General features: G+C 41.0%; 75 protein-coding genes and 4 pseudogenes. 54 read left to right on the forward strand and 25 right to left on the reverse strand.

What is annotated here, in order from left to right; all coding sequences use genetic code 11:
• Window positions 1-100: 100 nt before the first annotated feature.
• The 3 genes from Xbud_RS13505 (at window position 101) to Xbud_RS13515 (ending at window position 2755) form a co-directional block, all read left to right on the forward strand.
• The gene (locus tag Xbud_RS13505; protein WP_169923073.1) at window positions 101-1231 is read left to right on the forward strand and encodes a Tn3 family transposase; all 1131 of its coding nucleotides are present in this window, start codon (window positions 101-103) and stop codon (window positions 1229-1231) included.
• Window positions 1232-1566: 335 nt separating this feature from the next.
• Entirely contained in the window at window positions 1567-1881 is a 315-nt protein-coding gene (locus Xbud_RS13510) for a hypothetical protein (RefSeq protein ID WP_099136554.1), read from the forward strand.
• Between the two features lie 64 nt (window positions 1882-1945).
• Window positions 1946-2755 carry a S1 family peptidase gene (locus tag Xbud_RS13515; protein ID WP_099136555.1) on the forward strand — a complete coding sequence of 270 codons (810 nt, stop codon included), beginning with the start codon at window positions 1946-1948 and terminating at the stop codon, window positions 2753-2755.
• Window positions 2756-2853: 98 nt separating this feature from the next.
• Here Xbud_RS13515 and tnpA read toward each other — a convergent pair whose 3' ends face one another.
• Window positions 2854-3297, reverse strand: a complete 444-nt coding sequence (gene tnpA / locus Xbud_RS13520) for an IS200/IS605 family transposase (protein WP_099136556.1) — start codon at window positions 3295-3297, stop codon at window positions 2854-2856.
• Window positions 3298-4040: 743 nt separating this feature from the next.
• Here tnpA and Xbud_RS13525 point away from each other — a divergent pair.
• The 3 genes and pseudogenes from Xbud_RS13525 to Xbud_RS20575 all read left to right on the forward strand — a co-directional run.
• On the forward strand, window positions 4041-4625 hold the full coding sequence (locus Xbud_RS13525) for a papain-like cysteine protease family protein (protein ID WP_099136557.1): 585 nt from the start codon (window positions 4041-4043) through the stop codon (window positions 4623-4625).
• Between the two features lie 11 nt (window positions 4626-4636).
• Window positions 4637-5236, forward strand: a complete 600-nt coding sequence (locus tag Xbud_RS13530) for a hypothetical protein (protein ID WP_099136558.1) — start codon at window positions 4637-4639, stop codon at window positions 5234-5236.
• Window positions 5237-5456: 220 nt separating this feature from the next.
• Window positions 5457-5683: pseudogene (locus tag Xbud_RS20575) on the forward strand (IS6 family transposase); the annotation flags it as partial.
• A gap of 80 nt (window positions 5684-5763) precedes the next feature.
• Here the strand turns inward: Xbud_RS20575 and Xbud_RS20580 are convergent.
• Together Xbud_RS20580 and Xbud_RS20585 are read right to left on the reverse strand one after the other, a co-directional pair.
• Window positions 5764-7020: a transposase gene (locus tag Xbud_RS20580; protein ID WP_244589956.1), complete on the reverse strand. Its 1257-nt coding sequence runs from the start codon at window positions 7018-7020 to the stop codon at window positions 5764-5766.
• 158 nt (window positions 7021-7178) lie between these two features.
• Window positions 7179-8717, reverse strand: coding sequence for a DUF4158 domain-containing protein (locus Xbud_RS20585; protein ID WP_244589957.1), 1539 nt, complete (start codon window positions 8715-8717; stop codon window positions 7179-7181).
• Window positions 8718-8854: 137 nt separating this feature from the next.
• On the opposite strand from Xbud_RS20585, the gene Xbud_RS13540 reads away from it, so the two are divergent.
• Window positions 8855-9403 carry a recombinase family protein gene (locus tag Xbud_RS13540; RefSeq protein WP_099136559.1) on the forward strand — a complete coding sequence of 183 codons (549 nt, stop codon included), beginning with the start codon at window positions 8855-8857 and terminating at the stop codon, window positions 9401-9403.
• Window positions 9404-9983: 580 nt separating this feature from the next.
• Here Xbud_RS13540 and Xbud_RS13545 read toward each other — a convergent pair.
• Window positions 9984-11375: a basic amino acid/polyamine antiporter gene (locus Xbud_RS13545; protein ID WP_099136560.1), complete on the reverse strand. Its 1392-nt coding sequence runs from the start codon at window positions 11373-11375 to the stop codon at window positions 9984-9986.
• A 480-nt stretch (window positions 11376-11855) separates the two neighbouring features.
• Window positions 11856-12809 (reverse strand): DUF1471 family protein YdgH, encoded by a 954-nt coding sequence (gene ydgH, locus Xbud_RS13550; protein ID WP_099136561.1) that lies wholly within the window; start codon window positions 12807-12809, stop codon window positions 11856-11858.
• A gap of 448 nt (window positions 12810-13257) precedes the next feature.
• On the opposite strand from ydgH, the gene pntA reads away from it, so the two are divergent.
• The 9 genes from pntA (at window position 13258) to Xbud_RS13595 (ending at window position 36201) form a co-directional block, all read left to right on the forward strand.
• Window positions 13258-14787, forward strand: coding sequence for a Re/Si-specific NAD(P)(+) transhydrogenase subunit alpha (gene pntA, locus Xbud_RS13555; protein WP_099136562.1), 1530 nt, complete (start codon window positions 13258-13260; stop codon window positions 14785-14787).
• 10 nt (window positions 14788-14797) lie between these two features.
• A complete protein-coding gene (gene pntB, locus Xbud_RS13560) occupies window positions 14798-16186 on the forward strand; it encodes a Re/Si-specific NAD(P)(+) transhydrogenase subunit beta (RefSeq protein WP_099136563.1) in 1389 nt (462 codons plus the stop codon).
• A gap of 577 nt (window positions 16187-16763) precedes the next feature.
• Complete coding sequence (locus Xbud_RS13565) at window positions 16764-20273, forward strand: non-ribosomal peptide synthetase (protein WP_099136564.1); 3510 nt, start codon at window positions 16764-16766, stop codon at window positions 20271-20273.
• Window positions 20270-24973 carry a non-ribosomal peptide synthetase gene (locus Xbud_RS13570; protein WP_244589958.1) on the forward strand — a complete coding sequence of 1568 codons (4704 nt, stop codon included), beginning with the start codon at window positions 20270-20272 and terminating at the stop codon, window positions 24971-24973. The genes Xbud_RS13565 and Xbud_RS13570 overlap by 4 nt, the downstream gene beginning before the upstream one ends.
• The gene (locus Xbud_RS13575) at window positions 24970-30981 is read left to right on the forward strand and encodes a non-ribosomal peptide synthetase (protein WP_099136565.1); all 6012 of its coding nucleotides are present in this window, start codon (window positions 24970-24972) and stop codon (window positions 30979-30981) included. Before Xbud_RS13570 ends, Xbud_RS13575 begins: the two co-directional genes overlap by 4 nt.
• Before the next feature lie 342 nt (window positions 30982-31323).
• Complete coding sequence (locus Xbud_RS13580) at window positions 31324-31863, forward strand: fimbrial protein (RefSeq protein ID WP_099136566.1); 540 nt, start codon at window positions 31324-31326, stop codon at window positions 31861-31863.
• A 131-nt stretch (window positions 31864-31994) separates the two neighbouring features.
• Window positions 31995-32666: a fimbrial biogenesis chaperone gene (locus tag Xbud_RS13585; RefSeq protein ID WP_099136567.1), complete on the forward strand. Its 672-nt coding sequence runs from the start codon at window positions 31995-31997 to the stop codon at window positions 32664-32666.
• Between the two features lie 82 nt (window positions 32667-32748).
• Complete coding sequence (locus Xbud_RS13590; protein ID WP_099136614.1) at window positions 32749-35232, forward strand: fimbria/pilus outer membrane usher protein; 2484 nt, start codon at window positions 32749-32751, stop codon at window positions 35230-35232.
• A gap of 12 nt (window positions 35233-35244) precedes the next feature.
• Window positions 35245-36201 carry a fimbrial protein gene (locus tag Xbud_RS13595; RefSeq protein WP_099136568.1) on the forward strand — a complete coding sequence of 319 codons (957 nt, stop codon included), beginning with the start codon at window positions 35245-35247 and terminating at the stop codon, window positions 36199-36201.
• Window positions 36202-36395: 194 nt separating this feature from the next.
• Here the strand turns inward: Xbud_RS13595 and Xbud_RS13600 are convergent, their stop codons facing one another.
• Window positions 36396-37217 carry an intradiol ring-cleavage dioxygenase gene (locus Xbud_RS13600; protein ID WP_099136569.1) on the reverse strand — a complete coding sequence of 274 codons (822 nt, stop codon included), beginning with the start codon at window positions 37215-37217 and terminating at the stop codon, window positions 36396-36398.
• A gap of 36 nt (window positions 37218-37253) precedes the next feature.
• Window positions 37254-37523 (reverse strand): hypothetical protein, encoded by a 270-nt coding sequence (locus Xbud_RS13605; RefSeq protein WP_145956639.1) that lies wholly within the window; start codon window positions 37521-37523, stop codon window positions 37254-37256.
• A 384-nt stretch (window positions 37524-37907) separates the two neighbouring features.
• Here Xbud_RS13605 and Xbud_RS13610 point away from each other — a divergent pair, with 384 nt between their 5' ends.
• Both Xbud_RS13610 and Xbud_RS13615 read left to right on the forward strand, forming a co-directional pair.
• The gene (locus Xbud_RS13610) at window positions 37908-38855 is read left to right on the forward strand and encodes a LysR family transcriptional regulator (RefSeq protein WP_099136571.1); all 948 of its coding nucleotides are present in this window, start codon (window positions 37908-37910) and stop codon (window positions 38853-38855) included.
• Between the two features lie 237 nt (window positions 38856-39092).
• Window positions 39093-39989, forward strand: a complete 897-nt coding sequence (locus Xbud_RS13615) for a YadA-like family protein (protein WP_099136572.1) — start codon at window positions 39093-39095, stop codon at window positions 39987-39989.
• Window positions 39990-40077: 88 nt separating this feature from the next.
• On the opposite strand, the gene Xbud_RS13620 is transcribed toward Xbud_RS13615, so the two are convergent.
• Genes Xbud_RS13620 through cobA form a run of 3 tightly spaced genes read right to left on the reverse strand, consistent with a single transcriptional unit; the run spans window position 40078 to window position 42804 of the window.
• The gene (locus Xbud_RS13620; protein WP_099136573.1) at window positions 40078-40938 is read right to left on the reverse strand and encodes a GHMP family kinase ATP-binding protein; all 861 of its coding nucleotides are present in this window, start codon (window positions 40936-40938) and stop codon (window positions 40078-40080) included.
• Entirely contained in the window at window positions 40931-42004 is a 1074-nt protein-coding gene (gene cobD / locus Xbud_RS13625; protein WP_099136574.1) for a threonine-phosphate decarboxylase CobD, read from the reverse strand. The genes Xbud_RS13620 and cobD overlap by 8 nt, the downstream gene beginning before the upstream one ends.
• Window positions 42001-42804, reverse strand: a complete 804-nt coding sequence (cobA, locus tag Xbud_RS13630) for a uroporphyrinogen-III C-methyltransferase (RefSeq protein ID WP_099136575.1) — start codon at window positions 42802-42804, stop codon at window positions 42001-42003. Before cobA ends, cobD begins: the two co-directional genes overlap by 4 nt.
• An 832-nt stretch (window positions 42805-43636) precedes the next feature.
• On the opposite strand from cobA, the gene Xbud_RS13635 reads away from it, so the two are divergent.
• The 19 genes and pseudogenes from Xbud_RS13635 (at window position 43637) to Xbud_RS20610 (ending at window position 58491) form a co-directional block, all read left to right on the forward strand.
• Window positions 43637-45034, forward strand: a complete 1398-nt coding sequence (locus Xbud_RS13635) for a cobyrinic acid a,c-diamide synthase CobB (RefSeq protein WP_099136576.1) — start codon at window positions 43637-43639, stop codon at window positions 45032-45034.
• On the forward strand, window positions 45031-46005 hold the full coding sequence (cbiB, locus tag Xbud_RS13640) for an adenosylcobinamide-phosphate synthase CbiB (protein WP_099136577.1): 975 nt from the start codon (window positions 45031-45033) through the stop codon (window positions 46003-46005). Before Xbud_RS13635 ends, cbiB begins: the two co-directional genes overlap by 4 nt.
• A gap of 12 nt (window positions 46006-46017) precedes the next feature.
• On the forward strand, window positions 46018-46659 hold the full coding sequence (locus tag Xbud_RS13645; protein ID WP_099136578.1) for a cobalt-precorrin-8 methylmutase: 642 nt from the start codon (window positions 46018-46020) through the stop codon (window positions 46657-46659).
• Window positions 46652-47830 (forward strand): cobalt-precorrin-5B (C(1))-methyltransferase CbiD, encoded by a 1179-nt coding sequence (gene cbiD, locus Xbud_RS13650; RefSeq protein WP_099136579.1) that lies wholly within the window; start codon window positions 46652-46654, stop codon window positions 47828-47830. The genes Xbud_RS13645 and cbiD overlap by 8 nt, the downstream gene beginning before the upstream one ends.
• Window positions 47827-48513: a cobalt-precorrin-7 (C(5))-methyltransferase gene (locus tag Xbud_RS13655; protein WP_099136580.1), complete on the forward strand. Its 687-nt coding sequence runs from the start codon at window positions 47827-47829 to the stop codon at window positions 48511-48513. The genes cbiD and Xbud_RS13655 overlap by 4 nt, the downstream gene beginning before the upstream one ends.
• Window positions 48503-49102, forward strand: coding sequence for a decarboxylating cobalt-precorrin-6B (C(15))-methyltransferase (locus tag Xbud_RS13660; protein WP_099136581.1), 600 nt, complete (start codon window positions 48503-48505; stop codon window positions 49100-49102). The genes Xbud_RS13655 and Xbud_RS13660 overlap by 11 nt, the downstream gene beginning before the upstream one ends.
• On the forward strand, window positions 49095-49883 hold the full coding sequence (locus Xbud_RS13665) for a cobalt-precorrin-4 methyltransferase (protein WP_099136582.1): 789 nt from the start codon (window positions 49095-49097) through the stop codon (window positions 49881-49883). Before Xbud_RS13660 ends, Xbud_RS13665 begins: the two co-directional genes overlap by 8 nt.
• The gene (gene cbiG / locus Xbud_RS13670) at window positions 49864-50970 is read left to right on the forward strand and encodes a cobalt-precorrin 5A hydrolase (RefSeq protein WP_211283528.1); all 1107 of its coding nucleotides are present in this window, start codon (window positions 49864-49866) and stop codon (window positions 50968-50970) included. Before Xbud_RS13665 ends, cbiG begins: the two co-directional genes overlap by 20 nt.
• Window positions 50964-51689 (forward strand): precorrin-3B C(17)-methyltransferase, encoded by a 726-nt coding sequence (locus Xbud_RS13675; protein ID WP_047683756.1) that lies wholly within the window; start codon window positions 50964-50966, stop codon window positions 51687-51689. The genes cbiG and Xbud_RS13675 overlap by 7 nt, the downstream gene beginning before the upstream one ends.
• Window positions 51686-52471, forward strand: coding sequence for a cobalt-precorrin-6A reductase (locus tag Xbud_RS13680; RefSeq protein WP_099136583.1), 786 nt, complete (start codon window positions 51686-51688; stop codon window positions 52469-52471). Before Xbud_RS13675 ends, Xbud_RS13680 begins: the two co-directional genes overlap by 4 nt.
• Before the next feature lie 23 nt (window positions 52472-52494).
• Window positions 52495-53286, forward strand: coding sequence for a sirohydrochlorin cobaltochelatase (gene cbiK / locus Xbud_RS13685; protein ID WP_099136584.1), 792 nt, complete (start codon window positions 52495-52497; stop codon window positions 53284-53286).
• Window positions 53283-54080, forward strand: coding sequence for a cobalt-factor II C(20)-methyltransferase (locus Xbud_RS13690; RefSeq protein WP_099136585.1), 798 nt, complete (start codon window positions 53283-53285; stop codon window positions 54078-54080). Before cbiK ends, Xbud_RS13690 begins: the two co-directional genes overlap by 4 nt.
• Window positions 54080-54253 (forward strand): annotated as a pseudogene (locus Xbud_RS20590) (energy-coupling factor ABC transporter permease); the annotation flags it as partial. The gene Xbud_RS13690 and the pseudogene Xbud_RS20590, both read left to right, overlap by 1 nt.
• Window positions 54247-54450 (forward strand): annotated as a pseudogene (locus Xbud_RS20595) (CbiQ family ECF transporter T component); the annotation flags it as partial. The pseudogenes Xbud_RS20590 and Xbud_RS20595, both read left to right, overlap by 7 nt.
• Window positions 54451-54660: 210 nt before the next feature.
• Complete coding sequence (locus Xbud_RS13705; RefSeq protein WP_099136586.1) at window positions 54661-56211, forward strand: cobyric acid synthase; 1551 nt, start codon at window positions 54661-54663, stop codon at window positions 56209-56211.
• 59 nt (window positions 56212-56270) lie between these two features.
• Window positions 56271-56993, forward strand: a complete 723-nt coding sequence (locus tag Xbud_RS13710) for an adenosylcobalamin/alpha-ribazole phosphatase (protein WP_099136616.1) — start codon at window positions 56271-56273, stop codon at window positions 56991-56993.
• 179 nt (window positions 56994-57172) lie between these two features.
• On the forward strand, window positions 57173-57934 hold the full coding sequence (locus Xbud_RS20600; RefSeq protein ID WP_244589959.1) for a porin family protein: 762 nt from the start codon (window positions 57173-57175) through the stop codon (window positions 57932-57934).
• Complete coding sequence (locus Xbud_RS20605; RefSeq protein ID WP_244589960.1) at window positions 57900-58253, forward strand: hypothetical protein; 354 nt, start codon at window positions 57900-57902, stop codon at window positions 58251-58253. Before Xbud_RS20600 ends, Xbud_RS20605 begins: the two co-directional genes overlap by 35 nt.
• Entirely contained in the window at window positions 58144-58491 is a 348-nt protein-coding gene (locus Xbud_RS20610; RefSeq protein ID WP_244589965.1) for a surface lipoprotein assembly modifier, read from the forward strand. Before Xbud_RS20605 ends, Xbud_RS20610 begins: the two co-directional genes overlap by 110 nt.
• Window positions 58492-58505: 14 nt before the next feature.
• Here the strand turns inward: Xbud_RS20610 and Xbud_RS13725 are convergent, their stop codons facing one another.
• The 4 genes and pseudogenes from Xbud_RS13725 to Xbud_RS20205 form a co-directional block, all read right to left on the reverse strand.
• Window positions 58506-60158: an FGGY-family carbohydrate kinase gene (locus Xbud_RS13725; protein ID WP_099136617.1), complete on the reverse strand. Its 1653-nt coding sequence runs from the start codon at window positions 60156-60158 to the stop codon at window positions 58506-58508.
• A 261-nt stretch (window positions 60159-60419) separates the two neighbouring features.
• Window positions 60420-61823, reverse strand: a complete 1404-nt coding sequence (locus tag Xbud_RS13730) for a coniferyl aldehyde dehydrogenase (RefSeq protein WP_099136587.1) — start codon at window positions 61821-61823, stop codon at window positions 60420-60422.
• Entirely contained in the window at window positions 61820-62599 is a 780-nt protein-coding gene (locus tag Xbud_RS13735; protein WP_099136588.1) for a lysoplasmalogenase, read from the reverse strand. The genes Xbud_RS13730 and Xbud_RS13735 overlap by 4 nt, the downstream gene beginning before the upstream one ends.
• A 90-nt stretch (window positions 62600-62689) precedes the next feature.
• Window positions 62690-62824: pseudogene (locus Xbud_RS20205) on the reverse strand (IS5/IS1182 family transposase); the annotation flags it as partial.
• Window positions 62825-63103: 279 nt separating this feature from the next.
• On the opposite strand from Xbud_RS20205, the gene Xbud_RS13745 reads away from it, so the two are divergent.
• Complete coding sequence (locus Xbud_RS13745) at window positions 63104-64021, forward strand: tyrosine-type recombinase/integrase (RefSeq protein ID WP_416778706.1); 918 nt, start codon at window positions 63104-63106, stop codon at window positions 64019-64021.
• A gap of 72 nt (window positions 64022-64093) precedes the next feature.
• On the opposite strand, the gene uspE is transcribed toward Xbud_RS13745, so the two are convergent.
• Window positions 64094-65035 carry a universal stress protein UspE gene (gene uspE, locus Xbud_RS13750; protein ID WP_099136590.1) on the reverse strand — a complete coding sequence of 314 codons (942 nt, stop codon included), beginning with the start codon at window positions 65033-65035 and terminating at the stop codon, window positions 64094-64096.
• A gap of 128 nt (window positions 65036-65163) precedes the next feature.
• The gene (locus tag Xbud_RS13755) at window positions 65164-65919 is read right to left on the reverse strand and encodes a fumarate/nitrate reduction transcriptional regulator Fnr (RefSeq protein ID WP_099136591.1); all 756 of its coding nucleotides are present in this window, start codon (window positions 65917-65919) and stop codon (window positions 65164-65166) included.
• A 259-nt stretch (window positions 65920-66178) separates the two neighbouring features.
• Here Xbud_RS13755 and Xbud_RS13760 point away from each other — a divergent pair, with 259 nt between their 5' ends.
• From Xbud_RS13760 to tyrP, 3 genes are all read left to right on the forward strand, one after another.
• Window positions 66179-67081, forward strand: coding sequence for a dimethyl sulfoxide reductase anchor subunit family protein (locus tag Xbud_RS13760; protein WP_099136592.1), 903 nt, complete (start codon window positions 66179-66181; stop codon window positions 67079-67081).
• A gap of 303 nt (window positions 67082-67384) precedes the next feature.
• Complete coding sequence (locus tag Xbud_RS13765) at window positions 67385-69334, forward strand: pyridoxal phosphate-dependent decarboxylase family protein (RefSeq protein ID WP_099136593.1); 1950 nt, start codon at window positions 67385-67387, stop codon at window positions 69332-69334.
• An 18-nt stretch (window positions 69335-69352) separates the two neighbouring features.
• A complete protein-coding gene (gene tyrP, locus Xbud_RS13770; protein WP_099136594.1) occupies window positions 69353-70561 on the forward strand; it encodes a tyrosine transporter TyrP in 1209 nt (402 codons plus the stop codon).
• Window positions 70562-70622: 61 nt separating this feature from the next.
• On the opposite strand, the gene Xbud_RS13775 is transcribed toward tyrP, so the two are convergent.
• The 3 genes from Xbud_RS13775 to Xbud_RS13785 all read right to left on the reverse strand — a co-directional run bounded on the left by Xbud_RS13775 (window position 70623) and on the right by Xbud_RS13785 (window position 76743).
• Window positions 70623-71843 carry an MFS transporter gene (locus Xbud_RS13775; protein WP_099136595.1) on the reverse strand — a complete coding sequence of 407 codons (1221 nt, stop codon included), beginning with the start codon at window positions 71841-71843 and terminating at the stop codon, window positions 70623-70625.
• A 133-nt stretch (window positions 71844-71976) separates the two neighbouring features.
• Window positions 71977-73497 (reverse strand): trypsin-like serine peptidase, encoded by a 1521-nt coding sequence (locus Xbud_RS13780; protein ID WP_099136596.1) that lies wholly within the window; start codon window positions 73495-73497, stop codon window positions 71977-71979.
• A 180-nt stretch (window positions 73498-73677) separates the two neighbouring features.
• Window positions 73678-76743, reverse strand: coding sequence for an autotransporter domain-containing protein (locus Xbud_RS13785; protein ID WP_099136597.1), 3066 nt, complete (start codon window positions 76741-76743; stop codon window positions 73678-73680).
• A 672-nt stretch (window positions 76744-77415) separates the two neighbouring features.
• Here Xbud_RS13785 and Xbud_RS13790 point away from each other — a divergent pair.
• The 3 genes from Xbud_RS13790 (at window position 77416) to Xbud_RS13800 (ending at window position 79270) form a co-directional block, all read left to right on the forward strand.
• Window positions 77416-78108, forward strand: coding sequence for a class I SAM-dependent methyltransferase (locus Xbud_RS13790; protein WP_099136598.1), 693 nt, complete (start codon window positions 77416-77418; stop codon window positions 78106-78108).
• A gap of 11 nt (window positions 78109-78119) precedes the next feature.
• The gene (locus Xbud_RS13795; RefSeq protein ID WP_099136599.1) at window positions 78120-78545 is read left to right on the forward strand and encodes an N-acetyltransferase; all 426 of its coding nucleotides are present in this window, start codon (window positions 78120-78122) and stop codon (window positions 78543-78545) included.
• A 107-nt stretch (window positions 78546-78652) separates the two neighbouring features.
• The gene (locus tag Xbud_RS13800) at window positions 78653-79270 is read left to right on the forward strand and encodes a pyridoxamine 5'-phosphate oxidase family protein (protein WP_099136600.1); all 618 of its coding nucleotides are present in this window, start codon (window positions 78653-78655) and stop codon (window positions 79268-79270) included.
• 110 nt (window positions 79271-79380) lie between these two features.
• On the opposite strand, the gene Xbud_RS13805 is transcribed toward Xbud_RS13800, so the two are convergent.
• Complete coding sequence (locus Xbud_RS13805; RefSeq protein ID WP_099136601.1) at window positions 79381-79977, reverse strand: NADPH-dependent FMN reductase; 597 nt, start codon at window positions 79975-79977, stop codon at window positions 79381-79383.
• Window positions 79978-80289: 312 nt separating this feature from the next.
• Between Xbud_RS13805 and Xbud_RS13810 the strand changes: the two genes are divergently transcribed.
• Window positions 80290-80781 carry a MarR family winged helix-turn-helix transcriptional regulator gene (locus Xbud_RS13810; protein WP_099136602.1) on the forward strand — a complete coding sequence of 164 codons (492 nt, stop codon included), beginning with the start codon at window positions 80290-80292 and terminating at the stop codon, window positions 80779-80781.
• A gap of 151 nt (window positions 80782-80932) precedes the next feature.
• Here the strand turns inward: Xbud_RS13810 and Xbud_RS13815 are convergent, their stop codons facing one another.
• Together Xbud_RS13815 and Xbud_RS13820 are read right to left on the reverse strand one after the other, a co-directional pair.
• Window positions 80933-83011, reverse strand: a complete 2079-nt coding sequence (locus tag Xbud_RS13815; RefSeq protein ID WP_099136603.1) for a TonB-dependent receptor domain-containing protein — start codon at window positions 83009-83011, stop codon at window positions 80933-80935.
• Window positions 83012-83136: 125 nt separating this feature from the next.
• On the reverse strand, window positions 83137-83562 hold the full coding sequence (locus Xbud_RS13820) for a DUF2946 domain-containing protein (RefSeq protein ID WP_244589962.1): 426 nt from the start codon (window positions 83560-83562) through the stop codon (window positions 83137-83139).
• A 325-nt stretch (window positions 83563-83887) separates the two neighbouring features.
• Between Xbud_RS13820 and aptA the strand changes: the two genes are divergently transcribed.
• The 7 genes from aptA (at window position 83888) to Xbud_RS13850 (ending at window position 90800) form a co-directional block, all read left to right on the forward strand.
• Complete coding sequence (gene aptA / locus Xbud_RS13825) at window positions 83888-85249, forward strand: omega-aminotransferase AptA (protein WP_099136604.1); 1362 nt, start codon at window positions 83888-83890, stop codon at window positions 85247-85249.
• A 14-nt stretch (window positions 85250-85263) separates the two neighbouring features.
• Window positions 85264-86760, forward strand: coding sequence for a CoA-acylating methylmalonate-semialdehyde dehydrogenase (locus Xbud_RS13830; protein WP_099136605.1), 1497 nt, complete (start codon window positions 85264-85266; stop codon window positions 86758-86760).
• 200 nt (window positions 86761-86960) lie between these two features.
• Entirely contained in the window at window positions 86961-87164 is a 204-nt protein-coding gene (locus tag Xbud_RS13835; RefSeq protein WP_099136606.1) for a hypothetical protein, read from the forward strand.
• 259 nt (window positions 87165-87423) lie between these two features.
• Complete coding sequence (locus tag Xbud_RS20615) at window positions 87424-88362, forward strand: excinuclease ABC subunit UvrA (protein ID WP_244589963.1); 939 nt, start codon at window positions 87424-87426, stop codon at window positions 88360-88362.
• Window positions 88363-88379: 17 nt separating this feature from the next.
• The gene (locus Xbud_RS20620; RefSeq protein ID WP_244589964.1) at window positions 88380-89690 is read left to right on the forward strand and encodes an ATP-binding cassette domain-containing protein; all 1311 of its coding nucleotides are present in this window, start codon (window positions 88380-88382) and stop codon (window positions 89688-89690) included.
• Window positions 89691-89748: 58 nt separating this feature from the next.
• The gene (locus tag Xbud_RS13845) at window positions 89749-90234 is read left to right on the forward strand and encodes an SDR family oxidoreductase (protein WP_099136607.1); all 486 of its coding nucleotides are present in this window, start codon (window positions 89749-89751) and stop codon (window positions 90232-90234) included.
• 107 nt (window positions 90235-90341) lie between these two features.
• Window positions 90342-90800: a MarR family winged helix-turn-helix transcriptional regulator gene (locus tag Xbud_RS13850; RefSeq protein ID WP_099136608.1), complete on the forward strand. Its 459-nt coding sequence runs from the start codon at window positions 90342-90344 to the stop codon at window positions 90798-90800.
• A gap of 2 nt (window positions 90801-90802) precedes the next feature.
• On the opposite strand, the gene Xbud_RS13855 is transcribed toward Xbud_RS13850, so the two are convergent.
• Complete coding sequence (locus tag Xbud_RS13855; RefSeq protein ID WP_099136609.1) at window positions 90803-92305, reverse strand: amidohydrolase family protein; 1503 nt, start codon at window positions 92303-92305, stop codon at window positions 90803-90805.
• A gap of 230 nt (window positions 92306-92535) precedes the next feature.
• Window positions 92536-93033, reverse strand: coding sequence for a GNAT family N-acetyltransferase (locus Xbud_RS13860; protein WP_099136610.1), 498 nt, complete (start codon window positions 93031-93033; stop codon window positions 92536-92538).
• A 175-nt stretch (window positions 93034-93208) separates the two neighbouring features.
• On the opposite strand from Xbud_RS13860, the gene Xbud_RS13865 reads away from it, so the two are divergent.
• Window positions 93209-94312 carry an alkene reductase gene (locus tag Xbud_RS13865; RefSeq protein WP_099136611.1) on the forward strand — a complete coding sequence of 368 codons (1104 nt, stop codon included), beginning with the start codon at window positions 93209-93211 and terminating at the stop codon, window positions 94310-94312.
• 261 nt (window positions 94313-94573) lie between these two features.
• The gene (locus Xbud_RS13870) at window positions 94574-95779 is read left to right on the forward strand and encodes a DmpA family aminopeptidase (protein WP_099136612.1); all 1206 of its coding nucleotides are present in this window, start codon (window positions 94574-94576) and stop codon (window positions 95777-95779) included.
• 214 nt (window positions 95780-95993) lie between these two features.
• On the opposite strand, the gene Xbud_RS13875 is transcribed toward Xbud_RS13870, so the two are convergent.
• Window positions 95994-96935: an acyl-CoA thioester hydrolase/BAAT C-terminal domain-containing protein gene (locus Xbud_RS13875; protein WP_099136613.1), complete on the reverse strand. Its 942-nt coding sequence runs from the start codon at window positions 96933-96935 to the stop codon at window positions 95994-95996.
• Between the last annotated feature and the right edge of the window lie 311 nt (window positions 96936-97246).

The raw sequence follows: 97246 nt of genomic DNA on the forward strand, positions 1-97246 counted from the left end.
TGACCGCAATATCGGCAAACAACTTCTATCTTGACAGTCACATGTGGGTTCCACTAAAAAAACACAAGAATATCAAATTAACGCTTTAGAGTCACGACCAATGCAAGAAATCAGCGATGTTGAAGCTAACAATTTCGAAAATATGCAGAACAATTTTATCCGAAAGCAAACACTCAGCCACGCAAGTGATCTGATTATTAATGAAATGAAAAAACTCCCTATTTTCAGTGAATATAATCTTGCAGACTATGGAGTTCATGCCAGTGTTGATGGACAAAAATTCGGTACAAAATACAGTACAATAAAATCTCGGTATTCAAAAAAGTATTTCGGATTATTGAAAGGAGTCGTTTTATATTCGCTTAATGCAAATCATCTGCCTCTCTGTCTTAAAGTGATTGGAGCTAATGAACATGAATCACATTATCTTTTAGATATCATTGAAAGTAATCAGTCCGACGTTGAAATAGCTTCCATTTCCGGTGATATGCACAGCATTAATCGGGTGAGCTTTGCATTACTCCATTTATTTGGATACCGTTTTATGCCGAGATTTAAACAGCTAAACAATAAAGCTAATAATAACTTAGTGGGATTTCAGGAACCCAAAAAATATGCTAGATATGTGATAAAACCGAGTGATAAAGCAGATATTGGGTTGATTATTAATGAATGGGATAATGTTTTAAGGATCTTAGCCTCCTTAGCATTAAAAAAAACAACACAAAGCCAAGTTGTTCGTAAGTTATCGGTTTATAAAAAGAATCCTACATTGAAAGCACTGATAGAATTTGATCGGATCATCATGAGTGATTATATATTAGACTACATAGATTCGAAAGAAATACGTGAAATTGTGCAGTCCAGCCTTTGTCGTGGTGAATCTTACCATCAATTAACATCAGCAATAGCAAAGATTAGTGGCGGTAAAGTGTTAAATGGAAAAGATGAAATAGACTTGGGTATCAATGCAGAATCCATTCGCCTTATTGCAACAATAGTTATTTTTTACAATGCACAGTTGCTATGTCGACTCTATGAGTATTTTTTAAAGAAAGATCAACAAAAAGCGAAAGCGATAGCTCAAATGTCCCCTGTTGCCTGGCGGCATTTAAGCTTCTTAGGAAAATATGAATTTTGCAACAAAGACAAAAGCATTAATATTCAAAAAGTTATTGAATTACTATTGATGAGTACAGAAAACGATATTTACCTTGAAAACCTGTCGTAGCAAGGGGAGCGAGGGAACAAATGGGGGCTATGGTCGGAAAACCCCAAATTCTTTTCTTCCCGGGGATTTGTGCCCCAAACTTTTTTATGCTCTCATTAAATTTTAATAAAGTTAAAAGTTGTTTAAAATCACAATACTCTTTATATCTGTATATACCCAATGGATTTCAAGATGCATCGCGGCGGCAAGAGAACGAATCCCCGGGAGCATAGATAACTATGTGACCGGGGTAAGTGAGTGCAGCCAACAAAGAGGCAACTTGAAAGACGAAGGGTATATACAGATATTTCTGTTAACTTCTTAAACATGACAAATAATGAAAAATAGGAAAAAATATGTTAAAAAAAATTATATCAATAATTATATTATCATTTTTATTTATTAACTTTTCATATGCAGCTGGATGCAAATGGGGTAGATCTTACAGTGATGTTTATATAAAAAAAGTTCAATATAATGGTGAATATTATCCATATGTCACTTTAAGTGATGGGAAAGAATATACTCTTTTGTATAATTATGGTGTAGATAAAGATTATGGGAAGGCAATGTTAACACTTGCATTAACAGCGGTCACTAGCTTGTCTAAAGTTGATGTATGTATTAATGGTGGTGATTTAACTTCTATAACAATAAAAAATGATAAGTAAGTGTTTTTTATTATCATAAGAATTTTGGAGTTATTTAATAAAATGAATAAATAATGGGATTAAAATGAAATGTAAAGTTGTATTACTTATACTAATAGCTCTATCTGGCTGTAGCAATGAGATAAGACAATTTGCAAGCCAGCCAGCTATCATTGAGCCATTAGAACTAATAGGACGTGGCAAAATTGTTACAGAACAGAAAGATTGGGCTGTCAAGGTATTTGCTGGCAACTATACGTGTACTGGAGAAGCTATTAGCCCACAGTTTATATTGACAGCACAACATTGTGTCACCGATGACGATATGAAAGTTTATCCTTCTGATAAGGTTTACGTTAAATATAGTAACGGGATAAATAATTATCCTGGGAACACTAAGCATTACTCGGTTAATATACATACTTCAGAGAAGGGGGATGTGGCGCTAATAGAGCTTAAAGACCCGCATGATATAAATGATTGGCCTAGACTTAATTTTAGTTATTCTATCCCAGCAGGGAACGACATCGGAGTTATTTATGGGTATGGTAGGCATGACCCGAGTGACGTGAACGTAGATTTTGACGCCCTCTACCAAGCCAATATAATGACAAAGGGGTATTGTACAGACTCATACGGCGGGCGCGGAATTTCGCTGCGGGGGGGGACTGGCTGGTCGTTGAAAGGCGATTCGGGTGGTCCATTAATAATTAATGGGAGACAGGTGGGTATTGATTCGAGGGGAGATAAAGGTGTGAATGAGGATAAGGGGAAGAACCAGTCATGTTATTCGGATTTGTCTGTTCATGCTGATTGGATAATAGAGAAGGCCCATCCCGTAGGCAATTGGATACTCTCTATGGAGGATATAATAAGGTTCCAACTTAATAAGTAAGGGGCGTCTCATATAAATGTAATGAACGGTTTTGGGTTTTAATGACTTCTCTTTAATTTAAAAGTAATGAAGAACCCCGCCGCAAGCAGCGGGGTATCTTAAAACAGTGCAAACTGATAGTCTGAATGTAATTTGTTATATTCTTTACCTTGATTTTTAACATATTTGCCAATCATCTGTTCGTCTCCATGTTTACCAACTGTGCTGGCAAAATATCCATCTGTCCAAAATTCTCCGCCCCATAGTTCCTTTTTCACTTGAGGGCAACGTTTGAATATTTCTCTTGCAGTCAGACTTTTTATCAGCGTTACAATCTTTGTCACACTGTATGTTGGCACCGATTGGATCAAGAAATGCACATGGTCTTTGTCTGTACCTATTTCCAAAAATTTCAGCTGATACCTTTGCTCAATTTCAAGGCAAATATCTTTTAGGACTTCATCTACCTGTAAGTCAAAAACTGCCTTGCGGTACTTAGCGGGTAACACTAAGTAATACAACAAGATGGTGACATTATGACTTTTATGGATGTATTCGCTCATTATGTTAGTTTACGCCGCAAGCGGCGGGGAATTCGACCCTAAGAGATTAAACGCGTTAATGATAATGTTATTAATTTGTTTTTTCATGTCATTTAACTTACCCTGATTTGTGACAATAACGATTGTAAATAATAAATTTACCCATATTTCACTATAAAAAGGCCAGAAAGATATTACAACAATTAACTATTGAATATATGACAAAATTACGATGGGTGTATATCAGAGTTAAATATCGATTTAACACAAAAATTGAATTTTTAAACAAAATTAAATCAGGTTTAATAAAAAAACTGGCATTTCCATGCGAATTAACTCTATTGTTTAAATGATAATTGATATAAAAATTCCAATTAGATAGCATCAAGTGGATGGTTAACTATAAAGTTAAATTATTTGAATGTTATAAACTGGGTTTTTACGCCTTAAGTTAATATGCCAGAGAAAATACACCTGTATTATTTCATTTTTAATAATGTTCAATATTTTATTTATAATTACAATGTATTTATATCAGTTTATTATTTATTTTGTGAATTAAGCTGGTTGTATTTAATGAATTTAATTTTCCGTAATTAGATTTTGGGATTTATGTTGCTAACAGCTTAATTTGCTATTTACCTAACCCAAAAGGCTAATCATATATGAATGGTAAGTTTGCGTCATGATCCTAAATCAATCTTATTTAAAATTTATCGTGTGTAATAAAGAACACGTAATTATGGTAATGAATGGAGGAAAAAATGTTAAAAATGTCACCCACAGCTCCAAACACTAATCTGCCTAAATGTATAGCCAATCATTTGCTCAATCCGAAATTGACTGAAGTCAAGCTTCAAACACTACATGACGATGCGGTTGAGGAAGTCCTGCAATTTAACATGGAGAATCAATCCCAATCAAAATGGTGTTGGGCCGCAGTTGCTACATCTGTTGGCAATTATTACTTTGGCGAAGGCTCGTGGACTCAATGTTCAGTTGCCTCTGGCGAACTGGATCAGGATTGCTGTAATAATCCAGGGCCGTGTAATATTCCCTACTATCTGGAGAAGGCATTAGCTTTTACCCGTAGTCTCAACGAGGGGATATCGGGTAGGCTCTCAATGTCTGATATCGAAATACAAATAGATATAGAGTGTCCAATAAGTTTGCGTTGTGCTTGGTATGGCGGCGGAGCACACTTTTTGGTTATCAATGGTTACGGCCCAGACTACATCAACGTAGCAGATCCCATCTACGGGTATAGTACACAAACACTGAGCTCATTCCCCGCTAGTTACAATGGTGGCGGTGATTGGACTCACACCTACTTCACTCAGAAAAATTAGGAGGGTATCTCATGCAATTGATTTTCCCAAAGGCACCAGCTAATGGTGTTCATATTCTTCGTCCAGCGCTACAAGCCGCTTTGGATACACAAGGGTTCGGTATTAATCCACAGTTTGCCAAGGCCGATCCCAGCAAGATTAGCCTATCCGAACCATACAGAGGTTACAGTCTAACTTTGGACGATCTAGCCAAAGGCCAAGGTTTGGGCAAAGCGGCATTGGGTACCTGGCATTATCTGATCTTTGCTGATGGAGTTGCAGTTGCCGATGCACGGCTAGCTGATGTAGGAGATAAAGTCGAATTCGTCTCGCTGAACTATGGAAAAATAGCGTCTGCCAGTGTCAACGCGTTGGCACTGGCAGAAAGCTCCTCACAGCTACAAGGTAAGACCTTTGAATTACGTTTATTATTTGTTTCAGCACTGCATTTTGTTGCAATTTGGCTGCATACGGCAGATGAGGATGTGCTGATTCCTATTGAACCAACGCCTAAGGACGTGGCGGTAACGCGGCTATTTGACGAAGCAGGCTTGCTAGCCCTATTGACACCAGCCGCTTTACTGGCAAAAAAAGTTATTGATGCCGACAACTCTGGTCGATTGGGAGGTTAACAAAACTCGTTAAAATTAACGAGGTTTCAGATCACTGACAAACCGCATTATTTTCAATGCGATTTGTTGTCTTCATGATAAATTCTCCTCTTTAGATTTTTTCTTCTTCATCCTCAGTCAAGGCACTGTTGCAAATAATCGCTGGTAGTAAGCTAAGGTTTCCATTTTTCAAAAGGAGCAGTGTATGATTCCTTTTCATTATCATCATTTTTAGGGTGAGATTATTCTATGGGCTGTTCGCGGGTATTGTAATTATGGTATCAGTTATCGTGAATTGCAGAAAATGCTCGCCTAACGTGGAGTGAAGTTGACTACATCACGATTTACCACTGGGTTCAACACTACGCTCCAGAAATGGAGAAATGTTCACGCTAGTACTAGCTCCATTCGACCAATCTGTGTTTGAGGTGTCTTGACGAAACTAATGTCAAAGTTTCGGGGCTGTGGTTTAGTTAGTGCATTGTGTAAGTACTAAATACGGGTTTTGCGCCCATTCCCTCGATAAGTTCACTCACCGCAATTTATTACTATGTGGCAGGTTCTTCAGTTTCTGAATCTGCTAGAGGATCAACACTTTCCAGCATACTGTATAGGTTCAGTAAACCATTCCTGTTCCCAAAAACATAGTTCCCTGCCAATTGTATATGACGCCAGGCCACAGGTGAAAAACCGGCGATCAGATTGACTGCTTTCTGATTTCCTTCCTTCTGTAACTTTTCAATTAACGCAGACAGCAACGCTGAATTGTAATAAATAATACAATTAGCAATAAGTCTGGCGCAGTCATTCCACTGATCGAGCTGATAATCGTTTCCGCCCCGGAACTGATTACCATTGCCCGATGCAATTGCTCTGCGTAACTGGTGATAGGCTTCCCCACGATTCAACGCTTGCTGTACAAACTGCCTCAGCGTTTTGTTATCAACATACTCCAAAAGATAAAGGCATTTAATCAGTCGATCATATTCATGAAGCGCTAACAGTGTTCGGTGACTTCGTTTGTCATTGGACAGCTTTTTAATCACCGTGCTTTGCTGGGTGGCTTTACGGCTGAGTGAACAGATAATGTGCTGGATATTTTCCCATTCCCGTTCGATTAATTTACGCCGGATAGGTTTTTTTAGTTTAAGATTCACATCCGTGTCTGTATTAACCTCAAATTGTTTCGCGAAGGCATGTTTAAATCGGGCATAACGTGGCGAGAACTGATAACCAAATATATCCAGAATCGCAAAATTGACATTATTGATACCGTGTGTGTCTGTTGCCAGTGATTTCGGCTGAATATCACTGCTGTTATTGTAGAGTAAGTCAAAAGCATAGTGCCCTTCATACTCATTAGGTGAAATGACTACTGTGTTGATAGGAACATGATTAGAGACCAGCGTCATTGCGGAGACGCCTTTCCCCTTTCTGAAATATTTAGCCGAGAATCTGGCTTTGAATGTATTGGTACGGCAAGCATATTTCTGACCGTCGATACTGCCGAAAGGCGATGACTCGTTGATCGTGTAATACCTGAATACGGGTAATTTGGCTATTCCATTCGAGATCAGGTCATTGGCTGCGCTAATCGTTTCAGGCCGGACGAACGAATCATTGATGCTACGTAAAACGCCAATGCTACGATCTGAAATCGCCGCTATCCGGTGAAGACCATAATTTGTGCCATTGCCAAAAATACAGGCGATTAAATCATCTTCCTCTGCCTGCGTGCATTTTTTTCTGGTGGCGATACCTTGAAAAACATTAAGAAATCCCGTTTTCTGATTGACATAATTCATGATCTCAATAATTCCCATATGCCTTATCTGGCTATATACCGGATTATCAATATCATCCCGCCACCGTCGATTCGCTAATGTTCACGCAAGCTGGTTTGAGTGAGGCTGTAATTTGACAAACTCATTGGTATCGCCAGAAATACTGGTGGCAACTTGATTCATTCGCTGCTCAAGTCGTTTTCCCAGTCTTTGACCGGAATAAGGTCATCTTCCAACCGTTTATTTTTTTCGCTTTCAGTGATGTAAGCCTTGCCGCGATCTAGCTGTACGCTGATCTTCTGATACAGATAGAATTCAAAGCGCTTTGTCTGAATTTCGCCCTCAATCAATAGGTAACGACTGTCGCTTTTTTTAATCATGTCCTGATGGCAGGTGATAATTTTTCTTTTTTCGGCAATCTCCTGTTTCGATAACATAATCTGAGCTGACAGATTTTCCTGATCAGCCCCGCATTCAATATCGATGGCAATAAACAGCTTACGCAGTGAGTTGGCAATTTTTCTGGATTGTTTGTCAATGTATGCCCACTCGTAACCAACAAGGTCGAAATCACTTTTACCTAAATGCTTACTGATGGCATTAATTTCCTCTTTAGCAATCAGCTTAAATGCCTGCTGGTGAATTTCACCGAATTTAGCGGAATTACTGATTTTCTCATCAACGAAATAATGGAGAATATCACCAGCATATTTCAGCTTTTCCCTGACCAGCTCCAGTTCCTCTGCTATTTTTTGTTTCGCAAAGACTTTCGCTGCTTCATTATATTTACGGATCAGGTAACAAAAGGCTGTCACCAATTTGTCATTGGTTTCCCAGTAACGGAAGTAAAGATAACAAGTCAGATACAGCAGGCCCTGCCAGTGTGAATAACGACGCACCTTGTAAACAGAAGTGTGCTTTATAATCAATGCATAATAAGCGATATTGCCTTGTGATAGTTCTAATGATCCAATCAACGATTTCAGTTCGGGATAGATACTCTTGATGGTCTGATGGGTTTCCAGCTCCCGATCCAGCTCAGAAGGGGAAAAATCACGGGCTGAGCCTTTATATGCGGATAAGCTGTTAAGCAAGCCTTGAGTGGAAATGATTTGTTTCAACCTGTCGGTTGTTGCTTCAGACATTTGTTGTGAAAGAATGGCTTCAATACGTTGTTGTTCTGCCACAAGAGCCTCCGTCACCAGTTCTTGCAAGCTGGTATAGCCGGGAAGTGCGATTCGCTTCTGACCCAAAAAAGCCAGAATTTCATCAAAAATATACCGGGGATCGGTACAGATTGTCGCGACATCTTTTAGATGGGTTATCAAAGCAGTATGGTGAGCTTCAGTGAGCAGCTCAAAATTCAGGGTATCCAGTGCTTTGTTGACGAGTTTGAAACGGGTACTTTTAGACATATTGACCCATATCGGTTTTTCATCCGGGAAGTAAGTCTTACGAACGTACTCAGCATCTTCAGCTACTTCATTGAGGTTAAATTTTTGAATGACAGGCTTAGCCCGAAAATAGCCCAATAGCAGAATAAAATAGATCCGGGTTTCCGGCTTATTCAGCTCTGCAACAATCGTCGCGGTATGAGGATCTAAAGAGAAGTAGTCTTCTCTGTTGGCATGGCTGAATACAGGGCGTTCATATAATTCTCTGACTTCATTCTGGCTTAAGATGTGGAGTCGTCTTTCGTTCTTCCTGGTATCACTCATTATCCGCTTTAGGTATCATAATTTGTAAATTTTGATACTCTACAGTCGGGTATTTAAACCGGTATCAAATATCTTTCTTTTCTAATTATGATACCTGATGGTATCAATATCGATTTTTGATACCGGGAACGATAAAAATGACATTGCTGGGTTATGCTAGGGTTTCGACCACACAACAAAAACTGGATATTCAGATTGCTGTTCTGAAACAGGCGGGGGTTCGTGAAGATCGAATTTTCACGGATAAGATGACAGGAAAAATTGACAACAGAGAAGGGTTGAAAAAGTTACTTGCCAGAGCTGAAAGAGACGACACCATTATATGTACCAAAATGGATCGTTTAGGCCGCAATACCTCGGACATGATCAAAATTGTCGATAGCTGTTACAAAAAAGGCATAGCTATTCGGTTTTTGGACAACAGCCTCAGTACTGAAGGCACGATGGGTAAAATGATGGTTCAGATTCTGGCGGCGGTGGCTGAAGCAGAGCGCGAACGTATTCTTGAGCGTACTAATGAAGGTCGCCAATTTGCGAAGGAATCCGGCGTTAGATTTGGCAGAAAACCGCATAAAGGTGCAGCTCAGGCCAAAAATATGATAATTCAGGAAGCATCGATGAAAGACGTCATGGAAAGGACGGGAATATCCAGAGCAACCTACTTTAGACTGAAAAAGATGGTTTGATTTTGTGCAGTGAACTTATCGAGGGAATGGGCGCAAAACCCGTTTATAAGATTAACTATTAATTGGAGAAAGTTTGGTGGGATAAATATAAGGATAAAAGAGTTTATTTTTGTACTTTTATATTTTTACTATGTATTTAACCAATTATTATTTATTTGGGATGGATATCCTATGACTGGCATTAATGCCTGATATTTAACATTGGGTAGATGATAAAATTAGTATTTTCAGTATAATTAGTCTATATAACTAATAGAAATTAGCTCACTATTAATAATAACTGCCATAATATAATTTGTGTAATGGGTACTTAAAAAAACCTTGAAGCAATAAAACAGAATAAATATTTATGTGTAGGGTGTTTTTTGATCTCATGATTACATATTAGTTACAACATACAGTTATCTAAATACATAAAAAATACTCATCAACTACACAAATAAAAACAAAAAAGCTCAGCAGGAGACCATATCAAAAAAGAGAAGGGGGGAGCTTGAAAGAGGAGAGAAGTAAGCTTCTCTCCATGATCTTATTAGATGATTTAGACTGATAAATAGTCAATGGATGCAAAGAATAGGTTCTAGTGAGTCAACAACCAGGTAGAGGGAATCGTTGTCAGTAATAAAATAGTAATCGCAGATTTTTCTAAAATATTTAGATCATTACACCCTTGATTTTGTTTCCGTGCATATAGGAAAATCAGTAATCCGGGAGCATACAATATAACAGAAAGCAGCAGATGCATTAAACCTGAAGCATAAAGTAACCACAAACCATAGGTACAAGCCCCGGTAGCGATGAACAATAAAACTCGATTACTACGCTCAAATGCCACTTTTACTAAAAATGCACCAACCAAAAAGTAAGGAACAAGTATCATTTCTGATGCAATGGAAAGCAATGTGTTGTAATTACTGCCACTTAACCAAATCAAGACCAACGCTAACTGAACGGCTCCATTTGTGATCCACAGTGAAGATGCAGGCGCTTTTTTATCATTCTGTTTACTAAATTCCTTAGGAAATGAGCCATGCAGAGAAGCAATAAAAGGTACTTCTGCCGCCATAATTGTCCAGCTCAGATAAGCACCACAGACGGAAACGATTAAACCAGCAACAATAATAACTTCACCTGCTGAGCCAATTAACCCTACCATCACATTTGCCATAGAAGGATTACGCATTGCGGCTAATTCAGGTCTGATAGCTAATCCCAATGAGAGTAGGGTAACAAGCACGTAAACACTCAATGCTGAAATAACAGCCAGTATAGTTGCAATACCAATATCTTTACGTTTTTTGGCTCTGCCAGAAACCACGACTGCACCTTCAACACCAATAAATACCCATAAGGTTATCAGCATGGTATCTTTGACTTGCTGCCAAACGGGGACACCCATCTCAACGCCGGTGAAATCGAATGTAAATATGTCCATTTTGAAAGCGATGGCAGCTAGAACGATAAACATTCCTAGTGGTAACAGTTTTGCCATTGTGGCTAATTGATTGACACCTGCCGCTGTTTGTACTCCTCTGAGTACAAGCCAGTGAACGAACCAAAGTAAAAGCGATTCACCAATCAACGCTTGCCAAGTATTTCCATCACCGAAAATCACGGAATTCTCAGTATCAGTAAAAAAACTTAATGCCGCAAAGACGATCACCAGATAAGAAACATTGGCAATAATAGCGCAGAACCAATATCCCCATGCAGAACAAAAGCCGACTAATTCACCAAACCCTTCTTTAGCATAAGTAAAGATACCACCGTCCAAATCAGGGCGGAGGCGAGAGAGCAAAAGTAAAGACGTAGCTAAAAAGAGAATACCTATGCCTGTGATCCCCCAACCAAGTATTAATGCCGCTGGGCTACCTGCGTATGCCATATTTTGTGGCAAGCTGAATACACCCGCTCCAACCATAGAACTGAACACAAGTGCAGTTAGAGACGTAAGGCCTAATTTCTTTTCCAAAGATACGTTCCTAAAAGTAAGATAAAATCAACACGATTAGCCAGAATACTTATTCTGAATATCGAACACATATTGGACATTTATTGCATCCATGCTACAGAATGCAGAAATATTCAGTAGTTAAATCTAAAAAAACAGGGCGATTCTACGGAGTGAAAAGGTTGTATGCAATGGGTGACTATGCAAAAAAATATAAAAATTATGCATAAAAATATATTTTTCTCTAATAAAATAAATTGTAAATGACTTTTTCGTTCCTCTCTATGTTCTTAAGAAACAATCAGATATTCATATTGTAAACATTTTTAATGATAAAAAATTGAATTTACCTTTGTGAAACAAATAATAAACAGTTATGAAAAACGTGTAAATGAAGGTCAAATAATGAATTTTGTGGATATGACAAAAGCGATCCATAGAAAAAAAGGCACACATTAGTAGATGTGCCTCTTTTATAAATTGACTTGAGAAATAAATTGATTATTTAAATAAATCTGCGCTAATGGTAACGTTGCCACCATTAGACTGCCATTCTCTTGTAATATGGTAGTATTTTGCCCCTTTTTCTGCTGCACGTTTAGCGACCTGATAAGATACTTCAGGTTCAGTTGTGTAATAGCCAGAGAAAGTGATGGAATCAAAAGGCACCATCTGAGCCGCAGATGCTTTATTCAATTCTTCAATTTTTGTTCCGTTAGGCAAGGTTACAGTGTAACGGCTACTTTTTGATGACTGGGTTTCAAAAAAGCGACCAATAACATTGCTGGTTGATGTTGACGAGGCAACACCCGGAATTTCAACTTTCTCAGCAGCTTCTCCACCTTGTGCTAAAGCCTGACGTCCCGCATCGGAATCGGCTGGGATTACTGCTTTATCAGATTGTACTTGGCGTTTTGGTGCATCTTCTTTATAGATGTAGGCTGTAACTACCTGATTACCACCATTGTTCGGGGCAATATCCCGAACGATAAAGAAAGAGGCGGCATTTTTCTTTTTAGTTGCTTTGGCAAGAGCCTCTTTCAGATCAGGATCAGTTGGAAAATAACCACTTACTGTCACCGTATCGAAAGGTTCCAGAGTGACAGCTTCGGTTTTAGGTAATTCTTTGATCCCACGATAAATGCGATATTGAGTGGTTTTATCTATTTTTTCTGCATCTTTATGATACAAATCAGCAACAACCCGTAAATTACCACTTCCATTGAAATCGTCTAGACTCTGAATGTAGAAACTATCGGCACCTTTTTTATCAGCCTGACGGGAAACCGCATCGGCTGCTTCATAAATTGCATTAAAACGCCCGGTTACTGCGATTCGTTCAAATGGCTTAAGTTCAGCAGCTTGCTCTGGTGTTAATTCTTTTGCTGCATGTGCTGCGGTAATTGTTGTTAATGAGAACATCGCAGTTGCGATGATCGTGGTCTTCAGCTTCATAAAAAATCCTTTCGCCTTGCGCATTAAAATATTTATAACGTGCTGAACATTGTTCTATATCACATAGGCCATAATTATTACATGTAATAATGCCAATTGTCGCAAGAATTTATTCTATTTAAATAACTGCTTATCTGTTTTTGGCACATGACGCCAAGACTTTTAATGAAGATATTGATTTATATAAAAATAATCATCGTTTACATTGAAGGTTATTTTATTGTCAGAAATATTGTCTTTTAGAATCCTTATGTTACCTTAATGGTATTATTTCATTTATATGTTTTTGTTGACATACCCTATAGATTTCAAGATGCAACTTTAAATATGGCGGGTATAAATCTCATTGATAGGTTTTACTAATAGTAGTAATAAAAACAATCTAATCGTTAAATTGGCTTCAACAGGTAATAATCAGCAATATTTTATCCTTAAAGAAGGAAACATTATGCATATTGGTGTACCAAAAGAGCAATTTCCCAATGAAGCTCGCGTTGCTGCCACACCATCAACAGTGGAGCAATTACGGAAGTTAGGATTTAATGTAAAAATTGAAACAGGAGCAGGGTCTCTTGCCAGTTTTGATGATGTTGTTTATCAGAAAGCTGGGGCTGATATTGCAGAGCATTATGAAGTTTGGCAATCAGACATTATTTTTAAAATAAATGCTCCGGAAGATAAAGAAATTGAGTTAATGAAGGAAGGAGCAACATTAATCAGTTTTATCTGGCCAGCTCAACATCCTGAATTAATAGAAAAATTAGCAAAACGCAAAATAACTGTTCTGGCAATGGATGCCGTCCCACGGATTTCCCGCGCCCAATCATTAGATGCCTTGAGTTCAATGGCAAATATTGCTGGTTATCGTGCCATTATTGAAGCAGCTCATGAATTTGGCCGTTTCTTTACTGGTCAGATTACTGCTGCCGGCAAAGTACCACCCGCTAAAGTTATGATTATTGGTGCTGGTGTTGCTGGTCTTGCTGCTATCGGAGCCGCAGGTAGTCTCGGTGCGATTGTCCGTGCTTTTGATACTCGTCCAGAAGTTAAGGAACAGGTTCAAAGTATGGGTGCCGAGTTTTTGGAATTAAATTTCAAAGAGGAAGCGGGAAGTGGGGATGGTTATGCAAAAGTGATGTCAGAAGCCTTTATCAAGGCTGAGATGGAACTGTTCGCTGCTCAAGCAAAAGAAGTTGATATTATTGTTACAACAGCATTGATTCCGGGTAAGCCTGCACCAAAACTGATTACCAAAGAAATGGTGGAGTCGATGAAACGGGGTAGTGTGATTGTCGATCTGGCTGCACAAAATGGAGGAAACTGCGAATTTACAGAAGCCAATAAACTTGTTGTGACAGACAATGGAGTCAAGGTTATTGGTTATACTGATCTCCCCAGCCGCTTACCTACCCAATCATCACAATTATACAGCACTAACTTAGTTAACCTTATGAAATTGCTGTGTAAAGAGAAAAATGGTGAAATTACCATTGATTTCGATGATATTGTTATTCGTGGTGTCACCGTCATTAAAGAAGGAGAGATCACCTGGCCTGCACCACCAATCCAGGTTTCAGCGCAACCCTCTAAACCTGATGTTATTAAGAAAGCAAATAAACCAGCAGCCCCCCCTAAATCACCGTGGCTGAAGTATGGGTTACTGGCATTGGCCATTATCCTTTTTGGTTGGTTAGCAAATGTTGCTCCGAAAGAGTTTCTGTCCCACTTTACCGTATTTGCTCTGTCTTGCGTGGTTGGATATTACGTTGTCTGGAATGTTAGCCATTCATTACATACTCCATTAATGTCTGTCACTAATGCTATTTCCGGGATTATTGTGGTCGGAGCAGTATTACAAATAGGCGAAGGTGGATGGGTAAGTTTCTTCTCTTTCATTGCAGTGTTGATTGCCAGCATCAATATTTTTGGTGGGTTCACTGTTACACAACGTATGCTAAAAATGTTTCGTAAAGGATAAGGGGTAACTTATGTCGAATGGAGTAGTCACTGCGGCATATATTGTTGCCGCTATCTTATTCATTTTCAGTCTTGCGGGGCTTTCTCGTCATGAAAGTTCCAAACGAGGCAATATCTTTGGCATAACCGGGATGGCAATTGCCCTGATTGCGACCATCTTAGGGCCGGATACAGGTAACGTTGGCTGGATTATTCTGGCAATGATTATTGGGGCAGTCATTGGAACTCGTCTCGCTAAAAAAGTAGAGATGACTGAAATGCCAGAATTAGTCGCTATTTTGCATAGTTTTGTTGGTTTGGCTGCTGTTTTGGTTGGGTTCAATAGCTTTATGGCCCACGATATTTTTGCTGATGCCATTATGGAAAATATTCATCTGACAGAAGTTTTCCTTGGGATCTTCATTGGGGCTGTGACCTTCACAGGTTCGGTTGTAGCATTTGGTAAATTACGCGGAAAAATTTCATCCAAGCCATTAATGTTGCCACATCGCCATAAACTTAATCTGGCTGCTTTGGTTGTCTCTTTTGTGTTGATGATTAGTTTTATCAAAACAGAAAGCGTCGGTTTACAGATTTTCACTATGCTCATCATGACGGTAATCGCATTAGCTTTTGGCTGGCATTTAGTGGCATCCATCGGTGGGGCAGATATGCCGGTTGTTATTTCCATGCTGAACTCATATTCAGGCTGGGCGGCCGCTGCGGCAGGTTTCATGTTGAGTAATGACTTACTGATTGTAACTGGTGCTTTAGTGGGTTCTTCTGGTGCGATCCTCTCTTATATTATGTGTAAGGCGATGAACCGTTCCTTTATTAGTGTTATTGCCGGTGGTTTTGGTAGTGATGGAGTCTCAACGGATGATAATCAGGAAATGGGGGAATATCGTGAAACAACCGCAGAAGACGTCGCTGAACTATTGAAGAATTCTACTTCAATTATTATTACTCCGGGCTATGGAATGGCTGTTGCTCAGGCACAATATCCGGTACATGACATCACAGCAAGATTGCGTGAAAAAGGAATCAACGTACGTTTTGGTATCCATCCAGTGGCAGGGCGCTTGCCTGGTCATATGAACGTATTACTGGCTGAAGCTAAAGTGCCTTACGACATTGTTTTGGAAATGGAAGAAATTAATGATGACTTTTCTGAAACAGATACAGTTCTGGTTATTGGTGCCAATGACACAGTAAATCCAGCGGCACAAGAAGATCCAAACAGCCCGATTGCTGGAATGCCTGTATTGGAAGTTTGGAAAGCGCAAAATGTGATTGTTTTTAAACGATCTATGAATACCGGATATGCAGGCGTGCAAAACCCATTATTCTTTAAAGAGAATACACAAATGCTATTTGGTGATGCCAAAGCAAGTGTTGAGGCAATTTTACGTACACTATGATTGAATATATTTAATCGAATAAAATTTGAGAGCTTCGTATAAAAATCGAAGCTCTTTTTTGTTTGAAAATATCAGTTTTACATCTGATTTTTAATTAAATTCAAATTGATGTAGATTAAATAAACATCACAATTCAAACCAGGTTATTACTGAAATTTACAGATGTTTTTCTCTGAATATCATTTGTTTTGATGTGAAGTTCATATTACACAACCATCAAAAAATCTTTATGTTTTTTTCATTATTTTGATAACTAAGTCAAACAATACCGCTAAGAATTTTCGATGTTCATATGTTAACATGGTTATTAATTGCTTTCATTTTACCATTTTAAACATTATGAATAATTATTTGGATAAAGATTTTAATGTTAAAATTAAATTCCTATCTTACCTGCCTCATTCAATATTTCAAAAAATATTTATTGCACGATATATGTTAAAACATCGAATTTTAACTATATAAAAACATATCTTACCCATTTCAAAAAATGATAAAGAAAATCATTAATAAATCTTTTTTTCGAAAGATTACTGAAATGTGCCTGAAAATTATTTTTATGTAAAAGGTGTTATATATGAAAAATGCAGCTAAAATTGTGAATGAGGCTTTAAATCAGGGAATTACTCTATTTGTTGCTGATAACCGTTTACAATACGAAACTAGCCGCGATAGTATTCCAGCAGAATTACTCAGTGAATGGAAACAACATAAACAGGAGTTGATCGATTTTCTGAGCCAGATCGATTCAAAAGAAGAAATTCAGACATATCTGTTACAGAATATTCAACGAGATGGTAATGCAGAACATTATCCACTCTCATTTGCTCAACAACGTTTGTGGTTTATCGACCAACTTACCGAAGGTAGTCCCCAATATAATTGTCCTGGCTATTTGAGATTGCGTGAATCACTCAATCTCAATGCTTTTAAAACCGCTGTAAAAGCATTGCTTGAACGCCATGAAGCATTACGTACCCATTTTAAAATTATTGATAATGAGCCACGGCAGGTTGTAACAAATTCCTATGATTTACCTATTACGCTGCACGACCTGACGGCGTTGTCTGAAGCTGAGCAGAAAAACGAAGTTAAACAACTTAGTAAAGAAGAAGATGACTTGGTTTTTAACCTCAGTACTGACTTGATGTTGCGTATGCGGTTGATAAAGCTGGCTGAAAATGATTATGTCATTATCTATACCATTCACCATATCGCCTGCGATAGTTGGTCAATAGAAATTTTTATCAATGAACTTATCACTTTATATCGTGCTTATAATAAAGGGGAAATAGCCCCATTATTGCCACTTAAAATCCAATATACCGATTATGCTCAATGGCAACGAAATTGGCTGCAAGGGGATATTCTGAAAAAACAACTGGATTATTGGCAAAACCAGTTATCAGGTATTTCTCCACTTCACCGTTTTCCACTGGATAACCCACGACCGGAGAAACAGAGTTTCGAAGGGAAGCTTAATGAGCAACGTATTTCAAAGGATTTGACTCAAGAAATCAGAGCATTATGTCACCAACATGAAGTCACTCTATTCATGTTTCTGGAGACAGCCTTTGCTGTATTGTTAGGTCGTTACAGTAATGAAAAAGACATTCTGGTCGGAACACCCCTTGCAGGGAGAATACACCATGATATTGAGCCTCTGATTGGTTTTTTTGTTAACTCTCTGGTGATCAGAACTGATTTATCTGGTCAGCCTACTTTCAGTGAGTTATTAAGGCAAAACAGTCGTACCATTCTGGATGCTTATGCACATCAAGATCTGCCATTTCAAATGCTGGTAGAGAAAATTAGCCCAGGAAGAAACTTAAATTATAACCCTATATTCCAAATCGCTTTTACTCTGGAGAATACTCAGCAAAGTACGACGTTAGCGCAGGACAATAATATTGAGATTGAAGAGCGCCTGCTTTTAAAAGTTCGATTTGATTTGGAAATTCATATTTATGAAGAAGAGGGAGGATTATCCCTTTTATGGGTTTATGACAGCAGCCTATTCAAAAATATTACTATCGAAAGATTACTCGCCAATTATGAAACTTTGCTTGCTAATATTGTTAGTGTGATGAAGCCACGTATCGGCTCAGATCTGATACACAAAGAACCCTCTGTCCATGACATTCCACTATTAGCAGAGGCTGAAATACACACTTTATTACATGAATGGAATGGGCCACAGGATCATAGCCAGCATGGCGGCTGTTTTCATGAACTGTTTGAAGAACAAGCTGCCCGACATCCTGAAAAAACATCCGTTGTTTTTGGCAACAATTCATTGAGTTATCAGGAGCTAAATAAACAAGCCAACCAACTTGCTCACTACTTGATAGAACAAAATATCAAACCAGAAACATTGGTTGCACTCTGTATTCCTCGTTCATTACGCGCTGTCGTAGCACTATTGGGGATTATTAAAGCAGGTGGAGCTTATCTGCCGTTAGATACCAGCTATCCAACATCCCGTCTCCAATATATGCTGGAACACAGCGAAGCTGAATTCATTCTGACCGAAACAAATCTGATAGAAAAACTCCCAATCAGCCAGCAGAAAGTTGTCTGTTTAGATGCTGATACAATACAGTCACAATTGCAGCCCATGCCTACGGGCAATATCGCTGAACGTCCATTTCCACTAACAGAAAATAATCTGGCTTACGTCATTTATACCTCCGGTTCTACTGGTAAACCGAAAGGGGTTATGTTGGAACATAAGGGGTGGGTCAACCTGGCACTTTCACAGGCGGGTTTATTTGGTGTTGATTCATATAGCCGGGGATTACAGTTCGCTTCCTGGAGTTTCGATGCCATGATCTTAGAAATATCTATGACACTGGCATATGGCGCAACACTGTATTTAATTTCAGAAACCCAACAGCATACCCCTGAATGGTTGGATGAACTCGTTGAAAAACATCAGATTACCCATGCTGTATTACCGCCTGCTTTGCTGCCTTACCTGGACTTTAACAAGTGGCGTTGTGTCTCAACTTTGCTTTTAGCGGGGGAAGCTGTACCACCACAAGTCGCGGTTCGTTGGTCACAGGACAGAAAACTGTTTAACGTATATGGCCCGACAGAGTGTACTGCCATTGTGACTTCTGGCTTATTAACTGATGACAAAATTACGATTGGGAAACCATTGCCTAATACCGTTATCCGTATTCTTGATCCATCAGGCAATCTAGTACCTATTGGTGTTGCGGGGGAATTATGTATTGGTGGCACCCAACTGGCACGCGGGTACTTGAATGCTTCTGAAACGAACGCAACGAAATTTATTACTGATTTGACAGAAAAATCCCAATCCCAACGTTTGTACCGAACGGGAGATTTAGCCCGTTGGTTGCCTGATGGTAGTGTGGAATATATTGGCCGGATTGACTCTCAAGTCAAGATTAGAGGATTCAGGATTGAGTTAGGAGAAATCGAAGCTGCACTGACCGGACATGACGCCTTAAGCAGCGCGGCGGTTATTACTTATGGGAACGATAAAGACAGAAGATTGATTGCCTATGTTTGTCCAACCGCAGATTGGTTGGGTGAAAGAGTTTTGCAAGTTAATACCGAAAACATCTCCCAATACTCAGCTATTAAAGCTGAACTTTCAGAACAACTCGAATCAGCACTGAAAAAACAATTACCAGAATACATGGTTCCAAGCCTTTATATTCCGTTAGAGCGAATGCCACTCACGTTAAATAATAAAGTGGATAAAAAAGCGTTGCCTACTCCAAATGAAAATGATTTCCGCCAACAAGATTATGTCGCGCCAAGAAATGAAATAGAGAAAAAGATCAGTCAATTATGGCAAGAGGTACTGGGTGTCAGTCAAGTCGGTATCCATGACAACTTTTTCGTACTGGGTGGTCACTCTCTTCAGGCAACCCGCCTTATCAGTTCAATACGTAATGATCTGAACATTGAAATACCATTGAGCAGTGTCTTTGAGCAGCCAACACTTGAGCGGTTATCACAAGAAGTCACGGTTTACCTGGTGAAAGAAAAAAGAAAATATTTCTACACTGAGCAAGAAATAACGAAAAAACTATTGGAAGGTGATATATGAAAAATGTAGCACAAATTATTAATGAAGCTTTAAATCAAGGGATCACTTTGTTTGTTATTGATAACAAACTGAAATACAAAACCAGCCGTGACAATATTCCACCAGGCTTGCTCAGTGAATGGAAACAACATAAACAAGAGTTGATTGATTTCCTGAATCAGATCGATTCAGAAGAGGACACGGACACTCACCGACTGCAAGATATTCCGCGTTATGACCGTGCGGAACATTATCCACTCTCATTTGCTCAGCAACGTTTGTGGTTAATTGATCAACTAACCGAAGGCAGCCCTCAGTATAACTGCACAGGTGATTTCAGGTTGAGAGAGCCACTCAATCTCAACGCTTTTGAGGCTGCTATAGCAACATTACTTGAACGCCATGAATCGCTGCGTACTTATTTCAAAATTATTGATAATGAACCACGGCAGATTATCACTACTTCCTATGATCTGCCTATTACAATGCATGATCTGTCCTCGTTGTCAGAATCTGAGAAGGAACAACAGGTTAAACAACTCGGTGAACAAGAGTCGAAACAAGTCGTTGACCTCAGCACTGACTTGATGCTGCGTATTCGGTTGCTAAAATTAACAGAGGATGATTATTTCATTCTCTATACGATTCATCATATCGCCTGTGATGGCTGGTCGCTGGCAATATTTATCAGTGAACTGCTCACATTATATCGTGCCTATTGTCAGGGCGAGGATAATCCTCTGCCACCATTAAAAGTTCAATATACCGATTATTCCCAATGGCAACGGGATTGGTTGCAAGGTGATATTCTGGAAAAACAACTGGATTATTGGCAAAACCAGTTATCAGGTATTTCACCACTTCACCGTTTTCCACTGGATAATCCACGCCCAGAAAAACAGAATTTTGAAGGGGATGTCCATCCACAGCGTATTTCAAAGGCTCTGACCCAAGAAATACGAGCACTGTGTGCCAAACATGAAGTGACGTTATTTATGTTTCTGGAAACGGCTTTTGCTGTGTTGTTGAGTCGTTACAGTAGTGAAAAGGATATTCTGGTTGGAATGCCACTTGCAGGACGAAGACACCGTGACACAGAGTCTTTGATTGGATTTTTCGTCAATTCACTGGTGATCAGAACGGATTTATCCGGTCAGCCTACATTCAGTGAACTATTAAAACAAAATAGTCGTACCATCCTGGATGCTTATGCACATCAAGACCTGCCTTTTGAGATGCTGGTAGAGAAAATCAGTCCAGAACGGAATTTAAATTATAATCCTATTTTCCAAATCATGTTTGCAGTACAGAATAATCAACGGGATACCACTCTGGAGCAGGATAGCATTGTCACATCTAAAGAACGTTCGCTTCTGACTATCCGATTTGATTTGGAAGTCCATATATATGAAGAAGACGAAGGTGAGTTATCCATTGGGTGGATCTCTGACACCAGCCTGTTCAGAAGTGCGACCATTAACAGATTAATCGCCAATTACGAGATCTTGCTGACCAATATTGTTGATGTGATGAAACATCATGCTGGCATCAGCGAGCCATCTGTCCATGACATTCCATTACTAGCAGATGCTGAGCGAAATACCTTACTATATGAATGGAGTGGGCCACAAGTTCCTTACCAGACCGGGAAATGTTTCCATGAACTCTTCGAAGATCAGGTATCACAACACCCTGAAAAAAATGCACTGATCTTTGATAATAACTCCCTAAACTATCAATCATTAAATGAACAAGCCAACCAATTGGCGCACTATCTGCTTGAACAGGGGATCAAACCGGACACATTAGTTGCCCTTTGCATACCACGATCATTACAGGCGGTTGTGGCGTTGTTGGGTATTCTTAAAGCGGGTGGGGCTTATTTACCGTTAGATCCCAGTTATCCGAAAGCCCGTCTCCAATATATGTTAGACCACAGTAAAGTAGAGTTCATTCTGACCGAAACTCACCTTGTTGAAAAACTCCCAATCAGCCAGCAGAAAGTCATCTGTTTGGATACCGAGACAATACAGTCACAGCTGCAATACATGCCCACAGATAATATTACTGAGCGTCCACTCCCGCTCACGGAAAATCATCTGGCTTATGTGATTTATACTTCTGGCTCTACCGGCAAACCGAAAGGGGTGATGCTGGAACATAAAGGGTGGGTTAATCTGGCATTTTCGCAAGCAGATTTATTTGGCATTGACTCACATTGCCGGGGATTGCAGTTTGCCTCCTGGAGTTTTGACGCCATGATCTTAGAGATGTCCATGACATTAGCCTATGGCGCAACACTGTATTTGATTTCAGAAACTCAACAGCGTTCCCCTGAATTGTTGGATGAAATCGTTGAAAAATATCAGATAACCCATGCTGTACTACCACCAGCACTGCTTCCTCATCTGAATTTTAACAAATGGCGTTCTGTCTCAACCTTGCTTCTGGCAGGTGAAGCAGTACCTCCACAGGTTGCTGTTCGCTGGTCACAGAATAGAAAACTGTTTAACGTATATGGCCCGACAGAATGTACATCCATTGTTACCACGGCTTTACTAACTGACGAACAGGTCACGATTGGAAAACCTTTACCTAACGTTGTGATGCGTATTCTTGATCCAGAAGGTAACTTGGCTCCGATGGGCGTTATCGGGGAACTGTATATCGGCGGTGTTCAGTTAGCACGCGGTTACCGAAACTCACCGGAAATCACGGCAAGGCAATTTATTTGTGATCCATTCAGTCCACATTCAACAGATGGCCGGGAAAACAGACTTTACCGAACTGGTGATTTAGTGCGCTGGACACCGGATGGTCAGTTGGAGTTTATCGGCCGTGTTGACTCTCAGGTTAAGATCCGTAGTCACCGCATAGAGTTGGGTGAAATAGAAACAGTTTTGTCCGGGCATGATGCTTTAAGTAGTGCTGTTGTTATCGCTTATGGTCAAGATGAAGAGAAAAAACTCATTGCGTATGTCTGCCCAAGTACAGGATGGTTAGGTGAAAAAGCCACTGAATTTAACGCAGGTAACGTTGAAAACTGGACAGAAATTTTTGATGAGCAGTATCGTCAACCCATAACGGAGAATACTCAGCAAGAAAATATAAGTGATTCAGTCGAATCAGGTAGTGATTTCAGTGGCTGGATGAACAGCTACACTAAACAGCCGATTGCTCTTGAACAGATGGAAGAGTGGTTAGCAGGAATAATGCACCGGATTAACGCCCTGAACCCTCATCGTTTACTGGAAATTGGTTGTGGTAGCGGATTACTGTTGTATCGCTATGCTGAGCGGTGTGAGTCAGTGGTGGCTACTGATATTTCGGCTGAGGTTCTGAACCGACACCAACATATTCTGCAACAACATGGCTGGTCACATGTGCAACTAAGAAGAGGAGACGCGCTCAACTTAGGAACATTACATGCTGACGAATTTGATACTGTCGTGATTAACTCCGTTGTCCAATATTTCCCCAATGTTCAATATCTGGAAAAAGTGCTTGAACAGCTAATGTCTGCGGTGACAGCAGGAGGAAAAATTCTGTTGGGTGACATTCGCAATTTAGATCTATTAACCGCCCATGCTACAGCGATAGAGCAAAGTCATCTTAACGGGCAGCGTATTCAGGTAGGGGTACTGGCGAACCGTATTCAGCGGCGTTTACAACAAGAACCAGAGTTCTTACTCAGTCCAACTTATTTTGCTCAATTACCGGAGCGTTATCCTGAAATCGGCCGGGTTGATATTCTGGTTAAACGTGGCATCGGTGATAATGAAATGCTGCGTTATCGTTACGATGTCATCTTACATAAAAGAAATGAAAATACCGAATCTTGTCATGAAATGCCACTAAATTGGCACAATTTCGATTCTTTTGAAAGTCTGGACAATTTGTTACAGATGGGCACAGAGGATACATTTGGTGTTTCAGGCTTTTCTAATGCCAAAGTTAAAGATGATCTTGCTTGGGCAGAAGGGCTGCGTCACTGGTCAGCCAATCAGATGATAACACCACCAGAAAATGCCGGCAGTTTCTCCCCACAGGCATCAAAACAGGTTCAGGAGTTTGAATCTTTACTGCAATATGCTGAACAATGTGGTTATCAATGTGGTGTGACTTGGTCACAACAGCAACCTGATTTACTGGATGTGATTTTCAGCCGCGGAGAGTTACCACCAGTACAGGCACGTACCGGCTACAATCAAAACCATTTAGCTAACTATCCGCAAATTTCGGCCATTAGCGGAGAACTTTCAGAATTACTCGAATCTGCACTGAAACAACAACTGCCAGAATATATGGTTCCTGGTCTTTATATCCCGCTGGAGCGTATGCCACTCACGTTAAATAATAAAGTGGATAAAAAAGCGCTACCGATCCCAAATGAAGACGATTTACGCCGACAAAACTATGTGGCACCAAGAAATGAAATAGAAATTAAAATCGGTCAGTTATGGAAACGTTTGCTGAACGTCAGTCAAGTCGGCATTTATGACAATTTCTTCACATTGGGGGGGCATTCACTTCAGGCAACTCGTCTTATTAGTTCAATACGCAACGAATTAGAAATAGAAGTTCCATTGAGAAGTGTTTTTGAACATCCAACACTTGAGCAATTATCACAAATTATCACTATTCACCTGATCAAAGAAAAAAGAAAACATTTCCAGGTTGGGCAAGAAACCGCACAAAAACTATTGAAAGGTGATATATGAAAAATGCAGCGCGAATTGTCAATGAGGCTTTAAATCAGGGAATTACTCTGTTCGTTACTGATAATCGTTTACAATACGAGACCAGCCGCAGCAGTATTCCGCCAAAGTTGCTTAATGAATGGAAACAACATAAACAGGAGTTGATTGATTTTCTGAATCAGCTCGATTCAGAAGAGCAAACTCAGACGTATCACTTTTTGCAAGATATTCAGCGTGATGGCAAAGCAGAACATTATCCGCTTTCATTTGCTCAACAGCGCTTATGGTTTATTGATCAGCTGGATGGAGGCAGCCCCAAGTATAACTGTATGGGTGATTTCAGGCTGCCGGGAGCCATTAACATACAGGCGTTTGAGGCAACCGTTAAGTCATTACTTGAACGCCATGAAGTGTTGCGTACCCATTTTAAAACCATCAATAATGAGCCGCGGCAATTTATTGTCACTGATTATGATTTACCGATTACACACCATGATTTATCTGCGCTACCTGAAACCGAAAAAAATTATCAGTTAAAACAAATTGGTAAGGAAGAAGAGAGTTTGATTTTTAACCTTAGCACGGACCTGATGTTGCGCGTCCGGTTAATAAAATTGGCAGAAGATGATTATCTTATTATTTATACGGTTCATCATATTGCCTTCGATGGTTGGTCGCTGGCAATATTTCTCAATGAATTTTTCACGTTATACAAAGCTTATTGTCAGGGTAAAGCAAATCCGCTGCCGCCACTGAAAATTCAATATACCGATTATGCCCAATGGCAACAGGGCTGGTTGCAGGGTGATGTGCTGAAAAAACAACTGGCATACTGGCAGCATCAGCTAACTGGAATTTCGCCAGTTCATCGTGTGCCACTGGATAATCCACGGCCAGAGAAACAAAATATCGAAGGGTGTTTTCATACACAACGTATTTCTTCGCAGTTAACCCAAGCAATCAGGGGACTGTGTGTTAAGCATAACGTTACCTTATTCATGTTTCTGGAAACGGCTTTTACTGTATTGCTTAGCCGTTACAGTAATGAAAAAGACATTCTGGTTGGAACAGCAATTGCCGGCAGGCAACATCCTGATATTGAACCGTTGATCGGTTTTTTCGTCAATTCACTGGTTATCCGAACGGATTTATCTGGTCAGCCTACTTTTAGTCAACTCTTAAAACAAAACAGTCGTACTATTCTGGATGCCTACGAGCATCAAGATCTGCCATTTGAGTTGGTGGTAGAAAGGCTCAGCCCGGAACGAAGCTTAAATTATAATCCGATATTTCAGATCATGTTTGCAGTACAGAACAACCAACAGGATACAACGCTGGAACAGGATAATATTACTGACTTTGGGAGTGATTTACTTAAAACGACTCGATTTGATTTGGAAGTCCATGTTTATGAAGAAGAAAAAACAAACGAATTATCTATAGTCTGGGTCTCCGACACGATTCTGTTCAACAGTAGTACCGTTGAGAGATTCATTGCCAATTACGAAACTTTGCTTTCTGGTCTTGTTGAGGTGATGACAGATGATTCAATCAATAAAGAACCCTCTGTTCATGAACTCCCATTATTGGCAGAAGCTGAAAAACAGACCTTACTGCATGAATTAAACGGGCCACAGAACCACTACCCACCAGGACGTTGCTTCCATGAATTGTTTGAAGAACAGGTGGCACTGAATCCTGAAAAAACTGCGCTGGTTTTTGGTGATAGTACTTTAAGTTATCAGGCCGTTAATGCTCAGGCCAATCAATTGGCTCATTACCTGATTGAGCAAGGTATCCGGCCAGATATTCTGGTTGCAATTTGCCTTCCCCGGTCGTTACAAACGGTGATTGCACTGCTAGGCATTCTCAAAGCCGGCGGAGCTTATGTGCCGTTGGATGCCAGTTACCCGCAAGCCCGCCTGCAATACATGTTGGAGGACAGCGGGGCCGAATTTATTCTGACCGAAACAGCGCTGGTTGATAAATTACCCATCAGCCAACAACGCGTTATCTGTCTGGATACCGACGCGGTACAATTGCATGTGCAAAACCTGCCCACCGACAATATTGTTCATCGTCCGGCGCCCCTGACAGAAAATCATCTGGCCTATGTCATTTATACTTCGGGTTCTACCGGCCGGCCAAAAGGAGCCATGCTGGAGCATAAGGGTTGGGTGAATCTGGCACAGGCGCAAGCTATGTTATTTGGTGCGGATGCTGATATTCGCGGGTTGCAATTTGCTTCCTGGAGCTTCGACGCCGCAGTGTTGGAAATGGCAATGACTCTGGCCTATGGTGCCACGCTGTATTTGATTTCAGAAACACAGCGCCGTTCGCCTGAATGGCTGGATGAGATGGTTGAAAAATACCATATAACCCACGCTGTACTCCCGCCGGCGCTGTTGCCTCATCTGGATTTCAACAAATGGCGCACCGTTTCAACCTTGCTGTTGGCAGGGGAAGCGGTGGCACCACATATCGCCGCACAGTGGTCGCAGGGCAGAAAGCTGTTTAACGTTTATGGTCCGACAGAGTGTACTTCGATTGTGACTACCGCCTTATTAACGGCAGATAAGCGAGTGACGATTGGAAAACCGTTGCCGAATACCGTAATGCGTATCCTGAATTCCGACGGTAATCTGGTGCCTCTTGGGGCTATCGGGGAACTGCATATCGGCGGCATTCAACTGGCACGTGGTTACCGCAATGCACCGGATATCACGGAAAAACAGTTTATCCGAGATCCCTTCAGTATCAACCCAGACCGACTTTACTGTACGGGTGATTTAGTGCGCTGGACGCCGGAAGGTGAGCTGGAATTTATTGGCCGACTGGATGCGCAGATTAAAATTCGCAGCCATCGCATTGAATTGGGGGAAATTGAAACTGTTCTGGCGGGGCAGGAAATTTTAAGTAATGCTGCCGTGATCGCTGATGGTCATGACAGTGAAGACAGGAAACTCATTGCTTATGTTTGTCCGAGCACGAATTGGCTGGCAGAGAAAGCGGCCGCTTTTAATGTGGATTACCTTGAAAGCTGGACAGAGATCTTTGATGGTCAGTATCGGCAGGAGATAACAGAAAACTCTGCTATTGATGCTACCGATAAGAGCGATGACGATAGTGATTTTGGTGGCTGGATGAACAGTTATACCGAACAGCCGATTGTGTTGGAACAAATGGAAGAGTGGCGGACGGGAACCATGCAGAGGATTGAATCCCTGCACCCCCGCCGCTTATTAGAAATCGGCTGTGGATCTGGCTTATTGTTATATCGTTATGCTGAACGGTGCGAATCAGTATTGGCCACTGATATTTCAGCGGAAGTATTGGCTCGTCACCAGAAGATTTTGCAACAGCGTGGCTGGTCGCACGTAGAACTAAGAAGGGGAGATGCACTGAATTTAGGCACAATCACGCCTGATCAGTTCGATACCGTTGTGATTAATTCCGTTGTTCAATATTTTCCCAACATTCAATATCTGGAAAAAGTCATTACACAGTTATTGCCTGCGGTTGAAGCCGGGGGGAAAATTCTGCTGGGAGATATCCGTAACTTAGATTTGTTAACTGCACATGTAACGGCCATCGAGAAAAATCGCCTGAATGGGCAACGTATTTCGGTGGGTACATTGGCAAATCGCATTCAACGGCGTTTACAGCAAGAAAAAGAGTTTTTACTTAGCCCGAGTTATTTTGCACAATTGCCGATGCGTTACCCAGAAATTGGTAGAGTTGATATTTTGGTTAAACGTGGTGTTGGTGACAATGAAATGCTGCGCTATCGTTATGAAGTGATATTACATAAGTGCGATAAAAATGCGAAATTATGTTGCACTTTACCCATAACCTGGTGCAACTTCAATTCTATTGAAGCGCTTCGTAATGTGTTAGAGGCAGGCGAATGCGACACATTTGGCGTTTCCGGTATTCCTAATGCCCGCATCAAAGAGGATTTTGATTTAGCGGAAGGGCTACGTCATTGGCCATCTAATCAGATAGTTTTTCCATCAAAAGATACCAGCGGTTTTTCTCCAGAAGCAACAGAGCAAGTTTTGGCACTCGAATCTTTACTTCAATATGCGGAACAGTGCGGCTACCAGTGTGAGCTTACCTGGTCACAGCGGCAACCTGATTCATTGGATGTGATTTTCAGCCGTGGTGAATTACCTCAAATACAGGCACGCTCAGATTACAGCCAAACTCATTTGGCCAATTATCCGCAACTCCCTGCCATTGGTGGAGAACTTGCAGAGTTACTGGAATCTGCACTGAAAAAACAATTGCCTGAATATATGGTGCCCAGTCTTTATATCCCATTGGAGCGCATGCCACTGAATTTGAATAATAAAGTGGACAAAAAAGCGTTACCTATTCCGGATGAAAGTGATTTACGTCGTCAGACTTATATCGCACCGAGAGATGAAATCGAGGAAAAACTCTGTCAGTTGTGGCAAGAACATCTAAAAATCAATCAAATTGGTATTTATGATCATTTTTTCTCGCTTGGTGGTCATTCACTCTTGGCTGTTAAGATAACCGCTTCCATAAGAAATACTTTAACCAATAATTTCAGTATGCAGCAGTTATTTGCAAATCCAACCATTGCACAGGTTGCAAGTGTAATTCGTAACAGTTATAAGCACGAAATATCTGTACCGAAGACAATACACAATATATCTGATGGAAAAATACCTATTTCTTATAGTCAGAAACTGTTTTGGTATTTTGTTCAAGAAGGGTTATTGGAGGATAGTTTCCACGTACCAATTGCTTTGCTGATGGAGGGAGAACTGAATCATAGTGCGTTGGAAAAAAGTTTAAATACTATCTTAGAGCGACATGAAAGTTTACGTTTTAAGTTTTATAAAGAAAATGAGCAGATTTTCATGCAGCCTGATAACAATATGAAAATTAACCTGCAAGTTATCGAAGCATTACCAAGAGGAATAGAGAAAGAACAAATTATTATTGAAATTAACAAGCTCTGGCAAGAGAAATTAAGAACACCTTTTGATATTTATAGTGACCCACTAATCAGGACATTTTTACTGCCTGTTTCGGAAAAAATCACGGTGTTACTTATTGATATACATCACATAATTTCCGATGGATGGTCTATCAATATCATTATGAATGAGTTTAAACAGTTATATACGGCTTATTCTCGGGGGCAAGAAAATACGTTATCACCGGTTGCCATGCAATATTCTGGTTATGTTTATGACTTGCAAGAAATTCATACAACTGAGGCGGTTAAAAAACAGATTAAATTCTGGCAACAACAATTTTCCGAAGTTAGTATAGAACGTAATTTCCCCGTTCCTTTCAAACATCATCTGGCCTCAAAATATCGGCCTCACGCCCGACATATCAAAATACCTGATTCACTCGATAAAGCTGTTTCGCAATATTGTGAAACTCATAAGATCACGCCTTATATGTTATTTATGGCTTTATTCCACACTTGTCTTTTTATGTACTCCGGTGAATCACAACATATTGTTACCTCACCAAAAGCTGACCGTACTCGCATAGAAAGCCATCAAACAGTCGGGTTATTCTTAAGTGAATTAATAGTAAAATCGACCATCAGTAAGGAGATGAGCCTGCAAGAAATCATTAAGCAGGTTAGTCAATTTATTCATCGTGCCATAGAGAATTCAAATATCCACATGTCTGTCGTGATTGAAGCGGTGGGAGAAAAGGCGATGGATAATATATTTAAAGTTCTGTTTAACTATTTAGATGCGCAAAATCTCTACGATTTTATCGACATGTCTAAGAATGGAAAATTATCACTGCCAAATCTTGATGTGGAATTGATAGAGGCCCAAGTGATTCCTTTTGAATCACTTGGGATGAATCTCATATACATGCCACAAAATATCGTGTGTGATATCAATTACAATCCGGAGCTGTATACAGAAGAAGTTATTGATAATCTGGCTGAATATTATGAACGACTACTAAATATCATCGTATCCGGTCAAGAAAAAGAGAGTATCAGTCAGTTTTATGGCTAAATTTTCCTGAAAAATTAATAAATTAGCCTCATGGATGAGGCCAATAACGAATTTGGCGGTCAAAGTTGCCTCAGTCAGTTGTTAGCATTAATATATGCAATTGTGAATCATATGTAAAAATTCTTCTCTCGCTCGCTTCATTTTCCCTTGATTGATAAATCCTATCAATATATAGGCAATTGATCGTCAATACCGATCAAATTGTTGATCTTTTTTGATTCTTAAGGTAAATTTTTCTTCTTCGCACAGAAACTTGTGCCGGAAATTTTTTGTTATAACGTTTTATTATTTTGCGTTATACATAATAACTAGTTGTATATTATGAACATTATGGATATGTAAATGAAAAAGACTTTAGTTTCATCTTTTATTGCTGCAATATTGGTTTCAGTAAGCAATATTTCTTATGCGGCTCTTCCGGCAACAACGGGGACAGTAAAATTTGAGGGGAAGATTGTAGAATCAACCTGTACTATTGGTAGTGATTCTGACAATATTGTGGACATGGGGATATATCTCAAAAGCGGCATAGTAGGAACAAGTGGAACTGAAGTTCTGGGTAGCAAAAAGGATTTTAAGATCAAATTAACTGGGTGCCCTGTTACTGCACCTGTTTCAAGAATGGTGGTCACATTATCTGGGACGAATGATACCCATAATCCCAATCTATTAAAAATAGACTCGTCGGGTGCAGAAGGGATTGGCATCGGTGTTTACTCCAAAAGCAAACTGATAAATTTTTCTGCTCCTAAACTAGATGATATTAATATCAATAGTGCTGATATGGAAATACCTTTACAAGTGGCTTATGTATCTAATGGAGAGACCGTTACAGCCGGAAAGGCCAATTCCACACTTAGTTTTAGTATAGATTACAAATAAAAATCATTTCATTTATAAATATTTCTTTCCTGGCCGCAGAGGCATTTTTATGGCTGCGGCCGGGAGCTATTAACATCATAAGTAGTCATGTAATAATGAAAAATAAAATAAAAAGAATATTTACATCGTATATGCTAACGAAAAAAATAACGCTTATATGCTCATTGTTTTTTATATTTCCGTCCTGGGCGGGTGTAACCGTTGGTGGAACCCGTGTTATTTATAAAGGCAATAAAAAAGAAACTTCAATTTCAGTGAAAAACTCTGACGAAAGCCGGCCTTATTTAATTCAGTCTTTTATCAGTACTGATTCAAAGGGAGAAAAAGCCCCTTTTATTGTGACACCGCCGTTATTTCGTTTGGATGCTGGCAAGGAAAGTATTCTTCGTATTGTCCGTACCGGAGGTAATTTACCTGAGGATAGGGAATCGGTTTTTTACCTTAATGTGAAATCTATTCCTTCCGTACAAGAGAACGAACAGAATACTTTATTGATTACGGTGAAAACCCGAATCAAATTGTTTTATCGGCCTGAAGGCATTGAAGGTGATTCTGAAGAAGCTTATAAAATGCTGAAATTTCGTCGCATTGGTCACCAACTTGAGGTCAGAAACCCCAGTAATTATTACGTAACCATCGGGCAGCTTGAAGTGGCCGGAAAACCCCTGACGGGGACTGATATGATCGCTCCACAGGGCGTAGCGCATTTCGTCCTGCCATCTGAATCACCAGGCTTAGTTAGCTGGAATAGCATTAACAGTTATGGTGGTGTAAGCAAAGAGGTAATTAAAAACCTGCCTTAAAAAGAAGATGAAAGATAACAAAGATAAATATTGGGGACTAAAAATTATATTTATTAAATATAAAAAAAGTGGTAGCACAATTATGCCAGTATGTTTGCTTTCAGTCTTTATTTTATGTTTTTCCGTGTTGTTATCATTACCCGTCATGGCACAGGATTATTTTCGATTATCAGCATTGGAATTAAATGATACTCAATCGGTAATTGATTTAAGCGTATTTTCATCTCCTGGTGGTCAATTACCGGGTCAGTATCAGGTAAACATATTTCTTAACGGCAAAGAGCAAGAAACAAAACAGGTTAATTTTATTAAGCTGGAAAATGGCAAACTGTCTCCACAGCTAACGGTCAATAATTTAAAACAGTTTGGCGTGAAAATGTCAGCTTTTCCTGCACTGATGAAACTCTCGCCTGAACAAATTATTGATGATATTAGCGAGTATATTCCACAGGCATCGGATTCATTTGATTTCTATGGGCAACGTCTGGATATCAGTATTCCACAAGCCGCATTGGATAATCAAGCCAGAGATACTGTGGCATCACATCTATGGCAACAGGGAGAGTCAGTATTTTTAATGAGTTATAATTTTAGTGGATCAGAAAATCATAATAAAAATACAAAAAACCAAAGTTATTTTTTAAATTTACAAAGCGGAATAAATATCGGACCGTGGCGGGTAAGAAATCAATCAGTTTATGACTATGATTCTGGAAAAAATAAAGGTAAGAGTCGTTTTTCATCCATTAACAGCTACATCCAACGGGACATTCATGGACTAAAAAGCCAGATAATTCTTGGCGAAACCTTTACTGACGGAGATATATTTGAAAGCGTGCCGTTCATTGGTGCCTCTATGACATCCGATAGTTTAATGTTGCCCGGTAGTCAACGTGGCTTTGCGCCAATTATCCGTGGTCTTGCTCAAACCAATGCGCGCGTAACGATTCGCCAAAATAATTACGTCATCTACGAAAGCTATGTTCCGCTGGGGCCTTTTGTTATCACGGATCTTTATTCAACCTCCGGCTCCGGTGATTTGGAGGTCACGATCACCGAAAAGGACGGGCGACAGCGTAAATTTGTGCAACCATTTTCATCAGTGCCAATGATGCAGCGAGAAGGGCAATTAAAATATCAGCTTACCCTGGGGCGTTACCGTTATTCCGATGCTAACGCTGATAAACCTTATTTTAGCGAAGCGGCATTTATCTATGGGCTCTCCAATCGGTTTAGTTTGCTATCTGGTATGCAGGTAGCAGAAAACTACCGGGCGTTTAACGCGGGTCTGGGGGTTGGGTTAGGTAATTTTGGTGCGATTTCTCTGGATATGACACTAGCAGATGCCAGATTGCCGGAGAATGAACATAAACGGGGGCAATCGTATCGAATTCAATATACGAAAAGTATTGAAGCAACGGGGACATCCCTGACTTTGGCTGGGTATCGTTATTCCACACCAGAATACTATTCATTTGCAGAGACAAATGAATATTCAGTAAGAAAAGACGCCAGCCGCGCACAAAATAAGCATAGCCAATTGCAGCTAACCCTAAACCAGGGGATGGGGGATTTTGGCAATCTTTATGTATCTGCCTATCAGCAGGATTACTGGGGAAAACAAGGCACCAACCAATCATTATCTGCCGGTTATAACATTAACCTTGCCGGGATCAGTTATGGCTTGAATCTTTCCTACAATACCAATCATGAATCCATTAAGAGTAAGGATATACAGGCATCGTTTAACGTCTCTATTCCACTGGATAAGTGGCTGCCTAATGGATGGGCAACTTACAGCATCAGCAGAAACGGCCACAGTCAGGGAAGTCAACAACTGGCTATAAGTGGCAGCGCATTGGACGATCATGCCTTGTCATATAGTATCCACGGGGAGCACAGCAATAATATGGAAGGGGCGAGTGGCGGTGCTTCGCTGGGATATAGCCATTCTTCTGGCCGTGTGAATCTGGGTTACAGTTACAGTGATAATAGCCAGTCGCTTAACTACGGGTTGTCTGGCGGTCTTGTCGCCCATCAAGACGGTATTACGTTTTCCCAATCATTGGGTGAGACCGTGGCACTGGTTAAAGCAGCTGGTGCAGCAGAAACAAAAATTTTGAATCACAGTGGAATTAAAACGGATTCACGTGGCTATGCCGTAATCCCGTCGATCGAACCTTATGCCTACAACCGGGTTGCCTTGGATACTGAAATGCTGGCTGATGGCGTTGACCTTGACAACTCAGTGCAACACATTGTACCGACTCGCGGTGCCGTGGTTGCTGCCGATTTTCGCGTCCGTCAGGGGCACCGGATATTGGTAACATTACGTCACAACGGCAAACCCGTACCTTTTGGTGCCAGCGCAGCGTTAATAAACAGTGACAGTAGCGGAATTGTTGGTGATGACGGTGAGCTGTATTTGAATGCTGTCCCCGAGCAGGCAGAAATAAAAGTACAATGGGGAAAAAATAAAGGTCAACAATGTCATGCAAAAACAGATTTATCAGTGCTGCCCGAAAAGTCAGGCGTATTACGCCTGATTGCTGACTGCCGCAGTTAAAAGGAATTTATCATGTTTAATTTTGAACGTAATAATCACTTTCAGATTAAAGCTAATAACTTTTTATTGGTATTATTAATTATCATTGTCGCGGGGAGTTATTCAACACGAGTTACAGCAGCAGTATGTAAGACTGATAGAATTCAGGAAATAGTCAAATTTGATGATATTTCTATTGACTATAATAAAATACCGTACAAGAAAATCATCTCCAATAATGGGAAGGATGTAAAATGCAGTAAATACAATCAGAATATATATGTACAATCTATCAATGGAGTAGTAGGTTCCCACAAAAATAACTTTTATAATACCAGTCTCCCTGGTGTCAGATTTAAATGGAGCCTCAAACCTAATGGTTTGGAACATGCGGAAATGATACAGGGCAGTATAAGAGGGATCGGCAAAGAAAAGAAATTTGACAGTAAGTTTCATATAGAGATCGATGGTAGTGTTCAATCTGGAAAAATCAATGAGATAAAAATAACGATGGCTCGTCAAGATGAGAAGAAAAAGTATACCGGAGAGATTTTGTACGAATATATAATCCCGGCTTTTAACGTCACGGCAAGAACTTGTAAAATAACTACGCCGGTTGTTAATGTTCCGATGGGAACCGTATTAATAAGTCATTTTAAAAACAAAGGTGATACCGCCGGTGGACGTTCTTTCGATATTGGTGTGCAATGCAAAGGATCACCGAACGCGAATATTACCTGGAATTCGGCAGATATTAATGCAAAAGCAAATGGAGTGATAAATGCTGATTCAACCTCATCAGCAACAGGGATCGGTATTCAGATTTTAGATAGCGGAGGCAATCCTGTGAAATTTAATCAACTGCAGGATCTTGGCACGATAGATTCTTTGAAAACATTGTCATATATGGCGAAGTATTATCAAACCAGTAATCGTGTTTCTGCCGGTAGCGTTAATGCCACAGCCACCTTCACTGTCGATTATAAGTAATCGAGAGATAGCCATTCATCAGCGAAATCAAACTTTTATGGGGCGACCCCTGTATGTATTAATTAACCCCGAGGAGGCTTTGGATTCTCTGTTCCTGCCGGTAACCAATCCAATCACAGGAGGGGTTAAATGCCTCTCCTGCATTGGATTAGGCTAGATGTGATCTGTCAGTTCTCTGTCTTAGGTAATCATACCTATACAGTGTGTTTAGCCAAGTCTTTAGGGGTTATTTTCTTGGACACATTGTCTTTATTAATCGATAAGACTATCTTTCCATGTAATCCATCCAATAGATTATCCCCTACCTTTTTTACTGTTAAAATTGCAGCTCTATTTTTAACACCAGAAAAGATGGAATCATCTTCATTTTTAAGCCTATTTATATCCCTTGGAGAATACATATCATTAATCATGATTTCTTCAGATATATCCTCAGGGAAATATAATTGACCTACAAAATAGAATTTATCTTCCTGTCTTTTTTGTACATTCGCACTCCTTGCTGATAAATGGATATGTAAAGCTCTTCCAGCATAAAATCCAGGGAAGATGGTGGTGAATCTGACGATGCCTTCTTTATCTGTCCTTTGTGCCCCTCGAAGGAATGTGCTTTCATCCGTTCTTGAAATCGTCCCTATATCACCAGATGGAGCCTTGAGGTCTGGGTTTATGTATTTCCAACCTGAATACTTTCCCATTGCATTACAATGCCATATATCAATAAAGATATCATCTAAAGGTTTGCAGGTTACAGAATCAATTATTTTCATTGTCAATAAAAGAGGTATTCCTGGTTCATCCTCGGTTATATTCCGTCTCAGCAGTTTGTTATTTATAAAATATGGACCTGACATTTCCTCTGGGGTCATCTCGCAAACGCCTATATTAATATCATCCTCTCTCTTTGGTTGGTTATTTGAAGAGGCGAGAACGGTTGTTGGAATCAGAGGTAATAATGAAAATACTGCACCAGTAATACTTGCCTGTTTCAGAAAAAGTCTTCTTTCATTTTTCACAAAGTGGCTCCCTATATGTTATTTAATAATATGATTTCATTTAAAGCCAGGTACGAGGTCAATGCAGGCATTAAACTGAAAAAGCCCATCAAGCGCAAGTTGGTCATGTATTAAATAATTAGATACATATATTAAATATAGTTTATAGTTTTCACGCTCAATGAAAGTTGCTGTGACTTTATCGTGCATTTTTTCCGCCCATGCCCATGCCACCAGCCAGATTATCGGCAGAACAATAAACAGCGTCCCCATCACCAACTCCATTAAGCGTTTTTGATGTCCGGGGCCGCTGTACATTTCAGCCAAATAGCAATCGCCTTTATCACTAAAATAGGCAGGGTAAAAATAATTTAAAAACAGATAATTATATGGATGTTTTGCAAAGCTGAATGCTAAAAATCAGTAAAATATAAGGTTAATTATTTCAGTTTAATGAATAAAATTCATAATCACTATCATTTTCCAGGTATTAATCAAAATTTATTAGGGTGTTAATCTTTAGCTACAACATGACGACTGCCTTTCTTCATTAGAGTTTATGGCAGTCATATTATTAGAGTTAATGGAAGTTATATTGATTAGCATCTCTTCGTACCCATTGCTGAACTTAACATATGTATCAAAACATATATATCAAAATGATCACGTTGCAACCGGATCACACTGATGGAAAAGAGGGGTATGAGTAAGATGCTGAAGGATAACTTTACGGCTATTTTTTATCTAATTGTCGTTGCGCATGAGAGAAGTTTTACTCGTGCTGCTGCAAAACTTGGACTCTCGCAATCTGCATTAAGCCATGCCATAAGGAGCCTGGAAGAACGACTGGATATTCGACTACTAGCCCGAACGACCCGTAGCGTGGTGCCGACTGAAGCGGGAGAAATGCTGATTAACAATATCAGCCCACATTTGAATGAAATTGAAAATGATCTCATCACGCTGACGGATATGCGGGATCGGGTTGCGGGTAATATCCGCATTACTCTGGGAGAACATGCGCTTCAGTCTACTGTGTGGCCATTATTGCAGCCTTTTGTGCGTGAATATCCCGATATTCATGTAGAGCTGTTTATGGACAACAGTATGACCGATATTATCAGCGATCGTTTTGATGCGGGAGTACGTCCGGGGGCGCTGGTAGCTAAGGATATGGTGGCTGTACGTATCGGCCCGGACTGGAGAGTGTGTGTAGTGGGAGCGCCGGAATATTTTGCTGCTCACGGTAAACCGGAAACGCCGCTCGATTTGCAGAATCATAACTGTATCAATGTCCGGCGACCTACCTTAGGTGGTTTATATGCCTGGGAATTTTCTAAGGGGGGGCAAAGAACGCGGGTACGGGTAAAAGGTCAGCTGACTTTTAATAACCTGGAGCTGCGTATAGAAGCGGCTATTTTGGGGCTTGGGTTATCTATTGTTCCTGAAGATTCGGTAGAAGAACAAGTTGCTGAAGGGAAGTTAGTTAAAGTTTTAGAGGATTGGTGTGAACCTTTCCCGGGATATTTTCTTTATTATCCAAGCCGAAAACAACATACATCGGCTTTTGTAAAATTAATTGAGGCATTTCGTTATAAAGGTCAAAGTAAAAACAGCATGCAGAAAAACTGTCTTGAATATCAAGAATTAGAAACATAGTTTTTATTATAAAGCCATTTATTTGTCCGAAATTATAAATGCACGGATATTAATCCAAAATCTATTGGTATTTATTAACAAGAGAAGGAAGAATTTGGAATTTAAAAACCTGATGATTTATTTAAAAAGATTAAGTTTATTAAAGAAGATAATTTAAGAATTAACAAAATGTAAGTCAATACATTTTGTTAGTAGTTCCACACACTAATCACTCATTAATAATGGGAAAATTTTAATATGTCTAATATGAAAACTACACCGCGTAAATTAGCAATTTTGTCTGTTTTGATCTCCTCTGTATTATTATCTGAGACAGCAGCAGCTGCTGACATTATAGTAGTAGACGAAAAAGGTTCTCCAACCGGCACGAAAGTGTCCGCTTCAACAGGTGCTGACCAGAATGTGTACACAAAAGACGCAGTAGATACGAAGTTAGATAAGAAGGTAAATGCGGCAGATGTATACACGAGGACTGATGTATACACGAAGACTGAAGCAAATACAGAGTTAGACAAAAAGGCAAATGCGGCAGATGTATACACGAGGACTGAAGCAAATACAGAGTTAGACAAAAAGGCAAATGCGGCAGATGTGTACACTCAGACACAAACAGATGAGAAAATAGGAAGAGTGAGAACTGATCTGGAAGGTACTCTGAAAGATGATGTGAAGAAGAACGTAGAACAATCAGTAGTAAAAGATGTGAAAACTGAGCTGAACAGTAAGCTATTTGATATGCAGGGAAAACTGGGCAGTGACCTTAAAACTGAATCTGAGAACCGTCTTTCAGGAGATATAAAAACGTTAAAAAGCGCGAATGATTATACTGATCAGCAGTTCAATAAACTACAATCATATACAGACCAAAAAGTTAATTATCTCGATAATAAAATTGACCGAATTGAAAAACGGGCTAATGCTGGTGTTGCCAGCGTAGCAGCAATGAGCAATATTCCTTATAGCAATAATACCGGATTTAGTCTTGGTTTAGGTTTAGGCCAATATAGAAATGGCAGCGCTGTAGCTTTAGGTATTCAGGATAAATTAAATGAAAATGTAAGCCTCAGATTGTCAACCAGCTGGAATAATTCAGGTAGTCCGGTATTTGGCGCTGGTGTTGGTATAAGCTGGTAAGTTTCCTCTTTTGCTTGCTGTAATATTAAGTAAAAACATGAAGTAAGTACGAGAAATAACAGGAGAGGCTAAATGCCTCTCCTGATTTTTAACGGACACCACCCGCAATCAGTTTGACTTGATGAGTTTTCGGATAGTATCCAGCGATCTTCTTTTGATGCAGCCACCAGTGCAGGTAATTTGCATCATGGTGATGTGAATTGAATAACAGGCCAACAACACTGCCGCTATGAGCAACGTTCAGGCCATAAATGCCTGTTTGCTCAACCAAATTCCGCAATTGATCAAAACAAGGTTTCGGCAGTATCGATTGGCTGGCGATGGCGCTTAATGTGCAAGCCTCCCCAAGACGGTTATTATCATGCCGTTGGTTTGCTGTACGGAATTGTAACCATGCCTGGCGGAATAGCGGGGCGTTATCCCGCAATTGTGCATCATGATCCTGTTGATGGTATGTTTCTGTCGAAATAGTTTGTGAACTTTCCAATAGCAAAATATCAATATCCGGTTGCCAATTGAAGGGAATTTGAGTCCGGGCAGTGAGATGATCAAACAACGTCAATTGTTCGAATATGGTACTGTCAGTGGGTTCCAGTCTGACACAGAGTTGCGCTAATTCTGTATTGGTCAGTGACTTGCCCAATAATCTGGCGGTGGCCTGGGCGGTCGCAGCAATATCTGCTGTGCTGCTGGCCATGCCTTTGGCAATTGGAATTGTTGATTGATGTTCAATACGCAAGCCAGCAGCCAATTCCGGTGGCTCCTGCCAGTAATCCAGCAATAAATTTACCATCTGCCGCATACGTGGCCGTTCGTGTGGTATGGGATTCCCTTCACTGACAGAAACATAACTGAACCAATTGATTGGGCAAGAGATTAACTTTTCTCCACCAAATAACCACCCTTGTATAAGTTCCCCACAGGAAGCGGGGCAAGCGGCTTCAGCCATAAATCAAAACCTGCTGCATGGCGGCGATCAGGCGCTGATTTTCCCACTTACTGCGCACGGCTATGCGATAGTAACGTTCATCTAATCCTGCATAATTTTTACAATGACGAATTAACAACCGGTATTTCAGCAAGGTATGCCATAAATCAACATCAGGTTGATTACAGCGGAAAAATAAAAAATTAGCCGATGGCGGCCAGACTGTCAGTTCAGGGAAGGTTGACAGTTGATTCCATAAATAATGTTGCTGTGATTTCAGCCATTGCTGTGTCGCAGAAATATAGTCATGCTCATCAAACAAAATCTCCCCGACCCGCGCAGCAAAAGCATTAATTGACCACGGTTCACGCCGGTTTTTCATCTCTGCAATCCCCGCTGCATTTCCGCTGACTAAATAGCCTAAACGTAACCCCGGAATGGCAAAAAATTTTGTCATTGAACGCAATACATAAAGATGTTGAGTGACCGCACATTGAGGTATCAATCCCCGCTTATCAGGCAGAAAATCAATAAAGGATTCGTCAACAATCAGCGAGATCCCCTGACTCTCGCAATATTCCACCAGCGATTGCATAAACGGGTTATCCGGCATTAATCCGGTAGGATTATTGGGCGTGGCGATAAAAACACAATCGGGTTGCGTCGTCGCAAGCGTATTGAACAGGCGTAAATCAGGTTGAAATCCGGCTTCTTCTGTTAATGGATAGTCGATAATTTCTGTTCCGATTTGCTGCAAGGCTCGCCGGTATTCGGCAAATCCTGGAATAAGAAGCAAAGCTCGTTTGGGATTGAGATAACGGACGACAGCATAGATCAGTTCTGTTGCTCCATTACCGGCTATTATCTTTGTGCAATCACATTGATGAGCCTTTGCAATTGCCTGATGCAAATGGCGATATTCCACATCCGGGTACTTCTCGATATCGGCAAGACTATTTTTGATCAATGCTTTAACCCGTTCAGGTGCGCCCAACGGATTGATATTAGCGCTGAAATCAATCAGGTCATCGGCTGGCAGGCCATATTGTTGGGCAACGCTAATGATATTGCCGCCATGTTCATTCATGATATTGCTTCCTCAGCGGAATTCTCCAATGTTGGGAATAGCTCACCGAGTGTCAGATAAGTTGGTGAGAAGGAGAGTGTTTCCGCTAAATTGACGACATCACCAACCACAATCAGCGCAGGGGCATGCAGTTCTTTCTCTTCCACTTTTGCCGCCAGAGTTTCCAGTGTGCCTGTCACACTTTTTTGTTTTGAATGGCTGGCGTACATGATCACTGCCGCAGGTGTTGTAGGAGATTTGCCATAGAGTATTAATTGCTGGCAGATATCCATCAAGCGGGTCATCCCCATTAAAATAATCAATGTTCCTTCCAATTGAGCAAGTATTTTCCAGTTCTGTTGTTCATTGCCCTGAGAGGTATGGCCTGTCACAACATGGAAACTTGATGCGTGATTGCGGTGGGTGACAGGGATGCCAGCGTAGGATAATCCACCAATTGAGGAACTGATCCCCGGCACAATTTCAAATTTAATACCATGTTGTGCCAACACTTCCGCTTCTTCTCCTCCGCGGCCGAAGACATAAGGATCGCCACCTTTCAGACGGACAACCTGCTTTCCAGCCTGTGCATGTCTTAGCAGAATTTGATTAATTTCTTCCTGTGGGATGGGGTGATAATCATGTTCTTTTCCAACATTGATAATTTCACAGTGATCTGATCTCAGGGCAATAAGTTCAGGATTGACAAGACGGTCATAAACAATGACATCCGCAGATTGAATACAGTGTAATCCTTTGACCGTGATTAAACCTGCATCACCTGGGCCTGCACCCACTAACCATACATAACCTTTATTCATTGGATTACCTCTATGAATTTAAAATCTAAATAATCAAAGAAACAAAAATATATTTTTCATAAAAACAGTGAGGTCGTGCTTTATTTTTTTAAAAAGCTTCCTTTACTATGGCCTATGTTTTTTATTTATCATTTTATTGATGGACTTTTCTTGTTCTTAAAAAGTCTGTTATGTCTGTTTTAATTTTTTAATCATTATTATCTCAATAGGAGATAGGTAAATTTGATTTATATCAACATTCTTATTCTTAAGCATGAATAATTTTCAAGTCGAAATTTGTTATCTATTGAAAATATTTGGCCATATAAAAGTAATTTTATAATATTAATGAGTTGCATTTTTGACCCCTGAAAACAAACATGATTAAATTCAATGTATTATGCGTTTGAATTTGTCTTTTTATTGATTGCGTTATATTATTTTTTATTTTATCTGAACTAAAAATAGTTTTTAAAAACCAGTAATCATGAACAAGATCACAAAAGTAATAAAGGATGTTTTTATAAAAATGAAAAATGTGTATTTTGAAAATAAATTTATTTTCCTGTTGTATTCTTGCATTAAACTTTTTTAATCATGGATTTATTGCATGGCTTATTTATTCAGATGGGAATGCGTTATTGATATCTAGACTATTCATGGGATATTAATTGCTTTGCCAAAAGTGCATTAAAAACCTTTTGTTTGATACATATCAATGATTGAGAATATTAATTGAGGATCCTAATACTCATGCGATTTTAAAACCGATACCAACTTAAAAGCTATGCTGACTTAAAGATAAGTCCGATTTTAGCATTAATACAAGATTTAAATGTTTTGGGGTAAGCACATGCAACAGAAATATGCTTTTGTCATCGCCGGTACAGGCAGTGGATGTGGTAAGACAACCGTTACATTAGGCATCATGCGCGCTTTGATGAACCGTTCACTGCGGGTACAACCGTTCAAAATCGGGCCTGATTATCTGGATGGTGGCTGGCATCGTGCCGTGACAGGGATCGTTTCGCGTAATCTTGATGCTTTTATGCTTCCCGAACCCATCCTGAATGGTTTGTTCAGCCAGGCTATGGCCGATAAAGATGTTGCGGTTATTGAAGGGGTCATGGGGCTATACGATGGCTATGGTATAGATCCCAATTATTGCAGTAGTGCGGCGATGGCAAAACAGCTTAACTGTCCGGTGATTTTATTGGTGGATGGTAAAGCGGTTTCTACCTCAATTGCCGCTACCGTGATGGGATTTCAGCAATTCGACCCGGCGGTCAATATCGTGGGAGTGCTGATCAACCGCGTCAATCGAGATAGCCATTTCCAGTTATTAAAACAGGCAATTGAAGGTTATTGCGGTATTCCTGTTTTGGGGCGGCTTCCTGTTATGCCAGAGATTACCCTTCCTTCCCGCCATCTTGGGCTGATCCCTGCACAAGAACAAGACGGTCAGTATGATGATAAAAATCAGCCCGAAGAATGCTGGTCTCGCCTTGCTCAGCAGATTGAAGACTCGGTGGATTTAGATAAGTTGCTGGCATTAACCCGGCTATCTTCCTTGCCAAAAGGAAGTATCGATTCTCTGGTTGATCCCTTAATGGGACAGGGTTTGACGCTGGCTCTGGCAGAAGATGAAGCATTCAACTTCTATTATCCCGATAACCTGTTGTTATTGGAAAAAGCAGGCGTGACTATCAAACGTTTCAGCCCTCTGCATGATCATCAGTTGCCTGAGTGCCAGATGATCTATCTGGGCGGGGGATACCCTGAAATTTATGCCCGGACCTTATCTTCCAACGACGCCATACATACCTCATTACGTCAGGCGCATCAAAAAGGCATTCCCATTTATGCAGAATGCGGTGGTTTGATGTATCTCGGCGATGCCCTGATTGATGCTGACGGTGTACGGCATGACATGGTGGGTCTGATTGCCGGTGAAAGCCGGATGGGAGATCACCTGAAACGCTTTGGTTACTGCGAAGCCACCGCACTATGTGATACGCCTTTAGTCGCAAAGGGAGAAACGCTGCGAGGGCATGAATTCCATTACTCGGATTTTATCACGACTCAGCCGCCTGTTTTTCAATGTGTTAAAGGGACATCAAAAGAAGCGCAGAAAAGCTGGCAGGGCGGCTACCAGAATGGCAATACGCTGGCGGGCTATCTGCATATCCATTTTGCCCAACGTCCTGGTTTGCTCCATCGCTGGCTGATGATGGCACGGAGGCTGTTATGACGGTTCTATTGTGGTTTGCCGCTTTTATTCTGGATATGAAATTGGGTGATCCTCCTCATTGGCCGCATCCCGTGCGCTGGATCGGGCAACTTATCAGTCAGGCTGAGCAACTTATTCGCCGGTTTTGCCGGACAGAAACTGGCCTGAAATGGGGTGGCGTACTGTTATGGCTGTTAGTCGTGGGGAGTGCCTGGCTGGCGAGCTATTGGGTTTTGCAGTTGGCCTATAGCGTGACATTTTGGCTAGGGTGGTTAGCTGAAATCTGGCTGATTTATACCGTGTTGGCAGGACGGAGCCTGAGTGATGCCGCAAATGATGTTTATCAAGCCTTGTGTAAAGAAAAACAGTGTCAGGAGGATTTAAATGCCAGCCGTGAACAGCTTGCAAAAATTGTCGGCCGGGACACTTCTCAATTGCAAACGCCGCAAATCAGCCGTGCCACGATTGAAACTGTGGCAGAAAACAGTGTGGATGGTGTGATTGCACCATTGTTCTTCTTAATGCTTGGCGGTGCTCCACTTGCTATGGCCTATAAGGCTGTCAATACCCTTGATTCAATGGTGGGCTATAAAACGCCCCGTTATCGGGCACTGGGGATGTTTTCGGCGCGTATGGATGATGTGGCGAATTGGCTGCCCGCACGTTTGGGCTGGTTGCTGCTGGCGATGGCTGCGAAATGGCAGGGTTTAGATTTTCGGCAGGCACTGCGTATCGGTTGGCGTGATCGTTATCAACACAGTAGCCCTAATAGTGGCTGGCCGGAAGCAACTGTGGCAGGGGCATTAGGCATCCGTCTTGGCGGGCCGAGTGTTTACTTTAATCAGCTTGTCGAAAAGCCGTGGATTGGTGATGCAAGGCGCGAGGTCACTCCTGACGATATTCCACAGTCTGTTCAGATGATGATGGTGGCATCAGTAATGGCACTCCTGTTGTTTGCGTTGCTGCATAGTTTGGCCAGTGCGATGGTATAAGGAGAGAGCAACATGAATAATTACATCCGACAACCCCAACAGATTGAACGAAATAGCTTTGACATTATCAGCCGGCTTATTGTCGAATCGCGTCCTGATTATCACTTTGTCGATGCAGATCAAGAAGCTGTGATCAAACGAGTGATCCATACCACCGCTGATTTTGACTGGCTTGATATTCTCTATTTTTCTCCCGATGTTTTGCGCCTTATTCGAGACGGTATATTGCGGGGCTGTACGTTATATACCGATACGACAATGGTGCTGTCTGGCATCAATAAAGCCCGGCTGGCTCAGTACGGTAGTGAATGCCGTTGTTATGTCAGTGATCCCCGTACCATTCAAATGGCAAAAGAACAGCAAATTACCCGTTCAATGGCGGCAGTCGATCTGGCCCTGCAAGAACCGGGGGAGAAGATTTTTGTCTTTGGCAACGCCCCGACTGCACTGTTTCGTTTGATGGAATATCAAGTTACTCCAATTGCCGTTGTTGGTGTGCCCGTTGGGTTTGTTGGCGCAGAGGAATCAAAAAATGCCCTTATCAATAGCGGATTAAATTGCCTTGCTGCAAAAGGTCGCAAGGGAGGCAGCAATATTGCCGCCGCTATTATCAACGCTATCCTGTACCGGATGCCGGAGGTAAGGCATGAATGAAGTCAGCGATAAATCGAACGATGATAAACCCGTCGATAACCTCGGAACGATTTGGCACAGAGGAAAACAGTATCGCAAGGGCTACACCACGGGATCTTGTGCTACAGCCGCCGCACGAGTTGCTGCGTTAATGATTTTGCGTCAGCAGATTATTCATCAGATTTCGATTGTCACGCCTTCTGGTGTCACATTGGCCTTAAATGTCGAGCAGCCTTTGATTGAAGGGCAGCAGGCGGTTGCCGCTATCCGCAAAGATGGTGGCGATGATGTGGATGCAACCCACGGTATGTTGATTTTTGCCCGTGTTTCCCTGAATGACAGTGGTGTGATCACGCTGGATGGTGGTGAAGGCATTGGCAGGGTTACGCGGGTAGGCGTGGGTTTGCCCATTGGTTGGGCGGCTATCAATAAAACTCCACGTCATACCATTGAAGAGGGGGTGCGGGAGGCGATCGGGCCGAACCGTGGGGCGGATATTGTCATCTTTGCCCCTGAGGGTGAGGAACGGGCAAAACAAACTTATAACGACAGATTAGGTATTAAGGGCGGAATTTCGATTATCGGCACAACCGGCATTGTGATGCCGATGTCGGAAGAGAGCTGGAAACGTTCTCTGGCGCTGGAATTAGAGACCAAACGTGCCAGTGGGCTGGATCGCATTATTTTCGTGCCGGGAAATCACGGTGAACGTTTTGTCAGCCAGCAGTTGGGCATTGATGCCAATTATGTCGTCACGATGAGCAATTTTGTCGGTTATATGCTGCAAGAAGCGGTACGTTTGGAGTTTCGCCATGTCATGTTGGTAGGGCATGTCGGCAAGTTGGTGAAAATCGCCGCCGGTATTTTTCATACTCACAGCCATATTGCTGACGGCCGCATGGAAACGCTGATCGCTAATCTGGCCTTGATGGGAGCCCCTTTTGAACTGATTCAGGCAGTGGATCAATGTGATACCACCGAAGCTGCGATTGAGTTGATTGCAGAGCAGGGCTGGCAGGCTGTGCATCAACAAATTGCCCGGAAAATCTGCGGGCGTATCGACCAAATGTTGCGTTTCGCCAAAGGCAAACCGCAGTGCGACGCCATTCTGTTCTCCTTTGATAACCAGGTGTTGGGCTGTAATCGGCCCGTGGAAGAGATAGTGAAAGATTTTATGGAGGGTTGCCGATGATTACTGTTGTGGGCATTGGCCCGGGTGCCACTGCAAACCAAACGTTGGCTGCGTTAGATGCTATCAGTCAGGCAGAAATCTTGGTCGGAGGAAAACGCCATCTTGATGAATTTCCTTATTTTAATGGGGAAACACGTCGTGTAAATGCTGATGTGGATGGATTAATGCAGTGGCTTGAACGGAATCAGCATCGGCAAATTGTTGTACTGGCTTCGGGCGATCCGCTGTTTTATGGCATTGGTAAGCGAATTACCGAACATTTCTCTGGGCTACATATTTCTGGGCTACATATTTCTGGACTACATACCGGCGAGCAAAATGCGGGCAGACAAAATATCCGCATTATCTCTGGTATCAGCTCGATCCAATATTTGTGCGCCCAAATTTTGTTAGATATGAACGACATTTACCTCACCAGTAGCCACGGGCGCAAACCGGACTTTGACTGGCTGCTTCAACACGAAAAAATCGCCATGGTAACGGATGACATTATTGGTCCCTACCAGATTGCACAAGAAATTCTGGCGCGAGGACAGCAACGTCGCATGGTGATTGGTAAAAATTTATCCCATGAACATGAGCAAATTATTTGTCTGGCCGCAGAAGAAGTCGTACAACGCGGCAACATTAATTATGGCCTGAATGTCGTGGTGATTCTGAATGGTGATCCTGATGAAAGATGAACTGTTTTTGCGCGGTCATCGTATCCCAATGACCAAAGAAGTCGTTAGAGTGCTGGCGTTAGAACGACTGGAGCTGGAAAAAGCCTGCCGTTTTATTGATGTTGGTGCGGGTACTGGCAGCGTCAGTATTGAAGCGGCATTGCGCTATCCCGCATTGGATATCCTCGCTATTGAACGCAAAGAAGATGCCCTGTCACTCCTTGCTGAAAATATTCAGCATTTTGGCTGCCATAAGATCCGCATCCAGTCTGGAGTTGCCCCCGTGCCATTGGACAACGTTGCGGATGCTATCTTCATTGGCGGAACGGGAGGACATCTGACTGAAATCATTGATTGGGCGTTATTGCACCTGAATTCCGGTGGACGTTTGGTAATGACTTTTATCCTATTGGAAAACTTCACACAAGCATTGTCGCATCTGAAATCTTGTCAGGTGACAGCGCTGGATGGGCGTGAAATTCAGGTGGGAGAACTGACGGCATTAGGGCAAGGACATTATTTCAAACCCAACAATCCCACTTATTTGTTGTCTTGTCAGAAAGATCTTGCGCAAGAAGGGGATTGGCAAGAGGAGCAGGACGATGCCTGAACATATGAATAGCGTCAGTTTTGATACCGATAAAGTCTGGTTTGTTGGTGCAGGGCCGGGAGATAAGAGTCTGATTACGCTGAAAGGCTATCAATTACTACGTCAGGCTCAGATAGTGATTTATGCCGGTTCGCTGATTAATTGGGAATTACTGGAGTATTGCAGTGCAGATGCCGAATGCCATGACAGCGCGAAACTGACGTTATCGGAAATCACGGCGTTAATGGTGAATGGTGTGAAAGCGGGCAAATTGGTAGTTCGCCTGCAAACGGGAGATTTATCGCTGTTTGGTTCCATCCGTGAACAGTCTGAAGAACTGGCAAATCACGCTATTGGTTTTGTCTCTGTGCCCGGCGTGAGTTCATTTCTTGGCGCTGCCGCGCAATTGGGAGTGGAATACACCGTGCCCGAAGTCGCACAAAGTTTGATTATCACCCGGATGGAAGGCAGAACCCCGATGCCGCCACGGGAAACGCTGGAATCCTTTGCCGCTCATCAGACCTCAATGGCGATCTTCCTTTCGGTACAGAACATTACAAAGGTTGTTGCGCGATTGATTCAGGGGGGATATGGGCAGGAAACCCCGGTTGCCGTGGTTTACAAAGCAACCTGGCCAGACTGTCAGATTGTGCGGGGGACATTGGAGACGATAGCTGAACAGGTACATAGCGTCGATATTCGTAAAACGGCCTTGATTTTGGTAGGGGCTTTTCTTGGGGAAGAGTATCACTATTCGAAACTGTACGATGCGAGGTTCAGCCATGAATACCGTAGCGTCTGACAAAATGACAATACCACTTAACTCTATGTCACCTGACAAAAAATATGCCTTGTTTTGTCTGACAGAAGGTGGCATCGCGTTAGCTCATCGTCTGCAATCTCATTTAGTAATGGATTGTTTCACTTCCCCTGAACTGGTGAATGCAGATAGCAGATTCATCGCGTTTGAAGGCGGTTTTGCCAATACGGTACATAAAGTTTTCACTCAATATGACGCGTTGATCATGATTGGTGCGACGGGGATCACCATTCGGGTTATCGCTCCCTTACTCAAGGATAAAATGACTGATCCGGCCGTTATTGTGTTGGATGAAAAAGGGCAGTTTGCCATCAGTTTATTATCGGGACATATGGGAGGCGCGAATAAACTGGCACAACAGATTGCAGATATTCTTGATGGTCAGGCGGTGATTACCACTGCAACAGATGTTAATCAGGTCGCGGCACTGGATCTGTTATCACAACAAATTGATGGAAAAATGGAGAATTTCCGTGCCAACGTCAAAACCGTTAATCAAATGCTGGTCAATGGCAAACGGGTAGGAATTTGGTGGCATCCCAATTTGTGCGATGAAAAAAAACGCTATGACACACGCGGGTTCATTCCGGTTGACGCTCTGGAGGATCGGCCTGAACTGGACGCTCTGGTATACGTCAGTTATGAACGGACAAAACTGGCGCTGGCAATCCCTACTTTTAAATTAATCCCTCGTCGTATTGTTGCAGGAATCGGTTGTCGACGGGGAGTTGAAGCTGAACGGCTCACAAAATTATTGGAACGCCATCTGCTGGAACATAACCTTGACCCTTTGGCGTTAAAAGCCGTCGGCAGTATCGAACTGAAAAAAAACGAACCTGCGCTCATCCAATTGACACAAGAGCGTCAAATTCCATTCCAAACCTTTTCTGTTAATCAGCTTGCCGAGTGTGAACAAACATTCCCGGTTTCTGAGTTTGTCCGCAAAACGGTGGGCATAGGCTGTGTCTCCCAACCTGTGGCCTGGTTAATGAGCCAGGGTCATCTGGTTGGCCATACCCTGCGTGAGCAGGGCGTCACCATCACATTAGGAGTATTGCATCTATGTTAACTGTCATTGGAATTGGTCCCGGCAGCGAAGCCATGATGACGCAGGAAGCAATTGCTGCATTGAAAGCGGCTGATATCGTGGTCGGTTACAAAACCTACACCCATTTGGTGAAGCCACTGGTAGGTGATAAAGAAATTATCAAAACTGGCATGTGCAAAGAGATTGAACGCTGTCAGACAGCCATTGAGCTGGCCGAACAGGGCAAAAACGTGGCGGTGGTTTGTAGCGGTGATGCGGGTATTTATGGCATGGCGGGTTTGATTCTGGAGTTGGTCAGCCAGCAAAAGCGCAATGTCGAAGTCAGGCTGGTAGCAGGAGTGACGGCAAGTACCGCTTGCGCTGCTTTGCTTGGTGCGCCGCTGATGCATGATTTTTGTCATATCAGCCTGAGCGATTTGCTGACACCGTGGGAATTGATTGAGAAACGGGTAAGGGCGGCGGCAGAAGCTGATTTTGTGGTCTGTTTTTATAATCCTCGCAGCCGCGGACGGGAAGAACATCTGGCACGGGCATTTTCTTTGATGGCTCCGTGGAAATCGGCGGAAACCCCCGTGGGTGTGGTAAAAGCAGCGGGACGCAAACATGAAGATAAATGGCTGACAACTTTTGGTTCAATGGATTTTTCCCGTGTTGATATGCGCAGTCTGGTGATAGTGGGTAATCAGTCAACTTATATACGTGATGGGCTGATGATCACGCCGAGAGGATACAAGTTATGAAACGGCCACTGATGCAAATTTTTGGCGGCACAAGCGATGCCCGCCAGATTTGCGTGATGATGGATACTGTCGGCATAGATTATTGCCTGTCGGTGGCTACACCCGCCGGGGCACAGCAGGCGATGGGGATTCATGGTGAAATTGTTACCGGCAGGATGGAAACCGAGGCTATGGCTGAGTATCTGCAACAGCGCGGGATAAAAATGGTCATTGATGCGTCTCATCCTTACGCCGAGCGATTAAGTCAAAACATTGTCAGCGCCTGCCAAAAGTTGGGGATTCCTCTTATTCGTTATATCCGCCCTAGCGATATTGATGCTGTTGAACATCCTCTCATCTACAAAGTGGCAACTATTGAGCAGGCATGTGAAGTAGCGGTCAATTTGGGAACGCGTATTTTGCTGACAACGGGCAGTAAACAATTGGTTGATTATTTGTCTCACTTGAAAGGAAAAACGGTGCTGGCCAGAGTGTTACCGACAGCAGACGTTTTAGCCATGTGTGAATCTTGTGGTTTGTCGGTTGATCAGATCTTTGCTCTGAAAGGCCCATTCAGTGCTGATTTTAATCGGTCATTTTACCAATTTTGTCAGGCGGAGGTTGTGATAACTAAGGAGTCTGGTGATCAGGGTGGTTTCCTAGAGAAAGTGGAGCCATGTCTTTCTCTCGGGTTGCCCTGTATTGTGCTCTGTCGTCCAAAGCAGCAATTTGAAGGTGAAGGGATCACGCAGGCCAATGGATTGGAAGAAATGGGGCAATTATTGGCGAATTTTCCCATGTAAATAGACCAATAAGGAAAAGCGAAATGAAAAAGGCATTATTGGTGATTAGTTTCGGAACCAGTTATCCCGAAACGTTGAAAAACAATATTGAAGCCTGTGAGCAACAGCTGGCATCAGTGTTTCCAGACAGGGATCTATTGCGGGCATTTACCTCTGGCATGATCATTCGAAAATTGCGCCAGCGCGATAGCATTTATATTGATACTCCCCATGATGCGCTGACCAGATTGCATCACGCAGGTTATAACGATGTTGCTGTTCAATGCCTGCATATCATTAATGGCGATGAGTATGAAAAAGTGCTGCGTGAAGTTGAAAAATTTCGCCCTCGTTTTAAGCGCTTGGTGTTAGGTACACCGTTACTCAGCCATTTTGATGACTACTTGCAATTGATGCAGGCACTGCGCCATCAGCTCCCTTTGCTGGCAGCGAATGAATGTGTCGTCTTTATGGGACACGGTACAGCGCACCATGCTTTTTCTGCCTACGCCTGTCTTGATCACCTGATGAACCATTACCATTTTCCGGCGCGGGTAGGCGCGGTTGAAAGCTATCCCGAACTTCCTTTGGTCATAAAAGGATTAAAAGAGCAGAAAATCCGTAAAGTTTATCTGATGCCATTGATGCTGGTGGCAGGCGATCATGCCATCAATGATATGGCTTCAGATGAAGAAGACTCCTGGAAATCACAGTTGGAGAAAGCCGGAATAATCGCTGTTCCCTGGTTACAGGGATTGGGAGAAAACCCGATGATTCGGCAGATGTTTGTCGATCACCTTACTGACGCGCTGAGTGATCAGGAGAAAGCCATATGAACGAACAAGCAAAGGATAAACAAGCAACCGCAGGAAAACTGTATGTTATGGGCGTTGGCCCGGGTGCCAGTGACCTGGTTACTGTACGGGCAGTACGTATTCTTTCTGAACTTGATGTGGTTTATACCCCAACGGGAAAGAAAGGAGCCAAAAGCCTTGCTCACTCCATTATTGCAGAATACCTTTCGCCGAAAACCGAAGTTTTCACTTATCACTTTTTAATGAAAGCAGACATGGCGGCAAAAAAAGCGGTGTGGGATGAAGTCGCACAGGCTTTAAAAGAGGAAGTGGCGAATGGCAGGAAAGTCGGTTTTATCACTTTGGGCGATCCGATGCTGTTTAGTACATGGGTATTTCTTTTGCAGCGGCTGGTATCGGAACAGATGATCTCTCCTGCATGGACGGCACCTTCATGGCTGGAAATAGTACCAGGGATCAGTTCATTTTCTGCCATTGCCGCTGCCAGTATGATGCCGCTGGCAATGGAAGATCAAACATTAGCTGTTATTTCCTGTACCGCTTCTGAAGCAGTTCTGGAGCAAGCATTGCTCAATCACGACTGTCTTGTCTTGATGAAAGTCTATTCGCGTTTTCCCCTGATCCGTGATCTGTTACAACGTCACAATCTCTTAGAACATGCACTGATGATGGCTGACGCCACTTTACCGACTGAGCAATGTTGGCGCGATCTCACCACATTGTCTCTCAGTGAAAAAGAATGCAGGCAGGAATTGTCTTATTTTTCAACGATTTTGATTAATAAAAACTGGCAATTATCGCACTGTTTTTGGTGATGGCACCGCAAGAAGTTTTCGCTATGCATGTCATGGAGGGTTTTTTGCCTCCAATGTGGGCTGTGGCATGGTGGCTGGCTTTTCTGCCTTTTCTGGCGGCAGGGCTGGTAAGGTTACGTCAAATTGTACAAGAGGAGAGCAACTGGAAAGTCTTACTGGCACTGTGTGGCGCTTTATTTTTATCTTTTTAGAGGAAGCGGTAGCGATTCATCATGCGCAATCACTGCGGTTCGGTTATCGCTCTTTGCGAACAGGTTACCGATCATTGGCAATGTTGATCAGCATGTTGTTTGCGCGGGTGATGAGTCGTTATCAGCAAATGAGTGTGGCATTGGAACTTAAGTTATATCAGGGTGAATTTCATTTATGAATGATACGCATGAATTATATGAATCAAGAACATGAATTGAAGATATTAGAGGTTAGGAACATAGAGTGAAAGAAACATAGGGTGAAAAGTGGAATAACGCCCCACACTGAAGGCGGATTGCCTCTGTGTAAGACAGAGCAGGAACTTTTTTCTATTATTGCGAAACAAATTATTGCGAAACAAGTCACTTAGCATAAGGGAGAAAATAGAATGACATTATCGCTGATGGTTCAGGGCACGGCGTCGGATGTAGGCAAAAGTGTGCTGGTAGCAGGATTTTGCCGGATATTTTCACAGGATGGTTATCGTTGCACTCCCTTTAAATCTCAGAATATGGCGCTTAATTCCGGGATTACCGCAGATGGCAAAGAGATGGGACGAGCACAGATATTTCAGGCGGAAGCAGCCGGAATTGCGCCGGATGTGCGTATGAATCCTGTATTGCTGAAACCCACTAGCGATCGCAAGGCTCAGGTGATTTTTATGGGGAAAGTCATGTGCAGCATGAACGCGGTGGAATATCACGAGCATAAACCCCAATTGCTTCAGCAGATTTTGATGGCATATAACGGGTTAGCAGCAGAAACGGATATCATAGTATTAGAAGGGGCGGGCAGTCCGGCAGAGATCAATCTGCGTGATCGCGATATCGTCAATATGGGAATGGCCGAATTAGTGGATGCCCCGGTCATTTTGGTGGCGGATATTGATCGTGGCGGAGTATTCGCATCCATCTACGGCACATTAGCTTTACTTAAACCCGAGGAAAAAGCCCGCATCAAGGGTGTCATCATTAATAAATTTCGCGGTGATATATCTTTGTTGCAATCAGGAATTGAGCAGATTGAAGCCTTAACACAAGTACCAATATTGGGAGTATTGCCGTGGCTGGATCTTGATCTGGAAGATGAAGACAGCGTCGCTTTGCAGGTGGGTAAATATGACCAACAGAAGCGAAAAACAGCAGATTGTCTGGATATTGTTGTCATCCAATACCCTCATATTGCTAATTTCACCGATTTCAATGCACTGGCGGCTCAACCGGATGTGCATTTGCGTTATGTCTCCGAGCCTTCTGAACTTCAGGGCGCCGATCTTATTATTCTGCCCGGTAGCAAGAATACGTTAGGAGATTTGGCATGGTTGAAAACTCAGGGCTTTGAGCAGGAAATTATCACAGCCCAGCAGAAAAATGTGCCGATTATCGGGATCTGTGGTGGCTATCAAATGTTGGGTAAGCAGATTGTGGATGGAGTGGAATCCGGCTTAACCCAAATGGCAGGTTTAGGTTTATTGGATACTGAAACAGAATTTAGTAGCGAAAAACAGACCGCACAGGTCAGGGGAGTCGTGTCACCTGTGTTATCAGGTATGCTGAAATTATGCAGCGAACAACCTATTGTGGGCTATGAGATCCATATGGGAACTACCCGGCTTGGTAAGCAGGCAATGCCTTTCGCCAAAATGCATTTACACAATGGTGAAGAAAAAACGTGGTTTGACGGAGCTGTTGCACAAGATGGCTTGGTAATGGGAAGTTACCTGCATGGTTTATTTGATCAAAACACGTTTACCCGCCCGTTATTAAATCAACTGCGGATAAGAAAAGGTTTCGCTCCACTAGAAAATATGGCTTTTAATTACCTCCAGCACAAAGAAAAACAATTTAATATATTGGCTGCCAGTATGCGCGAGCATCTGGATATCGCGCGGATTTACCAGTTAATGTATGGACACAAATCCAGTGAAGTCATGCCATGATGTTGAAAGTAATAAACGTTGACGGCAAAAGACAAAACCAACAAGGAGAGAATAATCAGATGCGATTGTTTCTTGTTCGACATGGGCAGACACAAGCCAATATTGATGGTGTCTTTTGTGGCAAAACCGATTTACCTTTAACTGAAATTGGGATACAGCAGGGACAGCAAGTCGCTGATGCACTGAAAAACATCACTTTTCAATCTATCCACTGTAGTGAAATGCAAAGGGCACAACAAACAGCCCAAATCATTGCGCAATCAAATATATCTAAATTAACCATACAAAGTGACCACTGCCTCAATGAGTTGGATTTTGGCGCATGGGAACTGCGTCATCACACAGATATTGCTAACGAAGAGCCACAGGCTTGGTTACATTGGTTGGCGGATTGGCAAAATGGTTGTCCAACCGGGGGAGAGCCATTCCGGCATTTTTCAGCGCGGGTGGAGAAATACACTGAGGAGCTGCCTGCTGCTATTTCTTGTTCTAATACTGCCCGGAAAAATCAACTAATAGTTGCCCATCAAGGGGTTTTAGGCGTGATGATAACTAAATTACTAAAACTACCTATCACTGCTATGTGGTCTTTTCACTTCCAACAAGGGGCCTACAGTGTCGTCAATAACTATGCGGGATTTGCCACTTTGCAGGCGTTTAATGCTCGGACAGAATGTTGGCCGGATAAACGTAAGACAGTGTCCTGTCTTTGGGCAGCCAGTGACAAATTTCCCGGAAAAGTGCCTGCGGGTAACGAGGACGGTAGCGATCATAACCTTTAGCCAAACCATCAAATTTTTCTTTATGCTGTGTCATATTATCCTCTGTTCCTTCTCTATTGGGTGATGGGTTCAATTGATTAAGAATGTAATTGAGTCGTCCATCCGCGCGGACAGCAATCAACATTTGTTCTGATGGTGGATAGAAATCCTCTAATAATGTTTCAGCGATAATATTACTCGTGTCACTACTGACATCACTCCTTTTTTCAACAGGCTACGCCAATGATATATCAAATGCGATTTCGCCAAAGGGTAACATTTCGTCGATTGTTTTTGGTAAACCGACAAAGATTCATGGGCAAGAATTTAAGATTGAAAACAATCTTAAGGATATCGGTCAAGCGCTGTACCTTGCCATTAATTATCAGCAATGGTCAGATGTAAGACGCTTTTTATCGGTTTACCAAAAATTGCCGGGGCATGATGTTATGTTGGTCAATTTTGCCCAAGGTGGGCTGGCACGTCATGAGGGGAATTTAACTCTCGCAGCTTCCCTCTATCAAAAGATCCTGTATCAAAAACCGAATTTCACCCGTATCAAATTGGAATTAGCCCGTGTCTATTTTGAGGATCACAAAAACCGGGAAGCCAAACAGATAATGGATGAATTAAGTAAACAGCATCAATTACCCGCAACCGTTTTGAAGAACATAGATGATTATATAAAAGCAATAACCCAAAGAAACCGCTGGCGCAGTTCGTTTTCACTCAGTTATATCTATAACAATAATATAAATATGTCTCCAAATATGAAACCGGACTGCCTGCTTGTCTCAAAAGGCGAGTGTAAAATTGAACGGGAGATACCAAAAGCGATTAAGGAATGGGGCAGTGCTTATCATGTTACATTAAGCCGGCGCTACCAGCTTGTTGGTCACCACGGCATTTTTGGTCGCGGAATGATTGATGGTGAGGTCTATCCTCATTACCATAACGGATAACGAAAACACGTTTTTGTTGGTCAGTGGCTACAACTTTAAAAGCAGGAATCATGACTTATCTTTTGCCCCCTTGTGTGAATATCAACAACAAGCCGGGATTACCGAATACCATGCTGTCGCTGCCAAAATAGAATGGCAATGGGCTATCTCTGATCAAACTTTCCTCATCTTATTTCAATCTCTCCCATGCCATCGGCAACGATTTTATTCTGTTTGGCGGCACTGGCTGGAGCTATCGAAACAATCAACAACCAGCAGCTCGTTATCAACAATGGGGGGTTACTGCGGGGATAGCCGGGTCACTTTATTCCGGCATTGATGGCTCGCTGTTTGCTACATTGAAAACGCAACGTTTTGGCGCCTACAGCGCATTACTGGGTGCCAAACGTCAAGATAATGAACAGATCTATACCGCTTCCTTTAAATTTCCTGCCAGCAAAATCTTGGGGATGACACCTTCTGTCACTTTCCGCCACTTGCACAATCGTAGCAATATAAGCTGGCAATACAGTTACGATAAAAACGAAGTACAAATACAGCTAGAAAAATATTTTTAGTCGAAGCTATGGACTTAGCCTTTAAGCTCTCTGGCACACTGCTGGAGGCATTGAAATGATGTAAAACGGATGTTATGGCGTTCGCGATAGATCTCATTTGGCTGGTATGTGCGGTCAATGGCAGAAAAGTGCGCCATTGCCTGTCTGACACTCGCAAAAATGCCACCGGCCACCGACCCCAGAATGGCGGAACCGAGCAGAACAGGTTCACTGGCTTGAGTCGCAACCACCGTTACACCGCAGGTATCTGCAAGTAACTGGCGGACGAAAGGATGCTGACCTGCACCGCCACTGATGACAATATTTTCAATTATTGCCCCTGATTTCGCCTGTGCCTCGATAATTTGTCGTAGCCCGTAACCGATACCGCACACACCGGCGATATAAAGAGAAAGCAGATTATTGAGACTGTTTTCCATACCCAATCCGGCAATGACCGCTCGAGCGTGAGGATCGGCAAAAGGAGCACGGTTCCCCAGAAACTCAGGAACGACATGAATACCTTCTGCCAGTTCGACAGCCTGGGAGGCAGATTGCGTTTTTCTCATAGCCATATCAGCTAAAAAAATCGGCAGAGATATGCCTTTCTCTTTTGCCATTGCTTTGGCTTCCAGTGCGGCAGGGTGCAAAGACAACAGTTGGTCGATTGCCGCTCCCGCTGCGCTTTGCCCGCCTTCATTCAGCCACATACCGGGGATCATCGCAGAGAAGTAGGGGCCCCAGACACCGGGTATAAATATCGGTTCCTGAGTTGTCGTCATCGTGCAGGAAGAGGTGCCGAACACATAAGCCATGTTACGGGTCGCATCACCGTTGACACCAACAGTACCGATACCACCTGCGTGAGCATCAATCATACCAGCGGCGACTGGTGTACCTGCCAGTAAGCCCATCCGTTGTGCGGCGTCTTCTGTCAGCCCCTGACCACAAGGTGTTCCCGGTTCGACAATGCTCTGTCCGATACGGGTAAAGTTTTCATCTGCAAGTTCAGACAGACCGATTTGCCGGAAGTAATCCGCCTCCCAACGTTTTTTGTGCGCAAGATAGGTCCATTTACAGGTCACGGTACAGGTAGAGCGGGAAAGAGATCCGGTGGATTTCCAGGTCAGAAAATCGGCCAGATCAAAGAATTGCCATGTGTCATCAAAGGTTTTGCGGCGATTTTCTTTCAGCCAGAGAATTTTCGGTGTTTCCATTTCGGGGGAAATTTTACCGCCGACATAGTTAAGCACTGAATGACTTAATGCGTTGATGCGTTCTGCCTGTGCTGTCGCCCGGTGATCCATCCAGACAATGATATTGCGGTTCGGATCTTCACTCAGGCTGACAGAAATCGGTTCCATATCTTTACCTAACACAACCAATGAGCAGGTGGCATCAAAACCGATACCGGCAACTTGTTGCGGTGTGCTTTCAGAGCGCGACATCGCCTCTCTGACGCAATAGCAGACCGCATCCCAGATTTCACGACTGGATTGCTCAACAAAATTAGCACTATTTTTACTATCACGATAATTAGCACTATCACGATAAAGTGTTATATCGTGTTTGGCTGATGCCAGCATTTTCCCATTCATATCAAAAATACCGGCACGGGCACTGCCTGTACCGACATCAACACCAATGACGACTTGATCACTGTCCGGTCTGCTTACGTTATTATTCATAGTTCCTATTAATTTTTTTAAATTATATAAAGATCCAAAAACGGCAGTATGTTTTTTCAATGCCTTGAATTTAATAATAATCGTTTCTAAATAGATTGAATTAAATACATCCATAAATGTACTTATTTTGCGAACAATACTTGGGCAGATAATAACATTAGAAAAGTGAGTTAAAATGTTTTTGTATTCTTGCAACCATGAGTGATGAGTGCAGGGAAAATATTATTCTGTAATTACCTGATAACATGTTTTAATGATTTATTATCGTGTGAGAAAGCGGATAATCATATTAACACGCTTACCATAGGGAGGACGTAGCTGATCTGTCAGTGCCAGATTGTATTTGCGCAAAATAGGCATGGCTTTGGAAAAGGTTTTAAAGCCTTCATAGCCGTGATATTGCCCCATACCGCTCGAACCTACGCCACCAAAGGGTAAGCTTGTACATGCAAATTGATACAGCGTGTCATTGATGCAAATGCTACCTGCGACGATGTGCAACAAAGCGGCCTCAATTTGCTTGTTATTTTTACTGAAACAATAAAAGGCCAATGGGCGATCACGGCTTGCAATATAATGGATTGCTTCATCATAAGAGCGGTAGGTTTTAATCGGTATCAGTGGCCCGAAAATTTCTTCCTGCATGATGGCACTGTCGTCATCAGGGTTTAGAACTAGCGTAGGAACGAGAACACGTTGCTTAAGCGCTTGTCTCGGATCAATAAGAGGCATAAGCGGAATGATCTGATGACCACGTATGGTTGCATCTTCAAGCAATTTAATAAGACGTTGATATTGGTTGTTATTGATAATGCTTGTATAGTCTGGAAAGTTGTTTGGTTGGGGATAGCGTTGCGAAATCTGTTCCTTAACCTCTGCAATAAACGACTCAATTACGCTTTCCGGCAATAATACGTAATCGGGTGCTATGCAGGTTTGTCCAGAATTGAAAAGCTTTCCGGTTATAATACGGGCAGCCGCTTTTTTCAGATCGGCATCGGGGGCAATCAGTGCTGGAGACTTGCCGCCAAGTTCCAGCGTAACGGGAGTGAGGTTTTGTGCGGCAGCGGCCATTACTTTTTTACCGATCGCCCTGGAGCCAGTGAAAAACAGGTGATCAAAGGGTAAGGCAGAAAAAGCGGCCGCAAAATCTGCTCCGCCTTGTGCAATACTGACACGGTTTTCAGGAAAAATTTTGCTTAGAAGTTTTTCTAAATAGGCATTGGTATGCGGCGTATGTTCTGAAGGTTTGATAAATACATGATTACCTGCGGCAAGAGCTGCTATTAATGGTGTGAGAGTCAAATTAACCGGATAGTTCCACGGCGCCATGATGCCAACAACTCCAAGCGGTACATAGCGTATTTCAGCCGTTGCCGGCCACAACTGCCATCCAGCCTTGCGTCTTTGTGGTTTTATCCATTTTTTAAGATACCGCAGACAAAGATCAATTTCCTTCAACACAGTTATTGCTTCTGCCAGTATGCTCTCGTGGCTAGAGCGATGGCCGAAATCGTAGGAAACTGCTTCCACCATTTCATTCAGGCTGGCTTTAAAATTTGCTCGTAAGCACAACAGATCATCCCGACGTTGGTATTCATCAGGTCGATTCTGTTCCCATGCTTGGCGCAGTGCGTCAAATTTGGTGTTGATTAATTCTGTCATTGATCACTCCTCCGCACAGAGCTGGCAAAACACCATTGAGCTATATAATAAGTGCCGAGTACCAAGAGCGGACTTAACGGAGTTTCAAAGTAAAAACGTCCATAAGCAAGCATGCTATCGCTGATAGCAAAAAAGATACTTCCAAGAGCGGCAGTATTTGCTGCATGTTGTGCTGGAAGCGTCGGGCTTTTAAATGGATAAATAATTGCTCTATTAACCGCTAACCCAGCCATGAGAGCCAAAATCGTAGCATAGATGGCAACCGGAATTTTCATGCTGTCAGGTAGATTATTCCACAGCCCGATGACTATTAATAATGCGATTACTACAAATATGATAAAGACTGCAAATATAATGAAAACCGTACGAATAATTATAAATTTTAAACTGAAATAGTGGTTTTTAATATCAGGAATATAAATACTGTCGCAACATAGAGCATAAATGTAAGCGCAATGTGTGAGCAGGAAGCAAAATAGTCCGGCCAAAAAATAGTCTTGCGGTAACATCAAAAAAAAATCACCCCCTACGGCAAATGCAAGCCCAAAAGCAATGGCGTTGCGATAATGCATTGAGATAGGTGCGCGGATCAACAGAATCCAAAACACTAATAGTGCTGTAGCGGTGGGCTTAGTCAGATAATGGAGCCAAATCCATGCGGAATTTACAGAAGCACTGAGTGAGGCACCTGCTATGGCGCTAACTGAAAGGAGTGTATAGAGCAATCCGATTTTGTTATGCAAACCATGCCGAGGAGTGCAATTATTTGATGGCATATATCTCGTTCCCCTGTTTCTTCCTTACTTTACAGTAACAGAATTTTTTTGACCTGCAACCAGGGCCTATTGACGTTTTGTATTCATCATTTACTCAACCCATATTGGTAACCAGATAATGACAAACGCCAGTGCCAACGTGCTGGCGTAATTTCGCGCCAATTTATATTATGTTATTGTTATTGAACGAGAATATTTGATTATGGCAAACGCATTTTCGACTATTTTTATTGTCCGTTCACAACAAAATTAAGGTGAATTATTTTTGTCATAATTCCTTTACTTATTAAAATATACATTTGAAAAAGTAAGATTCGAACAATAAGATAGTGTGAGCATAAGTCCCAATTTTTACTTAGCGCGATCAACAGACATTGGAGTCAGGGGGTAGTTATGCGCCATAAAGATGATAAGAACGATAAAAATAAAGGGGAGAAAAACTCACTGATTGTGCTTTCTGGTGAGCAACAAAATTCCAACGGCTATCAAAAGCAGGGAATGGTTATGTCATTGTCTGCATCTGGTCATCAGATATATGACAATCCTGCCATTGCATATCTTGTCAGTCTTGGGTCAAAACGAAGTCGCCAAACTATGCAGTCATTTCTTAATATTGTGGCAAAAATGTTGGGTTACCAAAATGTGCGGGATTGTTTATGGAGTAATCTACGGCGCCATCATATTCAGGCCATTATGGAGATGCTCTCTGATTCAGGCAAAGCACCTGCAACGATTAATACTTATCTTTCTGCATTGAAAGGAGTTGCATTAGAAGCCTGGACAATGAAACAACTTGACACAGATAATTTTCAACATATTAAGCAAGTACGTTCTGTCAGAGGAAATCGCTTACCCAAAGGGCGGGCGCTTGAGCGTTATGAAATTAAGACCTTATTTTATATCTGTGAAAACGATCTCAGTACAAAAGGTTTACGCGATGCAGCCATTATCGGCATTCTGGTAGGTTGCGGTCTGCGCCGTTCAGAAATTGTCTTACTAGATCTGAAACACATCATTTATCGTGAACAAGCATTAAGAGTAATGGGGAAAGGAAACAAAGAACGTTTGTCATATATGCCGGAAGGAACATGGAGACGATTGAATCGTTGGGTTGATGAAGTTCGGGGAGATCATGCCGGGCCATTATTTACTCGTATCCGACGGCATGATGATGTAACAGAAAACCGCCTTTCCGATCAGGCTATTTATCATATATTGGAAACTCGCAGGATTGAAAGCGGAATAGAAAAATTTGCCCCTCACGATCTACGTAGAACCTTTGCCTCAGCTATGTTGGATAATGGCGAAGATATTGTGACTGTTAAAGATGCAATGGGACACTCAAGTATTACGACAACTCAAAAGTATGATCGGCGTGGAGATGAACGCCTGAGAAATGCGGCCAGGAATTTGAATTTTTGATTTAGTAATCATAGTTTGCCCGATATTTGAATAAATCCTATTTCGGGCAAACTCTCGAATCATTATTGATTATTATTCATCCACATCAATCGGACAAACGAAACCATCAGGTTTAATTGCCAGTAGATCGCATTTTAACCGGTCTATAACATATTCTGCAGTATTACCAAGAAATGCAGCAGATAAACCTGTACGTCCAAGAATGCCTAAAACAACCACACCAGCATTAATCTCCTCGCAAATTTCAGGAATGACTTTTTCCGGCAAACCTTCCTGAACATGTGTTTGTTCTTCGCTAATACAAAATTTCTGTCGTAGTTCTTTCATTGCGACTAAATGTTGACCACGTAATGCCCGATTATATACATTGGGATCAAAATCAGGCAGGTCTGTTGCAATGTTTAAAGGAGCAGCGGGGTAGGCACTGACAAGATGGATAAGAGGTTCTTTTACAATTCTGTTAGCAAGTTCTTGTGTTTCACGAACTAATTTCAGGTTGAGTTCATTATGATAGGATTCTTTGTTTGATAAATTCACCGCAACAACGGCTGATCCTTTTTCTGGCCATATCTGGTCTTTTACCATCCAGACAGGACAAGGGCATTTACGCAATAAATGCCAGTCTAGCGGTGTAAAAATTATAGACTCTAATAGAGAATGCTGATGTGCCATCTTCAATAGCAAATCATGCTCTCCAGAAATAACTTCCTGAATGATCGCTTCATAAAAACGATTATGCCAAACTACCTTGATTTCAATATCAATTCCTGATTCAAGGTAGTAATGCGCTTGTTGTTTTATCCAAGCAACCCGTTGACTAATAACACCTTTACGCATAGCTTTTCTTTCTTCGGGAGAAAGTAACGTGGTCATATCATATGAGAGATCATAAATGGGCAAGAAAGCCTTAATCCGGCCACCATTACGTTGCACGATATATACCGCACGTCTTAATGCTGGCTGATCATCCTGATTCGGATCAATTGCAACTAAGAGGTTTTGGTAGTTTGCCATATTAATACCTCGCAGAGGCTGGATGTGCCTTTCGGACAGAAAGATAAACTAATATAGACAACTATAACAGGGTAGGAGAGTACCAGATCAGCAAAATATAGTGATCTGGCTTAAATTTTGAGATAACTTTATATCACATTTAGGTGAGCTTTACCTGCTAGTTCAGTTAATTTCTCTATGTTTTCTACAGTGATATACTTTCCTTTAACACTTAAAATGCCATTTTTCTGAAAACGTCCAAGCAGACGGCTGATAGTTTCAACTGTCAAACCGAGATAATTACCGATATCACCACGTGTCATAGTCAGACGGAATTCACGGGGGGAAAAACCACGTTGTGCAAAACGGCGGGACAAATTATAAACAAATGCCGCCAGCCTTTCTTCTGCATTCTTTTTGGATAATAAGAGGATCATCTCCTGATCACCTTTAATTTCACCACTCATTAAACGCATCATCTGCTGGCGGAGATTTGGCATTTTTCCGGAAAGATCATCTAATGTTTCAAATGGAATTTCGCATACCATTGAAGTTTCCAATGCCTGAGCAAAACTAGGGTGCTCTGTGTTGATTATGGCATCAAATCCGACTAAATCCCCAGCAAGATGGAACCCCGTGATTTGCTCATCACCTTCTTCAGTGATTGTATAGCTTTTGATGGTTCCAGAACGGATAGCATAAAGCGATTTTAATGTGTCACCCGCTTTAAAAAGGGTTTGCCCTTTTTGGATAGGTTTTTTACGCTCAATGATATTATCAAGCTGATCGAGTTCATGTTCGTTTAAGGTGAAAGGAATGCATAGTTGGTTAATGCTGCAATCCTGACAGTGGATTACACAACCACCTGATTGAATCCGCCTAATAATGCGTTTTTCTGGAACCATAGGAAGTGCTCGTTAGAAATGATTGATGTTCGTCAATTTAACATATTTAGGTGGCTCTGATAAGAGCCTGATTTTTTTGTTAATCTATTGACGAAGAAAAAAATGAAATTTTGCTGTGATTAAGGCTTAACTTGCGTAAAATTCTGCACACTCAATATAACACACCAATAAAACTAAAATTATATTAATAATATAATGTTGGGTTGACGGTAGTGTATTGACGATAAAGGTGGGTTTACAGATAAATGGATGGATTAGCATGAGTGAATGGCTGTTAATTGCATTTACAATGATAGTGCAAAGTTCTATTGGCCTAGTACTGATGAGTGCACTTTATGTTTATTGTTTTAATCAGAAAACAAACGCAGGGCAACAATCAACGGCTGTGCCTGTCCGCATAGCCCTAGTAATCAGTAGTATACTGTCTGGCATAGGGTTGCTATCTTCTTTGGATATTATGGAATATCCATTCAGTGTATATCGTTTATTACAATTACATAACATAATACATCAGCGGGAGTGGATAAATATAGAAACAACATTTGCTGCCATCTACTTTGGTACATTGAGTTTATATACACTTTTTGTTTTGGTCACCAAGCGGGGACATGTATATGTTATGGCGGGGATCGGTATTATTGGCTTAACTGATATTCACTATATGGTCAGTATTTATTTGGATAGTACCATGATCACCTGGACAAATATTAACACTTATTTTTTGTTCTATGGCGCAGTATTTACGTTGGGGCCAGCACTGGCTTTGTCATTTATTAGTCAGTCGGGCAGAAAACTGATGCGAGACAAAATTCCTACCAAACTTATTATGTCAGCACTGATTATTGTTTTTATCAGTGTGACAATGCGATTGATTGAACAACCAGCATACATGGGGTGGTTAGTAGAGACAGCATTGGAAAATGAAGGAAAAAACACCATTTTTCCCCATCAACCTGAACTTAATTTCAAAAGTGTATTCGGTTTCAGAATGATAACATGGTGTTTATACATTATTGCTATGGCGATCTGGGCATACACATTATGGAAAGGGCGATACAGAACACGCATCCGTACAGGTTGTCCTATTCTGTCGGGTACAGTCATTATGTTTGTTGCTGAAATTATTAATCAGTATATTTTCTTTATCATGTGCGATATGTAATTATTAATATCATCATAAAACTATATCCTCCGTTTCTTCTGATCTGCACAATAAAAAATGGGCTACCGTCACTGATTTTATGTGCAAAAAACCACAATATATTCATGGTTTTGTGTTTGCAAGCTATCCCCAAAACACTACCTTCTCTTTATCATTTCTTTGTGCCAGCGCACAAATTTAAAGTATTTATTAACTTATTATTAATATTTCAAATCATATGTTTTATATCTGTGTTCATAGCTCGACTTAGTTAATGAATAAATAGCTAATAAAGAATAATGAACAATCGAGGATATTGTGATTATGACTAAGCCACTTAATTCTAACTTAAATGTAGATGCTCTATTTTTAGGTCCAAAGTCAGAAAATGCTGTGTTTTTCAGGGAAATGATGGATTATGCGGTCAGTGAGCATATGCATTGGCGTTCAGGTTTTCATCCTGAAGATTCCGCCCTGGTTACGTCAATTGATCGCTATGAGCATAACTACAGAGAAACATTGTATCGGACAGAAGGAATATTAAATCAGTTATCGGCAAAACTAAAAAACACCTCCATTCCTTTCTTTTCTCCCCGTTATCTTGGACACATTAATGCTGACACTTTGATGGTTTCTAATCTCGCTTATGTCATGGCGATGATGTATAACCCGAATAACTGTTCTTATGAAGCATCACCAACTACAACAGATCTTGAGCTTGAATCCGGGTTAGATCTCTGCCAAATGTTTGGCTATGACTCACAACAAGCCTGGGGACACATCACCTCAGGAGGAACAGTGGCTAACTATGAGGGTCTTTGGGTTGCCAGAAACTTAAAAACACTATCTTTAGCTATCTCCCAACATCCCGAAACCAAAAATCTGCTCAGTCACAAGTCTCAAAAACAATTAATGAATATTCCAACAACAGAAGTCATTGATTTAATTAGTGAGTTAAAAAAGCAGGGCGTATTTAATGAAATACGCGATATGACATGTCGTGGCATAGGCGTTAAACCGGAAATTTTAGGTAAACTACTAGTACCACAGTCTAAGCATTACTCTTGGATAAAAGCAGCCGATATTTTTGGTATTGGACAAGAAAATATTATTCCATTGCCTGTTAATGAACATTACCAGACTGATGTTGCCAAGATGCGTGAAATTACGTTTTCTCTTATTGAGAAAGGAGAAGCTATTTTGGCAATGATTGCTGTGGTAGGTACAACGGAAGTAGGAGCAATTGATCGCATTGATGAAGTAATAAAGTTGAGACAGGAATGTGAAGAACGTTATGGGGCATCGTTCTACATCCATGTTGATGCAGCCTATGCAGGTTATGCCTGCTCTTTGCTGCTGAATGAGCAGGGAAAATTTATGGAATATGATGAATTAGTTAAGCATCATCACGAACTCGGTCTGATCCCTGAAAATATTAACTGGCCTAAACCGGGAGTCTATCAGAGTTTCAAGGCACTGAAACACGTCGATTCGATTACTGTTGACCCCCATAAGATGGGGTTCATTCAATATTCGGCAGGTGCTATCTGTATGAAGAATAAACAAATTCTTGATTTGATTTCTTCCCATGCTGCTTATGTCTTTGAAGATAGTGATGTTCACAGCGATTCACCAACCAGTAATCGAGGAATATTGGGTGCCTCTATTATGGAAGGCTCAAAAGCAGGAGCAACAGCCGCAGCTTTGTGGGCAGCTCATAGATTATTACCTCTGAACATTAATGGGTATGGCAAAGTGATCGCTGCCGGGATCGTCACTGCCAATCGATTATTGGATAAAATAACCAATGTGCAACCAATAAAGGTTGGGAAATATCAATTTGAAATGCATATCATGCCAACACCTGACTTTCATATGATTAATTTTTCTTTCAAGGAAGTCGGAAATACCAGCCTTCTGAACCACAACATTCTCAACAAACGGATCTATGAACTATGTTCATATTCCAACGGACGTGCTTATACCAACGATCTTCTCACATCATCAACAATACTGGATTACAAAGAGTATGGTGATACCCCTAGGTATTACGCTGAACAATGTGGTTTTAGTTATAGTGAATGGAAAGAAGTGCATCATATATATGTATTGCGGGCAGCCGTAATGACACATTGCCTGCGCAATAAAGAACACTTTGAAGAATATTGGGAGCAACTAAAATCTATTTTTGTTAAAAAACTGACTCAAATTGTTGATGAAAAAGAAAAACAATTACATCAAAGATTAGATTTTGATACTTCATTTCTTAGTTGATACTAAAGGGATATAGGTATGAAAAATCGTACCCTGGGAAGTATTTTTATTGTCGCTGGGACAACGATCGGAGCAGGTATGCTGGCAATGCCACTGGCTGCATCTGGTATCGGTTTCAGTGTTAGTTTTGTTATGCTGGTTGGAATATGGATTTTGATGAGTTATACCGCATTATTGCTGGTTGAAGCTTATCAGTATGAATCATTCGATACCGGTTTGGGAACACTAGCTTATCGTTATCTTGGGAAATATGGAAAAATCATTGCTGGTTTCAGTATGATGTTTCTGTTGTACGCCCTAACTGCGGCTTATATCAGTGGGGCAGGTGATTTGCTTACTGCCAACATTAATAAATGGTTAGGTGCTTCATTTCATGGTGCTGTTGGAGTACTTTTATTCACCTTAATTGGTGGTGGGATTGTCTGTATTGGCACTAGCTCTGTCGATTTTATAAACAGGATATTGTTTAGCGCCAAAATTATCTTTCTGGTATTGATGCTTGGTTTGATGCTTCCACACATTCAGCATGTAAATTTATTATCCATGCCTATTGAGCAAGGTCTTATTTTATCTGCTGTTCCTGTTGTTTTCACTTCATTTGGCTTTCATGGCAGCGTACCGAGCATTGTACGATATATGAAAGGTGATATTCGCAAATTACGATGGATATTTATTATCGGTAGTGCAATTCCTCTGATGGCTTATATCCTTTGGCAGTTAGCTACATTAGGAAGCCTTGATTCAACAACATTATTGGGAATTCTAGCTGAAAAATCCGGATTAGATGGATTGATCCTCTCGATTCGTGATGTAGTTACATCGCCAAAAACAGAATTTTCAGTGCAAATATTCGCTAATCTGGCATTGGCAACTTCTTTTTTGGGCGTCACGCTCGGGTTATTTGATTTTCTGGCAGATCTTTTCAAACGTCAGGATAATGTAGCAGGGCGCTTACAAACCGGATTGCTGACATTTGCACCTCCATTAGTGTTTGCTCTGTTTTATCCAAAGGGATTCGTCATGGCGTTGGGATATGCTGCTATTGCGTTATCAATCCTTGCTCTGTTATTACCTAGTATTTTGATTTTTAAGGTTCGCCAAAAAAATATATGCCAATATCGGGTCTTCGGCGGAACGCCTGCATTGGTTTTGGTATTCCTTTGTGGGATCGCAGTAATTTCTATTCAAATAGGTATTGTGACCGGAATGTTACCTGAAGTTGGATAAGTTCATTAACTCCTTATCATTGTCAAAAGGCTTTGGAATTAACCAAAGCCTTTTATTACGTTTATTGGTTTCGATTTAGTGACGCTGTCACTAAAAAATCTCTCAATATCAGCCCAATAGCTATTATCAAGCAGCTTCCCAGTATTATCATCGCGGTTGCGATACCGTGCTGGGTTAGTTGCATAGTCGCAATGGGGAGTAAAAATAGAATCGCCAGATTATTCAAGCTTTCAGATACTGCCAATATTTGGCCTTTGTTCCGTTTTGCTCGATTTGCCAAAATAGAAGTGCTGACAGGAGCTGCAAGACCAAGTGCACATCCCCATAACATCAGGCAACTAAGGCTAAAGAACAAGGACAATGGCAATAGCATAAATGCAGAACTGGCCGCGAAAAGTGTTATTACTGCCAACAGTAGCATGCATTCTTCCCGGATCCGTAAACGCTTCACAAAATATACAGACAGATTCCCCAAACCAAGCCCGATGCCAAATGCAGAAACAGAGATACCAACTGCGTCTGTTTCTAAATCATAATGTCGTCTTAATACTTCTCCGGTCAATATAAAAGCAGATACTGCCGTACCATTCCAAAACCCTTTTGCGATAAGAGGACAGATTAAATTCTCCTGGTATATCCATTGAAATGTGATTTCTGTTTTTCCTATTCGATGATTTTGGAAGGAGTTCCTTTTCAGGTTTAAAGGCAATTTTCGGCTTAAAACATTTCTGCTTAAAATAAAAAGCAAAATACATCCGATCGCACTCATCAAAAATGGTATCCGCCAGTTAAAAATTTCTGTTAATACTCCTGCGAAGACAGGGCCGACCGCAATACCCGCAGTCATGCCAAGCATAACTATTCCCATTGCTGAGGTTTGTTTATGGAGAGGGAAAATATCTGCAACCAGTGCAAAAATAGTTGGGATCAGAGCAGCCGAAGCAATACCTCCGAAAATACGCAATCCGATAGCAATTTCTAAATTGGGGGTTATAGTCAATGCCAACCCATCAAGTGAAAGAAACAGCAAAGATGCCAGTAACAATTTATATCGACTTATTCGATCTGATAACCAACCAAAAATCGGTGCTGAAAGTGCGTAAGCGAGGGCATAACTGGATACCAACCAGGCCGCTTTATCTGTTGTTGTTTCAAATGCTTCGGCCAATGGTTTGAGCATGGGAGATAGCATAAACTCTGTTGCACCGATGAAAAATACAGCAAATGAGAATATCGGTAAAATTAGCGGTGAAACTATAGGCAAAATAATACGTGATGGCATATTCAAGCCTCCTCTGATAGAAAATAGGATTGGATAGAAATAGACAAAATGGCTTGTATTAAGGAGAGAGAAAGGTTCTGAGTTTGAAAAAGGAGATTCACTGCCAGCGATTACTGGCAGTGGGGTTGTTTATTTATTTAGCAGCAGTTGCTTCAATATCAAGTACACTAATTAGGCTATCATTTTTTGCCATATCTTGACCATATGCACATACACGCCATGGAGCTTCAGATTTCGCCAGAGCTATAGGTCTCCAGGCAAAGCCGTAACCTGATTTATCATCACAGTTAGTTGTTGCTTTAGGGCCATATTTCACTTGAACACCCATGAGTTCATATTGTTGAGCTTTAACAGTTACATACCAGTTGTCACTCCCATGGTCATTTTTATGGATAATTGGTTTGATTGATGGTGGAACATTATCAATTTCTCGCAACATCACTGAGGCATCTTTTGTTTTTTGCCATTGACCATTGTTATTCTGATGGATAACACAGAGTTTATAAATGCCGTCTTTTTCAGGCAGTAACATGTTTTTCAATAGATTCTTGCTGGCTGAAACTGGAGCGCTATATCCTGCTTCATTTGTACAATCCACTTCGCTGATCAACCCTGTTTTATAGCGGATATTTTTGACATTAGCACCTTCTTTGATAATGACATCCCATTTTGCTTTCTCTCCGTCAACAACACTTTGAGTAATCCAAGGTGACCACAGCAGACTTCTTTCTAAAATGTCACCGCTATTATTTTCCAGTTTAGATAGATCCAGTTTGTTGTCCTTAGTTATTGCATTAGCAATGGTATCTACAGGAATGAAATAGCTGGCTCCTTCTTCTGAAACACCTTTATTGTTTTCGACAGTACAAGGTCTGCCGAGTCCACAACCGGTCATACCCGGTGTTGTGGTTGTATTAAGAACACCAATAACCTCTGTTTTACCTTTTTCAAAAACAGGGGAGCCAGATGTTCCGCCAACTACACCAGCACAGTTAACAGAGAAGACCGGAGACCAAATCCATGGCGCAGAACTTTCATACAATAATGGTGATTTTCCGGTAATATCACATTCAGACTTTCTAAGGTAAGCAAAATTGTAATCAACATTATTAACAGGAATATGAGTCAACACGATAGGCTGATGTTTCATCTTCAGGTTTTTCTTCAGCTTCAAAGGATGATAGCCTTTCTTAGCCAGATCACCATAAGTGGCCTTCAATTGTAAGACAGCGATATCTTGGTGTTTCATCGTTGAATACAGAATACGGTCAATTTTTATTGGTGAAAAGTTGTCTTTTTTGTCGATGAAATAATCCGGAGTATATTGCCAATAATCCATTTCTACTGGCCGATCAACGCTCACTTCATTTGTTCCTACATTGCTATTAACACAGTGTCCTGCTGTTAGTATCAAGGCCGGAGTCTCTGGGTTTGGTTCATTTTCACCAGCAATCAGGGTCGCAGTGCAGTTTGCTCCTCCCACAAATTTACCGACAGTTCTGAATTTATTAGCACCAGGATCGGTTGATTTCATTAATGGAGCACCATTATTATTAGATTCAGCAAAATCAATAGATGTATTATTTAAAGCTAAAGCATTTGAACTTGCTGTGATAGAAAACAAACTAACTAACAGAGCATTACGATAAGTCATAATTTTCCTCCTTTAGGTTATGTAGATGACTCGATAGTTATTATCCGACTCATAATGCATAAGCTCTATTTAACTATCTTGTGTTGCCGTGGATACAAAACCATCAAATGAAGAAGAAAAGAAAAACTCACTGCCAGCTATTGCCAGCAATGAGTTTGTTTTTTATAGGGTTTTAATTGATCAGAATTTCCAGTTGGCATTGAAGAATACACCGTTATCTTTGTGATTGCCTGATAAGACACCGTTATATCCCAGAGATAATTTAGCATTTTCATTAATGCTCAATGCTGTACCCGCTTTGATGACAGCGGCGTCACGCGCTGCTGAGACACTGTTGATAGTAAATGCTGCATTGCTATTGCTGAAACTTAATTTACTACCACGATCAACATTGCCAAATTGATGTTGCCAACCCAATTCACCATAAATACCGACAGTAATTTGATTTTGCGTCTGCCATTTTTGGTCAACGCGTAAACCTAATGTAGAGAGAGTGGCATTTTTCGATTGTTTTTCGCCAGTTAATGCCGCAGCACCACCTTTCTCATTAATACCACCATTGCGGAAATTAACGTGAGACAAGTTGGCGAATGGTTCCAGATTCAACCAAGGAGCATTAACACTATAAGCTGCTTCAGTAAATATCTGCCCGGTTTGTGCGCCATATTTGGCTTTCAGATTGTCGGACTGACTGCCAAAAGCAACCGAACGTTCTGTATCAAAACGATGCCAGCTATAGGCCATACCAGTGCGTAATGCCAGAGCATTCAACTGCTTGCTAGCATATAATGCCAGATGGAAATTGTTGCTGTCGGCTGAAGTATTATAGCCACCCCGCAGAGAAGAGCGGGTATAACCAGTAGCCATACCGATACGCCAGTCATTCGTCAACTCTTTGTCTGCGCCCAGTAACACACCATAATTAGACATACGATAACCGTTGACTTCACTGGTATTATCGGCGCGTTGCCAGTTGCTGGTGATTTGCGCCCAAACACCATTTTTATCTGCTTTGATATCCTGATTAGTGGCTCCGCCATCTGCCTGACGTAAGCGTGTATTCAACGTATCGCGCAGATAACGGCTGCTATTGACTTGTGCAGCAGCGATATCAGCATGGATCTGTCCAGAAGACAATTGTTGGAATGCCTGGCGAGCCTGAGCAGGCGTATCAGACATTAAGATACTCTCATAAACCGGATGACCCAGATTCAGCTTATCAGCAGCATTGGCTATCGCACGTTCATTAGCGGTTTTACCCATACTGGCGAATGTAGTGGAATTACGTTTTATATCTAACATCACGCTATTAGGTTGGTAGTTAAGATGAGTACCAACGAACAAATAGTTAGGTGCAACGGTAGTAAATTGACCATTGATACCACGGTTTGCCTGTAAAATATTGTATTGCTGACCAAGCAGGCTACGAACCTCATGTTTTGAGAGTAAGTTGCTGTTGTTTTCTAACGTGACCTGTACAGCTCCACCTTTCAATACCGCTGAACCGTTGCTGGAAATACGATCACTGCGTCCTTGGGTATTTGGTGCAACTTCAACCAGATAACGTGAACCTTCCTGGAAAGTAACATTACGATCAACATTCAGTATTCCGATTGAATTTAAATTGCCTGGTGCAATATTGGCACTGGTATTGACCATAAGTGAGCCAACAGTACCACTTCCACTCAGTATTGCATCATTTTGCACAGTGACATCAGAAATTATAGAGCCACTAATTTGCAACTGGCCTTGTTCTACCCAAGTTGGCCCTTTATAAGTGCTATTTTTACCAGCAAGTTCAAGTATTCCTTTACCGGTTTTAGTCAATCCACCATGACCTGCGATATCATTACTCCAATAGTCATAGGCACACTCAATGCTATCGCATACCCGTTCTACAGTAGTACCTTTTTCCACTATTCCCCCAATTCCGGGGATATTTGCGACAAACTGAGTTTCCGTATATGAGCCGGGAATATAGAATTCAGTGGGAATATCTTTCTCAGTGATAAACATTTTAGGACCATCAATAGCATCTTTCAGGTTCAGCATTCCCCAGCCATAGAGCCGGTCAATACCTTTTTCCCCCAGATCAGTAGCAGTTGTTTTGAGAACATCAGAGATTTGCCCCGCTGTCATATAAGGAAAACGCTGCATCAAGACAGCCGCAGCTCCAACTACATGCGGGGATGCCATAGATGTGCCAGTGTAAGCCTCATAAATAGGATTAATCCCCAGTTCACCCTTACTTAAAGCATCTTCGTCTATTTTTCCATCATTTTTCGAGACAAAATCACCTGTGCTACTGTAAATTCTAGTTCCTGGTGCGGACAAGCAGTAGCTAGCGGTATATCCGCAACTGGTTGATGAAACATTAATTCGATTGTCTCTGGTCAGGTTGGCTACGCTAAGGTAATTCTTTAATACATCAGGGAAGAAAAACGGCATCCCTGCATGTAACCAAGTGACGTTATAGTTGTTGGCATTTCCCGCAGCAAAAACAACCAATTTATCATGACGTGCTGCACGTAATAAGGAAGCTGATCTGATTGTTCCAAATATTGGATAGAAATCTTCCTCTGGGATTGGAGACTTACTTAACTTATCCAACATTTCTTTAATCGGGGTGGCATATTTAATGACATCGTCTAGTGTGACTTTATCATATTTTACTGTTCCATTTGGAAATCTTATAGGGTTACCATTGCTATCAGTAGTATAGCTAGGGCGAACACCCCAACTATTATTGATAACCCGAACATTACTCTGAATCATGGCTTCTGTACGATTGAACTCATTTTGCAAATATTTTGCTGTAATTAAGCCCGAATCAAATGCCACTCCGTGCATCCCTTTGCCGTCTCTGTTTGCGGCAATAATTCCTGACACATGGTTACCGTGAGCACCGAAGATGATCGTTCCATTTTTCTTTTCATCATAGTTCCAAGTATCTTCAGGACTTAATATCTTAAGTTTTCCTGTAAACTCAGAATGCTGAGTAACAGCCTCATCCAGCACACCAACATTAATCCCTTTCCCAGTATAACCACGTGCATAGGCATAATGCGCGCCAATTGCGGTTAATCCCCATTGACGCTTGAATTCCTCTGATAGCCAACTTTCAGGAGAGTTTTTCTGCCCCTGTTCTTGATATCCAGTATCGGCTATTGAAGCATTAATAGGTAATAGTCCACAAAATAATGTTACCCACAAAAATATAGGTTTTACAGTATTGTTTTTTTTCATAAGAATAGGTCCATTTTTTTACATAATGAAATCTTCCGATTCGCTATCCAATAAATAACTTTTCAGAAAATACTTATATTTAATAGGTCATTTGAGTTCATATAACTGGCAGCATTAAGTTATTCCCAAAACAGATGGATGTTGCAGAATAATCTTTAAATAATTAATTAAGATATCGAAAAAAATCTCTATAACTCGCCAGCAAGTTTCTATGAAATGATAACTAAACATCAAATGCAAGAATTTATTTAACCCACTGATAACATTTGATTTACAATAATTTAATTTTATTTTTATTTTAAATTCAATTAGATAAATTTAAATTTTCTTTTTTTTACACTGATATACAGTTATTTGTTGTTAGTCACAAAATAAAAAAAATACTTCTTGGTGCTTTAATTAAGCAATATATTATTTATTAAATGGATATTTATCAGGGCAATAAAATAAGCATGATTAATATAAAAGCATAGGAGATAAGACAAAGCTTTTATAAACCATTATTCATGTAATAATTTATGCTACATATAAAATTTATAAAATTAATTTATTCTTTAAATGGGATTTAAACCATGAATTCTCAATAAAATAATCATTAAATAAATTATAATATTAAATTAACCTGACTATTAATTTTTTCACGGTTTTATAAAAACAATAAGAGGTGAATATATGAGTAAATGGGAAGAGAAAGAACTATCTGAGTTTTTTTCACAATACAATGATATTCTTGAAATAAAATATGGTTTCACAACTATTTGTGATTTTATTAAACAACATAATTCCATAAAAAAAGTTCTTGATCTTGGTTGTGGTTCAGGAGCATTAACTCCTTTTCTTGCGCCGATTGTTCCTCAAATGATCGGCGCAGATATTTCAAAATATGCAATTGAATTGGCAAGAGAAATTCATAAAGATAGTGGGGTTATATTCACTTATCCAACCGAGCTTCATCACTATACGAATGACATCCCTTTTGATACAGTAATCAGCGCTTTTGTGCTCTGTACATTAAAAACAGAAGATTCAGTCAGAGCTATTTTTCGCCAGGTAAATAGCCATCTAATTAAACATGGTTATTACATGACTCTTGATTTTAATTTGGATGCCATCGGCATAGATTTTGGCCCATTCAAAACAGGAGAAGCAGGAAAGACTTACCGTGACGGAGATACACTGTTAACGACTTTGTGGACTAAAACGGGTAAGCCGTTCTCTTTTCATGATACGTACTGGTCATTGGAAAAGCGAATAGCCTGTGCAGAAGAGGCGGGATTTTCTCTTTACCAGAAATTAATTCCTCATGTTCCAAATTTTAAGCCTCCATTTATAATATCTGTCTTCAAAAAAGAGGAAGAATTATAAAGCCCACAGAAATGATCAGGAAATTCACAGAAGCAGATATGGACGACGTTCTGACAATTTGGCTGGAGGCATCTATTAAAGCACACCATTTTGTCGCTGCTGATTTTTGGGAATCTCAGGTCGAAAATATGAGAAATCTCTATATTCCGGCTTCTGAAGTATATGTTTATGTCCAAAACGGAAAAATCATCGGTTTTTACGCACTACATGATGACGCATTGGCAGCAATTTTTGTGTTACCGGATTGCCAGGGGCAGGGAGTTGGTAGCGAATTGATAACCGATGCCAAAAATCGTAGAACAGAGCTTACCTTGGCAGTCTATCAAGAAAATGAAAGAAGCTATAATTTCTACTTATCACAAGGATTTTATGTTGCTAAAGAAGAGGAAGACGAAGCAACAGGGCATCTGGAGTATGTTATGCGTTTTCATCACTGACTAAGTAGTGTCAATTTTTTACTGTATAAAACAGCGCCGTTCTATGACTAACTCAATATCATCATAGAACATGTCAGACTACGAATTGATTATGAAGGAGAAATTTCATAATGGATAACGTTGTTACTGATATCACCACACTTGAGCAAATTTACGGAAAACCCACGGCACTTTCTGTAATTAAGGAAACGGATCATATTCATCCGATTTATCGTCCTTTTATCGAATCAGCACCATTTGCAGCATTAGCAACAACGGGTAAAGAAGGGATGGATGTTTCTCCACGTGGAGACCAACCTGGCTTTATTCATATCGAAGATGAAAAAACGTTGATTTTGCCAGACAGAAAAGGGAATAACCGAATCGATAGTCTGCGTAATATTCTGCACGATAACCGTATTGCTCTGTTACTGCTTATTCCTGGTATTGGTGAGACATTACGCATCAACGGTCGGGCAGAAATATTAATTACTCCGGAAATACTAGAGCGTTTTGCGTACCGTAACGTTTTGCCAAACTCTGTATTACGGATCACAGTAGATGCTGTTTTCTTCCAATGTAGTCGTGCCATTATACGCTCCGGTTTATGGGATGCTTCAACCCAGATTGAACGCAGTGCTTTACCCAGTCCAGGGCGTATTCTCAAAGAACTCAGTAAAAATGAGTTTGATGATGTTGGGTACGATGCAGAATTACCTCAACGGCTTAAGGACAACCTGTATTAATTCATATAAAAGATCGGTAATCCGATCTTTTATACTCGACTCATATCATTGAGCCGAGCTTAGGTTTTTAATGCTTTGATTTTTAGTAAAAATAGTTATTCTGGTCTATTTTACATACCATAGTGATACTTTTTATTTTCTTCTCCAATAACTTCACGTACATGTTTCAGAGCTTCGGCATAAGATTTTAGTAGTTTCAGTGTATAGTGAACTCGCCCTTCAAATACAGCATCATTACAAATCAAATCTGGTGAGATTAAGCTTTCACTCTGGCGGAAAATTAGGTGATCAGGCAGGAAGCAAACATGGTTATTTTTAAAACCAGTCATACGTAATTCCGAAAGAGGATAAACACCATTTGGGCCAGCAGAAACGCTAGTCAATAATGCTGGTTTATGCCCCAGTTCCGTCACAGAGCAATATAACAATAGATTTTTTAATGCTGGTGGCACCATTCCATGCCATTCAGGAGACACAAAAATAAAGGCGTCACTTTCTCTTAAATGGTGAGCAATTGCCTGCCACGGATGTGACTCTGCTGATATATCTGTGGTATAGCCGTCATGAAGAGGAAGTTCTACATTGCACAATTCGAGGAAGTTAGTATCAGTAAATCCATATTCATTACTGAGTTTTTGCAAATAGCGGGCTACACGTTGACTGCTGGAATTTTGACGTTGGCTGCCAGATATCAAAGTCAATTTCATACTGTAATACTCCTGGGTTATATGGGGTGATGAGACTGTTTGCATTCGATTTCGAGGAATAGAAAACCAAACAGCAATCATAATGATGCAGGCTCTGATAAATTGAAACAGGAAAAAACCACTGTCGTTCCAAATCCAATTTATCTGCCAAAATTAGCTGAAATGGCTATAACGCAATTCCGATAATACCCAGAATAGCTGATGTAAAATTCATTATGAAATGTATCTTTATGTAAAGACAAATTAAAATAATAGCCTATATAAATTTTATCAAGTATCTTTTTTCAAAAATAAATGAATAGGGAAAAAGACATGAAGTACGATCACATTGACCGTTTACTCATACAATGGGAGCAGCAACGTCCAGACCTTGATCCTTCACCAATGGGTGTGATTGGGCGTTTATACCGTGCAAATAAAATTATCGAACAGCGATTACAGCCTATCTTCAAGGCATACGACTTGAGCGCTATTGAGTTTGATATCCTTGCGACACTACGCCGTTATGACACACCAATTACACCAACTGAGATGTATCAATCCGTTATGTTGACTTCGGGAGCAATGAGTACCCGCATTGAGCATATGGTACAACGAGGGCTGATTGAGCGTGTTGCAAATGCTAAAGATCGACGCAGTTGCAAAGTTTCTTTGACTGCGGAGGGAAGAAAGCTCATAGATAAAGTAGTTGAAAGTCATCTGGAAAATGAGAGAGAAATTCTTGGGGCGCTATCCAGTGAACAGCAAGAACAACTTGCTATGTTATTGCGTCATTGGCTGTTGACGAATGAATCCGACATTTAGGATTCCTCTGATAATTACCGCTCCATAAAAGTATCTTTTTAAGAAGATATTTCTTAATGCTATGTAAAAATAACTTTAATAAAAAGTTCGTTAAGAAATGGTGAAGACTTTGCCCCGATATGATTCAGGGCAAAGTCTGGGAGGCTAATGTTTAGAATTTCACGTTAAATCTGGCCCAATAAGTACGACCAGGTTCATTTACTGACGTATTGGCCGAATAACCAAAGCCACTATTTCCTGCCAGATTGAGGTGTTCGCTGTAAGTTCTGTTAAAGATATTGTCAACACCGGCACTAATCTGAATACTTTTAGTCACCTTATAAGCAGCATTCGCAGAGAAGACGGTAAAACCAGCACTACGGTTAAAATCTTTCCCGACAACGTTACCTTCATTGATTGCAACCCGGTTCTGACTGCTGACTAAACGCAGCAAGCCGCTGCTTGTCCAATCACCATATTCCCAGGTCAAACCTAAGCGCGCCTCCAATGGTGGCGTTTGGGGTAATGGGCGATGGTTGGAGGTGTTTTGTGCCCAGGAATAAGCCAGACTTGCATCTGTTTTCCAGTTATCATTCAGATGGTAAGCAACCCCCATTTCTCCACCCCAAATAGTGGCATCCACGTTACTTGCTTTGCTGACTTTATTGTCAGCATAGTGAAATAGAATAAAGTCATCAATCTTACCAACATAAGCTGAAATCCAGCCTTTCAGGTTGTGATCGTTATAATGTGCACCAATATCTAACTGCGTTGTTTTTTCTGTTTGCAGTTTCTTGAAAGCATTACCTTTAGAACGGAATAGTTCCCAATAATCAGGGAAACGTTCGGTATAGCCTACGCCGGTATAAAACATAACCGGGAGCTCTTTCAGGTTATGTTCAAATCGGACAAAACCTGCTGGTAAAGTATCTGTTCGTGCTTCCTGAGTGTCTTGAGTGTATTTATTGACTAAAACACGATCCAAACGCGCACCACCGATGACTTTACTTTGTTCAGTTGCATCCCAGGTTAGCTCGCCGAAAACACCATAATCACGGAATCGTGCATCTTTTTGGGATTGGTTGCGGTGGGTATTGGTCTGCATATCCACACCACTCTGTAATCTGAAATCTTCCCAGAGCCATGTTCCCATCATACGGCCACCAAAAGTACGGCGATCCAGTTGGTGGGCCATCTTCATATTCATACCATGACCACCGCTGTGTCCTCCATGTGCCATAGGGTGAGTACCATGTTTCATATGACTATCACCGTGCCCCATATGGCCACCATGTCCCATGTCCATTTCTGGAAGAGAAGGGCGGGATAAGTTATCCATCACATGGCGGGTAGAGTTGTAATAAAAGTTGGTTTCAAACTTATCAAACACATCGCCGATATTCGACTTTTCAAAACGTACTCCCAAACTTTCACGTTTGAATTTAGAGCCATCCATCCCACGTCCGGCATAACGTGCTTTTCCATCACCTTGCCCTGCGCTTAATTCCAGCAATGTATCTTCATCAGGCGTCCATCCCAACGCGACATCGGTATTCCATTTATTCCAGTGGGAAGGAACACGGTATCCGTCACCATCTTTATAATCATTAGAGCGAGATTTATTGCCAATAAAACGCATATAACCATGCTGATTACCGAAGCTCAGATCTGCGTTACCATCCCAACGTCCGTTAGAACCAACAACTGTGCTGGCATTGCCTGTAGCACCAGGTTCTTCAAATTGCGGGCGGGAGCGTTCGAAGCGGATAGTTCCCGCTGAATTTCCCGGTCCCCAAAGAACAGTTTGTGGTCCCTTGACCAGACTCAGTACATCATAACTCTCCGGTGAAATGTAAGAACTTGGAGCATCCATTCTTGATGGACAAGAGCCCAGAATTTCACCATCGTCAATCAACATCCGCAAGCGAGAACCAAACATACCGCGAAATACAGGGTCACCATTAGTTCCACCGTTACGGATCTGGGAAAATCCGGGGATAGTTTTCAGGTAATCCGAACCATCGCTGGCAGGCACAGGCTGACGAGGTGTTTTAAGTGAAGAGAAAACACTAAGTGGTGAAACAGCCGGAGCGGTTACGGTTATTACTGATTCACTCTCATGGATGGTGTGTGAGTCTTTCGTCTCTTCAATCTGATCTTTCGTGACAGCTAAGCTGCTGGCCGGCATAAAGAATGCAATCGCTAAAGCTGTGGCCAGAGGAGAGACGCGAAATAATTGTGTACTAGACATGAAAAATATCCCTTAATTAATGAGTAACAAATCCTGTTTTTGAATTTGTTTAAAGCAATACCGACCTGCCTTATGAAAAATGACGTAAGGCAAGGAAAATAAATGATTTATTTCAAGTAATCGGATTAATTAAGGGGTGGGGCACGTGGTTGTGACTCGCCGTAGAACAACCGGATCGTCGGGCCAGAAAAACATGGTGCTGGTGGTGCACGGGAAATCGTCAATGTCAGCAGGAGAAAAGAAACGAATGTTCCCGACAACAACGGCAGATTAATCAGTAACTGGCAATAACCACAGGCAATATCGTCCATCAATCCCATATGGACATGATCGACGCCATGATGATTCATGGTATCTGATAAAAAAGATGCCTGATGATGATTACTGTTTTGCATATCAGGCATCGACATACCATGACATGCTTCACTTTTTATACCACGGCTGTGCTCCAGTGTTTTTGATACCACCGGAGCGATGAACAACATCATAATCGCCAATAAGGCAACTAACGCTGGTGTTCTGCGTTGTGATAGATGAAAAAGTGATAACAAACTAATAATCCAGATCAATGCTGACGATTGGGTGTCAATCTTACTGCATTTTTATTGGCTTTGTTAAAATATTTTGGGGACTTTTGATTAGTACATCAGTATTAGCATATTTAGAGTTTATAATTGCATTAAATATCTGCAATAATTTCAAATTAAAATCAGTTAATTGTCTACAATTCGTTGGATACTTTGCTGGAATTAGTTTCATTTGTATGAGTAAATTCATAACTAATGATTCGATAAATGAGATTTAACTTTAATATCATTTTATTGCAAACTTGTTGTTACAACTTTTTGTTACAATCCTAATATGAGGAGTTACAAAATGTCAGATAGCAATACCATTCAAACTCATTCCTGTCATGCTGATTCTTTCCAAGACCTGAACCTGAAAGCACATTGGATGCCGTTTAGTGCTAATCGTCAATTTCAACAAGATCCACGGCTGATTGTCTCTGCGGATGGGCATTGGCTAATGGATGATAAAGGTCGTCGCATTTATGACAGCTTATCGGGGTTATGGACTTGTGGAGCGGGTCACTCACGTTCGGAAATCCGTCAGGCTGCTTCAGAACAACTCGGCACGTTAGATTATTCTCCAGGTTTCCAATATGCTCACCCTCTGTCATTCAGATTGGCAGATAAAATCGCCCAACGGATGCCCGGTAATTTAAACCATGTCTTTTTTACCAATTCAGGTTCAGAGACTGCTGATACAGCATTAAAAATAGCGTGTGCCTATTGGCGCATAAAAGGACAAGCGACAAAAACCAAATTGATTGGCAGAATGCGTAGCTATCATGGTGTTAATGTCGGTGGGACAAGTCTTGGTGGTATTGGTGGGAATCGCAAGATGTTTGGCCAAATGATGGATGTTGATCATCTGCCCCACACTTTGCAGAGTGATATGGCATTCACCAAAGGGATTCCATCAACAGGTGGCCCTGAATTGGCCGATGAGTTATTGAAGCTCATAGAACTACATGATGCCAGTAATATCGCTGCCGTTATCGTTGAACCTGTTGCCGGCTCTGCTGGCGCGATTATCCCGCCACAAGGTTATTTACAGCGTTTGCGGGAAATATGTACCCAACACAATATTTTGTTAATCTTTGATGAAGTTATTACTGGTTTTGGCCGTATGGGATGTTGGACAGCCGCAGATTATTTCGGTGTTACTCCGGATATTCTCAATTTCGCCAAACAGGTTACTAACGGGGCTATCCCTCTTGGCGGAGTCACTGTTTCCAGTGACATCTATGATGTTTTCATGTCACAACCACTCCCTGAACACATGATCGAATTCAACCACGGCTATACTTATTCAGCTCATCCCGTTGCCTGTGCTGCTGGTTTGGCCACTTTAGAAATATTGGAAAAAGAAAACCTGATCCAACAAGCTGCTGAATTAGTCCCTCATTTTGAACAAACACTACACGGACTCGAACATTGTCCAAATGTTGTTGATATTCGTAACTGTGGCTTGATTGGAGCAATTCAAATCGCGCCACGTGACGATGATGGAAATGTTCGTCCTTTTGAAGCGGGTATTGCGCTATGGAACGCGGGTTTTTATGTCCGGTTTAGTGGCGATACTCTGCAATTTGGTCCGATGTTTAATGCTAAACCCGATGATCTTGACCGTTTATTCAATGCAGTGGGTGATGTTTTACATCGGATTAAGTAAAGGAAGTCGGAAGTATGAAAACAATTACGCATCTCATTAATGGTGAAATGACCACTGCTGGTGGCAGAACTTCAGCGGTATTTAATCCTGCAACGGGTGCTGTGATACGGCAAGTTGAAATGGCAAATACGGCCACTGTACAAAACGCAATTGCTGCCGCGAAAGCGGCACTCCCTGAGTGGCGTAATACGCCACCCGCTAAACGTACCCAGATTTTGTTTCGTTTTAAGCAGTTGCTTGAACAACATGAAGATCAGATCATCACACTAATTAGTGAAGAGCACGGCAAAACCCTTGAAGATTCTGCGGGAGAATTGAAAAGAGGTATTGAGAATGTCAATTTTGCTATTGGGGCACCGGAATTATTAAAAGGCGAATTCAGCCGTAATGTCGGGCCGGAAATTGACTCATGGAGTGATTTCCATGCTGTCGGTGTCGTGGCTGGCATTACTCCCTTTAATTTTCCGGCAATGGTTCCGTTATGGATGTACCCTCTGGCTATTGCGTGTGGTAATACTTTCATTCTTAAACCTTCTGAGCGTGTACCTGGCTCAGCATTATTCATTGCAAAATTACTCCATCAGGCAGGGTTGCCAAATGGTGTGCTGAATGTGGTCAATGGTGATAAAGAAGCTGTTGATTGTCTGATTGAATCACCAGATGTTAAGGCAATGAGTTTTGTCGGTTCAACAGTTGTTGCTGAATATATTTATAGTGAAGGCGCACGTCGTGGAAAACGGGTGCAAGCACTGGGTGGGGCAAAAAACCATGCTGTTATTATGCCTGATGCAGATTTAAATAATGCAGCTACTGCCTTGATGGGCGCCGCTTATGGTTCTTGCGGTGAACGTTGTATGGCTATTTCTGTTGTGGTTTGTGTTGGCGATCAAGTTGCTGATACCTTGATAGAAAAACTCATACCTCAAGTTGAAGCGTTAAAAATCGGGGCAGGTGCAGCAGGCGGGCTGGATATGGGGCCGTTGATTACCAAAGCACACCTTGAGAAAGTTTCAGCTTATGTCACAGAGGGTGTTAAAGCTGGTGCCAGGTTAATTGTCGATGGGAGAGATTTCTCTGTTATCGGCCACGAAAACGGCTTCTTTATCGGTGGTTGTCTGTTTGACCATGTGACACCAGAGATGCGAATTTATCAGGAAGAGATCTTCGGGCCGGTTTTGTGTATTGTCAGAGTGTCCAGTTTGGAAGAAGCGGTTGCACTCATTAATGCCCATGAATATGGTAATGGCACTTGTGTCTTCACAAATGACGGCGAAGTTGCCCGGTTATTTGCAAATGAAATTGAAGTAGGCATGGTAGGTATTAACGTTCCATTACCAGTTCCGGTTGCTTACCATAGTTTCGGTGGCTGGAAACGGTCATTATTTGGTGATTTATATGCTTATGGCCCGGATGGTGTACGTTTTTACACTCGCCGGAAAACTATCACACAACGTTGGATTAAGCAGGAACGTCATGAAGTGGCTCAGTTCTCTTTCCCAAGTAATCATTAAACAATAACCGATCTGAGCGGTATCTTACCGCTCAAATTCCGTCCATATTTTCCCCTGAAAAGAGTTTGTGAGTGAACATTCGATTTGTGAATCCCTGCACAAAGCCTGATGAAAATCGCAAACTTAAAATAAATTTTAACTATTATTATCTGTCGTGTGTATTCTCCATCTTAAACCTAAAAAAATTAACTGAGGCGAAAATGAAATTACGTAATAAGATCGAAGCCCTGATTGAGCTGAATGAAGATTCCAAAATAGCAGCAGATAAGATATGTAAGCTTTTTGAAAAAGAAATGACTGGAAGTATGAGCGGGAATGGTTGGTTAGATGAAGACGAGTTATTAGAAATATTAGAGGAAATATTCGGAGATGAAGATGATGAGGACGAAGGTTTATTCTCATAAACCGAAAAAGTTTTCTTCTTCTCTCTCCTGACATGACATGAAGTCCACCCCCTGCTTTAAAAATCGTAGAAATATAGTTTCCATTGGGAAACTATAATCATTAATTTGTTTTTATATCCCCCGTAAATTTTCTAACAAACACAAAATATGATTCCTATTTGGAAATCATTTGTTGCGGTGCTATAGTCAGCCACCTGACAGAATAAATGAGTGTTTTTTCCCCGGTGTTGGTATGAATTACGCGTAAAAGGTGAATTAAATGAGAAATCATGAACAAAACACAATTGAAATTCGTGGTGCGAGACAAAATAACCTTAAAGGAATTGATCTGTACATTCCTAAAAACGTTATCACTGTATTCACGGGTGTTTCAGGTTCAGGTAAAAGCTCCCTTGTGTTTGGTACAATTGCCGCGGAATCTCAAAGACAGCTCAATGATACTTTCCCGCCTTATATCCGGCATCGGTTGCCATACTATGGTCAGCCGGATGTGGATGAGATAAATAACCTCACTACTGCAATTATTATTAACCAAAAACGTATTGGTGAAAATGTACGTTCTACGGTTGGTACGGCATCAGATATTTATACTTTGCTGCGACTTTTGTTTTCCAGGGTCGGTAAACCCTTTGTCGGTTATTCCAATATCTTCTCGTTCAATCATCCATCAGGTATGTGTCCAAACTGTGAAGGATTGGGCATTGCCAGCAACATAGATATTGAAAGACTGGTGAATGAAAACAAATCATTGAATGAAGGGGCAATTCAATATTCCACATTTGCGCCGGGTACTTGGCGGTGGCGCCGATATGTTCATTCTGGTTTGTTTGATAATGACAAGAAAATTGCTGATTACACTACAGAAGAACACCGACTTTTACTTTATGCGGATAACGTCGTACCGACAACGCCTTCCCCTGATTGGCCTAAATCTGCCCGATTTGAAGGCGTTATTACCCGATTTACGCGCAGTTATCTGGTTAAGGATAGCAAAGAGCATAAAAGCGAAGAATTTCAGGATATTGTTTCAATGAAACTGTGTTCTGTCTGCCACGGGCAGCGACTCAATAAGCGTATCCGTTCATGTTTAATTCAGGGTAAGAGTATCGGTGATTGTGTAGATATACCAATTGTAGAGCTGAGGCAATTTATAGCGACGTTGAATGATCCTTCAGTAAATACACTGCTCAATGCTTAAAAGCACGTTTAGCGTCAATGTGCTCTGTTGGCCTTGGCTATTTAAATCTTAATCGCTCAACAACAACATTATCAGGAGGAGAATCTCAGCGTTTAAAGATGGTGCGTCATTTAGGCAGTAGTCTCATCGGAATGACTTATATCATTGACGAACCCAGTACTGGTTTGCATCCGGCTGATATTACAAAACTTAATACACTGATTCGGCAACTACGTGATAAAGGTAATACTATTTTAATGGTCGAACATGATCCTGATGTCATTAAAATTGCAGATCATGTGATTGATTTAGGTCCCGGCGCAGGAGACAACGGTGGAGCCGTGACTTATCAAGGCGATCTTAATGGATTACGTATCTCCGGGACATTAACCGGAAAATATTTGTCCCAAATAACCCATCTCAACCGAACCCCGAAAGAACCTGTTAGCTATCTCCCCATCAGAAATGCAACATTGCATAATCTAAAAGAAATTTCTATTGATATGCCGATGAGTGTAATGCTTGCTATCAGTGGTGTGGCTGGTTCAGGTAAAAGTTCCCTGATTATGGGGGAGGTTGTTCCTAAATGTATAAATGCTGTTGTTATCGACCAAAAACCTCTCCATACCTCTAAGCGTTCTCATATTGCATCATGGAGCGGGGTTTTTGATCATATTCGGGAACGCTTTGCATTGGCTAATAATGTGACCAAATCATGGTTTTCACCCAATGCCAGAGGGGCATGTCTGGAGTGTAACGGATTAGGCGTAATTGAAACTGATTTGGCTTTTATGGATTCTGTTACCTTGCCTTGTGAGGCTTGTCAGGGGCAGAAATACAATAAAAAATCCTTAAATTATAGGTATAAAGGTAAAACGATTGTTGATCTGATGAATATGAGTATTGCTCAGGCCACAAGTTTTTTTGAGGGAGATAGTCAAATCCACCCAACATTACTACATATTAAAGATGTTGGATTAGATTATATGCGGCTTGGGGAGTCTCTTGATCATTTATCCGGTGGAGAATGCCAAAGATTGAAACTTGCATCTTACCTTAATAATAAAGGTGATATTTATGTTTTTGATGAACCGACAACCGGGCTTCATCCTTCAGATGTGGCAGTCCTTATTAAGTTATTTCGCCGTCTTGTAGAGCAGGGAAACTCTGTCGTGATCATTGAACACAACATAGACATTATTGCGGAAGCAGATTGGATAATTGATTTAGGTGAAGGTGCGGGAACCGATGGTGGACGAGTGATGTTCAGCGGCACACCACAGGAAATGTTTGAACAGGGTAATTCATTGACAGCCGAATATTTACGCCAGCATTGCCATAAAAAATAGTTTTATCTTAAATATTGCCTTTAATCGCTGTATTTGCATCAGACTATCCTAAACAACCATTACAGAGGATTGTTTTCCGGATCACCCTGATTCTCTCTCTATTGGTTATACCCAAAGTAAATGGGTAGCTGAACAATATATACAACAAGCCAGAACTCAAGGTGTCGATATCAATGTTTATCGAATAGGGCGAATATCCGGTGACAGTGTCACTGGCGCATGTCAGGAAGATGACTTTCTGTGGCGTCAGATTAAAAGTTTTATCCAAATGGGAATTGCTCTATACCCAGAATTATTAAATACAGATCTATTGCCTGTTGATTTTGTCAGCCAACTCATTGTTACATTGTCAGTTTCCAATAACATACCCAGTCATCATAATTTCCATTTATTTCACCTTAAAGGTACTGACTTTACCCCTGTGTATCTGGCACTTGAATACAAAGGGTATAACATCAAAACTGTTTCTCAGTCAGTTTGGTTGGAAAAACTCGAAAAAATGGTCATCAATGGCGATGATGTGGCATTAGGTTCATTAATATAAGTGACTGTGAAGTAATTTTCTTCCTTGATTTTTACTGTTCTTTAGCCGTATATATGCCTGGTGGATTTCAAGTTGTATCCAAAGTTCAGGTTATATAAGAAGGTCATATGAAAACGGATAATCAGAATACTTATGATGTGGCAATGACACCTTTTGAAGATGCATTAAGCAGATTCCAGTGTGTTCTTGTCGCAAGAAGAACCATTACAAATCCGGAAGGTGTCTCCTGGGCACAATACGATACCTTATATTTACTTCGACAGCATCAACTCATAAAACCCAGTGTTATTGGTGAAAAGCTTGGTTTTACCCGTTCAAAAACATCTAAGATCCTGCGCTCACTAAAAGATAAGGAACTGATTGAACAAGAAGCAGGGGAAAGCGATAAGCGTGAATTGGTGACTAAATTAAGCCAGAAGGGATTAATGTTTTTACAGCGGGTAGAATCCAGCAACCACAATATGGCTGATATTGTGGTTGCTAATATGTCTCAAGGCGAAATTGCTATATTTACAGAGCTGTGTAATCGTGCAGCAGATCTTTTATGTGCGCAAACACTGACTTGAAATTAATCCAGCTCAGCTAACTTCGCAATCTCTGATTCGAAAACTAAAAACCTGGCTCGCAGATCCTTCAACTCTGTCGATTTTTCTTCTGGGGTTAGAAAAGAGTATTGAATGCTATTAAACACAGTTTTCTTGATATCTGCATATGATGGTTTGTAGTTTATGGCAAAGGTTACAAATTCCTGAGTTAAGTCACTACGAAGAACCCCAGGGTCATCAGTTGATATCACGAAAGGAACACCATGACGTTGATAAAGTTTTATCGGGTGGTTGTTTCCTTTTACTCCTAGAATAAAACCATTACTTGTCAGGTTTATTTCAATAGGTATTTTCTTTTCTCTCAGTATGCTGAGTAATTCCAATGCATTCTCCTCCCTGGCGATAGCAACACCATGACCGATCCTATCAGCTTCTGCAATATCTACAGCATATTGAATATGATTTGCCAACTCCTCTGGTGGAACCATTCCGTTAACCAGCTCACCCGCATGCAGAGATAAATAAACATCAGGGAAAAGGGTTTTTAAATACCGAAACATCAACATGTGCAACTTATAGTCACGCATTGAGATATAACCATTTTCCGCTCCAACGATATTCACACCGACAATCTTTTTGCTGGCATGTGCTGCCGAAAATGCTGAATATAAACTTGAGAATACAATAGCTCGTGGCTCATCACGATAAGCATAGGCTTGAATTCGAACACGAAATTTATCATCGTCCATCCCAGAAATCGCAGCTTCTCCTGTTTGGATGTAGTTAGATATACTTTTCGTAAAATTTGGATCCTTAGCCATAAACTCCGCATAGGGAGCCAGCGCTGCGAAAACGACGCTTTCATCGGCATTCGGATCTAACGTATCAAGCACTTTTGCAAGATCTGGATATTCAACAGAAGGCGCCTCTTGTAAGATAACTTCCAAATACTGAACGTTTTCATATTTGGCCCGATTTTTTAATTTAGTAAATCCAGCCATTAAATCTTGATCTGCTAATGAGCTGAAATAACTAAAGGCGTCAAAAAAGTGCTGATCCGGAGCCTTCTGTACATCATAGTGGTTATAGAAATCTTTGGTTGACCATACCTCCAATAATTTTCGGTAGAAGGTATTATTTGCGATGACCTCATCCTTATCGAGACAAAATTGCTGACTTCCCTCCGGGAGTTGATTTTTCTGACGTGTTTCTACCTGATAAATCTCTATTTTAAATTTCGGCTCAGATCTATCATAAATGCAATATCCTTTATCACCTAACCAGTCAAGATAGCTTTCTACAAACATTGCACCAGAGTAATGAAGATGAATATCTGCACCCTTAGGCATCATTCTCATTGCCATGGTTAGCTCTGCAATATTCGGATTATTAGTTTCAATCAGATTACTGAAGAAACGCGCAGTGGCTGCTTCATTTTTCTTATCTAAAACTGTGTTTACTTCATCAGCATTAACCAAACAAGAAAATAACATCAATAAAATGGCTACAATAGGTAAAGCATTCATGAACTTTTTCCTGGTTTCGATGTTTGTTGAGTGAATTACAGGTGTACCAAGAGAGAAGTAGTACTACCTTTTAATCTCTTAGGGTCTAATTCCCCACTGCAAGCGGCCGGGGTTCTTCATTAAGGAGAATATATCAGTATCAACGCCACCCATGATGTCTTTGTCGGAAATTTACTCAACAATAAAATTTATAATTCTTAATTAAGAATTAAGTTACTAAAAATAGATACCTACATTATCAGGTACATCAACACCATATTAACGTATGTTGAATCATTTTTTAATGACACAGGCTCAGTGCCATATATTTCGAAACCAAATTTTTTATATAAATTTATAGCTGATACATTTTCTTCAACAACAGCTAATGATATTTGTTTAACATTTCCCTCCAGAATAGCCATCAATTTTCCAATAAGTTTTTCTCCTATTTTCAAACCTCGACAGTCAGGTTTGACATAAAACCCCCAAATAGTCCCTTTATGTGAATTTTTATACCCAACACCTCGTTGAAACCTGATCATTCCAACTAATTTATTATTTAAATAGGCTCCTAACACCAGAGAATCAGTTAATATGGTTACAAATTCCTGTTCACTTTTGGTATGTTCTTCTTCATATGTTAAACCAAAAGCATCAGGATCAGAACGTAGAGCTTCGAATCTAAGCTGTTGATATGCTGCAACATCGTTTTTTGATAATACTCTGATAAGCGGTGAAAATCCCATACTGTTTCCTGGTTATGTTCTAACTAAGAGATGTTATAAACAAATTTTGTTAAAATGGCATTAATATTTATGATCATGTGATTTATATATTGATGTTCTCGCAAAAGCCAAGGGAAAAATTCTGAATTAAAATAGTAATAGTAGACGACTGGTCTATTATAAAAAAGGAAATCTTATGTCTGACAATAGCATTCGCACCGATCTTTTCTCACCAACTAAACTAGGCGAAATTGAACTTACTAACCGTATAGTTATGGCACCTTTAACACGCAGCCGTGTGAATCAGGAAGGTGTACCGAAGGAACTCAACGTAACATATTATGTTCAGCGTGCCAGTGCAGGTCTGATTATTTCAGAAGCAACCAATATTTCAGCACAGGGACGCGGCTATGCGATGACTCCCGGTATCTGGACAGAAGAGCAGGTAGCTGCGTGGAAAAAAGTCACCGATGCTGTTCACATTGCTGGTGGCAAAATGGTGATGCAATTGTGGCATGTCGGGCGTTGTTCTCATGTCGATTTACAACCTAACGGAGAACCGCCGGTAGCACCGTCTGCTATTAAAGCCGATGGTAATGTTTACACAGAGAACGGAATGCAGGAAGTTTCCATGCCACGTGCACTGGAGACCAATGAGATCCCCGGCATTATCGAGCAATACAGACATGCTGCTGAATACGCCAAGCGTGCAGGATTCGACGGTGTAGAAATCCATTCAGCCAACAATTATCTACTGGAACAATTCATACGTGATTCAACTAACCATCGTACCGATCAGTACGGCGGCTCTATTGAAAACCGAGTTCGCTTGGTTCTGGAAGTTGTTGAAGCTGTCACCGGAGTTTGGGGCAGTGGTCGGGTTGGTATCCGGCTGTCCCCAGTGACAACTGAAGTAGGAAACACACCGCTTGATAGTGATGTAATGGCAACTTATGGCTATCTGATTCGACAACTTAACCAGTTCAAACTGGCTTATCTACACTTTGTTGAAGGGACTACAAAAAAAGACCGTGTTATTCCTAAAGGCATTGATTTAGATAAATTAAGGTCATGGTTTGAAGGTGCTTACATCGGCAATAACGACTACGATCTGGAAATGGCTATTTCCCGCCGGTCGGAAGGAAAAGTTGACGCGGTTGCATTTGGTCGTCCGTTTATTTCCAACCCTGATTTGGTCGAACGTTTGCGTTATGACATTGAACTGACCAGTGTCAATCATGACTCCTATTATGGTAGTGGGGCAAAAGGTTATACCGACTGGCCGAAAGCGAATTACTAATCTGATGCTGACAGGCGGCTTAATTGAGATGTTTCAGTGTGGCCGCCATATTTTCTCTTCTCCTTCTTTATCATTCTTTTTGTAACTTAATTCGATAAATATCAAAAATAATTAACTTTGTGACTTTTTATAAAACAATTCATTTACGTGAAACTATTTACCGTTGCAGGCAAATTATTTAGTTTACTCATGGTGAAAATAAACCTAAAAAACAAAGGTCATTATTATTTTAATAAACCGTTATTATAACAAGGAGTATTTATGAACAGCATGAAAATATTGAATATATTAATTTTATCTATCTCAACAATGATAGCATCAAACTCTCTAGCCAATGAGGTTAGAGCCAGAAATTTCGGCATTCCTTTCTCTGGAAAAACCGGAAAATATAATGCAATTACCGATGTGAATGGTGTAAAAGTTGGCTATTCAACTATCATTGAAGGTGATGGAAAACTAGAAGTTGGCAAAGGCCCGGTAAGAACAGGTGTGACAGCGATATTACCCAGAGGAAAAAATTTTAGCCCGGTATTTTCCGGCATATTCTCTTTAAATGGAAACGGAGAGATGACAGGCAGTCAATGGATTGAGGAAAGTGGTTTTCTGGAAACCCCGATATTAATAACCAATACTCATAGTGTCGGTGTTGTCAGAGACTCAACAATTAGCTGGATGATTGATAACAATCTAATATCACCACTAAAAGATGATTTATTTTGGTTACTACCCGTGGTTACAGAAACATGGGATGGAATATTAAATGATATAAACGGTATGCATGTAAAAAAAGAACATGTATATCATGCATTGAATAGTGCTAAATCAGGCATTATAAAAGAAGGAAATATCGGTGGCGGAACTGGAATGAACCTCTTTAATTTTAAGGGCGGAACAGGTACTTCATCAAGGGTTTTAGATAAAACAGACGGGGGATTTACTGTCGGGGTGCTTGTTCAGGGTAATTTTGGATTTAGAGATGATCTTATTATCTCAGGGGTTCCGATTGGTAAAGAAATCCAAGATATTACTCCGATATATTATGGGGATAAGAAAAAAATAAAAGATGCTGGATCTATAATAGCTGTGGTAGCTACAGATGCACCATTAGCACCTCACCAATTAGAAAAAATAGCTAAAAGAGTATCCCTTGGACTTGCAAAAGTAGGTGGTGTAGCCCGTAATACCAGTGGTGAAATATTTATTGCATTTTCTACTGCAAATAATGGTGCATTTTCCAGAGAGGATATAAAAACAGTAGAAATATTACCAAATGACAAGCTGGACCCGTTATATGAAGCAACCATAAATGCAACGGAAGAGGCCATAATTAATGCGATGTTCGCAGCCAAAACAATGGTTGGTAGAAATGGTAATACTTCATATGCTATTCCTAAAGACAGAGTTAAAGAAATATTAAAAAAATATAACCTAACCTGTAAGTTGATTGTAGTCGGGCCTCGCTCATAACTTCTCGGTTCTGTTGCTGAAAGATAATTATAGCTCCCGTCCTTACAGGCTATTTCTTGATTGTTTTCTCGGTAAAATCACTAAATATAAACATTCTAAAATAGATGAGTAATAATAATGAAAAAACATCTTGGGAAAAGAATAGGGTAGCAATGCGAAAAGTGTTGCTACCACATTTCGGTTTATGATGACGAATTTTTATGGAAAACGACGCTTAATTACTGTTTGAAACAGCGCTCTTGCTTTGTAACTGATACCAGCTTTTAATGTCTTTAATAATTGTTGCAGCATGATAATTTCCATCACTATCCTTGAAAAAGTGGTCTAAGCCATCATAGGTCTTAAAAGAAACCTTTGGATTATCAATAGCTGCCATCACCTTTAGTATCCCAGCCGCATCAGTATTATTATCACTCATACACTGGATAACAAATAGTGGGGTTTTACTGGATTGGATCAAGCTCTGATTATCAATGGATAACGACTCATACCACCAGTTTGCGCCATGTCCACTGACTACCATGCCAGCAGGCAAGTTATTTTTCTTTGCTGTTTCCGCAAAATTTTTAAAACTGTTAACTGCTTCATCGGACATTTCTGCCGGAGTTTCATGCCTGATGCTATGGATAACATCATCAATAAAGAAACGTCCACCACCATTAATCGAAATCGCAGCAGTAATAAAATCTGCATTAGACGCTATCATATTGCTAACAAGAGCGCCTTCATTTCCTCCAATAAGGACAATATGATGATATTTGTTTTTTAATTGATTTAATACGGCAAGATAATCTTTAACGCGTTTTGATGGTGAATCATTCTGAATATATACTTGTGGACATGCCGAATCATCAACTTCAACCCCATCTTTGCCAATACGGCTATCAAGCCCTGCTTTTTCTACTAAGAGAATATCATTCTCAGGGAAAGTAGCGCCAAAATTTTCTATCATTTTCCGGTTATTGATAACACTGTTACAATCAGAGCCCTGAATCAGGACAAGAAGATCGTCAGAATGTGTGCTATTTCTTTTTATCAAATAATAAGTAATTTCTTTGCCATCATTTCCCCGTAAACTATATCTAATCTCTTCAGCCATAGATTGCATAGACATTGAGGTTAAAACAAATACGATGTAAATAAGTATTTTTTTCATAATATCCTGACCATTCTAATTAAGATAAAGTTATGTGAGATAGCCACAATACACAAATTAACGGATAAGGTAGCAATCTTATGACAGCATTTCAAAGTAATTCAGTTCACTCTGTATTTGAACATTATGCATTGAAATGTCGTTCACTTATAAATTGAGGAAAAAGAGATAAAGGCTTAATTTTTATTTGTGATAATAAATAAGGAGATAATTTAACCCGAATTCTGGATAAAGAATTGACGAGGGGCCTGTTCCAGGAGCAGTGTTTTGGTGCGCGCCGAAACAGCTCCGGGGAGGAACAGGCCATGGAT

Source organism: Xenorhabdus budapestensis, from assembly GCF_002632465.1.
In the GTDB taxonomy this organism is placed as follows: domain Bacteria; phylum Pseudomonadota; class Gammaproteobacteria; order Enterobacterales; family Enterobacteriaceae; genus Xenorhabdus; species Xenorhabdus budapestensis.

Bases quoted from the DNA above. Each gene is read 5' to 3' on its own strand.
- Xbud_RS13505 (WP_169923073.1), top strand. From the start codon at position 101: ATGCAAGAAATCAGCGATGTTGAAGCTAACAATTTCGAAAATATGCAG.
- Xbud_RS13510 (WP_099136554.1), top strand. From the start codon at position 1,567: ATGTTAAAAAAAATTATATCAATAATTATATTATCATTTTTATTTATT.
- Xbud_RS13515 (WP_099136555.1), top strand. From the start codon at position 1,946: ATGAAATGTAAAGTTGTATTACTTATACTAATAGCTCTATCTGGCTGT.
- tnpA (WP_099136556.1), bottom strand. From the start codon at position 3,297: ATGAGCGAATACATCCATAAAAGTCATAATGTCACCATCTTGTTGTAT.
- Xbud_RS13525 (WP_099136557.1), top strand. From the start codon at position 4,041: ATGTTAAAAATGTCACCCACAGCTCCAAACACTAATCTGCCTAAATGT.
- Xbud_RS13530 (WP_099136558.1), top strand. From the start codon at position 4,637: ATGCAATTGATTTTCCCAAAGGCACCAGCTAATGGTGTTCATATTCTT.
- Xbud_RS20580 (WP_244589956.1), bottom strand. From the start codon at position 7,020: ATGAATTATGTCAATCAGAAAACGGGATTTCTTAATGTTTTTCAAGGT.
- Xbud_RS20585 (WP_244589957.1), bottom strand. From the start codon at position 8,717: ATGAGTGATACCAGGAAGAACGAAAGACGACTCCACATCTTAAGCCAG.
- Xbud_RS13540 (WP_099136559.1), top strand. From the start codon at position 8,855: ATGACATTGCTGGGTTATGCTAGGGTTTCGACCACACAACAAAAACTG.
- ydgH (WP_099136561.1), bottom strand. From the start codon at position 12,809: ATGAAGCTGAAGACCACGATCATCGCAACTGCGATGTTCTCATTAACA.
- pntA (WP_099136562.1), top strand. From the start codon at position 13,258: ATGCATATTGGTGTACCAAAAGAGCAATTTCCCAATGAAGCTCGCGTT.
- pntB (WP_099136563.1), top strand. From the start codon at position 14,798: ATGTCGAATGGAGTAGTCACTGCGGCATATATTGTTGCCGCTATCTTA.
- Xbud_RS13565 (WP_099136564.1), top strand. From the start codon at position 16,764: ATGAAAAATGCAGCTAAAATTGTGAATGAGGCTTTAAATCAGGGAATT.
- Xbud_RS13570 (WP_244589958.1), top strand. From the start codon at position 20,270: ATGAAAAATGTAGCACAAATTATTAATGAAGCTTTAAATCAAGGGATC.
- Xbud_RS13575 (WP_099136565.1), top strand. From the start codon at position 24,970: ATGAAAAATGCAGCGCGAATTGTCAATGAGGCTTTAAATCAGGGAATT.
- Xbud_RS13580 (WP_099136566.1), top strand. From the start codon at position 31,324: ATGAAAAAGACTTTAGTTTCATCTTTTATTGCTGCAATATTGGTTTCA.
- Xbud_RS13585 (WP_099136567.1), top strand. From the start codon at position 31,995: ATGCTAACGAAAAAAATAACGCTTATATGCTCATTGTTTTTTATATTT.
- Xbud_RS13590 (WP_099136614.1), top strand. From the start codon at position 32,749: ATGCCAGTATGTTTGCTTTCAGTCTTTATTTTATGTTTTTCCGTGTTG.
- Xbud_RS13595 (WP_099136568.1), top strand. From the start codon at position 35,245: ATGTTTAATTTTGAACGTAATAATCACTTTCAGATTAAAGCTAATAAC.
- Xbud_RS13610 (WP_099136571.1), top strand. From the start codon at position 37,908: ATGCTGAAGGATAACTTTACGGCTATTTTTTATCTAATTGTCGTTGCG.
- Xbud_RS13615 (WP_099136572.1), top strand. From the start codon at position 39,093: ATGTCTAATATGAAAACTACACCGCGTAAATTAGCAATTTTGTCTGTT.
- Xbud_RS13620 (WP_099136573.1), bottom strand. From the start codon at position 40,938: ATGGCTGAAGCCGCTTGCCCCGCTTCCTGTGGGGAACTTATACAAGGG.
- cobD (WP_099136574.1), bottom strand. From the start codon at position 42,004: ATGAATGAACATGGCGGCAATATCATTAGCGTTGCCCAACAATATGGC.
- cobA (WP_099136575.1), bottom strand. From the start codon at position 42,804: ATGAATAAAGGTTATGTATGGTTAGTGGGTGCAGGCCCAGGTGATGCA.
- Xbud_RS13635 (WP_099136576.1), top strand. From the start codon at position 43,637: ATGCAACAGAAATATGCTTTTGTCATCGCCGGTACAGGCAGTGGATGT.
- cbiB (WP_099136577.1), top strand. From the start codon at position 45,031: ATGACGGTTCTATTGTGGTTTGCCGCTTTTATTCTGGATATGAAATTG.
- Xbud_RS13645 (WP_099136578.1), top strand. From the start codon at position 46,018: ATGAATAATTACATCCGACAACCCCAACAGATTGAACGAAATAGCTTT.
- cbiD (WP_099136579.1), top strand. From the start codon at position 46,652: ATGAATGAAGTCAGCGATAAATCGAACGATGATAAACCCGTCGATAAC.
- Xbud_RS13655 (WP_099136580.1), top strand. From the start codon at position 47,827: ATGATTACTGTTGTGGGCATTGGCCCGGGTGCCACTGCAAACCAAACG.
- Xbud_RS13660 (WP_099136581.1), top strand. From the start codon at position 48,503: ATGAAAGATGAACTGTTTTTGCGCGGTCATCGTATCCCAATGACCAAA.
- Xbud_RS13665 (WP_099136582.1), top strand. From the start codon at position 49,095: ATGCCTGAACATATGAATAGCGTCAGTTTTGATACCGATAAAGTCTGG.
- cbiG (WP_211283528.1), top strand. From the start codon at position 49,864: ATGAATACCGTAGCGTCTGACAAAATGACAATACCACTTAACTCTATG.
- Xbud_RS13675 (WP_047683756.1), top strand. From the start codon at position 50,964: ATGTTAACTGTCATTGGAATTGGTCCCGGCAGCGAAGCCATGATGACG.
- Xbud_RS13680 (WP_099136583.1), top strand. From the start codon at position 51,686: ATGAAACGGCCACTGATGCAAATTTTTGGCGGCACAAGCGATGCCCGC.
- cbiK (WP_099136584.1), top strand. From the start codon at position 52,495: ATGAAAAAGGCATTATTGGTGATTAGTTTCGGAACCAGTTATCCCGAA.
- Xbud_RS13690 (WP_099136585.1), top strand. From the start codon at position 53,283: ATGAACGAACAAGCAAAGGATAAACAAGCAACCGCAGGAAAACTGTAT.
- Xbud_RS13705 (WP_099136586.1), top strand. From the start codon at position 54,661: ATGACATTATCGCTGATGGTTCAGGGCACGGCGTCGGATGTAGGCAAA.
- Xbud_RS13710 (WP_099136616.1), top strand. From the start codon at position 56,271: ATGCGATTGTTTCTTGTTCGACATGGGCAGACACAAGCCAATATTGAT.
- Xbud_RS20605 (WP_244589960.1), top strand. From the start codon at position 57,900: ATGGTGAGGTCTATCCTCATTACCATAACGGATAACGAAAACACGTTT.
- Xbud_RS13725 (WP_099136617.1), bottom strand. From the start codon at position 60,158: ATGAATAATAACGTAAGCAGACCGGACAGTGATCAAGTCGTCATTGGT.
- Xbud_RS13730 (WP_099136587.1), bottom strand. From the start codon at position 61,823: ATGACAGAATTAATCAACACCAAATTTGACGCACTGCGCCAAGCATGG.
- Xbud_RS13735 (WP_099136588.1), bottom strand. From the start codon at position 62,599: ATGCCATCAAATAATTGCACTCCTCGGCATGGTTTGCATAACAAAATC.
- Xbud_RS13745 (WP_416778706.1), top strand. From the start codon at position 63,104: ATGTCATTGTCTGCATCTGGTCATCAGATATATGACAATCCTGCCATT.
- uspE (WP_099136590.1), bottom strand. From the start codon at position 65,035: ATGGCAAACTACCAAAACCTCTTAGTTGCAATTGATCCGAATCAGGAT.
- Xbud_RS13755 (WP_099136591.1), bottom strand. From the start codon at position 65,919: ATGGTTCCAGAAAAACGCATTATTAGGCGGATTCAATCAGGTGGTTGT.
- Xbud_RS13760 (WP_099136592.1), top strand. From the start codon at position 66,179: ATGAGTGAATGGCTGTTAATTGCATTTACAATGATAGTGCAAAGTTCT.
- Xbud_RS13765 (WP_099136593.1), top strand. From the start codon at position 67,385: ATGACTAAGCCACTTAATTCTAACTTAAATGTAGATGCTCTATTTTTA.
- tyrP (WP_099136594.1), top strand. From the start codon at position 69,353: ATGAAAAATCGTACCCTGGGAAGTATTTTTATTGTCGCTGGGACAACG.
- Xbud_RS13775 (WP_099136595.1), bottom strand. From the start codon at position 71,843: ATGCCATCACGTATTATTTTGCCTATAGTTTCACCGCTAATTTTACCG.
- Xbud_RS13780 (WP_099136596.1), bottom strand. From the start codon at position 73,497: ATGACTTATCGTAATGCTCTGTTAGTTAGTTTGTTTTCTATCACAGCA.
- Xbud_RS13785 (WP_099136597.1), bottom strand. From the start codon at position 76,743: ATGAAAAAAAACAATACTGTAAAACCTATATTTTTGTGGGTAACATTA.
- Xbud_RS13790 (WP_099136598.1), top strand. From the start codon at position 77,416: ATGAGTAAATGGGAAGAGAAAGAACTATCTGAGTTTTTTTCACAATAC.
- Xbud_RS13795 (WP_099136599.1), top strand. From the start codon at position 78,120: ATGATCAGGAAATTCACAGAAGCAGATATGGACGACGTTCTGACAATT.
- Xbud_RS13805 (WP_099136601.1), bottom strand. From the start codon at position 79,977: ATGAAATTGACTTTGATATCTGGCAGCCAACGTCAAAATTCCAGCAGT.
- Xbud_RS13810 (WP_099136602.1), top strand. From the start codon at position 80,290: ATGAAGTACGATCACATTGACCGTTTACTCATACAATGGGAGCAGCAA.
- Xbud_RS13815 (WP_099136603.1), bottom strand. From the start codon at position 83,011: ATGTCTAGTACACAATTATTTCGCGTCTCTCCTCTGGCCACAGCTTTA.
- aptA (WP_099136604.1), top strand. From the start codon at position 83,888: ATGTCAGATAGCAATACCATTCAAACTCATTCCTGTCATGCTGATTCT.
- Xbud_RS13830 (WP_099136605.1), top strand. From the start codon at position 85,264: ATGAAAACAATTACGCATCTCATTAATGGTGAAATGACCACTGCTGGT.
- Xbud_RS13835 (WP_099136606.1), top strand. From the start codon at position 86,961: ATGAAATTACGTAATAAGATCGAAGCCCTGATTGAGCTGAATGAAGAT.
- Xbud_RS20615 (WP_244589963.1), top strand. From the start codon at position 87,424: ATGAGAAATCATGAACAAAACACAATTGAAATTCGTGGTGCGAGACAA.
- Xbud_RS20620 (WP_244589964.1), top strand. From the start codon at position 88,380: ATGTGCTCTGTTGGCCTTGGCTATTTAAATCTTAATCGCTCAACAACA.
- Xbud_RS13850 (WP_099136608.1), top strand. From the start codon at position 90,342: ATGAAAACGGATAATCAGAATACTTATGATGTGGCAATGACACCTTTT.
- Xbud_RS13855 (WP_099136609.1), bottom strand. From the start codon at position 92,305: ATGAATGCTTTACCTATTGTAGCCATTTTATTGATGTTATTTTCTTGT.
- Xbud_RS13860 (WP_099136610.1), bottom strand. From the start codon at position 93,033: ATGGGATTTTCACCGCTTATCAGAGTATTATCAAAAAACGATGTTGCA.
- Xbud_RS13865 (WP_099136611.1), top strand. From the start codon at position 93,209: ATGTCTGACAATAGCATTCGCACCGATCTTTTCTCACCAACTAAACTA.
- Xbud_RS13870 (WP_099136612.1), top strand. From the start codon at position 94,574: ATGAACAGCATGAAAATATTGAATATATTAATTTTATCTATCTCAACA.
- Xbud_RS13875 (WP_099136613.1), bottom strand. From the start codon at position 96,935: ATGAAAAAAATACTTATTTACATCGTATTTGTTTTAACCTCAATGTCT.